Origin of the sequence: Gordonia sp. McavH-238-E (assembly GCF_022348225.1) — a bacterium.
GTDB lineage: Bacteria > Actinomycetota > Actinomycetes > Mycobacteriales > Mycobacteriaceae > Gordonia > Gordonia terrae.
This window is the reverse complement of the sequence record NZ_JAKRFE010000006.1, coordinates 1-115343: the sequence shown is the minus strand read 5'-3', so window position 1 is coordinate 115343 and position 115343 is coordinate 1. Positions and strand designations below refer to the sequence as shown.

Annotated in this window: 105 protein-coding genes, 1 tRNA gene and 1 pseudogene (1 of these 107 running past the window's edge); 61 read left to right on the top strand and 46 right to left on the bottom strand. The window is 66.9% G+C overall.

The genetic code is table 11. From position 1 onward, the window contains the following. Nucleotides 1–656: the 5' portion of a thiamine pyrophosphate-binding protein gene (locus MHN80_RS10385; RefSeq protein ID WP_239401369.1), read on the bottom strand. It extends 979 nt beyond the left edge of the window; 656 of the gene's 1635 nt are visible here — the first part of the coding sequence; the start codon lies at nucleotides 654–656; its stop codon lies off the left edge, out of view. A 2-nt stretch (nucleotides 657–658) separates the two neighbouring features. Continuing rightward, the gene (locus MHN80_RS10380) at nucleotides 659–1468 is read right to left on the bottom strand and encodes a cyclase family protein (protein ID WP_238418865.1); all 810 of its coding nucleotides are present in this window, start codon (nucleotides 1466–1468) and stop codon (nucleotides 659–661) included. A gap of 100 nt (nucleotides 1469–1568) precedes the next feature. On the opposite strand from MHN80_RS10380, the gene MHN80_RS10375 reads away from it, so the two are divergent. The 6 genes from MHN80_RS10375 (at nucleotide 1569) to MHN80_RS10350 (ending at nucleotide 6889) form a co-directional block, all read left to right on the top strand. Beyond that, nucleotides 1569–2525, top strand: coding sequence for a LysR family transcriptional regulator (locus MHN80_RS10375; RefSeq protein ID WP_239401367.1), 957 nt, complete (start codon nucleotides 1569–1571; stop codon nucleotides 2523–2525). A gap of 103 nt (nucleotides 2526–2628) precedes the next feature. Then, nucleotides 2629–4104 carry a 2-hydroxymuconic semialdehyde dehydrogenase gene (locus MHN80_RS10370; protein ID WP_238418867.1) on the top strand — a complete coding sequence of 492 codons (1476 nt, stop codon included), beginning with the start codon at nucleotides 2629–2631 and terminating at the stop codon, nucleotides 4102–4104. A 20-nt stretch (nucleotides 4105–4124) separates the two neighbouring features. Then, complete coding sequence (locus MHN80_RS10365) at nucleotides 4125–4904, top strand: fumarylacetoacetate hydrolase family protein (protein WP_238418868.1); 780 nt, start codon at nucleotides 4125–4127, stop codon at nucleotides 4902–4904. Then, on the top strand, nucleotides 4901–5359 hold the full coding sequence (locus MHN80_RS10360) for a RidA family protein (protein ID WP_238418869.1): 459 nt from the start codon (nucleotides 4901–4903) through the stop codon (nucleotides 5357–5359). The genes MHN80_RS10365 and MHN80_RS10360 overlap by 4 nt, the downstream gene beginning before the upstream one ends. Further along, the gene (locus MHN80_RS10355; RefSeq protein WP_238418870.1) at nucleotides 5356–5877 is read left to right on the top strand and encodes a 3-hydroxyanthranilate 3,4-dioxygenase; all 522 of its coding nucleotides are present in this window, start codon (nucleotides 5356–5358) and stop codon (nucleotides 5875–5877) included. The genes MHN80_RS10360 and MHN80_RS10355 overlap by 4 nt, the downstream gene beginning before the upstream one ends. A 1-nt stretch (nucleotide 5878) precedes the next feature. After that, on the top strand, nucleotides 5879–6889 hold the full coding sequence (locus MHN80_RS10350; RefSeq protein ID WP_238418871.1) for an amidohydrolase family protein: 1011 nt from the start codon (nucleotides 5879–5881) through the stop codon (nucleotides 6887–6889). A 182-nt stretch (nucleotides 6890–7071) separates the two neighbouring features. Here MHN80_RS10350 and MHN80_RS10345 read toward each other — a convergent pair whose 3' ends face one another. Beyond that, complete coding sequence (locus tag MHN80_RS10345; RefSeq protein ID WP_238418872.1) at nucleotides 7072–7380, bottom strand: cupin domain-containing protein; 309 nt, start codon at nucleotides 7378–7380, stop codon at nucleotides 7072–7074. 97 nt (nucleotides 7381–7477) lie between these two features. Between MHN80_RS10345 and MHN80_RS10340 the strand changes: the two genes are divergently transcribed. From MHN80_RS10340 to MHN80_RS10310, 7 genes are all read left to right on the top strand, one after another. Next, a complete protein-coding gene (locus tag MHN80_RS10340) occupies nucleotides 7478–7888 on the top strand; it encodes a globin domain-containing protein (protein ID WP_239401365.1) in 411 nt (136 codons plus the stop codon). A gap of 227 nt (nucleotides 7889–8115) precedes the next feature. Beyond that, entirely contained in the window at nucleotides 8116–9027 is a 912-nt protein-coding gene (locus MHN80_RS10335) for a hypothetical protein (RefSeq protein WP_239401363.1), read from the top strand. A gap of 155 nt (nucleotides 9028–9182) precedes the next feature. Next, entirely contained in the window at nucleotides 9183–10352 is a 1170-nt protein-coding gene (locus MHN80_RS10330) for an LLM class flavin-dependent oxidoreductase (RefSeq protein ID WP_239401361.1), read from the top strand. 1 nt (nucleotide 10353) lies between these two features. Beyond that, on the top strand, nucleotides 10354–10767 hold the full coding sequence (locus MHN80_RS10325) for an SRPBCC family protein (RefSeq protein WP_239401359.1): 414 nt from the start codon (nucleotides 10354–10356) through the stop codon (nucleotides 10765–10767). A gap of 79 nt (nucleotides 10768–10846) precedes the next feature. After that, the gene (locus MHN80_RS10320) at nucleotides 10847–11383 is read left to right on the top strand and encodes a flavin reductase family protein (RefSeq protein ID WP_239401357.1); all 537 of its coding nucleotides are present in this window, start codon (nucleotides 10847–10849) and stop codon (nucleotides 11381–11383) included. After that, a complete protein-coding gene (ribB, locus tag MHN80_RS10315) occupies nucleotides 11380–12633 on the top strand; it encodes a 3,4-dihydroxy-2-butanone-4-phosphate synthase (RefSeq protein WP_239401355.1) in 1254 nt (417 codons plus the stop codon). Before MHN80_RS10320 ends, ribB begins: the two co-directional genes overlap by 4 nt. Next, nucleotides 12634–12993, top strand: a complete 360-nt coding sequence (locus tag MHN80_RS10310) for a hypothetical protein (protein ID WP_239401353.1) — start codon at nucleotides 12634–12636, stop codon at nucleotides 12991–12993. Between the two features lie 14 nt (nucleotides 12994–13007). On the opposite strand, the gene MHN80_RS10305 is transcribed toward MHN80_RS10310, so the two are convergent. Continuing rightward, the gene (locus tag MHN80_RS10305; protein WP_110117443.1) at nucleotides 13008–13826 is read right to left on the bottom strand and encodes a helix-turn-helix transcriptional regulator; all 819 of its coding nucleotides are present in this window, start codon (nucleotides 13824–13826) and stop codon (nucleotides 13008–13010) included. A 77-nt stretch (nucleotides 13827–13903) separates the two neighbouring features. On the opposite strand from MHN80_RS10305, the gene MHN80_RS10300 reads away from it, so the two are divergent. Continuing rightward, entirely contained in the window at nucleotides 13904–15508 is a 1605-nt protein-coding gene (locus tag MHN80_RS10300; protein WP_239401351.1) for a fatty acyl-CoA synthetase, read from the top strand. Between the two features lie 7 nt (nucleotides 15509–15515). Here MHN80_RS10300 and MHN80_RS10295 read toward each other — a convergent pair whose 3' ends face one another. Genes MHN80_RS10295 through MHN80_RS10285 form a run of 3 tightly spaced genes read right to left on the bottom strand, consistent with a single transcriptional unit; the run spans nucleotide 15516 to nucleotide 20036 of the window. Further along, complete coding sequence (locus MHN80_RS10295; protein ID WP_239401349.1) at nucleotides 15516–17918, bottom strand: PEP/pyruvate-binding domain-containing protein; 2403 nt, start codon at nucleotides 17916–17918, stop codon at nucleotides 15516–15518. Next, nucleotides 17915–18913 (bottom strand): TIGR03617 family F420-dependent LLM class oxidoreductase, encoded by a 999-nt coding sequence (locus MHN80_RS10290; protein WP_239401347.1) that lies wholly within the window; start codon nucleotides 18911–18913, stop codon nucleotides 17915–17917. The genes MHN80_RS10295 and MHN80_RS10290 overlap by 4 nt, the downstream gene beginning before the upstream one ends. A 7-nt stretch (nucleotides 18914–18920) precedes the next feature. Then, on the bottom strand, nucleotides 18921–20036 hold the full coding sequence (locus MHN80_RS10285; protein ID WP_239401345.1) for a hypothetical protein: 1116 nt from the start codon (nucleotides 20034–20036) through the stop codon (nucleotides 18921–18923). A gap of 50 nt (nucleotides 20037–20086) precedes the next feature. Between MHN80_RS10285 and MHN80_RS10280 the strand changes: the two genes are divergently transcribed. Then, nucleotides 20087–20686 (top strand): TetR-like C-terminal domain-containing protein, encoded by a 600-nt coding sequence (locus MHN80_RS10280; RefSeq protein WP_239401343.1) that lies wholly within the window; start codon nucleotides 20087–20089, stop codon nucleotides 20684–20686. On the opposite strand, the gene MHN80_RS10275 is transcribed toward MHN80_RS10280, so the two are convergent. Further along, nucleotides 20661–21614, bottom strand: a complete 954-nt coding sequence (locus tag MHN80_RS10275) for a proline dehydrogenase family protein (protein ID WP_239401341.1) — start codon at nucleotides 21612–21614, stop codon at nucleotides 20661–20663. The genes MHN80_RS10280 and MHN80_RS10275 overlap by 26 nt on opposite strands. Nucleotides 21615–21759: 145 nt before the next feature. On the opposite strand from MHN80_RS10275, the gene MHN80_RS10270 reads away from it, so the two are divergent. The 3 genes from MHN80_RS10270 to MHN80_RS10260 all read left to right on the top strand — a co-directional run bounded on the left by MHN80_RS10270 (nucleotide 21760) and on the right by MHN80_RS10260 (nucleotide 24995). Then, nucleotides 21760–22518 carry a glycoside hydrolase family 16 protein gene (locus MHN80_RS10270; protein ID WP_239401339.1) on the top strand — a complete coding sequence of 253 codons (759 nt, stop codon included), beginning with the start codon at nucleotides 21760–21762 and terminating at the stop codon, nucleotides 22516–22518. 111 nt (nucleotides 22519–22629) lie between these two features. Further along, nucleotides 22630–23313 (top strand): TetR/AcrR family transcriptional regulator C-terminal domain-containing protein, encoded by a 684-nt coding sequence (locus tag MHN80_RS10265; protein WP_239401337.1) that lies wholly within the window; start codon nucleotides 22630–22632, stop codon nucleotides 23311–23313. Continuing rightward, complete coding sequence (locus tag MHN80_RS10260; RefSeq protein ID WP_239401762.1) at nucleotides 23313–24995, top strand: acyl-CoA dehydrogenase family protein; 1683 nt, start codon at nucleotides 23313–23315, stop codon at nucleotides 24993–24995. Before MHN80_RS10265 ends, MHN80_RS10260 begins: the two co-directional genes overlap by 1 nt. 13 nt (nucleotides 24996–25008) lie before the next feature. On the opposite strand, the gene MHN80_RS10255 is transcribed toward MHN80_RS10260, so the two are convergent. After that, nucleotides 25009–25920 (bottom strand): LysR family transcriptional regulator, encoded by a 912-nt coding sequence (locus MHN80_RS10255; protein WP_004022360.1) that lies wholly within the window; start codon nucleotides 25918–25920, stop codon nucleotides 25009–25011. 451 nt (nucleotides 25921–26371) lie between these two features. Between MHN80_RS10255 and MHN80_RS10250 the strand changes: the two genes are divergently transcribed. Beyond that, nucleotides 26372–27559 carry a diguanylate cyclase gene (locus MHN80_RS10250; RefSeq protein ID WP_239401335.1) on the top strand — a complete coding sequence of 396 codons (1188 nt, stop codon included), beginning with the start codon at nucleotides 26372–26374 and terminating at the stop codon, nucleotides 27557–27559. Here the strand turns inward: MHN80_RS10250 and MHN80_RS10245 are convergent. Further along, entirely contained in the window at nucleotides 27507–28871 is a 1365-nt protein-coding gene (locus MHN80_RS10245; protein ID WP_239401333.1) for an FAD-binding oxidoreductase, read from the bottom strand. The genes MHN80_RS10250 and MHN80_RS10245 overlap by 53 nt on opposite strands. Before the next feature lie 85 nt (nucleotides 28872–28956). Here MHN80_RS10245 and MHN80_RS10240 point away from each other — a divergent pair, with 85 nt between their 5' ends. Continuing rightward, nucleotides 28957–29382, top strand: coding sequence for a nitroreductase/quinone reductase family protein (locus MHN80_RS10240; protein WP_064570426.1), 426 nt, complete (start codon nucleotides 28957–28959; stop codon nucleotides 29380–29382). 62 nt (nucleotides 29383–29444) lie between these two features. Further along, nucleotides 29445–30407 (top strand): serine/threonine-protein kinase, encoded by a 963-nt coding sequence (locus MHN80_RS10235; protein WP_239401331.1) that lies wholly within the window; start codon nucleotides 29445–29447, stop codon nucleotides 30405–30407. A 4-nt stretch (nucleotides 30408–30411) separates the two neighbouring features. Here the strand turns inward: MHN80_RS10235 and MHN80_RS10230 are convergent, their stop codons facing one another. After that, complete coding sequence (locus MHN80_RS10230) at nucleotides 30412–31545, bottom strand: amidohydrolase (RefSeq protein WP_239401329.1); 1134 nt, start codon at nucleotides 31543–31545, stop codon at nucleotides 30412–30414. A gap of 126 nt (nucleotides 31546–31671) precedes the next feature. On the opposite strand from MHN80_RS10230, the pseudogene MHN80_RS10225 reads away from it, so the two are divergent. Then, nucleotides 31672–32832, top strand: a pseudogene (locus tag MHN80_RS10225) (FAD-binding oxidoreductase); the annotation flags it as partial. Nucleotides 32833–32838: 6 nt separating this feature from the next. Here MHN80_RS10225 and MHN80_RS10220 read toward each other — a convergent pair. From MHN80_RS10220 to dnaK, 7 genes are all read right to left on the bottom strand, one after another. Further along, on the bottom strand, nucleotides 32839–33915 hold the full coding sequence (locus tag MHN80_RS10220; RefSeq protein WP_101821219.1) for a hypothetical protein: 1077 nt from the start codon (nucleotides 33913–33915) through the stop codon (nucleotides 32839–32841). Between the two features lie 98 nt (nucleotides 33916–34013). Next, nucleotides 34014–35117 carry a hypothetical protein gene (locus tag MHN80_RS10215; protein ID WP_239401327.1) on the bottom strand — a complete coding sequence of 368 codons (1104 nt, stop codon included), beginning with the start codon at nucleotides 35115–35117 and terminating at the stop codon, nucleotides 34014–34016. Between the two features lie 14 nt (nucleotides 35118–35131). After that, on the bottom strand, nucleotides 35132–35599 hold the full coding sequence (locus MHN80_RS10210; protein ID WP_239401325.1) for an SRPBCC family protein: 468 nt from the start codon (nucleotides 35597–35599) through the stop codon (nucleotides 35132–35134). Nucleotides 35600–35676: 77 nt separating this feature from the next. Then, on the bottom strand, nucleotides 35677–36075 hold the full coding sequence (locus MHN80_RS10205) for a heat shock protein transcriptional repressor HspR (protein ID WP_004022370.1): 399 nt from the start codon (nucleotides 36073–36075) through the stop codon (nucleotides 35677–35679). 3 nt (nucleotides 36076–36078) lie between these two features. Next, entirely contained in the window at nucleotides 36079–37281 is a 1203-nt protein-coding gene (gene dnaJ, locus MHN80_RS10200) for a molecular chaperone DnaJ (RefSeq protein WP_004022371.1), read from the bottom strand. 212 nt (nucleotides 37282–37493) lie between these two features. Then, nucleotides 37494–38126, bottom strand: coding sequence for a nucleotide exchange factor GrpE (gene grpE, locus MHN80_RS10195; RefSeq protein ID WP_086534165.1), 633 nt, complete (start codon nucleotides 38124–38126; stop codon nucleotides 37494–37496). After that, nucleotides 38123–39967 (bottom strand): molecular chaperone DnaK, encoded by a 1845-nt coding sequence (gene dnaK / locus MHN80_RS10190; RefSeq protein ID WP_004022373.1) that lies wholly within the window; start codon nucleotides 39965–39967, stop codon nucleotides 38123–38125. The genes grpE and dnaK overlap by 4 nt, the downstream gene beginning before the upstream one ends. Before the next feature lie 359 nt (nucleotides 39968–40326). On the opposite strand from dnaK, the gene MHN80_RS10185 reads away from it, so the two are divergent. The 4 genes from MHN80_RS10185 to MHN80_RS10170 all read left to right on the top strand — a co-directional run bounded on the left by MHN80_RS10185 (nucleotide 40327) and on the right by MHN80_RS10170 (nucleotide 44817). Beyond that, nucleotides 40327–41475 carry a hypothetical protein gene (locus tag MHN80_RS10185; protein WP_239401323.1) on the top strand — a complete coding sequence of 383 codons (1149 nt, stop codon included), beginning with the start codon at nucleotides 40327–40329 and terminating at the stop codon, nucleotides 41473–41475. Continuing rightward, entirely contained in the window at nucleotides 41472–42593 is a 1122-nt protein-coding gene (locus MHN80_RS10180) for a DUF1214 domain-containing protein (protein WP_239401321.1), read from the top strand. Before MHN80_RS10185 ends, MHN80_RS10180 begins: the two co-directional genes overlap by 4 nt. Further along, nucleotides 42590–43834, top strand: a complete 1245-nt coding sequence (locus MHN80_RS10175; RefSeq protein WP_239401319.1) for a sulfotransferase — start codon at nucleotides 42590–42592, stop codon at nucleotides 43832–43834. Before MHN80_RS10180 ends, MHN80_RS10175 begins: the two co-directional genes overlap by 4 nt. A 164-nt stretch (nucleotides 43835–43998) precedes the next feature. Continuing rightward, the gene (locus tag MHN80_RS10170) at nucleotides 43999–44817 is read left to right on the top strand and encodes a DUF1353 domain-containing protein (protein ID WP_239401317.1); all 819 of its coding nucleotides are present in this window, start codon (nucleotides 43999–44001) and stop codon (nucleotides 44815–44817) included. A 25-nt stretch (nucleotides 44818–44842) separates the two neighbouring features. On the opposite strand, the gene MHN80_RS10165 is transcribed toward MHN80_RS10170, so the two are convergent. Continuing rightward, complete coding sequence (locus MHN80_RS10165) at nucleotides 44843–45475, bottom strand: TetR family transcriptional regulator (RefSeq protein WP_064570343.1); 633 nt, start codon at nucleotides 45473–45475, stop codon at nucleotides 44843–44845. Nucleotides 45476–45647: 172 nt separating this feature from the next. Between MHN80_RS10165 and MHN80_RS10160 the strand changes: the two genes are divergently transcribed. From MHN80_RS10160 to MHN80_RS10145, 4 genes are all read left to right on the top strand, one after another. Beyond that, on the top strand, nucleotides 45648–46865 hold the full coding sequence (locus tag MHN80_RS10160) for an aromatic ring-hydroxylating dioxygenase subunit alpha (protein WP_082932039.1): 1218 nt from the start codon (nucleotides 45648–45650) through the stop codon (nucleotides 46863–46865). Next, complete coding sequence (locus MHN80_RS10155; protein WP_239401315.1) at nucleotides 46850–47782, top strand: hypothetical protein; 933 nt, start codon at nucleotides 46850–46852, stop codon at nucleotides 47780–47782. The genes MHN80_RS10160 and MHN80_RS10155 overlap by 16 nt, the downstream gene beginning before the upstream one ends. A gap of 10 nt (nucleotides 47783–47792) precedes the next feature. After that, the gene (locus MHN80_RS10150) at nucleotides 47793–49340 is read left to right on the top strand and encodes a class I adenylate-forming enzyme family protein (RefSeq protein WP_239401313.1); all 1548 of its coding nucleotides are present in this window, start codon (nucleotides 47793–47795) and stop codon (nucleotides 49338–49340) included. An 88-nt stretch (nucleotides 49341–49428) separates the two neighbouring features. Further along, nucleotides 49429–51237 carry an HNH endonuclease signature motif containing protein gene (locus MHN80_RS10145; protein WP_239401311.1) on the top strand — a complete coding sequence of 603 codons (1809 nt, stop codon included), beginning with the start codon at nucleotides 49429–49431 and terminating at the stop codon, nucleotides 51235–51237. A 70-nt stretch (nucleotides 51238–51307) separates the two neighbouring features. Here the strand turns inward: MHN80_RS10145 and lon are convergent, their stop codons facing one another. From lon to MHN80_RS10130, 3 genes are all read right to left on the bottom strand, one after another. Next, complete coding sequence (gene lon, locus MHN80_RS10140) at nucleotides 51308–53650, bottom strand: endopeptidase La (RefSeq protein WP_239401309.1); 2343 nt, start codon at nucleotides 53648–53650, stop codon at nucleotides 51308–51310. 64 nt (nucleotides 53651–53714) lie between these two features. Continuing rightward, complete coding sequence (locus tag MHN80_RS10135) at nucleotides 53715–54341, bottom strand: glyoxalase (RefSeq protein ID WP_239401308.1); 627 nt, start codon at nucleotides 54339–54341, stop codon at nucleotides 53715–53717. 61 nt (nucleotides 54342–54402) lie between these two features. Then, on the bottom strand, nucleotides 54403–54585 hold the full coding sequence (locus MHN80_RS10130; protein ID WP_101821200.1) for a hypothetical protein: 183 nt from the start codon (nucleotides 54583–54585) through the stop codon (nucleotides 54403–54405). 196 nt (nucleotides 54586–54781) lie between these two features. On the opposite strand from MHN80_RS10130, the gene MHN80_RS10125 reads away from it, so the two are divergent. Next, complete coding sequence (locus tag MHN80_RS10125) at nucleotides 54782–55201, top strand: hypothetical protein (protein WP_004022390.1); 420 nt, start codon at nucleotides 54782–54784, stop codon at nucleotides 55199–55201. On the opposite strand, the gene MHN80_RS10120 is transcribed toward MHN80_RS10125, so the two are convergent. Genes MHN80_RS10120 through MHN80_RS10110 form a run of 3 tightly spaced genes read right to left on the bottom strand, consistent with a single transcriptional unit; the run spans nucleotide 55198 to nucleotide 57930 of the window. After that, the gene (locus tag MHN80_RS10120; RefSeq protein ID WP_239401307.1) at nucleotides 55198–56670 is read right to left on the bottom strand and encodes a DHA2 family efflux MFS transporter permease subunit; all 1473 of its coding nucleotides are present in this window, start codon (nucleotides 56668–56670) and stop codon (nucleotides 55198–55200) included. The genes MHN80_RS10125 and MHN80_RS10120 overlap by 4 nt on opposite strands. 42 nt (nucleotides 56671–56712) lie before the next feature. Continuing rightward, nucleotides 56713–57279 (bottom strand): alpha/beta fold hydrolase, encoded by a 567-nt coding sequence (locus MHN80_RS10115; protein WP_239401305.1) that lies wholly within the window; start codon nucleotides 57277–57279, stop codon nucleotides 56713–56715. A gap of 57 nt (nucleotides 57280–57336) precedes the next feature. After that, a complete protein-coding gene (locus MHN80_RS10110; protein WP_239401303.1) occupies nucleotides 57337–57930 on the bottom strand; it encodes a TetR/AcrR family transcriptional regulator in 594 nt (197 codons plus the stop codon). 96 nt (nucleotides 57931–58026) lie between these two features. Between MHN80_RS10110 and MHN80_RS10105 the strand changes: the two genes are divergently transcribed. Beyond that, nucleotides 58027–58932 (top strand): hypothetical protein, encoded by a 906-nt coding sequence (locus MHN80_RS10105; protein ID WP_004022394.1) that lies wholly within the window; start codon nucleotides 58027–58029, stop codon nucleotides 58930–58932. A 24-nt stretch (nucleotides 58933–58956) separates the two neighbouring features. On the opposite strand, the gene MHN80_RS10100 is transcribed toward MHN80_RS10105, so the two are convergent. The 3 genes from MHN80_RS10100 to MHN80_RS10090 are packed head-to-tail and all read right to left on the bottom strand — an operon-like array spanning nucleotide 58957 to nucleotide 60932. Next, nucleotides 58957–59358 (bottom strand): SRPBCC family protein, encoded by a 402-nt coding sequence (locus tag MHN80_RS10100; protein WP_239401301.1) that lies wholly within the window; start codon nucleotides 59356–59358, stop codon nucleotides 58957–58959. Nucleotides 59359–59367: 9 nt separating this feature from the next. Next, entirely contained in the window at nucleotides 59368–60162 is a 795-nt protein-coding gene (locus tag MHN80_RS10095) for a CPBP family intramembrane glutamic endopeptidase (protein WP_239401299.1), read from the bottom strand. 38 nt (nucleotides 60163–60200) lie between these two features. Continuing rightward, nucleotides 60201–60932 carry a GAF and ANTAR domain-containing protein gene (locus tag MHN80_RS10090; protein ID WP_239401297.1) on the bottom strand — a complete coding sequence of 244 codons (732 nt, stop codon included), beginning with the start codon at nucleotides 60930–60932 and terminating at the stop codon, nucleotides 60201–60203. A 169-nt stretch (nucleotides 60933–61101) separates the two neighbouring features. Between MHN80_RS10090 and MHN80_RS10085 the strand changes: the two genes are divergently transcribed. After that, nucleotides 61102–61824 (top strand): cutinase family protein, encoded by a 723-nt coding sequence (locus MHN80_RS10085; RefSeq protein WP_064570331.1) that lies wholly within the window; start codon nucleotides 61102–61104, stop codon nucleotides 61822–61824. A gap of 19 nt (nucleotides 61825–61843) precedes the next feature. On the opposite strand, the gene MHN80_RS10080 is transcribed toward MHN80_RS10085, so the two are convergent. Together MHN80_RS10080 and MHN80_RS10075 are read right to left on the bottom strand one after the other, a co-directional pair. Next, entirely contained in the window at nucleotides 61844–62128 is a 285-nt protein-coding gene (locus MHN80_RS10080) for a hypothetical protein (protein WP_101821194.1), read from the bottom strand. Between the two features lie 214 nt (nucleotides 62129–62342). Then, entirely contained in the window at nucleotides 62343–63017 is a 675-nt protein-coding gene (locus MHN80_RS10075; protein ID WP_239401295.1) for a TetR/AcrR family transcriptional regulator, read from the bottom strand. Between the two features lie 275 nt (nucleotides 63018–63292). Between MHN80_RS10075 and MHN80_RS10070 the strand changes: the two genes are divergently transcribed. From MHN80_RS10070 to MHN80_RS10060, 3 genes are all read left to right on the top strand, one after another. Next, a complete protein-coding gene (locus tag MHN80_RS10070) occupies nucleotides 63293–64318 on the top strand; it encodes an alpha/beta fold hydrolase (protein WP_004022401.1) in 1026 nt (341 codons plus the stop codon). A 64-nt stretch (nucleotides 64319–64382) separates the two neighbouring features. Continuing rightward, complete coding sequence (locus tag MHN80_RS10065) at nucleotides 64383–65477, top strand: Rieske 2Fe-2S domain-containing protein (protein WP_239401293.1); 1095 nt, start codon at nucleotides 64383–64385, stop codon at nucleotides 65475–65477. A gap of 30 nt (nucleotides 65478–65507) precedes the next feature. Continuing rightward, complete coding sequence (locus MHN80_RS10060; protein WP_239401291.1) at nucleotides 65508–66593, top strand: dihydrodipicolinate reductase; 1086 nt, start codon at nucleotides 65508–65510, stop codon at nucleotides 66591–66593. A 174-nt stretch (nucleotides 66594–66767) separates the two neighbouring features. On the opposite strand, the gene MHN80_RS10055 is transcribed toward MHN80_RS10060, so the two are convergent. The 3 genes from MHN80_RS10055 to MHN80_RS10045 form a co-directional block, all read right to left on the bottom strand. After that, on the bottom strand, nucleotides 66768–67700 hold the full coding sequence (locus MHN80_RS10055; RefSeq protein WP_239401289.1) for an oxidoreductase: 933 nt from the start codon (nucleotides 67698–67700) through the stop codon (nucleotides 66768–66770). 69 nt (nucleotides 67701–67769) lie between these two features. After that, entirely contained in the window at nucleotides 67770–69128 is a 1359-nt protein-coding gene (locus MHN80_RS10050) for a styrene monooxygenase/indole monooxygenase family protein (protein ID WP_064570328.1), read from the bottom strand. 126 nt (nucleotides 69129–69254) lie between these two features. Beyond that, nucleotides 69255–69815 (bottom strand): dihydrofolate reductase family protein, encoded by a 561-nt coding sequence (locus tag MHN80_RS10045; RefSeq protein WP_239401287.1) that lies wholly within the window; start codon nucleotides 69813–69815, stop codon nucleotides 69255–69257. Nucleotides 69816–69954: 139 nt separating this feature from the next. Between MHN80_RS10045 and MHN80_RS10040 the strand changes: the two genes are divergently transcribed. Continuing rightward, nucleotides 69955–72171 (top strand): acyltransferase family protein, encoded by a 2217-nt coding sequence (locus MHN80_RS10040; RefSeq protein WP_239401285.1) that lies wholly within the window; start codon nucleotides 69955–69957, stop codon nucleotides 72169–72171. Nucleotides 72172–72199: 28 nt separating this feature from the next. Here MHN80_RS10040 and MHN80_RS10035 read toward each other — a convergent pair whose 3' ends face one another. Beyond that, complete coding sequence (locus tag MHN80_RS10035) at nucleotides 72200–72727, bottom strand: vancomycin high temperature exclusion protein (protein WP_239401759.1); 528 nt, start codon at nucleotides 72725–72727, stop codon at nucleotides 72200–72202. Nucleotides 72728–72939: 212 nt separating this feature from the next. Between MHN80_RS10035 and MHN80_RS10030 the strand changes: the two genes are divergently transcribed. The 8 genes from MHN80_RS10030 to MHN80_RS09995 all read left to right on the top strand — a co-directional run bounded on the left by MHN80_RS10030 (nucleotide 72940) and on the right by MHN80_RS09995 (nucleotide 86493). Next, nucleotides 72940–74313, top strand: coding sequence for a wax ester/triacylglycerol synthase family O-acyltransferase (locus MHN80_RS10030; protein WP_239401757.1), 1374 nt, complete (start codon nucleotides 72940–72942; stop codon nucleotides 74311–74313). A 230-nt stretch (nucleotides 74314–74543) separates the two neighbouring features. Continuing rightward, complete coding sequence (locus MHN80_RS10025; protein ID WP_239401283.1) at nucleotides 74544–78245, top strand: heterodisulfide reductase-related iron-sulfur binding cluster; 3702 nt, start codon at nucleotides 74544–74546, stop codon at nucleotides 78243–78245. A gap of 145 nt (nucleotides 78246–78390) precedes the next feature. Continuing rightward, the gene (locus MHN80_RS10020) at nucleotides 78391–79827 is read left to right on the top strand and encodes a basic amino acid/polyamine antiporter (RefSeq protein WP_239401281.1); all 1437 of its coding nucleotides are present in this window, start codon (nucleotides 78391–78393) and stop codon (nucleotides 79825–79827) included. 55 nt (nucleotides 79828–79882) lie between these two features. After that, nucleotides 79883–81145, top strand: a complete 1263-nt coding sequence (locus MHN80_RS10015; RefSeq protein WP_239401279.1) for an arginine deiminase — start codon at nucleotides 79883–79885, stop codon at nucleotides 81143–81145. An 81-nt stretch (nucleotides 81146–81226) separates the two neighbouring features. Further along, on the top strand, nucleotides 81227–82480 hold the full coding sequence (locus MHN80_RS10010) for a pyridoxal phosphate-dependent aminotransferase (RefSeq protein ID WP_064570324.1): 1254 nt from the start codon (nucleotides 81227–81229) through the stop codon (nucleotides 82478–82480). A gap of 142 nt (nucleotides 82481–82622) precedes the next feature. After that, complete coding sequence (locus MHN80_RS10005; RefSeq protein ID WP_239401277.1) at nucleotides 82623–84407, top strand: SDR family oxidoreductase; 1785 nt, start codon at nucleotides 82623–82625, stop codon at nucleotides 84405–84407. Nucleotides 84408–84412: 5 nt separating this feature from the next. Continuing rightward, a complete protein-coding gene (locus tag MHN80_RS10000) occupies nucleotides 84413–85348 on the top strand; it encodes a metal-dependent hydrolase (protein WP_239401275.1) in 936 nt (311 codons plus the stop codon). Between the two features lie 20 nt (nucleotides 85349–85368). Then, on the top strand, nucleotides 85369–86493 hold the full coding sequence (locus MHN80_RS09995) for a PDR/VanB family oxidoreductase (RefSeq protein WP_239401273.1): 1125 nt from the start codon (nucleotides 85369–85371) through the stop codon (nucleotides 86491–86493). Here MHN80_RS09995 and MHN80_RS09990 read toward each other — a convergent pair. Continuing rightward, nucleotides 86455–88035 (bottom strand): DHA2 family efflux MFS transporter permease subunit, encoded by a 1581-nt coding sequence (locus tag MHN80_RS09990; RefSeq protein WP_239401271.1) that lies wholly within the window; start codon nucleotides 88033–88035, stop codon nucleotides 86455–86457. The two genes, MHN80_RS09995 and MHN80_RS09990, sit on opposite strands and share 39 nt — an antisense overlap. Nucleotides 88036–88163: 128 nt before the next feature. Between MHN80_RS09990 and MHN80_RS09985 the strand changes: the two genes are divergently transcribed. Continuing rightward, complete coding sequence (locus MHN80_RS09985) at nucleotides 88164–88751, top strand: TetR/AcrR family transcriptional regulator (RefSeq protein ID WP_239401269.1); 588 nt, start codon at nucleotides 88164–88166, stop codon at nucleotides 88749–88751. A gap of 2 nt (nucleotides 88752–88753) precedes the next feature. On the opposite strand, the gene MHN80_RS09980 is transcribed toward MHN80_RS09985, so the two are convergent. The 4 genes from MHN80_RS09980 to MHN80_RS09965 form a co-directional block, all read right to left on the bottom strand. Beyond that, complete coding sequence (locus MHN80_RS09980; RefSeq protein ID WP_239401267.1) at nucleotides 88754–90220, bottom strand: hypothetical protein; 1467 nt, start codon at nucleotides 90218–90220, stop codon at nucleotides 88754–88756. Between the two features lie 95 nt (nucleotides 90221–90315). Beyond that, nucleotides 90316–91737: a UDP-glucose/GDP-mannose dehydrogenase family protein gene (locus MHN80_RS09975; RefSeq protein WP_004022431.1), complete on the bottom strand. Its 1422-nt coding sequence runs from the start codon at nucleotides 91735–91737 to the stop codon at nucleotides 90316–90318. A gap of 86 nt (nucleotides 91738–91823) precedes the next feature. After that, a complete protein-coding gene (gene dcd, locus MHN80_RS09970) occupies nucleotides 91824–92396 on the bottom strand; it encodes a dCTP deaminase (RefSeq protein ID WP_004022432.1) in 573 nt (190 codons plus the stop codon). Between the two features lie 21 nt (nucleotides 92397–92417). Further along, nucleotides 92418–93914: an HNH endonuclease signature motif containing protein gene (locus MHN80_RS09965; protein ID WP_239401265.1), complete on the bottom strand. Its 1497-nt coding sequence runs from the start codon at nucleotides 93912–93914 to the stop codon at nucleotides 92418–92420. Between the two features lie 252 nt (nucleotides 93915–94166). Here MHN80_RS09965 and MHN80_RS09960 point away from each other — a divergent pair. Then, nucleotides 94167–94240: transfer RNA gene (locus MHN80_RS09960), tRNA-Gly, on the top strand. A 148-nt stretch (nucleotides 94241–94388) separates the two neighbouring features. Next, a complete protein-coding gene (locus tag MHN80_RS09955; RefSeq protein ID WP_239401263.1) occupies nucleotides 94389–95735 on the top strand; it encodes a hypothetical protein in 1347 nt (448 codons plus the stop codon). Here the strand turns inward: MHN80_RS09955 and MHN80_RS09950 are convergent. Together MHN80_RS09950 and MHN80_RS09945 are read right to left on the bottom strand one after the other, a co-directional pair. Further along, nucleotides 95732–96160 (bottom strand): tyrosine-type recombinase/integrase, encoded by a 429-nt coding sequence (locus MHN80_RS09950; RefSeq protein ID WP_239401261.1) that lies wholly within the window; start codon nucleotides 96158–96160, stop codon nucleotides 95732–95734. The genes MHN80_RS09955 and MHN80_RS09950 overlap by 4 nt on opposite strands. Nucleotides 96161–96182: 22 nt before the next feature. Beyond that, nucleotides 96183–96383 (bottom strand): hypothetical protein, encoded by a 201-nt coding sequence (locus MHN80_RS09945; protein ID WP_239401259.1) that lies wholly within the window; start codon nucleotides 96381–96383, stop codon nucleotides 96183–96185. 372 nt (nucleotides 96384–96755) lie between these two features. Between MHN80_RS09945 and MHN80_RS09940 the strand changes: the two genes are divergently transcribed. The 3 genes from MHN80_RS09940 (at nucleotide 96756) to MHN80_RS09930 (ending at nucleotide 100004) form a co-directional block, all read left to right on the top strand. Next, nucleotides 96756–97856, top strand: coding sequence for a beta-mannosidase (locus MHN80_RS09940; protein WP_239401257.1), 1101 nt, complete (start codon nucleotides 96756–96758; stop codon nucleotides 97854–97856). Nucleotides 97857–97921: 65 nt separating this feature from the next. Further along, nucleotides 97922–99430 (top strand): amino acid permease, encoded by a 1509-nt coding sequence (locus MHN80_RS09935; protein ID WP_064570314.1) that lies wholly within the window; start codon nucleotides 97922–97924, stop codon nucleotides 99428–99430. A gap of 85 nt (nucleotides 99431–99515) precedes the next feature. Continuing rightward, nucleotides 99516–100004, top strand: coding sequence for a GyrI-like domain-containing protein (locus MHN80_RS09930; RefSeq protein ID WP_239401255.1), 489 nt, complete (start codon nucleotides 99516–99518; stop codon nucleotides 100002–100004). Nucleotides 100005–100025: 21 nt separating this feature from the next. Here the strand turns inward: MHN80_RS09930 and MHN80_RS09925 are convergent, their stop codons facing one another. After that, a complete protein-coding gene (locus tag MHN80_RS09925) occupies nucleotides 100026–100496 on the bottom strand; it encodes a hypothetical protein (protein ID WP_064570312.1) in 471 nt (156 codons plus the stop codon). A gap of 163 nt (nucleotides 100497–100659) precedes the next feature. On the opposite strand from MHN80_RS09925, the gene MHN80_RS09920 reads away from it, so the two are divergent. Next, nucleotides 100660–101076, top strand: a complete 417-nt coding sequence (locus MHN80_RS09920) for a TIGR03668 family PPOX class F420-dependent oxidoreductase (protein WP_004022449.1) — start codon at nucleotides 100660–100662, stop codon at nucleotides 101074–101076. A gap of 608 nt (nucleotides 101077–101684) precedes the next feature. Here MHN80_RS09920 and MHN80_RS09915 read toward each other — a convergent pair. After that, nucleotides 101685–102377: a hypothetical protein gene (locus MHN80_RS09915; protein WP_239401253.1), complete on the bottom strand. Its 693-nt coding sequence runs from the start codon at nucleotides 102375–102377 to the stop codon at nucleotides 101685–101687. Then, complete coding sequence (locus tag MHN80_RS09910) at nucleotides 102377–103975, bottom strand: RNA-directed DNA polymerase (RefSeq protein ID WP_239401251.1); 1599 nt, start codon at nucleotides 103973–103975, stop codon at nucleotides 102377–102379. Before MHN80_RS09910 ends, MHN80_RS09915 begins: the two co-directional genes overlap by 1 nt. A 397-nt stretch (nucleotides 103976–104372) precedes the next feature. On the opposite strand from MHN80_RS09910, the gene MHN80_RS09905 reads away from it, so the two are divergent. Next, entirely contained in the window at nucleotides 104373–105032 is a 660-nt protein-coding gene (locus MHN80_RS09905) for an NADPH-dependent F420 reductase (RefSeq protein WP_239401249.1), read from the top strand. Between the two features lie 39 nt (nucleotides 105033–105071). Here MHN80_RS09905 and MHN80_RS09900 read toward each other — a convergent pair whose 3' ends face one another. Continuing rightward, a complete protein-coding gene (locus MHN80_RS09900; RefSeq protein WP_374206332.1) occupies nucleotides 105072–105839 on the bottom strand; it encodes a LysR family transcriptional regulator substrate-binding protein in 768 nt (255 codons plus the stop codon). Between the two features lie 41 nt (nucleotides 105840–105880). Between MHN80_RS09900 and MHN80_RS09895 the strand changes: the two genes are divergently transcribed. Together MHN80_RS09895 and MHN80_RS09890 are read left to right on the top strand one after the other, a co-directional pair. Continuing rightward, complete coding sequence (locus MHN80_RS09895) at nucleotides 105881–106270, top strand: DUF5997 family protein (RefSeq protein WP_101821253.1); 390 nt, start codon at nucleotides 105881–105883, stop codon at nucleotides 106268–106270. 86 nt (nucleotides 106271–106356) lie between these two features. Next, a complete protein-coding gene (locus MHN80_RS09890; protein WP_239401245.1) occupies nucleotides 106357–106785 on the top strand; it encodes a hypothetical protein in 429 nt (142 codons plus the stop codon). 10 nt (nucleotides 106786–106795) lie between these two features. Here MHN80_RS09890 and MHN80_RS09885 read toward each other — a convergent pair whose 3' ends face one another. Further along, nucleotides 106796–107389, bottom strand: a complete 594-nt coding sequence (locus MHN80_RS09885) for a TetR/AcrR family transcriptional regulator (protein ID WP_239401243.1) — start codon at nucleotides 107387–107389, stop codon at nucleotides 106796–106798. Between the two features lie 78 nt (nucleotides 107390–107467). Between MHN80_RS09885 and MHN80_RS09880 the strand changes: the two genes are divergently transcribed. The 6 genes from MHN80_RS09880 (at nucleotide 107468) to MHN80_RS09855 (ending at nucleotide 115265) form a co-directional block, all read left to right on the top strand. Next, nucleotides 107468–108643 carry a DUF418 domain-containing protein gene (locus MHN80_RS09880; protein WP_239401241.1) on the top strand — a complete coding sequence of 392 codons (1176 nt, stop codon included), beginning with the start codon at nucleotides 107468–107470 and terminating at the stop codon, nucleotides 108641–108643. Nucleotides 108644–108742: 99 nt separating this feature from the next. Continuing rightward, a complete protein-coding gene (locus tag MHN80_RS09875; protein WP_239401239.1) occupies nucleotides 108743–109279 on the top strand; it encodes a hypothetical protein in 537 nt (178 codons plus the stop codon). A 174-nt stretch (nucleotides 109280–109453) separates the two neighbouring features. Next, the gene (locus MHN80_RS09870) at nucleotides 109454–111658 is read left to right on the top strand and encodes an MMPL family transporter (RefSeq protein WP_239401237.1); all 2205 of its coding nucleotides are present in this window, start codon (nucleotides 109454–109456) and stop codon (nucleotides 111656–111658) included. Between the two features lie 37 nt (nucleotides 111659–111695). After that, entirely contained in the window at nucleotides 111696–112382 is a 687-nt protein-coding gene (locus MHN80_RS09865) for a TetR family transcriptional regulator (protein ID WP_239401235.1), read from the top strand. A gap of 106 nt (nucleotides 112383–112488) precedes the next feature. Then, complete coding sequence (locus tag MHN80_RS09860; protein WP_239401753.1) at nucleotides 112489–113673, top strand: phosphatase PAP2 family protein; 1185 nt, start codon at nucleotides 112489–112491, stop codon at nucleotides 113671–113673. Between the two features lie 317 nt (nucleotides 113674–113990). Further along, on the top strand, nucleotides 113991–115265 hold the full coding sequence (locus MHN80_RS09855; RefSeq protein WP_172622070.1) for an ABC transporter substrate-binding protein: 1275 nt from the start codon (nucleotides 113991–113993) through the stop codon (nucleotides 115263–115265). The last annotated feature ends 78 nt before the right edge of the window (nucleotides 115266–115343 follow it).

The following is a 115343-nucleotide window of genomic DNA, read 5'->3' as shown; positions in this document are numbered from 1 at the left end:
CGTTCTGCGAGTTCGATGAGGGTGCGTTTCGCAGGACCCCCACGGGCACCACGTCCAACGACGAACACAGGCCTCTGTGCCTGCTTGAGCAGTACCGCGAGTTCTTCCACATCGGTTCGCTGAGGCCGGGGAGCCATCCTGGTGATCGGGTGCGGAACCGAGACGGACCCGGTCAGTACACAGTCCTGGACATCGATGGGGATGTTGAGCACCACCGTGCGCTTCTGCATCGCGCAGACGTTGTACGCGTGAGTCAGATCGGAAACAGCTGTCTCCGCAGATCGGATTCGGAGCGCCACTGCTCCGCAGCCGCGGGCGATCGATTCCTGGTCGATGTAGAAGTTCGACTTCGGATCGGTGGCTTCGGCGGTCAGGACGAGCAGCGGGCTCTGGCTCTTCGCGGCCTCGACTATGCCGGTCAACGCGTTGGTGTAGCCGCACCCTTGATGCAGCGAGAGCACGGTCACCTGCTCGCTCATCCGGGCGTGGGCGTCTGCCATGACCGCTGCGCCGCCCTCATGACGTGCCGCGACGAAGCGGGCGCCGGCTCCAACGAGTGCGTTCGTATAGTGGAAGTTGCCGCTACCGACGACACCGAACGCCACCCGGACACCGAGCTCGTACAACGCTCGACCGATAGCTTCGCGAACGTACATGATCAATCTCCCTTTTCGAGCTCGGTGGGTGTTTTCACGAGCGCCAGCACTCGGGCGGGGCTACCTGACCCGCCGACGATCTTCAGCGGCGCGACGACCAGCACTCCACCGGCGGCGGGGAGTGAATCGAGATTTCGTAGCTGCGTGACGCCGTACTTGCCGGCGCCGAGCAGGTGGTGGTGACACGGGAAGGGTGGGTCGAAGGCGTATGCTTGGCCGGCGTCGATACCGACGGTTTCCACTCCGATGCCCCTGATTGGGCTCTGTGTCGCCAACCATTCGGCGCACTCCACCGAGATGCCGGGCGTGTGAGGACCATCGCCGTCAGCGTTGATGAATTGCACTTCGTCAGCGGCTCGGCGGTCCCAGCCTGTTCGGTAGAGCAGCCAACCGCCTTCGGGCAAGGGGCCGTAGCTCCGTTCCCAATCCAGTACGTCATCGACACCGAGCAGGAAGTCAGGGTCGTCGACAACCTCCTTCGACTTGTCGATGACGACGAAAGGACCGATCAGGTGAGAAGCCGGAACACGCGAGACATCGGCGAGATCACGGCCGGTGACCCAGTGACACGGAGCGTCGAAGTGAGTCCCCACGTGTTCGCCGGTGTGGATGGCGTTCTGGTAGGACGTCTCACCCCTCTCGTCATAGCGTGCAAGCTCCTCGAGAGAGAATCGCGGAATCGGCTCCATGCCATCGGGAAGTGGCAGAACCGGAGTCCGGTCCGACAGGGGGGCGGTGAGGTCCACGACGCTGATCGTGTTGTCTCTCAACCCCTCTGACAGACCGAGGGCGGACGGGAGTAGTTCGGGCATGCCCTAGATACTTCAGTTTGTGGGCTGATCCACATAATGCCCTTCTTGCACGCACTATGCCCATATGGCTATCACGCCAGGCTCTGGCTATGCTCTCGCCATGGAACGTCGGCTGAAACACCTCCTCGACGGCGGCTTCAAACTCCGTCATCTACAACTGATCACGGCAATCGCGAACAATGGAACAATCGTCGGCGCTGCTGCGGATCTGTATGTGACCCAGCCTGTGGTGACCCGGGGTTTACGTGAGGCAGAAGAGATTCTGGGAGTGCGGCTGTTCGACCGCAGCACGCGCGGGGTCACCCCGACGCCCTATGGCACCTTGCTGCTTGAACACGCCGAGATGATCCTGACCAGCATGGAACGTCTGGCCGAGAACATCGATCACCTCCAACAGAGCGGAACGCGACCGATCCGGGTGGGCACGAACATGACCGGGTCGTATGTTCTCCTCCCACGCACCCTGGTGTCGCTGAAGGCCGCGCACCCTGGTCTCAAGGTGTCGGTGGTCGAGGGCACCGACGAGACCTTGCTCGAGTTGCTGGCGCACCACAAGCTCGACGTCCTGATCGGGCGGATGACTGACGGGAACCCCCACCACATCACCCAGCGGCATCTGTACGACGAGCCCATCCGGATCATGGCAAGGGTTGGACATCCCGCCTTCACGGGCGACGGCCTCGAGCCCGAGTCTCTGGCGTCATTCCCCTGGGTGCTGCCGCCTCCGACCGCGGTGGCAAGCCGATTCGGTGGGTCATTCGGCGAGACCGGATCTTGGGTCCCCACGAATGTCATCGAGTGCACGTCAATCCTCACGATCCGGGCGATTCTGCACGCCACCGATTCACTGGCCCCCCTGCCGGTGCTGGTCGGAACGAACGATCCCGAGCTGCGCATGCTCCCCGTGGAGCTCGATACCCTCCCCCGCGCAATCGCTCTCATTCACTCGGCAGAGTCAGCCCTGAGCGAGAGCGCCGACTTGTTCGTGTCGCACCTCCTCGACGAGGTCGAGGCGATCGAATCCGAGCTATCGGGATTGCACCTCGACCTCAAGTAGCGCACGAGATCGGATCGAGCCGACGAACCTTATGTCCGTATGGACATGGCTGGCTCCGATATAGGCATTTGTTTGGTATAGCCGGGGGCCCGACCATTGATCCATGACTTCAACCCCCGACGGCTGGATCCGCAACTTCGTCGACGGAGCCTTCGTCGATCCCGATCCGCGGCGTGGATTCGATCAGGTCGATCCTGCGACCGGACGGACGCTCGGCCAGGTCCACGAGGCCGACCAGGCGCTGGTCGATCGCGCCGTGAACGCCGCCCGTCGGGCCCTTGACAACGGCTGGGCCGACACGCCGGTGCGCGAACGCTCCGCGCTGTTGCGCCGCGCCGCGGATCGCATCGAGCAACGCTTCGAGGAGTTCGTCGCCGCCGAGATGGCCGACACCGGTAAGCCGATCACCCAGGCACGAGAACTCGACGTGGCTCGAGCGCTGACCAACTTCAGGACGTTCGCCGATGTCGCTGCCGCCGCCGGCCAGGAGTCGTTCATGACCGACCTTGCCGGCGGTCGGCAGGCGCTCAACTATGCGGTCCGCAAACCGCTCGGCGCGGTCGCGGTGATCGTGCCGTGGAACCTGCCACTGCTCCTGCTGACCTGGAAGGTGGCGCCCGCACTCGCGTGCGGTAATGCCGTGGTGGTCAAGCCAAGCGAGGAGACGCCCGCGACTGCCACTCTGCTCGCGGAGGTCCTCGCCGAGGTGGGACTGCCCGCCGGCGTGTACAACGTGGTGCACGGCTTCGGTGGCAACTCCGCCGGCGAGTACCTCACGACACATCCGGGAATCGACGGTGTCACCTTCACCGGTTCGTCCGCGACCGGCTCTCATGTGATGAAAACCGTTGCGCCCCGTGTACGTCCGGTGTCGTTCGAGCTCGGGGGGAAGAATGCCGCGATCGTGTTCGATGACGTCGACCTCGACGAAGCACTCACCGGACTCACCAGGTCCGTCTTCGCCAACACGGGCCAGGTGTGTCTGTGTACCGAAAGGGTGTACGTCCACCGTTCCATCTTCGACGACGTCGCTGTCGGGCTCGTCGAGCGTGCCGAGCGACTGCGTCTGGGCAACCCCGCCGATCCCGACGTCACCACCGGACCACTGATCTCGCAGGGGCACCGCGACAAGGTAATGCGCTATTTCGAGCTCGCCGAGCAGTCGGGCGCCAAAGTCTTGACCGGGGGCGGAATTCCGGACCTGGGTCAGGATTTCGAGTCCGGCTCGTGGGTGGAGCCGACGCTGTGGACGGGACTGACCAACGAGGACCCGGTTCTGCGTGAAGAGATCTTCGGGCCGGTCGCCGCATTGGTGCCGTTCGACACGGAAGCGGAGGCGATCGCGCTCGCCAACGACACCCAGTACGGGCTGGCCGCGTCGGTGTGGACCAACGACCTGCGACGCGGACACCGCGTCGCACAGAAGATGAACGTCGGAATCTCCTGGGTCAACACTTGGTTCACGCGCGAACTGCGATCTCCATTCGGTGGCGTCGGGTTGTCCGGAATCGGCAGGGAGGGCGGCGAGTCGTCGTTGCACTTCTATACCGAGCCCACCAACGTGTGCGTGGCCCTATGACTCCCGGGAAAAGAGGAACAATGGAAGCGAAGTCACTGACCCGCAAGGAGATAGACACCCTTGCCGCGCGATTGGACGAGGCACAGCTGCAGGTACTCGACACTCCGAGTCTCGCAGACGATGTCGAGGTCCACATCGACGACGCGTACCGCGTCCAGGAAGCGCTGGTCGGCCGGCAACTCGACCGTGGGCAGACGCTCGTGGGCGTCAAGCTCGGGTTCACCAGCAAGGCCAAGATGGCTCAGATGGGTGTTTCCGACGTGATCGTCGGCCGGCTCACCGACGCTATGCGCGTCGACAACGGCGGTCGATTCGATCTGAGCCGGTTCATTCACCCCAAGATCGAACCCGAGGTCGCGTACCGCCTGATGCAGGACATCGATCTCGACGACCCAGGTGTCGACGTCGAAACCTGCGTCGACGCCGTCGCTCCGGCGATGGAGATCATCGACTCCCGCTACCGTGACTTCCGGTTCACCTACACCGACGTGGTCGCCGACAACACGTCCGCAGCCGCTTTCGTGATCGGTCCGTGGCAGTCGATGCGTTCCGTCGGCGATCTCTCGGTGCGACTCGAGGCGGGCGGGCAGTCCGTTGACGGTTCCACCGCCGCGATTCTCGACGATCCGGTCAACGCTCTCCACGCACTTCTCGACGTGTGTCGCCGTCGCCGAATTCCGTTGCGCGCGGGCGATGTGGTGCTCGCCGGCGCCGCCACCGCGGCAATCCCGTTGGCGGCGGGCGCCGCACGATGCGACATCGACGGCCTCGGCAGCGTCACCGCCGAAGTCAGCTCATGAGCCACGACGCCGCCGCCCGGGTCCTCGAGCAACTCGCGATCCCACGCGGACGATTCCCACATCTGAAGGTCGCGGGCGACTTCGTCTATGTCTCCGGAACGAGCTCCCGTCGACCGGACAATACGTTCGACGGTGTCGAGGTCGACGAGATGGGAACGACGAATCTCGACATCCGAGCACAGACGCGAGCGGTCATCGACAACATCCGATCGATCCTCGTCGAGGTCGGTGCGGATCTGAGCGATCTCGTGCAGGTCACCTCCTATCTCGTGTCGATGAACGACTTCGGCGGCTACAACGAGGTGTACGCCGAGGTGTTCGACGAAACCGGTCCGACCCGGACCACCGTTGCGGTACACCAACTTCCGCATCCGCATCTACTGATCGAGATCCAGGGTGTCGCCTACCTGCCCCCTCATCGCCGTACCGCCCTCAACCTGAAGGATCACTCATGAACGCCATCCCGCCCGTCATCGACTTCCAGAAGTGGATCGCCGAGAACAAACACCTGCTCGCACCGCCGGTGAACAACCAGACGATGGCCTTGGGCGACGACTTCGTCGTCCAGGTGGTCGGCGGTCCAAATCAGCGCACCGACTATCATCTCGACCCGTACGAGGAGTGGTTCTACCAGCTCGAGGGCAGTATCTACGTGGACGTCATGACCGCGGACGGACCGGAGCGCGTGCATATCCGCGAAGGCGAGACCTGGCTGCTGCCCGGCAACATTCCGCATTCACCGCAACGCCCGACCGCCGACTCGATCGGCCTTGTCATCGAACGCGTGCGTCGTGAGGGCACCCTGGAGAAGTTCCAGTGGTACTGCCTCGACTGCAATCACTTGATCCACGAGATCGAGCTGCAGGTGCGCAATATCGTCGCCGACCTGCCACCGGTCTTCGTTCAGTTCTACGAGGACGAGCAGGCTCGCACCTGTGACAACTGCGGGGCCCTGCATCCCGGGAAGGGCTGACGTGAGCGGCACCATCGACGTCCACACCCACTATGTTCCCAAGGGCTGGCCGGACCTGACCGCCGATGCGGGGCGCGATGCGCCGTGGCTGCGGATCGAGACCGAGGCTGAAGCCGTGATAATGATGGGTTCGAACGAGTTCCGACGCATTCAGTCCGACGCCTGGGATGCAGGCATCCGACTGCGGGACATGGATTCCGACGGCGTCCGGACCCAGGTTGTCTCACCCACACCGGCATTCTTCAATTACGGTCGCGCCGGCGCGCAGGCCGAACGGATCGCACGTGTCTTCAACGATCTCGCGCTCGACATCGTGGCCCCCGCCCCGGAGCGGCTGATTCCGTTCTGCCAAGTGCCATTACAAGACCCTGACGCTGCTTGCCGTGAAGTCGAGCGTTGCATCGCCAATGGGCACCGTGGAGTCGAGATTGGCAACCACGTCGGCGATCGAGACCTCGACAGCGAAGGGGTGGTGACGTTCTTGCAACACTGCGCGTCGATGGACGTTCCGGTATTCGTCCATCCTTGGGACATGGACTCGTCGCCCCGCCTCAATCGCTGGATGGCGCAGTGGCTGACCGCCATGCCCGCAGAGACGCACCTGTCGATCCTGGCGTTGATCCTGGGTGGCGTCTTCGACCGTATTGACGATCGGCTGAAGATCGCCTTCGCCCACGGCGGGGGATCGTTCGCGTTCTGGCTCGGCCGAATGGAGAATGCCTGGCACCGCCGCAACGACCTCATCGGCACCTCCGCGATGCCGCCGTCGCACTACCTCGGCCGCTTCTACGTGGACTCCGTTGTGTTCGACGACCGCGCGCTGCGCCTGCTCGTCGACACGGTCGGATCGGACCGGGTGATGGTGGGTAGCGACTACCCCTACCCGCTCGGGGAGCGGCCGGTGGGAGAGGTCGTCCGCACGAGCGACTTCCTGGACGAGGCCTCGCGGGAACTCATTAAGCGCGGCAACGCCGAGCGATTCCTTGGACTCACCGATACGCCTGCGAGATAGCCGATCGAGCCTCGATCCGAGGCGTCGATCGAGACTGCGATTTCCGATGTGGTCGCCTGCTCGGGCCGGAGTGGCGCGGTCACGACGAGGCGAGCAACCGCCAGCACCGACCCGGTACGGGGATTGCCCCGGACGGCCCGGGCGGAGTCAGATCTAGAGTGCCTGGCCATACTGCTCGTCGGTCACCGGTTGCAGCCACTCGACCGCGTCGTCTGGTCGTCGGCCTCGTTTATGGCAAAGTGGACCATCAGGGGCGCCGGGGCGGCGCCGTGCCAGTGTTCCTCGCCTGCTCCGAAGAGCACGCGCTCACCGGGTCGGATAACCTCGACAGGCCCACCGCGGCGCTGCCACAGCCCGATCCCCTCGGTGACGAAGACCGTCTGGCTCAGCGGATGCCGGTGCCAGTGCGTCCGCGCACCCGGCATGAAGTGGACGAGGTTCGCCGATACGTGCGACGGCGAAGTGAGAGCTTCAGATCTGAGTCCGGTCATTCTGCTTCCGGCAGCTCCCACGTGGTGTAGATGTTACAAAGATACACAAACTGTTTCATTGCCACATCGTACGACCCCGACGAGGTGCAGCCCCACCATGTTGAACCCAGAAGTGTTGCAAGACAGCCTGTCCCTGGTCATCGACGACGAACAGAAGTTGATGCTCGACTTCTACGACCGACTGTTCGATGAACATCCGGAGGTCCGGCCGATGTTCGGCGCCGACCTGCGACCGCAGGCCGCGATGCTGCAACAGGCCATCGCCGCCGTCCTCGACCATCTCGACGACGCCGACTGGCTGGGACGCACACTCGGCGCACTGGGACGCCGGCACAATGATCTCGGGGTGACGCCCGAGATGTACGGCTGGGTCGCCGGTGCGCTCATCGCGACGATGGCCGAGCACGGCGGCGCGGAGTGGACCGACGAGATGACCTCCGCCTGGACCGAAGCCCTCGGCGCAGTCGCCGGTCTCATGCTCGACGCCTACCCGACCGCCGCCGACTGAGCCGCCCGGCTCTCGTACTCACGCAGTCGGGCCCGGCGGCCCACCCACGTGCCATTGAGACGATTATCACGAATCGTTTCTCGACCTGGGGTAACCGCCGGTCAAAAGCCCATCACCCAGATCCGCCCGTCCGATTTGGGCGTTACGGTGCTCGACAGGGACGGGCCCATTTCTGACTACGTGTGGTATCAGATATCTGTTTCAGTCCGCGTTACGAGGAGGAACAGATGACCCGAGGCAGAGCGTTCGCCGCCGCCGCAGTGGCCGCAGTGCTGACATGGACAGGCGTGGGCACCGCGGTGGCCGACCCGAACATCCAGCTTCCCGGCCGCGACGACGGCACGTCGAATTGCGCCGTGCTGAACGGCCGGGCGTTCGCCGGCTACATCGGCACGGGAGACCCACAGCCGACCCGGCCAATCGACGAGAAGTTTGCCACCGCGCCCACCGACTGGTGCAACACGAACGTCGGGTACAGCAAGACCTCCTACGGACCGAACGGGGTCACCTTCAAGGTGCCGCCGACCGTCGAGGGCTTGTTCCCGTACAACAACGCGGAGATCCTCGCGAAGCCGGTGTTCGAGCCGGGTCAGACGATGACGATGCGCGTGGGCGGCACCGAGCAGATCAAATCCTGGAACGGAACCACCGGGTGGGGCGTCTCCAACCGGTCGATCGATCCCCTGGGCCTCGAGATCGCCTGGTTCATGTACAACGGGTCCGCCGGGCTGGTCGGTCAGGCGAGCACGCTCACCGCGCCGATCGCCCATGCGCTCGGACAGGACTTTCCCAAGGGTTTCTTCATGATGGTCAAGAAATCGGGAACCCTTGTCCCTCAGGCTCGTTTGCTGCCCATGAACATTCTCGACAAGCAGCACGACTATGCGGTGAAGCTCGGCGGCAAGCAGGTCGAGTTCTACGTCGACGGCAAGCAGGTCGGCACCTTCGACAACGCGCCGACCGGTAAGTGGACCGACATCTCCCGCCAACCGGTTCCGCTCCTCGGACAGATGTGGCTCGACTCGAGTTACTGGTTCCCGCTTCCGATCCCGGAGTTCAACGGACGCTGGCAGACCGCGACGATGAGCCACTATCGTCAGGGCCCCTCCGCCACCACCCCGTTGACGTTCGAGAACTGAGCCTCAGCGGAACCGGTCGCTCAGCGACCCATGTCAGAACAGTCCCCCTGCCGACCTCACGTCGGCAGGGGGATTGTCTACTTTTGCGGACTTATCTCGCTGTGTTGTGAGTCATAGCTTCTGAGGTGTACCTCTCACGTCACACAGGAGTTCCGATGACCAGACTGAAGTTCGGCACGTTCCTCGCCCCGATCCACGAGCCGGGACAGAACCCGACGCTGCTGCTGCAGCGCGATCTCGAATTCGTCCAGTACCTCGAGCAATTGGGATACGACGAGGCCTGGTTCGGCGAGCACCACTCCGCGGGCGCCGAGATCTACGCATCGCCGGAGATCATGATCGCGGCCGCGGGCGAACGCACCAGCCGCATCAAACTCGGCACGGGCGTCACCTCGGTCTCGTACCACAACCCGCTGTGGGCGGCCGAGCGCATGATCATGCTCGACCACCTGACCCGTGGCCGCGCCCTGTTCGGCCTCGGCCCAGGATCGCTCCCCACCGACGCCGCGATGCTCGGCCTCTCGCAGATCGACACCCGGGAACTGCTCGCGGAGAACACCGACATCATCATGCGTCTGCTCCGCGGCGAGACGGTGACGGCCAAGACCCGCACCCACGAACTGTTCGACGCAAAGATCCAGATGGCCCCCTACTCGGATCCGCTGTTCGACGTCGTGGTCGCCGCGATCGCGTCGCCCACCGGCGCGCGCCTCGCCGGCAAGTACGGCATCGGCCTGCTGTCGATCGCCGCCACGCTGACCACTGATGGTTTCAGTGCACTGCAACATCATTGGGGCCTACTCGAAGAGTTCGCCGCGCAGGCCGGACGCAGCGACGAGGTGGACCGCTCGACCTGGCGACTCGTCGGCCCCTTCCACATCGCCGAGACCAAAGAGCAGGCCTACAAGGATGTCGAGCACGGCATCGAGTACTGGTTCAACTACCTGCAGCACGTGGCGGCCTTCCCACAGATGGACGTCCGCGGGACCAACAAGCACGAGATGATCGACTTCATCAACACCTCCGGCATCGGTGTCATCGGTACCGCCGACGAAGCGCGTGCGCAGGTCCAGCGTCTGATCGATCAGTCCGGCGGTTTCGGCACCCTGCTGATCCAGGGCCACGACTGGGCGAACCCGCAGGCCACGCGCCGTTCCTACGAGCTGTTCGCCCAGGACGTCATGCCGTATTTCCAGGGCCAGGCGCAACCGATGATCGACGCCGCGGCCCGCGCCCAGGCGGTCCGCGAAGGTCAGGCAGCCGAGCACGTGAAGGCCGTCGAGCACATGACCAAGAAGTACGAAGCCGAGCTGGGACGGGTGTGACATGGCGAGCATCGAGGTGACCAAGGACTTCCCGTTGTCCGCGACGGACGTGTGGTCGTGGATCGGTGACACCGGCGGTGTCTCGGCCTGGATTCCGGCCATCGGCGAATCCCGGATGGACGGCGACGTCCGCCACGTGGTCTTCACCGACGGAGCACCGGCGCGCGAACGCATCGTCGCCTTCGACGAAGAGGCGCGCACCTACTCCTACGAGTACATCGACGGTCCGCTACCGCTCGAGCACTACCGCTCGACCGTCTCGGTCACCGCAGCCGGCGACGACGCCTGCTCGGTCCGCTGGTCCGCGCAGTTCGGCGCCGAATCCGCCGAGGTGGAAGCCGAACTCGCCACGGCCATCGAGGGCATCTATGCGGCCGCCCTCGACGAGTTGGCCACCAAGGCCGTCAGGGTCTGATCCTTCAGGTCTGATCCTCCAGGTCTCGGCGGGTGCGCGGCAGGACGCACCCGCCGGGGCCGCATCGGAAGGAAATCCATTGAACCCCAGTCATACCGCCGACGCGGTGGCGTCCGTGTACGCCGCCGACGCGGACTCGGTCCGCGATCGATACCGGGAGGTGCTCGCGCACTTCGGTTCCGGGGTCGTGGTCATCACCTCGGCCAGGCCGGACGGCTCACCCGTCGGGATGACCGTCGGCTCCTTCACTTCCATCTCGATGGAGCCACCGCTCGTCGGCTTCTTCGCGGGCAACACCTCGACGACGCTGCCCTCGGTCGTGTCGAACGGCGCCTTCTGCGCGAACGTCCTCGCCGAGGACCAACACCTCCTGGCCCGTACATTCGCGCGCAGCGGTGCGGACAAGTTCGCCGGCGTGGACTGGACCCGGTCCGCCACCGGCTCGCCCCGGCTGGCCGGTGCGCACGCGTGGATCGAGTGCACCATCGACGACCACCGGCCCATCGGTGATCACGATCTCGTCGTCGGACGGGTCGACGCATTGGGTGTGCCGACTGCCAGCGAGCCGTTGATCTTTCATCGGTCGGTCTTCCACGGATTGCGAGCTCACCGATGATCCCCGACGACCAGCGGCGCTCGGCCCGTTCCGCGGTCGAGAGGTGCGTCGATCAGCTCCGCCTCGGCCGTCCGGTCATCGTCATCGACGACGCCGACCGCGAGAACGAAGCCGACCTCGTGATGCCCGCTCAGTTCGCCGACGTCGACGACATCGCCTTCTTCCTCGAACACGCCTCCGGCTTCCTCTGCGTGGCGATGACCGCGGACCGTCTGGCCGAGCTGGAACTGCCTCCCATGGTCGATGATCCGACCGACCCCCTCGGCACGGCTTTCACCGTGAGCGTCGACGCGGCCGTCGGTGTCACGACCGGCATCAGCGCGGCCGATCGGGCACGGACGATCCGCACCCTCGCCGATCCGGACGTCGGGCCGACAGACCTGACGCGTCCGGGTCACGTGATGCCGTTGCGCGCCAGGGAAGGTGGGGTACTCGAACGACGTGGGCACACCGAGGCCGCCGTCGACCTGTGCACCGAAGCCGGCCTCGAACCCGCCGGCCTCATCTGTGAACTCGTCAGCCCGGACCGGCGCGCGATGCTCGGGCGGGCAGACGTCCGGGACTTCGCCGCGCGTCACGGACTCGAGGTCATCTCCATCGCCGAACTCGTGGCCCATCGCCGGGCGGGCTCGTCGGTGGAACGGGGCGCGACCTGCGCCCTGCCGACCGATCACGGCGTCTTCGAGGCCACCGTCTACCGATCATCCGGTGGCGCCGATCATCTCGCCCTCGTGTACGGCAATCCCGCGCAGGGTGAGCCGCTGGTTCGCATCCACAGCGAGTGCCTCACCGGTGACACGCTCGGGTCGCGGCGCTGCGACTGCGGCGCCCAGCTGCGAGCCGCACTCCAGCACGTCGCGGACGCCGGCTCCGGGGTCGTGGTGTACGTCGGCGGCCACGAGGGTCGCGGCATCGGTCTCGCGGCCAAGATCGCCGCCTACCGACTCCAGGACCTCGACGGCGTCGACACCGTCGATGCGAACCTGCGCCTCGGCCAGCCCATCGACAGGCGCGACTATCGGGACGCCGCAGCGGTGCTGACAGACCTCGGTATCCGACGCGTCCGGTTGCTGACCAACAACCCGGCCAAGGTCGACGGGCTGGCCTCCGAGGGTGTCGAGGTCGTCGAGGCAGTCGGACTCGAGATCGAGGCCACCGCGGACAACGCCGGATACCTCGCCACCAAGCGCGATCGGCTCGGTCACCGGCTGGCACCGGCGGTGGCGACGACGACAGCGGCGGTGGTCTGAATGTCTGACGAGAAGACCACGGAGACCATCGGATTCGGCTCGCTGTTCGAGCGGGTGACGGTGATGCACGCGACCGATCGGTGGGCCGGTGTCGCCGGTGACGTCCAAGCGGTCCTGGGATCACCGAAGTTCTCCGACGGTTCAGCGTGGGCGGCCTGGAGTGCGTTGAGCGTCTCCGACGAGACGGACGGGCCGGCGTGGTCACTCCTCGCGCGGACCCCCGACCTCGCGGCGACGATCGAGGTCGCGCACTCGCTGGGGTGGCATGTCGGTGAGAGGTCGGTGGGAGGTCATGAGACCCGGGTCCCCCTCCGCTCGCCGAACGGTCTGACCGTGATCGCATACACCCCGACGTCGTGACCGGAGCGACCCGCTCAGCGTGCCCGTCGCCGAGAACGCAGCACGGTGGTCGCGAGTTCGGCCCGGTTGCGCAGTCCGGCGGCCTCGAAGATGCGGCTCATGTACTTCTTCACCGACAGCTCCGACAGCGACAGTCGCTGGGCGATCTCGGCGTTGCTCAGCCCGTCGCTGACGAGTTCGGCGACCTCCAGTTGCCGCGGCGTGAGTGCCGCCAATGGATCGACGGGCTCGTGCGCCGCGGACACCGTCGCGGTCCGCGCGCGGAGCTGCCGCGCGAGAATGCGCATCGCGAGCATGTCCGACTCGTCCCACTCGCGGACGCGGTCGAACATCCCGATGAGAGCCTCGCCGTCGGACAGTGGCAGGTGAAGGGCCGAGGCGGTGTCCATGTCGTTGGGGTGCAGATAGTCCACGACGTACGAACGCTGCGGAACCGGCAGGCGGGACAGCTCCTCGAGAGTGGCGAAGCCCTCGGCGGTGAGCACCCGCCTTGCCCGCGGCAGCGCGAAGATGTCCTTGTCGCGCCAGCGTTCGCGGTAGTCCCGCAGCAGCGGGGCCGCGGCGCCGGTCAGCAGCGGTGCCGGATCGTCGAAGATCTCGCTGTAGGTACGGCCGTGGAAGAACGTCACGTCACGAACCCCGAAGTACGTGGAAATGGCCTCGACCAGGCCTTCCTTGAAGTGCTGGCCGCCGGCGGTGTGCTCACACTGTTCGAGCACGGCCAGGACGCCCAGCATCTGTCGACGCGACAACAGGTCCTGCCATCCCCCGCGAGGCGCCACCGACTCGGCGCCGGGCCTGCATCGGGCGCCCGGCTCAGAACTACCGCGCATAGCTATGAACAGTACCCATCGACCCCGAGCCACCGGCTCGGGTCGCACGATTTCACCGGACCGAGAGACACCTGACCATGACGACTTCTCCCCTCCCGACCGACCTCATGGCCGGCCTCATGACCGTGGCCCGGTCCCACTCGCTCGGTGACATCCCACGTCGTTCGGCGGCCCGGACGCCCGACAAGCCGGCCGTCATCCACCGCGACACCCGGCTGACCTTTCGCGAGTTCGACGACGCCGTCGACCGGGTCGCCGCCGCACTGCACGCTGCCGGCCTCAGACAGGGACAGACCCTCGGCATCCTGTCGCACAATTGCTGGCAGTTCCCCGTGGTCGTCTTCGCCGCTGCCCGGATCGGGGTGGTGTCGGTCCCGATCAACTTCATGCTGACCGCGCCGGAGATCGCATATATCCTCGACGACTGCGAGGCCGCCGGCCTGATCGCCGAGGACTCGCTCGTGCCCACCGCCGACGCCGCGATCGCCGCATCGGCGGCACCGGTGACCGTGCGCCGGTCGATCCCACTCGGCCCCGACGGTTCCGACACCCGCTGGCCGTCCATCGACGACTGGCTGAGCGAGCCGGCCGGCGCATTACCCGACGTCCGCATCGCCGACGACGACGTCATCCGCATCATGTACACCTCCGGCACCGAGTCCCGGCCCAAAGGCGCGATGCACACGAGCCGAACGCTGATGTGGCAGTACATGAGTTGTGTGGTGTCGGGCGGCATGACCGACGATGACATCGAGGTGCACTCGCTCCCGCTCTACCACTGCGCCCAGCTGGACAACTTCCTCATCACCGACATCATGCTCGGCGCGACGAGCATCATCCTCGACCGTCCGGAGGCCACGACGCTGTTGCGGACGGTCGCGCGGGAACGAGCGACCAAACTCTTCTGTCCACCCACCGTGTGGATCTCGTTGCTGCGCTCCCCCGATTTCGACCCGGCGGCGCTGTCGTCGCTGCGGAAGGGTTACTACGGGGCGTCGGCGCTCCCCGTCGAGGTGTTGCGCGAGCTGAGCACCAGCCTGCCCGACCTCCGGCTGCGAAACTTTTACGGCCAGACCGAGATGGGTTCCCTGGCCACGGTCCTGGCGCCCGACGACCAGGCCACGCGCGGGGGTTCCGCCGGTCGTCCTGCGCTGAACGTCGAGACGCGGATCGTCGATTCCGACGGTGGTGTCGTGCCGACCGGCAGTGTCGGGGAGATCGTGCATCGCAGCCCGCAGGTCACCGTCGGGTACCTCAACCTGCCCGAGAAGACCGCCGAGTCGTTCCGCGGCGGGTGGTTCCACAGCGGCGATCTCGGCTACTTCGACGACGACGGTTACCTGTGGGTGGTCGACCGGCAGAAGGACATGATCAAGACCGGCGGCGAGAACGTGTCGAGCCGCGAGGTCGAGGAGGTGCTGTTCTCCCACCCCGCCGTGCACGAGGCGGCTGTCATCGGAGTCCCGCACCCGCATTGGGTCGAAGCGGTTGCCGCAGTGGTCATCCCCGCTGCCGGACAAACCGTCGACCCTTCAGAGATCATTCACTATTGCCGGGATCGACTCGCCCCGTACAAGATCCCGAAGTTCGTCGTCGCCGCCGAGTCGCTGCCCAAGAACCCCAGCGGCAAGATCCTCAAACGCGATCTCCGCGACCGCTACGCCGACGTCGTCGACGGGTGAACTGGTCTCAGCCCGGTCCGAGCCGCTCGACGATCCCGTGGTCACCGTCGACCCGCACCCGGTCGCCGGTCCGCAGCACGCGGGTGCCCACCAGGGTGTTCACGACGCACGGCAGGCCGTACTCGCGGGCGACGACCGCGCCGTGGGAGACCGAGCTGCCGATATCGGTGACCAGGGCACGGATGACGGTGAAGTACGGGGTCCAGCCGACATCGGTGACCGGTGCGACGAGGATCTCGCCACGCTGCACCTCACGCGCCTCGACGATCGACTTCGCCACACGCACCACACCTTCGACGGTGCCGCGGCTCGCGGGACGCCCGACGATGCGATCGTCGGTGGCACCGCGTCGCGGGGCGGCGACGAGAGGGAACGGCCGTCCCACCGACACATCCTCGAACTCGAGAGAGTCCTGGAACGACAAGGCTTCTCGACGCTGCCGCGCGCTCTGCACCAGGCCGGTTGCTTCCGTGGGGCCGGCGTCGACGAGACGCTGCAGCTCGGGGCGATCGAAGAAGAAGACGAGGTCGGCGTCCGGCAGTCGTCCGGCCTCGGCCAGCACCTCACCGAGATGCCGGTAACCGCGCTTGAGTGCATGAGCCATCAGCGCCATCCGGGACTTCGTCTCCTCGCGACCGCGTGCGCCGCCCTGCGCCAGGCGGGCGAGGAGCCGGATCGCGGCCGGCGGCGTCTCGTCGACGGCGGCCGGGGCCGTAATCCGGGCGACGGGGTCGAGCGCCGACCGCACCATCACCTGCATCATCGCGCCCAGGCCGCCGGGGTCGTCGGCCCAGGACGGGTCGCGCATGCACAGTTCGCGGTACCCGCGGTGACCGTGCCGTTCGAGGAAATGCCGCAACGCGCGACCGGCGTCGCCGGAGGTCGACCGCATTTCGACGACCGCGGTATCGGGCGCTGCAGCGAGGAATTCCCCGGCGACCGCGGGGTCGGCCGCGATGGTGTGGACGACCGCGTCGAGTTCGGCGAGCATCATGGCGCTCTCGACTTCCGACGCACCGGCCATGAGCCGCGCGGCCTGCGCCTTGCCGTCCTCCTCGGTGCGTCCGTCCGTGACCGCCCGTCGGACCAGGACACTCTCCAGGACGTTGGCCGCCACCGCCGCGCGCGACGACGAGCGCACGTGGGTCAACGTCACATCGCAGTACTGCTCGACACCGGTCTCCAACTGCTGCAGCACAACCCGCGGATCGCGGCTCGTGGGCACCGGGAAGGCCGCGATCTCGGCGGGCAGTCGCCGGATGGCCGGGCCCACCGACAGGGCATGTGACGTGAGCCGGATCGTGTTGCCGAGCTTCCGTCGAAACGGCCGCGGGGGCGTGGGTTTCAGCTCGTCGATGACCCGGCCGCAGATCGACATGGAGAACTGTTCGAGCGAGTTGCCGATGATGCCCGAACTCAGCGCCGTTCCCTCGGTCAGGTTCAGGAACATGTGCCCGTAGAAGTAACCGACCTGCAGCCAGGGCTTCTCGTAGCTCTCCTGCGCCCTCGCGACCACCTGCACCATCTGCATCGCGTAGTCGATCGCGAAGCCGGAGACCGACGCGGTCAGGGGGCAGAACGCGCCCGGCATCATCTCGCCGATGTTGCATCGCGTGTACACATGGTCGGCACCGGCCAGTGGCGAGTCCATCTCGTTGAGGTCACCGGGGAGCGTGGTGATCGGCCGTGCCTGCAACCACCACAGTTCGCCGGCTTCGTCGATGGCCCACTCGAGGTCCATCGGTCGACCCCAGTGCTGCGCGGTGCGCTGAGCGCCCGCGCGGACCTGTGCGATCTCATCCGGGGACAACACCGGCGCGGCAACGGATTCGTGCACCACCGTGTCGCCGTCGACATCGAGCACGAGGTGGTCGGGGGCGGCGGACCCGTCGACGAGTACCTCCCCCAGTCCCGCGACGGCGTCGATGACCATCAGATCGCGGCGCCCCGACGTCGGGTCCGCGGTGAACACCACGCCCGCGGCGCGTGCGTCGACCATCCGCTGGACGACCACGTGCATGGTCGGCGCGGCGTCTCCGCTGTAGGCCGAGGCACGACGCGAATGCACCGAGGCCGCGCACCGACGGACGGCGTCGGTGAAGGCGTCGACGGAATCGACGCCCAGCACCGTGTCGTACTGGCCGGCGAAGGACTGGTCGTCCCCGTCCTCCCCGACGGCCGAGGACCGGACGGCTACCGGAGTCGTACAAGCGGCCACCATGTGACCGAACCGGGCCGTCACGTCGTCGAGAGCCCCGTCTACAGACGCATCGGCGATGACGAACCCCGTCGGCACCGGCAGACCCAGACGACGCAGTTCCGCCAACCCGGCCGCCTTGCCCCCGTAGCGGTCGTCGACGATGTCGTCGAACTCGACGACGCTCGGCGTCACGTCGATCTCCTGCGTCATCTGGAGCCGCCGAGCGCGTCGACGATCTCGGCGAGCGCATCCACGGCGATGGGACCCGGCTGATAGAGGCAGATCCGGTCCGACACACCGTCGACCCGGTCGCGGATGTGCGCAGCGACCTCCTTGGGCGTTCCACACGCCGCGATCGTGTGCAGCATCTCGTCGTCGATGAGGCCGGCCATCTCCTGCCACCGGCCCTGCTTGGACATCGTGTTGAGCTCCGGTTGCAGATCTCCCCAACCGTGCGCTTCCAGCACCGGCCGGTACGCCGGAGTGGAACCGTAGAACGCCAACAACATCCGCGTCGAGGCGTGGTCATCGTCGAGACCTGAGCCGACTGAGACGATGATCTCGGGCACCACCTCGAAATCGTCCTCGGACCGGCCGGCCGCCGCGAGACCGTCGCGTACGGCGGGCAGCGTCGTCTCGTGCAGGAATCGCTTGGTTCCGAACGGCATCACCAGCAGGCCGTCGGCGACCTCGGCGGTCGCCCGGGTGAGCCGCGGACCCAACGCGCCCAGGTAGATCGGTGGCGGCCCGTACGGGTTCGGCCCCGGGACGAAGGTCGGCGTCATCAGCGTGTGCCGGTAGTACTCGCCGCGAAAGTCCAAGCGCTCGCCGGAGTTCCACGTCGCGAAGATCGCGCGCAGTGCGCCGACCATCTCCTTCATCCGCTCGACCGGACGGTCGAACTCGACGCCGTAGCGCTTCTCGATCTGAGCGCGGACCTGAGTGCCCAGACCCAGGATGAATCGTCCCTCGCTGAGCAGTTGCAGGTCGTTGGCCTGGTGGGCGAGTTGGATCGGGTTGCGCGGGAACGCGATCGCGACATTGGACATGATGTCCAGGCCCGTGACCGTCGATGCGAGCACGAGCGGGGAGAACACGTCGTGCGGCCCCTCGAAGGTGAACACCCCCGACGCACCCGCCTCCTGCAGGAGCTGTGCGCGTTCGACCGCATCGGTCGGGTTGAACAACGCCGTCATGATCTTCATCGCGCGCCTACTTCGCCACGTCGGTCCAGTCGGAGAAACCCGACGGGTGGTGCGGGCCGATCACGCCGTGCTCGAACAGGCCGGCGCCTCGTCGGACGGTGCCGTCGGGCTCGGTGCACACGGCCGACCCGACATGGTCGATGAGACTGAACGGCGCACGGGCCATGACCTCGTCGTCGGTCAGGTCGAAGGTGACGCGTTCGGCGAACGCACCCTCCTTCCAGGTGCCGTGCGCCCACGAGGTGTCGCCACCGTATCCGGACCCGAAGGCGATGGGAGCGAACAACTTCGACTCGACGTCGAGCTCGATCCGGTCACCGGACCGATTCAGGAACTCGACGTGAGCGCCGTGGGGAATCCTGGTGCCGGACGTGTAGTGGATGGTGACCCGCACACCGTCGAGCTGCTCCACACGGCCGTCCCGCCAGCGACGCGTGCAGTCGTACAGGCTCCGATGGCCGTCCGGGTCCTCCTGCAGGATCAGGAACAACTGGAAGTCGTCGAACGCCAGCGGGAGGTAGAGCCACCACATCCCGCGGAAGGAGGCGTCGGGCCGTCCCGCGGGTTCGGCTTCGCCCACCGGCCTGATGCCCCAGGACCGATCCCGGCTGGCCACACTGCTGTCGTGATCGACGGTCAAGCGCTCACCGTCGATGTCGATCCACCCCTCCCACGACCCGACCTGGGCAAACCGACACGCCTCCAATGTGACCCGACGTTCGGTCAGCATGTCGTGAGGCTTCTCCAGTGCCGCCGGGAACAGTCCCCGCCACGTGAGATCGGCGGCGACACCCTCGGTTTCCGCGAGGGTCAGGTGCATCTCCTGCAGCGGTTCGACGACGTCGAGACGGTACCCGTTGACGTTCTGGTGGAGCCGGTCGTCGTCGATGACGTCGCTCAGGTGCACCGCGGTCTGCGTGTCCCCGCGCCGCACCACGAAGTAGGCGTCCTTCACCCCGAGCCGGGGGTAGTAGCCGATGCCGGTCAGAGCCATGAACCGGCCCTCGCGGTCGAGCACGTTGAAGTACGAGCGGTCGTAGAAGTTCCGGTCCGACGTCGCAGGCCAGCTGACCGGGGCCGCCGTCTGATGGATCGGGTACTCGTCGAGCGGACTCAGTTCCACGAAGACTCCTCTAATACGATGCACACTGTATTGGAACTACGATGGAACTCATGACAGCAGATGGCCAGAGGGAAAACAAGAGGTCGACGTCGTCGGCACCCGGGCGGCCACGCGACGGGCGGATCGACACCGCGATCATCGCGGCGACCCGCGAACTGATCCTCGAGACCGGTTACCCCGCCCTGTCGCTGTCCGCGATCGCGGCCCGTGCCGGCACGACGACGGCCGCCATCTACCGGCGATGGTCGGGCAAGGCCGAACTCGTCCACGAGGCGGTGCTGTCCGCCGAGACCCTCGCCCCGCCAACCGGTTCCGGAGACGTGCAGCAGGACATCCGTGCCCTCGTCGAGATCGTCCGCGCGATGTTCAACCGACCCGAGGTGCGGGTGGCCCTCCCCGGCCTGATCGCCGACACAGTCGCATCACCCGACGTCCACAGTCAGATGATCGCCCGGCTGGCCGGCGACCTCACCGCCTTCGAGTCCCGCTTCGGCCAGGAACGCCGCGACGACGATCGGTTGCCCATGCTGGCGGAGGTCGTTGCGGGCACCGCGATCTTCCGCATCCTCATCCGCAGCGACGCCGCGCTCGACGACGCCTGGGTCGATCAGATGGTCGAGCTCATCACAGAACGCTGGCCGGCGGGCTGATAGGCCCACGTCCCAGATCGACGAGCGCCTGGAACACCCGCGTCGGGTCCTCGGCGATGCGATTGAGAACGTACAACCACCATTCCGAGCCGAAGATGCAGTACTCGCGAGTGGAGATCCCGTCCGTCGCCAGCCTGTCGAGCAGGTCGGTACCCAGACCCATCAGCATCTCGACCTCGACAGACCCGACGGCGCCGACCGCCCCGAGGACGTGCGACAACAGCGTCTCGTCGTGCGTCGCAAGGGTGAGCGAGCCGCCGGCGTCGGCGATGCGGCGCGCCAGTCGTTCGTAGCGCTTCGGCAGCTCCGGGTCCTCCCGTGCCAGCGCGTCCGATTCGGCCTCCAGGAATGCACCTTTGACGAGCCTGATACGGCCGCCGGCAGCGAGCACTCTCTCCACGTCCCGCTCCGAGCGATGGAGCCTTGCCTGCAGGGTGATGCCCACGTTGTCGTAGCGGTGCGCCAGCCAGTCGTAGACGTCGAGAACCCGATCGGTCCGGTCCGACCCCTCGGCGGAGATCATGAACACGGAATCGACTGCGGCGCACGCCTCTGCCAGGCGGGCACTGTTGTCCCGCACCAGATCTTCGGAGACGAGAAGTCCGATGTGCGACAGATCGCCGGAGACCGTCGACGGCAGCCCGGTCCGACCGATGTGATCGGCGACGGAGACGAACACATCGGTGGCCGCACTGGCCTCGGCGGCGTCGCGGACGCTCTCGCCCGTGAACTCGATGCTCACCCGATGTCCGCGCTCCACCGCGCGCCCTCCGGCGCGGATCGCGGATTCGACATCCTCTCCCGCCGTGTACCGATCGGCGACTCGTCGCGCACACTCGGCGAGCGCGGGATCGGCCATGACCCGGGACTTCAACTCTTCGTCGAGCGCCCACCGGCGGAGTGTGTCTGCCGCACTTGCTGTTTCCATGTCATACCGCCTCTGCTCACGCGCCTGCCGACCAGCACACACTACGCGGAACACGCCGAAAGTCGATGTACTGTACCGCCATGGAACGACACGCCTCGGAGGCGTTCGGATGCTCGAGCGATCCCGCCGATCGAAGAGAGGTGAGATGATCACCCTGCACGAGGACTTCACCGGCGACCGTTTCGACAGCCGGACGTGGATCGCCGACTACCTCCCGCACTGGACGAGACCGTCGAACTCCGCGGCTCGGTGGACCACGTCCGGGGGACGTTCGAGACTGTGCATCGACGACGACCAACCCGCATGGCGGCCGTCGGAGTCGACGATGCGCGTCTCGAGCCTGCAGACCGGACACCACGCCGGTGAGGTCGGCGGCGTGGTCGGTCAGCACGCGCACCGAGACGGGCTCACCGTGGCCACCCACCGTCCGTCGGAGATCCTGTTCGCGCAGCGGCACGGCCGCTTCGCAGTCACGATGAGTGCGATTCGCGACCCGGCGTCGATGGTGGCGTTCTGGCTCCTCGGAACGGAGCAGCGACCGGAGGAGTCGGGGGAGATCTGCGTCGCGGAGATCTTCGGCCCGGGGCCCGGCGAGCCCTGGACGCTGGGTGTCGGCGTGCACCCGCACCGGGATCCGCGCATCGTCGACGACTTCTCCGTCCTCGAGATGGCCGACGATCTCGCCGACCTCCACGAGTACGTCGTCGATTGGGGGCCCGACCGTCTCGTGTTCAGCATGGACGGACGCGTCGTCAAGGAGATCCGGCAGTCCATCGACTACCCGATGCAGCTCATGCTGAGCATCTTCGACTTCCCCGACCGCGCGATCTCGGACTCTCCGCTCGCCTACCCCCGCATCCTGGATGCGGCGTATGTGCAGGTCAGCACACTCGACGGCGGTTGAGTCCGGCCCCGCCGCCGGGTCTGCCGGCAGGCGAACCTTGCCGGACCCGCGTCCCTCGTTTATTGTTTGTCATACAAACACTGTCGCAGGACATTGACGACGAGGATTCTCATGCCCACGACCGGACGCGCCACGAGAGAGGCCGGCAAGACCACGCGCAAGTCGCTGCTGCGCGCTGCCGCCGAGGTGTTCGCCGAGAACGGCGAGTCGGCGTCCGTGGCGCAGATCTGTCAACGTGCCGACGCCTACCCGAACCAGGTCACGTACTACTTCGGCTCCAAGGAGCAGCTGTTCGTCGAAGTCGCCGGCGCCGGCGTGCTGCGAGCCGGCCGTCGCGCGGAGGAAGCCGCAGCCGGTGCCGAGACCGTCCGCGAGTACACGAACACCCTCGTCGGCACACTCCTCGGACCCTGCGCGCGGGACGTCGAACTCTTCGCGACGGCAATGCTTCTCGTAGCGCGTCGTACCGATCTGCGGCCACTCATCACGGACACACTCACAGTGCTGCACGAGCGCGGTGAAGAAGCGTTGCTCTCCACGCTCGTCCGCACCGGCTGGCAGCTCCGCGCCGGGATCGACGTCGAGGCGCGGGCGTTCTGGTCGGCGATCTTCGGACTTGCGGTCCAGAAAGCCGCCACCGGAGCCGATTTCGGCTATCGACTCGAAGACGCGGTGGCCGTCGTCTTCACCAATCTCCAGATCCCCGACGAGGTGTTGGACAGTCCGCTCCGCCCGGTCGACACCGACACCAACACCGACACCGACACGCCATCACCCGCAGCACAGGAGGCATGATGACCCAGTCCGCGAGTTCCGTTCGACCGCAGCCGCATCTCACCCACGAGGTGTTCAACCAGTCGGCGCCGCGGGTCGACGTGAACGAGTACGAACTCGACACGGTGCTACGGGAGTCCGTCAACCGCCACGACGCGGGCTGGGGTGATGCCGAACTGCGCGAGATCGGCGCCCTCGTCGGCAGCGAATCCTTCAAGCACGACGCCCAACTGGCGAATACCGTCATCCCGACGCTGCGCACGTTCGACCGATGGGGCAATCGCATCGACGAGGTCGAGTACCACCCGGCCTATCACCGCATCATCTCCGCGTCGATCGCCCACGGGTCCCACACCCGGTGCTGGGCGGACCCGCAGCCCGGTTCTCATGTCGTGCGGGCCGCGGCGTTCATGCTCTTCGGCCAGATCGAGCCCGGTCACGCGTGCCCGGTGTCGATGACGCATGCGGTCATCCCGTCCCTCGAGCTGCAGCCCGACGTCGCGGCCCAGTGGGTACCGAAGGCACTGTCGCGCAACTACTCCCCCGACCTCTCCGCCGGCAAGGACTCGGCGATCTTCGGGATGTCGATGACCGAGAAGCAGGGCGGCTCCGACGTACGCGCCAACACAACGGTCGCGGTTCCCGCCGGCGCCGGCGGCCCGGGCGCGGAGTACCTGCTGACGGGGCACAAGTGGTTCTGCTCGGCCCCGATGTCGGATGCCTTCCTCGTCCTCGCACAGGCCCAGGGCGCCGGGGGCGAGGGGCTCTCGTGTTTCCTGCTCCCGCGCATCCTGCCCGACGGCACCCGCAACGTCTTCCGCATCCAGCGGCTGAAGGACAAGCTGGGCAACAAGTCCAACGCATCGAGTGAGATCGAACTCGACGGGACCGTGGCGATCATGGTGGGTGAACCCGGCCGCGGCGTGCGCACCATCATCGAGATGGTCGCGCAGACCCGCCTCGACTGCGTTCTCGGTTCGGCTGCGGGCATGCGTCAGGCCGTGGCGGAGGCGGTCTGGCACGCCCGGCACCGCAGCGCCTTCGGCGCGACCCTGGCCGACCAGCCCGCGATGACCGCCGTATTGGCCGACCTCGCACTGGAATCCGAAGCCGCGACCACCACCGCCATCCGACTCGCACGCGCGCACGACGAAGACGCCGACCCGCAGGAGCGGGCCTTCCGCCGGCTCGCGACGGCGGTCTCGAAGTACTGGATCTGCAAACGCGGCCCCCACCACGCCTATGAGGCCCTGGAATGCCTGGGCGGAAACGGCTACACCGAGGACTTCCCGCTCGCCATGCGCTACCGGGAGCAACCGGTGATGGCGGTGTGGGAGGGCTCGGGCAACGTCATAGCACTCGACGTCCTACGGGCCATGACCCGCGAACCCGAGTCGATCGCCGCGTTCGACGCCGAGGTCTCACTCGCCCGCGGAACCAGTCGCACCCTGGACACCCACCTCGACCACCTGCGCGACCGGCTCGGCGAGCTGTCCCGGCTCGACGCCGCCGATGCCCAGCGGCGGGCGCGGTCCACCGTCGAGGCGATGGCCCTCGCCCTCCAGGCGTCGCTCCTCGTCCGACACAGTCCCACCGCGGTGGCCGATGCGTTCATCGCCGCGCGCCTGGGCCCCGACCGGAGCCTCGAGTACGGCGCACTCCCGGCCGGCGCCGATCTGCGCGCGATCCTCGAGCGGCACTGAACAGCGAATCACGTCAGAGCGAGTTCTCGGCAGCGGCGAGGATCTGGCGTCGCAGGGTCGAGGACGTGTTGGGCAGCCACATGGCGCGGACAGGCGCGAACGGCGGGTCGGTGAACTCGACGATCCGGATGCGATTGACGTAGATCCAGCCGGGTTCGTTGGTGACGAAGGCACACGCATCGGGATGCGCGATGACGGCGGTGTGCGGGGGCGTGCCCAGCAAGGTCGACAGGATGATCCGCGGTTCGAAGCCGGCGCGCCGGCACATGCCGACCAGGATGTCGGTGTATTCGTACTCGTGCTCGGGGCCCCACACGACGATCTCGTAGCCGGCGAGGTCGGCCATGTCCACCCGGTCGTGCGCCGCGAGCGGATGGTCGGCGCGCACTGCCAGGCGCAACTCGTGCTGTGTCGCGATGGTCGTGGCCATGTCCGGTGGCGCCGCCACACCACGACCGAGGGCCATGTCGATGGCGCCGGACAGCAACTCGTCGCGGATGAGTTCCGCGAAGACCGGCCGCACGGTGATCGGCACCGACGGATCGGCGAGGACCACCGGTTCGATGATGCGGAACACCTCGGAGGAGGCCAGGTCGGGGGCGTGGCCGATGACGAACGGGGCCGGCGACCCGGCGTCGACGCGCCGTACCTGGGTCGCGAGTTGCTCGCCACCGGCCAGCAACGGCACCGCCCCGCGGTAGAGCGCTTCGCCCGCGGGGGTCGGCGTGAGGCTTCGGCGTGACCGCGAGAAGAGCTCGACACCGAGGTGGCGCTCCAACTCGCGGATGGCCGAGGAGAGCGCCTGCTGGCTGATGAACAGGTCATCCGCGGCGACCCGAAGGCTCGGTGCCTCCATCACGACGACGAACATTCGTAGCCGCCGTAGGTCGATATCGCGTAGTCCGGGGTCCCCAGGACCATTCATCAACCATCTCCTGTCAGTTATCCCGATTGATGTGATTGTAGGTTGACCATCGAGACCATATGCTGAATTCTGCGAGGCCGGGTTCGCGCCGGCCAGATCGTATTCGGACTACCTGCTGGGGTCCCTCCCGCGGAGGGGACGGGAGGACCCCAGCAGGAAGCGGCTGATCGGGCCCGATTGGCACGACCGTCTCAGCACGCATCAGATCGACGGCGATTCTGCCGATTCTTACATCTTTCGCTCCGTCGGGTCATATCGCCGAATTCGGGACGAAACGATCTTTAATCGTCCTCTAAACTCCGTAATGTGCGTTCGACGATTTTCGCCGCCGCATGCGGGTGCGTGTCGCGCATCACGAGCGAGAAAAGAGGGCGTCGCCATCGGGTACCTGGAACGCGAGGGCAACGAGGCGCGGCCGACCGCACGTTTCCGGGCGCTTCGCCACGGGCCGATGTCCGGCGAGACCTCCGGCCACCGCGACCTCTACGACGACGCCGATCATGTCCTCGAACAAGTGCGTATGCGCGAGTGGCATGTCCGCTTCACGATCGCCGTGCTGGTCGCGGTGTGCGGGGTACTCGGAACGATTGCACTCTTCACACCGAGCGGCACGCAGGGTTCCGTTCCTCGCTCGATCGCGCTCGGGATCGTCGTCGCCTCGACCATCCCGATGGCCTTCGTCGTCAGCCGGGTTCACCTCGGCGTGATCTGGTGGACCAAACAATCCTCGGTCCGGGGATTCAACACCGCATTCGTCCTGTGGGCCGACGCCGTCCTGACCGTCGCTCTCGTCGCCATCACCGATATCGTGCTGGCCCAGTTCTGCGCTGTCATCTTCGCGGTGATCGGTTCTTACGTCGCCCATTTCGTACGCAGTGTGGTCGCATACGCGCACATGATCTACTCGAGCATCACCGTGTGCGCTCTGGGAATTGTCTCCTGGTCCGACGGAACCCCGTTCATGAATGTGCTGTTCACCTCGCTCGCACTATTGGTCGCGACCAATGGCACGACGGCTCTCCATCGCAGTTACACATCCGATTTCCAGCGATCGCTGAAACATCAGCTCATCATGGCCAACACCGATTCACTCACCGGGTTGTTGAACCGTCGTGGCTTCATCTACGCGGCCACCACGATGCTCCGCCGCAACCCCGCCGTTCCGTTCGCGCTGATCGCCGCGGATGTCGATCGTTTCAAGGGCATCAACGACGAACACGGGCATGCGACCGGTGACGACGTCCTGCAGCGGGTCGCGGAGATCCTGCAGGGCGCGAAGGCCGAACACGCAGTCGTCGCGCGGCTCGGCGGCGACGAGTTCGCGATCGCGACACTCGCGGACGAGGGCTCGGTGCGCGCTCTCGCCGAACGCATCCGCACCCAACGCATCACGACTCGCGGCGGTGCAACGGCCTCCATCAGCCTCGGCATCGCCGTCGGTGTCACCCCCGGCGGCCACATGTCCTCCGACGACGCCGACGCGTTCATCAGGGGCGAGTTCGACGTCGCCGACGAGGCGCTCTTCGACGCCAAGGCCGCAGGGCGCGGCACCTACGTGGTGGCGGGCCGGTCGACCTCCGGACCGCCTACAGGAGCACGCCCGGATTCAGCAGACCGTCGGGGTCGAGAGCCCGCTTGATCCGTGCCGTCAGTTCCATGACGTCGGCCCCGACCTGATCGGGCAGCCAGCCCTTCTTCAGACGTCCCACCCCGTGCTCACCGGTGATGGTGCCGCCCAGACGGATCGCGAGATCCATGATCTGACCGAAAGCGACCTGCGCGCGTTCCGCCTCGTCGGGGTCGGCGGGGTCGAAGACGATCAACGGATGGGTGTTGCCGTCGCCGGCGTGGGCGATCACCGAGATCATGACCCGATTGCCGGCCGCGATCTCGGCGACCCCGTCGATGAGCTCGGGCAGGGACGGCAGCGGAACACCGACGTCCTCGAGCAACAACGATCCCAGCTTCTCCACGGCCGGGATCGCCGCGCGGCGGGCCGCGGTGAACGCCTCCCCCTCGGTGGGGTCGTCCGTCGCGAAGACCTCCCCCGCCCCGTTGCTCTCGAACGCCTTCTGGATGAACTCGACCTCGGCCGCACCGGCGGCCCCCGGAGCGTCGGACTGGGCGACGAGGAGCGCACCGGCCTCCCGGTCGAGGCCCATCCGCATCAGGTCCTCGACAGCGTTGATGGCCACCGAATCCATGAACTCGAGCATCGCCGGCCGGATCTCGGCGGTCACCGCCAGAACGGCCCGGCTGGCCTCGTGCACCGAGGAGAAGACTCCGACAACGGTGCTCGCCGGCCCCTGCGGCGGCAGAAGTCGTAGCGTCACCTCGGTGATGATCCCGAGGAGTCCCTCGCTGCCGACGAACAATTTGGTGAGCGGCAGCCCCGCGGAGTCCTTGAGCTGCTTGCCCCCGACCCGGACCGCGCGGCCGTCGGCGAGCACCACCTCCAGACCCAGGACGTAGTCCGTGGTGACGCCGTACTTGACGCAGCACAGTCCGCCGGCGTTGGTGGCGACGTTCCCGCCGATCGAACAGATCTCGAACGACGACGGGTCCGGCGGATACCAGAGCCCGTGAGCCGAGGCCGCCGCCTTGACCTCCGCGTTGAACAGGCCGGGCTGCACGACGGCGGTCCGCGTCGCCGGATCGACCTCGAGGTCGCGCATCTTCTCGGTGGAGAGCATGATCGCGCCGTCCACCGCCGTCGATCCCCCGGACAGGCTCGTACCGGCGCCCCGCGTGATGATCGGGACGCCGTTCGCCGCGCACCAGCGCACGGTGTTCTGCACCTGGTCGGTGGTCGTCGGCCGCACCAGCGCGAGCGGAGTGCCCGCTGTCGGGTCGGCGGCGCGGTCCTGCCGGTAGCCGGCGAGGATGTCGGCGTCGGTGACCACCATGCCGTCGGGGAGGGAAGCGGCCAGCGAACTCGGGTCGGCACTCATCCGTTCAGAGTATTCGCCACGCCGACGACCACGGTTTCAGTTTGATACATGGCCGGACGCGACCCCTGCCGGGACAATGAGCGTCGTGAACGATTTCAATGCGACCGTCATCAACGAGTTCCGATCCAACAACGGACATGTCGAGACCGCCGGCTTCGGCAAGAATCTCGTGCTGCTGCACACGCTGGGCGCCAAGTCCGCCGAGCCGCGGATCAGTCCCCTCTTCGCACTTCCCGACGGCGGCAGCTGGCTGATCATCGGGTCCTTCGCAGGCTCACCGAAAGCCCCCGCCTGGGTGCACAATCTCCGTGCCCACCCCGATTCGGTCGCTGTGGAGGCACCGTCGGAGGACGGCGTCGAGCGCCTCGACACCGCGGTGAGCGAAGTCGAGGGCGACGACTGGGAACCGGCGTGGCAGAAGTTCATCGAGGCGTCCGAGCAGTTCCTGAAGTACACCGAGACCGCACAGGGTCGCCGATTCCCGATCTTCCGCCTGACCCCGACTCGCTGACACCGGCTCGCTGACACCGGACTTCCCGTCGCACGAGGATCGGCACAACTACCCTGTCAGGGGTGTTCGAGGTTGGTGAGAACGTCGCCGGCTTCACCATCGACGACTTCCTCGGTGGCGGGGCGAGCGCGGATGTGTTCCGGGTTCGGGATCTGCAGGATCGGTGCGATGGGCCGATTGCCCTGAAGGTCCTGCACCCGAACGCGTCCGATCACGCGCGAGTCCGCGAGCGCTTCGAACGCGAGTTCGGGATCGCATCACTGCTGGACCACCCGCACATCGTGCGTATGCTCGCGCACGGCGAGATCGCCTCACCGCGTGGGTCGCTCGGCCCACGACACCTGCCGTCGATGTGGCTGACCATGCAGTACATCGGCGGACCCGCCGCGACCGCACTCGTCCCGGAGCGTGGCGACGAACCGGACATGGGCACCATCCTGCGCGTGGCGACGCAGATCGCCGGGGCGCTCGACTACGCGCATGCCCAGGACATCCTGCACCGCGACGTCAAGCCCGCCAACATCCTGCTCTCCCGCACCCCCGACCCGCGATCGGGAGACGGCGCACCCCGCAGTGCCGATCCCCCCGATGCCTACCTCTCGGACTTCGGGATCGCCCAATTCCTCGACGACACGCGGCCGCTCGCCCGCAACGGACGCGTCCAGGGTTCGATCGGCTACGCCTCACCGGAACTCCTCCAGGCCCAGAAGCTCACGCCGGCAACCGATTTCTACGCGTTCGCCTGCACCCTCGTCGAACTCATCACCGGCACACCGCCGTATCCGCGCAACACCGCCTTCGCGATCACGTATGCGCACCTGAACGACGACCCGCCGAAACTCACCCGGCGCCGCCCCTGGTTGCCGTCGGCGACGAACTCGATCTTCGCCAAGGCGCTGGCGAAGAATCCCGAGGACCGGTACCCCTCGTGCACGGCGCTGGTGGAGATCCTGACCCGGCTCATGCGCGACGTGCCCGTACCGGAGCCGGCGCGGCGCTCGACGTGGTGGACTCGGACCCGCTGAGCGCTCAGCGCGTCGGACCGTCGATGGCATACACGCGGAACGCTGTGTCGCGGAAAACTTTTCGCAGGGCCTCCGAGCCCCACTGGGAGACGCAATCGACGAGCGCGCCCACGAGGACGTCGACGGCGGCGTTGGGCCGATCGATCGGGTAGTTGGACCCGAACATGATGCGGTCGGACCCGAAGTGGGTGATGACATGCTCGACGAAGGGACCGATCATCTCGGCGAGGGTGGCCTGGCCGCCGATGTTGCCCCAGCGTTCGTGACCGTAACCGAGGATCGGCATCGCCAGGCCGGACAGCTTGACCACCACGTTGCGATAGGTCGCCAGCGTCGTCATCCGCTCCCGCCACAACCGCCAGATGTCCGCGCGCGCAGCCGCTGTCGCACCGGTGCGCACCCCCACGGGACCGAAGACCCCGGCCGGTATGCCGAAGTGGTCGAGGATGATCGTCGTGTCCGGATACTCCCGGGCCAGCAGGATGACGTCGTAGAGCTGGTGTGAGTAGACCGACGCTTCGAAGACGAGGTCGCGGCTCGCGAGTTCGGCGAACCCCTCCAGGAACGCCGTCGAGGACAGTAGGTTGTCGGTGTCCCCGCCGTCGCGCACGCGCGGATCGGGATGCCGCGATGCGACGATGCGGATGCCGCGGAACCGCGGGGACGCCGCGAACTGCTCGTCGAGCATGTCCGCGAACGTCCGGGTGCGCGGATCGCCGTGCGAGATGACGGCGCCGAGACGCGGCGTGCCGGCCTGACCGAACGGCAGACTCTCCAGATACCGCGTCTCCTCCACCGCGGTGCTGTCCACCGGGGGTTCGGTGGCGTCGGCGGCCTCGCGGCGCCAATGCGACTCGACGTGGACCACGGTGTCGATCGGCACCCCCACCACGGTCGGGACCAGCGCCGCGTCGGTGGCGTACTGCCGCGGCTCGTAGGCCCGGGCGACGGTGCGCGGGGTCAGGATGTACTCGCGGTCGGCGCGCGAGACCACCAGGGGGAACACCCGGTCGCCCAGGGTGGGGACGAATCCGTACAACCTCGACGCCCGCGTGGCCGCCCACGGGGTACGCCGCGGGTTCCAGTGCTGCACATGGGCATCAACGATGCCCGTGAGGACCCCTTCGAGGGACGTCATCCCCGTACCTTGCCACACCTCATCACTGCCCGACATGGGATGCCGGATCCTGAATTGTGCCGTGTCGAAGGACTAGTGTGGGTCTCTTGAACCGGGTGGGGACACGAGCCGCGACGGAGGTGTGATCTTTTCGATATGGCGACACATTCGCGCCATGCGCTGCATCAGCTGCGGACGGCTGTCAATCGGCACCCCGACCGGTTCGTCACCAACGTCTACACCCGGATGTTCGCGATCGACCCCGACCTGCGCGACCTGTTCGGTGTGTCGATGGCCGCCCAGCGGGTCGCCTTCCATCGCGTCATCGACCATGTCCTCGAAGCGATCCCGGCCGAGTCCGGGCATGCCGAACTCGTGGAGTTCCTCGCGCAACTCGGACGCGACCATCGCAAGTTCGGGGTGGAACCCGAGCACTACCACGTGATGTACGCGGCGCTGATGGGCGAGTTCGGCAGCCTCATGACCGGATACTGGGACGCCGAGACCGAGCAGACCATCTCGCAGGCGATGATGCTGGTGACCGGGGTGATGCGCGGCGCGGCCGAGAGTGCGACCCATCCCGCGCGCTGGACCGCCGAAGTCGTCGAGAAGTACCGGATCACCCGCGACCTGGCGGTCGTCCGGCTCCTCGCGCATTCGCCGCTGACCTTCAACGCGGGGCAATACCTCGAGGTGCACACCCCGCAGTGGCCGAAGCAGTGGCGCAATCTCTCGCCCGCCATCCCGCCCAACCCGGCGGGAGAGCTGGAGTTCCACGTCCGCGCGGTGCCCCGGGGAACGGTCAGCACCGCGATCGTGAGCGAGACCAGCATCGGCGACGTGTGGACGCTGGCCCAGGGCCACGGCACCTTGCATGTCGACCGCGACAGCAAGGTCCTGATGGTCGCCGGCGGCACCGGACTCGCGCCGCTGCGGGCACTGTTGATCGAGATGTCCTCGCGCGTGGATTCGCCGGAGACGCACATCTTCTACGGGATGCGCCACCCGGGCGAGCTGTACGACCTGACGGTGCTGCGACGCATCGCGTCGACCAATCCGTGGCTGCGCGTCACCGCCGTGTCCCAGGAACGGACCGATCCGTGGTGGATCAACGCGGTGGCCACGCCCGCCGAACTCGGCGTCGACCACGAGATCGGCACACTGGCCGACGTGGTGGTCCGGGCAGGCAACTGGGAGAACCACCAGGTGCTGATCGCAGGGTCGCCACAGATGATCGAGAACACCCGGCGCACCCTCATCATCGCCGGTGTGCGGGCCAGCCGCATCCAGCACGACCCCGTGTTCTAGGACCGCTCAGGGGACCTCGAGGCTAGGCTCACCGGCGGCCGGGGACGTGACCGTCTCGGTTTCGGTCACGGTGTACGTCTCCGGAGCCGACTCGGTGACCGTCTCCGTCCGCGTGACGGGGCGGGGGGTGCGCGTGACGGTCGTCGTACGAACGCTGGTCTCGGTCTCGGTTTCGGTGACCGTCGCCTGCTCGGTCGAGGTGACCGCCGCGGGGGTCTCGGTCACCGTGACGGGGGCCGGTTCGGCGATGGTCGACTCGGCGGTGAGGATCAGCGTGATCCCGACGGCACCGAGGAAGACGGCGGCCCCGATCGCGGCACCGACGAACCACCATCGGCGACCGGTCGACGTCCGGGCGGCGACGGCAGTGGTTGCCGGCGCGACCACCGCGGCGTCGGCGGCGCCGAGTGCGGAGGCGAGCGACGGATTGTCCGCCACCGTCACCGGCCGCTGTGACGCGTACTCGAACGCCGGCGCGATCCCGGGGAGCTGAGCACCGGGGCCGACCACGATCACCGAGGTGATGTCGCGACCGCGAGGCAGCCTGGTGACCGCCGTCGCGAGCTGTGACGCCGCCTCCGGGTCGGTCACCGAGGCAACCTGGCCCGGCGTGAAATCTGCGGTGCCGAGGACGGCGCCGGACGCGGAGTCGACGGTGGCGAGGGTGGTGCCGGCCGCGGGCGCGGCGTTGCGATCAAGATCGACGACTGCCACCACCCCGCCGCGGGTCGAGTGGGTACACGCGATCTCGGCGAGAGCGGCGGCGTATCCGGTGACGACGACCTTGCCCGACCAAGACGGCCCGGTGCCCGCGCCCGGCGCGAAGACGCGAGCCAGATGATCGCGAACGTCGGCGCGGGACGCCGAGATGCCGATCCGGTCGACCTCGACGGGCACGGAGTCGACGAGTTCGACGATCGCGGCTTCGGCACCGGCGGCCGACGCATCGGGGAGGTCGACCAGGTTGCTCGCCAGGATGTGCCCGTCGGCATCGCGGACCACCGAGCTGATCTGATCGTCGACGACGGAGATGCCCAGGACCACGAACCCCGGCATCGGACCGTTCCCCGGTACCTCGGACATGGTTCACCTCCCGTCGCCGACCTGCTGTGGCGTTCTGACCCGCAAGCCTAGCGGCTGGGGGGCGGACGCCGTGCACCCGGCTGTGCGAGGTGGACCGCTCAGATCGGCTCGGCGGGATGCTGGGTGTAGGCCGCGTCGCGGACCGCCTCGTCGGTTTCCAGGCCCGCGCCCAGGGCGCCGCCGACGGTCGCGAGTGAGCAGGTGAGCCACGCGACCTCCAGATAGTCGGTGAAGCCGACCGGGTGGTCGAGCGTCGCACCGATGACCTGCGGCACCACCAGGCAGAGCGCGCCGATCGCGGACAGGACGAACAGCGCCGCGTAGAACGCGCCCACACCCAGAACCACTGTGATCATGGTGACGATGTTGAACAGCACCACCTGTTCTCGCGTCTGTCGGGAGCCGCCGCGTTCCCAGAGGTCGGCACCGATGATCAGGGTCGCGGTGATCGCGATGATCGAGCCGAGCGCCACGCCGGTGAGCCGAATCCCACCGAAAGTGTCTGCGAGCAGCCAGATGTCGGCGGTCACCAGTGCGAAGACCCCGGCCGCGATCGCCCCGGTGAGTGCGCGGCTGAGGCCGAGTGCCAGCCGCCACGGGCGGTTGGCGCGCACCATGCCGGTGAGCAGACGCAGGTTACCGGTCAGGACACGCGCGGTGAACGCGGTGCCCGCCTCGTCGACGTCGGTCCCGAGTTGGCGGACGCGATGGCGCAACGCCGACCGCGCCGGCGACTTCTGGTGACCGCGGAGATCGTCGGCGTCGGCACCGAGGAGTTGCCCGACGAGTCCGGTGATGATGCCGCGGGCCCGCTGCCGCACTCCGGTGGCGCCGAGCGCCGGCACCGAGAGGACCGCGACGCCGTGCACCGCGTTGGCATGCGCCACGACCGGGCGTTTGCCGACATGCAGCGGAAGGTCGGTCAGATAGACGACGAGATCCCATTCGCGTTCGAGCAGAAGGTCTCTGGTGGCATCGACGATTTCGGCGTCGCCGGCCGGCGGCTGTACGAGACCGGCCTCGACGAGGTCGATCTGCCAACGCGCACCGGGGAACGTCGTCTCGACGTGTTCGGCCAGGCCGGCATCGACGAGCTTGCGCGCGAGACCGATGGCCTGCCCCGGCGCGGCGACGACGCCGAGGACGACGACGGGTTCATCCGGGGAATCCGGCCCGGGCGGCGGACCGGCGGAAGAGTCCATGGATGGTTCCGGATTCAGGCGAACCGGCCCGCGAGAGCGCGGAGGGTGCTCTCGATCCCCTTGCCGTTCTTCTTGTCGTAGCCCACGAGTTCGATGATCTTCGGCAGCCGGAGCGTCGAGTAGTCGAAGGTCTCGGTCACGGCGGTGGTGGTCGGTGAGGTGGACTCGAGCTCCCACCGCCAGCGGTGACCCATCGGATGCTGCCACTCGACGACCCGGCCGGGTTCGAAGTCGGTGACGGTGGAGGTGATCTTGTACGGCACGCCGTACTGCTTCATCCCGACGCTGAAACGCGCCCCGCGGGTCAGCGTCTCCGGCCCGCTCACGGGGGTGTCGCGCACCGTGCCCGAGCCGTCGAGCTCGGGATGCCTGTGCGGGTTCGACACGAGCGCGAACACATCGGCGGCCGGGGCGTTCACGACGACCCGACGCGAGACCTTGTGCGGCCCGGCGTCGACGGTGGTGACGGGTTCAGAAGCCATGCGGTCAACGTTACGCACCTCTGCGGGCCCGCGCCGAAACCGCGGCCGGGCACCAGGACGTCGGGCCCGGTGGGCGGTCAGTCGGTGGTGCGCTTGCGCCGCGGCTGCCACACGACGAGTGCGTTGGTGCGCGGTACGGGCACGAGTTCGCCACCACGCCGGGCCCGCGACGCCTGCACCTCGTCGGTGAGTTCGCGGACGCGGTGCTGGAGCGCCTCGACCTGATTGCTGAGGTCGATGATGCGCTTGATACCGGCGAGGTTGACGCCTTCCTCCTGCGAGAGACGCTGGATCTCTCGCAGGAGTTCGACGTCGCGGGACGAGTAGCGGCGTCCGCCGCCACTCGTCCGCTGGGGGGTGACCAGACCCAGTCGGTCATAGGTGCGCAGGGTCTGCGCGTGCATACCGGCGAGTTCGGCGGCCACCGAGATCAGAAAGGTCGCGCCGTCGGCGTCGAAGTTCTTCTGGCCGGCCATCGCTCATCGCCCCCAGTCCGCCCGCGGATCGAAACCACTCGCCCGCTCGGCCTGGTCGTAGGCGCGCATCGCCTCGACCGCGGCCTCGTCCAGCTTGTTCGGGACCGCGACCTTCACGGTGACGAGCAGATCGCCTGCCCCGCCGGAGCGCTTGGGCACTCCGCGACCGCGCACGCGCAGCGTGCGTCCGTCGGTGGTGTTCGGCGGGATCTTCACCCCGACCGATCCCTCCAGGGTCGGCACCGAGACGGTCGCTCCGAGAACGAGTTCGGAGATCCGTACCGGCAGTTGCACCCGAAGGTCGTTGCCGCTGCGGGTGAACTGCTTGTGCGGGGTCACGTGCACGACGACGTAGAGGTCGCCCGATGGGGCGCCACGCCGGCCGGCCTCGCCCTGTCCGGCGAGCCGGATGCGTTGTCCGTCCTCGACGCCGGCGGGGATCCGCACGTTGATGGTGCGCGCGCGGACCTTCACCCCGCTGCCGTCGCAGTCGGTGCATGGATCGTCGATCCGCGAGCCGGTGCCCTGGCAGTCCTGGCACGGCTCACTGAAACCGAATGCGCCCTGATTGCGGCTCACGAATCCGGAGCCGTTGCAGTTCGCGCACACCCGCGGACTCGTCCCGGGCTTGGCGCCCGAACCGTGGCAGGTGGTGCAGGGCGACGGGCTGGTCACCCTGAGTGGGACGGTCGTGCCGAGCGCGGCATCGGAGAACGAGAGCGTCGTCTCGGTCTCGAGATCCTTGCCGCGACGCGGGCGGCTCGCCGTCGAAGTACGTTGTGTTCCGCCGCCGCGGTTGAACAGTCCGTCGAAGATGTCGCCGAAACCGCCTCCGCCGCCGCCGGTCTGCGCCCCGCCGAACAGGTCGCCGAGGTCGAAGTCGTTACCGCCGCCGGTGGTGTAGGTGTTTCCGCCGCCGGGGAAACCGCCCGGGAAGCCGTTGCCGCCGCCGCGGAATCGTCCGCCGGCGAACATGGCGCGCGTCTCGTCGTATTCCTTGCGCTTCTCGGCGTCGCCGAGCACGCTGTGGGCTTCGGACACCCGCTTGAAGCGCTCTTCGGCCGCGGTGTCACCCGGGTTGGCATCCGGGTGCAGCTCGCGCGCGAGCTTGCGATAGGCCTTCTTGATCTCTTCAGCCGAAGCGTCAGAAGCAACGCCCAGGTCCTTGTAGAAGTCGTGTTCTAACCACTCACGTTGTGGTGCCACCAGACGTCACCTCCTTTGAGTTCTGTTGTCTGGGTTGGTTTTTTCAGTTGGGGACACCCGCTCCCCGAGGTGCGAGCCGACCATCTGCTCCCTGAGGTGCGAGCGAAGCGAGCCACGAAGGGTTCGTCGCCCTTCGTGGCTCGTCGCTTGCGCTCCTCGCACCTCAGGGATCAGTGGTGAGTTCGCCCACTCAGGATCGAGCGACGGTCGCTCTATTGTGCACCGGGTGCGTCGCCCGCAGGGGCAGGATCGGTGACCGTCACCATCGCGGTGCGGATCACCTTCTCGCCCAGGCGGTAGCCGCATCGGTACACCGATCCGATCACCGGATGCGCCCCGGTGCCGTCGTGCTGCACGGCTTCGTGGAGTTCGGGGTCGAACTCGTCACCGGCCGCACCGAAGGCCACGAGACCTTCGGCGGCCAGCACCCCGGTCAGCTTGTCGGCGACCGAGCGCAGCGGACCGCTGTCGAGGTCGCCGTGCTCGCGGGCACGGTCGAGGTCGTCGATGATCGGGAGCAGCTTGTCGATCAGGATCTGCTTGCCGTAGGCGACCGAACCCTGCTTCTCCTCGGCGGCACGCCGCCGGAAGTTGGCGAATTGGGCTCGCTCGCGCTGCAGGTCGGCGGTCAGTTCGGCGACCCGGGCATCCGGTTCGCCCGCTGCCCCGTCCGCCTGCTGCTCGTCACTGGTCTGCTCGTCGACGACCGGTCCGGCGTCGGCCGGGCCGGGTCCGGCGGCCGGCTCGTCGCGCACCTCACCCGTTTCCGGGTCGATGCGACGACGGTCGGTCACCGTCACCGGCTCCTCGCCGGACCCATTCGCCGAATGGGCTCCTGCGGTCACTTGTTCTCCTTCGAGTCCGCGTCGTCGACGACCTCGGCGTCGACGACGTCCGGGTCACTGTCGGCCGCGGCGGCCTCACCGTTGGGGGACTCGGCAGCGGCGTTGGCGTAGATCGCCTGGCCGAGGGCCTGCGACTCCTCCGACAGCTTCTCGATCGCGGACTTGATCGCTGCGGTGTCGTTGCCCTTGAGCGCTTCCTGCGCTCCGGCGACGGCCGCTTCGACCTTCTCCTTCAGCTCCGCCGGGACCTTGTCCTCGTTCTCCTTGAGGAACTTCTCGGTCTGGTGGACCAGCGACTCCGCCTGGTTGCGGGTCTCGGCCTCCTCGCGGCGCTTGCGGTCCTCGTCGGCGTGAGCTTCCGCGTCCTTGATCATGCGGTCGATCTCGTCCTTGCTCAGGCCGGAACCGTCCTGGATGCGGATCGAGTTCTCCTTGCCGGTGCCCTTGTCCTTGGCGGTGACGTGCACGATGCCGTTGGCGTCGATGTCGAAGGTCACCTCGATCTGCGGGACACCCTGCGGCGCGGGGGCGATGCCACCGAGCTCGAAGCTGCCGAGCAGCTTGTTGTGCGACGCGATCTCGCGCTCACCCTGATAGACCTGGATCTGCACCGACGGCTGGTTGTCCTCGGCGGTCGTGTAGGTCTCCGACCGCTTGGTCGGGATGGTGGTGTTGCGCTCGATCAGCTTGTGCATCACGCCGCCCTTGGTCTCGATACCGAGGGACAGCGGGGTGACGTCGAGCAGCAGCACGTCCTTGACCTCACCGCGGAGCACACCGGCCTGCAGTGCGGCGCCGACGGCGACGACCTCGTCCGGATTGACGCCCTTGTTGGGCTCGCGGCCACCGGTCAGTTCCTTCACCAGATCGGTGACGGCCGGCATACGGGTCGAACCACCGACGAGCACGACGTGGTCGATGTCGCCGACGGAGATGCCCGCATCCTTGATGACGGCCTGGAACGGTGCGCGGGTGCGCTCCAGCAGATCAGAGGTGATCTTCTGGAACTCGCTGCGCGAGAGCTGCTCGTCGAGGAACAGCGGGTTCTTGTCGGCGTCGACGGTGATGTAGGGCAGGTTGATCGAGGTGCTCTGCGAGCTCGAGAGTTCGATCTTCGCCTTCTCGGCAGCCTCACGCAGACGCTGCAGGGCCATCTTGTCCTTGGTCAGGTCGATGCCCGAAGTGCTCTTGAACTTCTCGACGAGCCAGTCGACGACGCGCTGATCCCAGTCGTCACCACCGAGGTGGTTGTCACCGGAGGTCGCACGAACCTCGACCACACCGTCGCCGATCTCGAGCAGCGAGACGTCGAAGGTACCGCCACCGAGGTCGAAGACCAGGATGGTCTGTTCCTTCTCGCCCTTGTCGAGGCCGTAGGCCAGGGCGGCCGCGGTCGGCTCGTTGACGATGCGGAGCACGTTGAGGCCGGCGATCTGACCGGCTTCCTTGGTGGCCTGACGCTGTGCGTCGTTGAAGTAGGCCGGGACGGTGATGACCGCGTCGGTCACGTCCTCACCCAGGTACGACTCGGCGTCGCGCTTGAGCTTCATGAGCGTGCGCGCGCTGATCTCCTGCGGGGTGTACTTCTTGTCGTCGATCTCGACGGTCCAGTCGCCTTCGCCCATGTGGCGCTTGACGGAGCGGATGGTGCGGTCGACGTTGGTGACCGCCTGGTTCTTTGCGGGCTGGCCGACCAGCACCTCGCCGTTACGCGCGAACGCGACCACCGACGGGGTGGTCCGTGCGCCTTCGGCGTTGGCGATGACGGCGGCTTCGCCGCCTTCGAGCACGGCCACCACCGAGTTGGTGGTACCGAGGTCGATTCCAACAGCACGAGACATGTTTGGCTTCCTCCTAGTTTGCGGGTGTGCACCCGAGTCCTTGTCCCGAGGTCTCGAGACCGCGGGGATGTCGTGGTGAAACTCTGCGGGACCGGACTTCAGTGCGTCCGACTCATGTCCTACTGAAAAAGCGGGTCCGAGTCAAACCTACTTGAGTCTGGATCACTCAGGTTTCTCGAAGTGTGTAACGGGCCCCCTCGCCGGATTGTTCCCGGATCGTCCAAAAAAGTTGAGCGGGGTTCGCTCACGTGCCTCGACCCTTGACACCCAGGGGTCGGCACGGCAGATTTCAACAGGAACCATGTGATTCAACTTGGAGCAGCCGTCAGGCGGCGCCCCACGAGACACGAGGACGGCCGATGACGCCACGCCCGCCACTCCCCGACGCCGCTTCGCCCGCACGTCCTCTCCGGATCGCCGTGTGGGGACCGGGTGAGGTCGGGGGCGCCATCATCCGCGCCGCCGTCGCCGATCCCGCCTTCGACATCGCGGGCGCACTCGTCCACAATCCGAAGAAGGACGGCCGCGACATCGGCGAGCTGGTGCGCATCGACCCCATCGGGGTTCCGGCCACCACCGACCGCGACGCGATCAAGGCACTCGACGTCGACTGTGTCGTGGTCACACCTGCGCCGGCCGCGGTGCTCAAGGGCCTCGACGACGACGTCGTCGACCTGCTCGCGTCGGGGAAGAACGTGGTCGCCACCGCGGCCTATCACAACGTGTCGATGCCGAACTGGATGAGCCCGTTCCGCAAGTCGCCGCAGCAGCTGCTCGAGGCATGCCAGAAGGGCGGTTCGACGCTGCACGGGACCGGCGTCCATCCCACGTTCATCGTCGAACGGCTGGCGATGACGATGGCCACGGCGATGTCGTCAATCAGCCACGTCCGATCGGTGGAGGCGGTCGACTTCACCAGCGCGGGCTCGATGTGGGGCGGTCTCGGCGCACTGGGCTTTGGCGCCGACCTCGAGTCCCTGGGCCCGGATTCGCCGGTCGCCCGCGGGGGCGATCTCTACTACGGCGACCTCACCGGCAACGTCGCACATGCGCTCTACGGTTCGGACAGCGCCGAGGTCCGCGTCGAGACGTCGCTGCGGGGCCTTCCCGCCGCCGCCGACGCCCAGGTCGGCAAGACAACCATCACGAAGGGAACCGCGGCCGCACTGCACCTGACCCATCGCGGCTACCTCGGCGATCACCACTTCTTCACCAACGAGGAATGCTGGTACCTTGCCGCCGCAGACGTCGTCTACCGCGGCGACGATCTCCCCTTCGGCGGGTTCACCAGTCCGATCGCCTACACGCTCGTCGTGAGCGGCGAGCCGGCCGAGATCCGCACCCAGATGGAGTTCGGTGTCGGTGCGGGCCACACGAATCCGATCACCACGGCATCCGTGCGAGCGGTGCTCGACTCGATCCCCGCGGTCGTGGCCGCCGAGCCGGGAGTGCTCATCGACGACATCGGCCCGCACTACAAGCACGACGACCGGGTCCGGCTCTCGTGAGCGACTCGACGCGACCCGAGGTCGAGGCGTGGAACGGTCTGGTCGATGCGCTCCGCACCGCGGGCGACAAGCTCGCCTCGGACACTTCCGGCCTCAGCCCGCTCGAACAGGCCGATGGTTATCGCGCCCTCATCCGCGGATTGTCGAATCAGTTGTCCCGCTTCGACGTCGACCGAGAACGGCCCGAACTGGTGTCGTTCAACGGGTGGCGTCACAAGTTCCTGATGGACAACCCGGATTTTCGCTACTGGGTCGCCGACGTGCGAAGCGATCGGTCATATCGCATCCGCGGGAATCGCGGCGACGCCGTCTACGTTTCGATCACCGCCTACCGACGCACCGGAGGTATCAGTTCGGGCGGCATCAGTTCGGAGTCGACCGCCCGGATCGACAGCGACACGATCGTCTTCGACGACGACGGATCGTTCGAGATCCTCGTCGGCGGTGATGCCGGGATGGACCGCGGCGCAGACCATCTGGATCTTCCCGAGAAGTCCTCGGTGATCTGGGTGCGCTTCTTCCACGACGACGTCTCCCACGGCGAGGCGGGACGATGCAGCATCGAACCACTCGCCGATCCACCGACCCCGCCACCGCTCGACCCGACGAAGTTCTGCACGCAGTTGGGCACGCTCGGCACCATGACGTCGATGCTGCCGACGATCTTCGAGGTGTCCGCCAAGGACGACCGCAACCCACCGAACACGATGCGGCACTGGTCGGAGATGTCGGGCGGCGCGGTGTTCACCGAACCGGGCATCCACTACCTCCGGGGCGGCTGGCAGCTCGAACCCGGGCAGGCGCTGGTGATCGAGGGGGACGTGGTCGACTGCCGATACTGGAACATCCTCGCCTACAGTCGATTCCTGAACTCGCTCGACTTCCGCTACCGGCCTGTCTCCTACACGGGCGGCACCGCAACCGTCACCGACGGTCGGTACCGTTTCGTCGTCGCCGCCGAGAATCCACACCCCGAGAATCCGGGTTCCGCGGACTGGATCGACACGGAGGGCAGGGAATTCGGCATCGTCGTGATGCGATTCCTGCAGCCCGTCGACACCCCCACCCTTCCCGCAGCCCGGGTCGTCGGGCTCGATGAACTGCGAGATCCTCGATGACGTGCTGGGTGCCGCCGGAGCGCACCGAGACAGCACAGCACATCTACGCTGCCGCCGAGGCGGACCGCGCGGCCGATCCCGACCGTTACCGGCTCGGCGTCGAGATCGCGGACCGGCTCGTCGAACGAGCAACGGGTGAGCACGGCATCGAGGGGCTGGGCGATCCCTCTCAATGGCGACCGGCCCTGGAGCGGTATCTCGAGTCGGCAGACGCCGACGGTCGACTGAACGCGGTCGGGATTCGCCACGCCCAGGACGCGGCCGTCGGGAAGCTGCGCGCCCGAGCGATCTTCGACAAGACGCTGCGGGCCGATCCCGCTGTGGCGCAACGGTCCCTCACCCCACCGATCGTGATCATCGGTGGGTGGCGCACCGGGACGACGTTCCTGTTCCGCCTCCTGGCCCTCGACCCACGGCTGCGGGCACCGCGTCCGCTGGAGCTGTACGCGCCCTGGCGGGCCGCCCGGATGACCTCGGAAGAACTCGAGCGTTCCGTCGACGACCAAGCACGTCAACCGAATCCCCTGCACGTGCTCAACCCGTCGATGGCGGCGGTGCACGACTCCGGCCCGGCCCTCCCCGAGGAGTGCGTCCTCGGCATGGGAACGACCATGCGCAACTGGGGATTCGCCTCGACGATGCGCCTCGATGGTTACGCCACGTGGCTCGCGACCCAGGACTTCGCCGCCGAGTACGACGCCCATCGAACGATGTTGCAGATCCTCGACGACGGGTCGGCCCGTCGCTGGTTGCTCAAGGCGCCCGCGCACACTCCCGAACTCGCTCACCTCGCCACGACGTATCCGGGTGTCTGCATCGTCCACCTGCACCGCGACATCGTGGAGACCGTGGCATCCGGGGCCAGCCTGTTCGCGACCTACCGGTCGACCTACAGCGACGAGGTGGACGGCCACGATGTCGGACGATTCCAGGTCGAACAGTCCGAACGGTGGTTCCGGCGTGCACTCGACTTCCGGTCCTCGCCCGCGGCCGCGTCGGCGACCATCCTGGACCTCGACTACCGGGACCTGGTGGCGAGCCCCGCGACCACGGTCGGCCGGGTCTACGCCGCGGCCGGGATCGACCCGCCGGACGTCGCCACACTGCTCGCCGAACACGAAGCCGCGCAACCCCGCCACGGCAAGGGCCGACACCGGTACACACCCGAGGAGTTCGGCATCGACCCCGACGCACTCCGTGAACGGATGGCGTTCTGCACCGAGGCCGTCACCAGCGATTGACACACCACCGCTGGTCGATCAGGCACCCCACCTGCTGGTTGAGCAGGCGACGAGCGCAGCGAGGAGCCGTGTCGAAGCCACGTCGCAACACGTCTCACCCAAATTCGCATGTCCCCAGTCCTATCGGGCTACCGTCGATGAATCCCGTCGACGCGGAGGTGGTGATGAACGCAGCCACACCGAGCGATCCGCGATGGGTGCCGTGGCGGGTGGCTCCCGAGTCGGGGTTCGTCGTCGACGATCCGACCGGGCAGGGTGATGTCGACATCGTGCAGATCGATGAACGGCAGTTCGTCGTGCGCAATGCCTTTCGATTCCACGAACCCGCCGTCGAGGAGTACCTCGTCGGACAACTGGTCGATCGGGGCACGACGAAGGCCGAGGCGCTCAGGGCCGTCGACACCGCCCGCACGTTCCTCCCCCGCGAGGACAACCCGACCGACCTCGCCTCGATCCCCCGGTTCCTGCGCTGGTTCGAGAATCCTTACGGTCTGCATTCCCTGGCGGCCCTGATTCACGACGAACTCATCACGGGCACCCCCAATTCCGGCGCGCTCGGTAGCGACACCCTGTCCGACCGCTTCTTCCGCGAGATGATGCGAACGTCCGGGGTTCCGTGGCTCAAGCGGTGGATCATGTGGTCGGCGGTGGCGCTCCGTACGCGGTGGGTCGCCGGCGGATGGCGGCGCCTCAGTGTGGTCGTGTGGTTGTTGCTGAGTGTCGTCGGCATCGGCACGGCGGTCGGTTCGAGCGGGGCGCTGCTCTCCGCTTGGTCATGGCCGACGTCGTCGCCGTCGATCTCGCTCGCGTTCGCTCTGCTGATGATCTTCGTCGCCGCGCCGCTGTGGGGACGGCAGTGGGCGGCGAGTCTCATTGCGGCCGTGGCCGCCCTGTGGGTTCTCCCCGCGGCGATCGTGGCGTACTTCGCCTATGCGCTGTATCTGTTGTCGGAGAGAGTCGCTCGCACCGTCGGGCTTCGGTGACCCGCGCAGCCCCGACCGCGCCACATCAGCCCACGGAAGCCTCGTCGGGGTCGGCGAACCGACGAGCGACTCCGGCGAGGAAAACTGTCACCATCTCGACGAACAGACGTTCATCGGTCCAGCGGGCACCCTCCATCGAACCGGCCAGATCAGGATCGAACTGCTCCGGGTTCTCGAACGGGGCCATCGCCGGCCGCCCGGTGGCGACACACATCGCAGAACCGATCGTCATCCGATGGACTGATTCCAGGATGAACATCTGCGAGTCGAGCGGCACGCCAGACAGTCCCAGGATTCGGCAATGTTCGGCATACAGCCGTTCCAGGAGCCCCCGGGGGAAGTATTCGACGACGATCGGCACCGCCCGCTGATGGGCGAGCAAGGCCTGACGGAACAGCACGCTCGCACTCACGAGCCACTGCTGCCAGTCCTCGCCGTCATCGGGGTCGGGCTGCCGCGGCGTCTCCGACACGACGAGGCGAGCGACAGCTGACAGGATCTCCGCCTTGTCGCTGAAGTGGTTGTACAGCGACGGCGAGCGGACGCCCAACCTCGCAGCCATCTTCTCCAGACTCAACGCCCCGGGCCCATCGGCGTCGATGATGTCCAGGGCGGCTCGAACAGCGTTCTCGCGCTGGATCATCGGCTTCCGGCCCATGGACTCCTACTTCCTTTGCCTCGACACCGAGAGTGTACGCGGGCACCCTCTTGACGATTTATACTAACGGCACTAGTTTATTTAACGAGTGAGGCAGCTCACAGCCAACTTGAACCGTCCGTCGCGCCATCACCGGGAGCGACATCGCAATCACCTAGAAGAGGAGTGGGCAGTGGCAGTCGTCGATGCTCAACTACAGACGATCCAGGACCGGCGAACTCGTGCCCTACGGGCCCTGCTCGGCCATCTCGATGGAAAAGCAACCGATCAGGTCGCCGAGATCCAGCGTTTCGACGCGATCGATTATCACGATCCCGTGCGTGCCGAACTCGAACGCGATCGGATCTTCGGCGAGGTCCCGTTCATCGTCGCGCACTCGTCCGAGATTCCACGCCGCAACGATTTCCTCTCGATCGATCTGCCGCGCAACAAGATCGTCGTGGTACGTCAGCGCGACGGAGGCGTGAAGGCCTTCATCAACGCCTGCCGTCACCGAGGCGCCCAGTTGGTGACCGAGAAGTCGGGGACATGTCGCCTGTTCTCGTGTCCGTACCACCGGTGGTCGTACAGCCCGGACGGCACTCTTCGGACCGTCACCTTGGACAGCACCTTCGGCGAGTTCGACCGTTCGAAGTCGGGTTTGGTGGAGCTTCCGGTCGAAGAGCGGCATGGATTCGTCTGGGTGGTCGACAACGCGAACCGCGACATCGACGTCGCAGCCTGGCTCGGACCCGAGATGGATGCACTGATGTCCGAGTACCGAATCGCCGATCTCGTCAGTGTCGACCCGCATCCCTATGAGCGCCCGGTCAATTGGAAGATCATGCAAGACGGCTTCCTGGACAACTATCACGTGCGATACGCGCATCCCAATACCGCCGGAAAGATGCTGCACACCAACGCCGTCACCCTCGAGGACTTCGGACGGTCGTTCTGGTTCCTGACCGCACGCAAGACCATCGACCAGTTCATCGGCGCCGAGGTGGAATGGAGCCCGGCGATGGAAGCGCACACCATCGAGAGTTGCTTCCTGGCGCCGAACACGATGCTGCTCAAGCACGCCACCCACTTCGAGCTGTTGACATTCCGACCCGTCGGCGGGGATCCGAACCGCTCGATCATGGAGATGCGCATCCTGGCACCCAGCATCGAGGACAGCGGGCTCGAGCCCGAACACTGGCAGCGTCGATGGGACAAGAACTGGGGCCTCCTCGTGTCCATCCTGCACGACGAGGACTTTCCCATCCTGGACAGTTCGCAAGCTGCGCTCTCGAGTCTCGATGCCGGGACCATGCTTCTGGGCCGCAATGAGATTGCGAGCCATCTGTTTCGACGTGAAGTGGACCGGTTGATCAGCGACACCGAGGACACCCGATGGCCGTCGACGTAGGCGGTCCCGACACCGACGTCTCCGATCTGGTGGAGCTGAACTGGCGTGACGGCCCTCCGGTCGGAGATGCGCGAGAGCTGCTGGACCGTGCGCGCCGCGTCGATGCGGAGATGAGCTTTGCCACGACCACCAGCGAGACACGACGACACCCGGTGTCATCCCGCACCGTCGAGGTCCGCACGCGGTTGCGCCGGTGGACAGCGCCGCGGACGGACCACGCCGCCCTCGCCGCCGTCCTCACCTTCACTCCGACCGCTACCGGCGGTCCGATCGTCATGAGCGCCGTCGTCGACCCGGACTTCCGTTCCACCGGCGTCATCACTGCGGCTTTCGAGGCGCTGAGACACCGTCGCCACTGCACTTCGGGACTCGACGCCGATATCGTCGCCTGCGCCTTCGGGTCACATCCCGCCGCGCTGCGGGCTGCAGCCCGATTCGGCGCGAGGACTGTCGCCCGAAGAGATGTGCTGGTGCCCCACTCGCCGTTGAGGCCGCCGCCCACAATCGGTGCAGATGGCATCCGCCCGGTCCCCTGCGGCACTGAGATCGGCGGTGGCGACACCCACTCGGTGTGGCAGCACTTCGACACCGGGCCGGCACCCTTCGTCTTTGCGGCCACACGTGGTGCGGGCACGACCGCCGGATACTTCACTGTGGAACAGGGTTCCGAGACAACCCGTTTGACGATCCTCGGCGTACGCCCCGGTGCCGAACCTCTCGCTGCCACGCTCGACGACATCATCGGCGCAGCAGCTCCACTGGTACGCGACCGCGATCCCGCTCAGATCGAGGTCACCGCCGCGACCGATCACCGATCTCTGCTGGAAGCGCTCAGATACGCCGGCTTTCACCACGACCGCACCGATGTTGCGTTTGCTCTGCACATAGCACCCGACCTCGTCACACCCCACAAGTGAAGGACTCACCATGAACCACGACATCCTGCGCCCCCTGTCGGCTTGGGTCATCCGGCAACCCGACTCTCCGGTCATCGAGTGCGGCGGGTCGACGCTCACCCGACGTGAACTGCACGATCGCTCCGAGCGAGTCGCGGAGTCCCTTGCCGCCCAGGGGATTCAGGCCGGGGATCGGGTCGCGATCATCGGTCGGCCCTCCGCCGACTGGGCGGTGGTCGCCGTGGGGATCATCAAGACCCGCGCGGTGTTGTGCCCGCTGAACGAGCGCAACGGTCCGGTCGAACTCTCCCAGGCCATCGCCGCACTCGAACCCAGTCTGATCGTGGCCGCCGAGGCTTTCCGGACGGCAGTCGATGCGGTGGTCGCGGACCGCGACATCGCGACTCCGGTCACCGATCTCGAGGCGGTGGCCCTCGACACCGCACCGTCGACGCCGGTGACTCGGGAGAACCTGACGGTCGCCGGTGACGCCCCGGTTGCGATCCTGTCCACCTCCGGTTCCACCGGATCACCAAAAGGTGTCGTGTTCACCCATGATTCGCTGACGAACGCGTTCTTCGAGTGGTGCCTCCAAGAGCCCGGATTCATGCGTGTCAGGTCGCTCAACGTGAGCTCGATGGCCTTCGGCGCCGGCCTGCTCAACGGATTCCTGGCCCCACTCGTGCTCGGTGGCAGCGCCGTCTTTCTCCGTGACTGGAATCCTCGGGTGGCCCTCTCGCTCATCCGCGACAGCGGTATCACCCACCTGGGCGCCACCACCATCTTCTACGAACAGATGGCGTCGGACCCGGAATTCACCGATGCCGATCTGAGCTCGCTGACCGTGGCATTCACCGGCGGCAACCCGGTCACCACCGAACTGATCCGCGCGTGGGCAGCGAAGGGGATCGGACTCCGCCAGGTGTACGGCCTCACCGAGTCTCAATCGAACGCCACCGTGCCGACGGTCGAGATGGCGATCCATCACCCCGACAGCGTGGGACTCGGCGGTATCCTCAACACCTTCACAGTACGAAACGCTGATGGGAATGAGTGCGCCGCAGGCGAAGCCGGTGAGATCTGGATCTCCGGGCCCGGGCTCGCAGCCGGGTACTGGCGTGACGAGCAGCAAACAAGCGCCAACTTCGTCGACGGCTGGCTGCGCACCGGTGACGTCGCCGAACGAGACGAGGATGGTCTGCTGCGCATCGTCGGCCGCATCAAGGACGTGATCATCTCCGGCGGTATCAACATCTATGCGGCCGAACTCGAACGCGTCATCCTCGAACTCGACGGCGTCCTCGAGGTCGCGGTCATCGGCGTCGCCGACGCGCAGTTCGGGGAGGCCCCGGCGGTCTTGCTCCGCGCCGGCGGAGGGTTGTCAGCACAGGACGTCGTCACACATTGCCGATCCCGCCTCGCCCGGTTCAAGGCCCCCCGGTACGTCGAATTCGTCGCGGACCCGCTTCCGAGAACAGCCGGGATGAAGATCGACAAGGCGCCGCTCCGGAGCCGATACGCCGACCTGCCGTCGTGGGCCACCCCGGTCTCTGCGGACGCATTGCAGGGCAGCGCCTGATCGGTTCTTGTCGGTGGTCGGGTTTACCTTGGACTCATCAGTTGGGCCGGTCGTTTCGATCGGGTTGCAGCGTCTTGGGGGAGTCACTGTGGGGGCATGGACGGATCTGCCGGGCGAGTTCCTCGCCGGGGTCGATCCTGCCCGCCCGGCCGATGCCGACACCGCCGCCCATATGCAACGTTTGGGATCGATCCGCGCGGGCGAGTCGTATCTGGCGTGGTGCCGCTATCAGACGATCTTGGTGTTGTGCGATCGGCTGTTGAGCACTGTCGGCAACAGTTACGTGTCTGATGGTTTCGGTGACATCGTCGCCCGGGTCTCGCGGGAGGCCGGGATCACCCGCTACCGCGCCGGGGTGCTGGTCGATGAGGCACTGTGTCTGCGTGACCGGTTGCCGCGGGTGTTGGAGACGTTGCGCGACGGCATCATCGGGCCGCACCAGATCCGCGAGATCATCGGCCGTACCCACCTGGTGGCCGATGACCACCTGCTCGACCCCGCCGACCCTGACAGTCGTCGGATCATCGAGGTGCTCGACGAATCGATCGCCGAGTTGCTGCGCTTTCGGTCCGGGTCGTGGTCGACGTCAGGTTTGCGCGACATGATCGACCGTCTGGTCTTCGGCCATGACGCCGACGCGGTCCGCGAACGGCGCCGCGAGGCGCTGGACAACCGTGGCGTGTGGACCGAGAACCACGGTGACGGGACCGGTGAGATCACCGCGGTGATGGCCGCCGAGAACATCCGGGCTTCCAACGCCTCGGTACGTGAGTTGGCCGCATCCGTCTGCGACCGCGATGGCCGCACCCTCGGGGAACGGAAGTCCGACGCCATGTACGCGTTGCTCACCCGAACGGCGTTCACGTGCGCGTGCGGTCACTCCGACTGCACCGCAACACTGCCCGATCCTGCCGGCGCCACCGGTACCACGGCCGGTACCGAGATCGTGATCCATGTCGTGACCGACGCCGACACCCTGGCCGGCGGCTCCGGACCCGGCTGGGTCGACGGGCACGGAGTGATCTGCGATGAGCATGTGCGCGATCTCGCCGCCCGGCCTGACGCGACGACCAGACCGGTCACCCCGGTGCGGACACCACCGTCGCATGTCGTCGCCGGCGGACCAGCCGGGAGCGGTGAGGGCGGATTCGACGACGACACCGGGCGAAGCGCGAACATCACCGCGCCACCGCAGGGTACCGAGGACACCGCCACCAGCCGCAGTGGCGATGCGTCGACCCCGACTCCGGCCACACCGTCGACGCCCCCGACTCCGGCCACACCGTCGACGTCGTCGGAGATCGTGGTGGTCTATCCAGGTGCCCTGCCCGGTGACCCGTACCGGCCGACGAGTGCGTGTGCCGAGTTCGTGCGGGTACGGGACGGCTACTGCACCGAACCCGGGTGCACGCGTTCGGCGTTCACCGCCGACGTCGACCACGTCGCCGAATACGACCACGCCCGCCCCGCCCGCGGCGGCGCGACCTCGAGTGAGAACCTCAACGCCAAATGCCGCGCCGGTCATCTACACAAGACGCACGGGGATTGGACCGACGTGCAGTACCGCGACGACGAGGGCCGTCTGGTCACCGAATTCGTGACGCCGGAAGGTTTCGTGATCCCCGGCGTGGCCGAAACCCTCGAGGATCTCTTCCCGAACCTACGTCGTATCCGATTCGAGCAAGCCGCGAAAGCCCCACCGACACCGCGCATCATCGTGCCCGACCACCACGGCCGACCACCACGCACGATCACCGAACGAACCGCCGCGAAACACGCGAAGCGGCGAGAAGAACGCGCCCGCAACAAGACACAGCGCGACAAGAATCGACGCGCCCGGACCGAAGCAACCCACCATCAACCGACAACCCAGGACGACGACCCGCCACCGTTCTGACAAGGCCGACACCCCGGCGGAACGTGGTGGTCCACGCACCCGCCGGGGTGTTGACTGATAATGCCTGTCGTCAGGCCGCGCTGACCTGCTCGCCGACGGCCGGCTCCAGCGCCTGCGCGACGATCTCGGCGACATCGGTCATCGGCCGGACATCGAGCGCCTCGAGCACCTCGGCCGGCACGTCGTCGAGGTCGGGCTCGTTGCGCTGTGGGATGAAGATGGTCTTCAGCCCGTTGCGTTGCGCGGCAAGCAGTTTCTGCTTGACCCCACCGATCGGCAGGACCCGCCCGTTGAGCGTGACCTCGCCAGTCATGCCGACATCGCTGCGCACCTGACGTCCCGTCGCCATCGACACCAGCGCGGTGACCATGGTGACGCCGGCGCTCGGGCCGTCCTTGGGCACGGCTCCGGCCGGAACGTGCACGTGGATGGTCTTGTCGAGCGCCTTCGGGTCGACGCCGAGTTCCTCGGCGTGCGCCCGCACGTACGACAGTGCGATCTGCGCCGACTCCTTCATCACGTCGCCGAGCTGACCGGTCAGCTTGAGACCAGCCTCCCCCTCGGTGGCGTTGACCTCGATGAACAGGACGTCGCCACCCATACCCGTGACCGCGAGACCTGTTGCGACGCCGGGCACAGCGGTCCGTTCCTCGGACTCCGGAGTGAACCGGGGCCGGCCGAGGTAGTCGCGAAGATCGGACTCGTCGATCGTGACCGGACCGCTCTCCTTGTCCCCGTCTCCCGATTCGACCGCGAGGTTGGTCGCCGCCTTGCGGAGGGCCTTGGCCAACAGCCGTTCGAACTGTCGCACACCGGGCTCGCGGGTGTAGTTGGCCGCGATCTCGCGCAGTGCCGCATCGGTGACGGTCACCTCGTCGGGGGTCAGCGCCGCGCGCTCGGCCTGCCGGGGCAGCAGGTAGTCGCGGGCGATGGCGACCTTGTCGTCCTCGGTGTACCCGTCGAGCGTGACCAGTTCCATGCGGTCGAGCAGGGCCGACGGGATGTTCTCGATGACGTTGGCGGTCGCGAGGAACAGCACGTCCGACAGGTCGAGATCGAGGTCGAGGTAGTGATCACGGAAGGTGTGGTTCTGCGCGGGGTCGAGGACCTCGAGCAGCGCGGCGGCCGGGTCGCCCCGGTAGTCCGAGCCCACCTTGTCGATCTCGTCCAGCAGCACGACGGGATTCATCGATCCCGCTTCGCCGATGGCCCGCACGATGCGGCCGGGCAACGCGCCGACGTAGGTACGCCGGTGGCCACGGATCTCCGACTCGTCGCGCACACCGCCCAGGGCGACGCGCACGAACTTGCGGCCCAGCGCCCGGGCGACGCTCTCACCGAGCGACGTCTTGCCGACGCCGGGAGGACCGGCGAGCACCATGACGGCACCCGACCCGCGTCCGCCGACGACCTGCAGGCCGCGTTCGGCGCGACGGGCCCGCACCGCCAGGTATTCGACGATGCGGTCTTTCACGTCGTCGAGGCCGTGGTGGTCGGCGTCGAGGATCTCGCGCGCGCCCTTCACGTCCGTGGAGTCCTCGGTGCGAGTGTTCCACGGCAGGTCGAGGACGGTGTCGAGCCAGGTGCGGATCCATCCGGTCTCCGGCGATTGGTCGCTGGCGCGTTCGAGCTTGCCCACCTCGCGGAGTGCGGCCTCGCGCACCTTCTCGGGCAGCTCGGCCTGTTCGACACGGCCGCGGTAGTCGTCGGCGCCCTCGGGCTCGTCCTCACCGAGCTCCTTGCGGATGGCGGCGAGCTGCTGACGAAGAAGGAATTCCTTCTGCTGCTTGTCCATCCCCGCGCGGACGTCCTCGGCGATCTTCTCGGTCACCTCGGACTCGGCGAGATGGTCGCCCGTCCACTCGATGAGCAGGCGCAACCGCGCCGCGGTCACCGGCGTCTCGAGCAACTCGCGCTTCTGCTCGTCGGACAGCCACGACGCGTAGCCCGAGGTGTCGGCGAGATCCGCCGGATCGGACATCTTGTTGACGGCGTCGATGAGCTGCCAGGCCTCGCGGCGCTGCAGCATGGCCAGTACGAGCTTCTTGTACTCGCCGGCGAGGTCACGGTCTTCGTCGGTGACGTCGACGACGTCGACCTCGGTCACCTCGACCCACAGCGCCGCACCGTGGCCGGGTGTCCCGGTCCCGATCTGCGCGCGCTGCTCACCCTTGACGACGGCTGCGATGCCGCCGCCCGGGATGCGGCCGACCTGAACGATCGACGCGATGACACCGTAGGTGGGATACCGGTCGTCCAGACGCGGCGCGACCAGCAGTTTCCCGGACTCGCTCGCCCGGGCGGCGTCGACCGTGGCCTGCGCGGCATCGTCGAGCGGGATGGGCACGACCATGCCGGGCAGCACGACGACGTCGGGAACGAAGAGAACCGGCAGTGAATATGTCTGTGACATGAAACCTCCAGAGTTAAGTCTGACCGACTCAACCCAGGTGGCAGGAATCTTGTTCCCGAGTGATTTATGCCAGGAGCGAACGGGTTGCAGCGGCCCATTCGAACCCATCCGGATCGGTCAGCTCCCCGGCGTCGCCGCCGATCACCAGCCGATGGGAACCCGAACCGTCCGGCCGGACGCCCGCGTCCTTGGCCGCGGCCTTCCGCCCGTAGAGCGCCAGCTTGAGCGAGTTCTGCTCACTCTCGAACTCCACGTACTTCCGGCCGAAGCTCTTCGCCACGGTGAATCCGCGGCTCACGTAGAACTCCTTCGTCGCCGCGACGTCGTCGACCCCGAGCAGCAGGACCAGATCGCCGACCTCCCGCTCCAGCGCGGCTGTCGATTTCTTCGATGAACTGGCGACCTTCCAGATCGTGCCGTCGGGCGCCTGAACCACGCCGCCGTACCCCCAGAAGGACTTCTTGGCGGGTTTGAGCACAGTGGCGCCGGCCTCGATCGCCGGTTGCAGGAAGGAGTCGGCGACCGTCGGGTCGGCGACCACCAGGGAGATCACGAAGCCGCGGAAGCCCGACGTCGGTGAGTCTCCGGTGCGGAAGCGCAGCCGGTCGCCGAGTCCGAAAGCTTTGTCGTAGAACGTCTGCGCCGTTGCAGTATCGGGAACTTCGAGTGTGAGTGCGTTGATGTTCGTCATGCTTCGACGCTAAGACGCCGACCCGCCCGGAGGCTTCTCGATTCCTGACCGGTCGCGAACCTCAGGTGAGATCGGCCGCGGCGCGGGTGGCGACCACGACGACCTGGGCGATCACCAGGACCGCGACGGCGACGAGAAATGCCGCGGTGGTCACGACGACTCCGGCAGCACCCTTGAGCGCGCCGGACACGGAGTCGACCCACGACGCGGAAAAGTGGTGTGACGGTGCGGTGTCGAGTGTCATGGCTGTCCCCTGCGTACTGAAGAGCAATCCCGGCCAAGTGGTCGGAGTCACAACACTCAATCACAAGTAAGTACTTCTGTGCCAGAAATCGACGCCAAGACTCACGCCGACGCGAACTCGGCGCCGTCGGCCGTCCGAAACCCGGCTCGCCACGAAGTGCGGTAGAACCGAACCGACGCCCATCCGAGGAGCCTGCATGTCGATCCTGACCCCCACGACCACTCGCCAGCCGCTGGGCCGGGCCATCGCCCGCATCGCGCTCGGCGCCATCCTGGCGATCGCCGGTGTGGGTCATCTGACCGCACAGCGTGAGGAGTTCCAGGCGCAGGTCCCCGACTGGGTGCCGTTCAGCAAGGACTTCGTGGTGCTGGCCTCGGGCGGCGTCGAGATCGCCCTGGGCGCAGCCCTGATCGCGCTGCCCCGCCACCGCAAGGTGGTGTCGTGGATCGTCGCGGCATTCTTCGTCGCCATCTTCCCCGGCAACATCAACCAGTACGTCGAGCACATCGACGCCTTCGGCCTCGACACCGACCAGAAGCGCCTGACGCGACTGTTCTTTCAGCCGCTCCTCGTGATCTGGGCCATCGCGGCCGGCACCGGGGAACGCCGGACCTAACCCGCCCGGGTCGCCGCGTCCTGGCACGCGGCGTCCACGCCGGCACGTACCTGCGGCTGCACCTCGGTGCTCGAGCGGATCGTGCACGCCGCCACGATGCCGCCGACCGCACAACACGCCGCGCAGATGTACATCGCTGTCCGAAAGCCGTCGCCGAGAGGATCGCCGGGACCCGCGTCGATCCCGGCCACGGCCGGCAACACCGCCACCGCGAGCAGTCCCGCGAGACGCGCCACCGCGTTGTTCACGCCCGACGCCGTGCCGGCGAGCGCGTCGTCGACGGCGGCGAGCGCGGCCGAGGTGAGCGGCGCGACGGTCACCGTCATGCCCAGACCGAACAGCAGCACGCCCGGTAGTACGGCGTCGACATACCCCGAGCCGGGCTCCACCCGGGACATCAGCGCGAACCCGCCGGCCGCGATGAGCGGACCGACCGTCATCGGCAGTCGCGGGCCGGTGCGCTGGGCCAGCGTGCCGACCAACGGCGACCCGAACAGCATGATGAACGTGCTCGGGAACATCGCCGCGCCGGCCTCGAACGCCGAGTAACCCAGACTCTGCTGTAGTTGCAGGGCCAGCAGGAACAGCGCACCGCCCAACGCCGAATAGACCAGCAGCGTCGTCAGGTTGGCGCCGGTGAACTGCGAGGAGCGGAACAGTCCGAGCGGCAGCAGCGGCGCGGCCACCCGTGACTCGATCACCACGAAACCCGCGAGCGACACGACACCGACGATCCCGGCGGCGACCGTCTCGCCACTCCACCCGTTCGACGGCCCCTCGATCAGCGCGTAGATCACGCCCGCCAGCCCGACGGTCATCGCCAGCGCACCCGCCACATCCAACCGGGCGCTCGACGGCGTGCCGCGCGATTCGGGCACGTGCCGGATCACGATCCACAACGCGCCCAGCGCGAGCGGAACGCTCAGCAGGAACGTCCACCGCCACGACGCAGCGTCGACGAGCCAGCCGCCGAGGAACGGTCCGAGCGCGGTGGTCGCGCCGGACATGCCGGCCCACAGTCCGACCGCGGCACCTCGATCGGCGGGCTGGATCTCGGCGTTGATCAGCGCCAGACTGCCCGGTACCACCGCGGCCGCGGCGATCCCCTGCACGATCCGCGCGGCGACGAGGAGCTCGACGGTCGGCGCCAGCCCGCACGCGACGGTCGCCACCGCGAACACCGCCAGACCACCGGCGAACACCAGTCGACGCCCGTACCGATCGCCGGCGACGCCACCGATCAGCAACAGCGCACTCAAGGTCAGCAGGTACCCGTCGAGCACCCACTGCTGGCCGCGCAGACCCGTGTCGAGGTCGCGAGCGATCGCGGGTAACGCGACGTTGACCACGGTGCCGTCGATGAAGGCGACGCCCGAACCGAGAACCGCGGCGACGATCAGCCACCGGCCCGCCCGTGACGCGGCCGGCACCCCACGGGACTCGGCAGCGGCCGGGCTGGGGTCGGTCATCTGTTCTCGTCCATGTGGGCCTTCCGGACCGCGGGTCGTGTCCTACCCAGGGTCGGGGGCGGACCTTCCGCGCGCAAGTGCGCGCGCACCGAGGGCATCGGCGGCGATCAGCTCGGCGAGTCCGTCGAACTGGTGACCGCCGGTCGGGTGTCGATGCACCGTCGCCGACGGCAGGAGCGCCGTGTTCAGGTCCAGATGCTCGACGGGTACCACGTCATCGTCGACGCAGTGGTGGAGGGCAACGCCCTCAGAGAGCGGGGCATCGGCGTCTGTGTCGGTGAACGCGTACTGCGGGACGTCCCATCCGTCGGGACCCCAATTCGGCATCGCCAGCAGCACAGCAGGTCTGGGTGCGGGCACCGCGGCCTCGGCGAGGACGTGCACCAGCACCGTCGCCCCGAAGGAGTGCGCGACGACGAGGTCGTCGGCGCCCAGCCCGGCGAAGTGGTCTCGGACCGGCCGCGCCCACGCCTCGATCGACATGTCGTCGTCGGAGAACACCGGCATGACCAGGGTCGCGCCGAGCGCCGCGGACAGCGCCTCGGCGAGCGGGCCGTCGTCGACGTAGCCGCCCGCACCGTGGACGAAGAAGAGTCGGCGCTGCGTCATGGGGTCTCCTCGAAGTCGCGTGTCGTCATCGAGGCTGACTTCGACGCGCGCCTGTTCTCATCGCCCCGCGTTCTCGAGTTCTGCAGGCGATGCACCGGAACCGATCAGCAGCAGACCGACCATCGCCCGGGCGTCGGCGTCGGTGTATCCGGGTCCGACGATGCACAGATTGCCGATGGCGCGCAGGAAGGTGAGCGCGGTGACGTCTGCGCTGACCGCCCCCGTGGCCTGGGCCGGCTCGAGCAGCGAGGCGAACGCGGGCACGAGGGTGTCGAAGATGAGCGCGTGCAGGTCGACCAGGCTCGGATCGTCGGAGCTGAGCGCGTCGCTCAAGCCGTGTTTGGTGACGAGGAAGTCGGTGAACGCCGACGTCCACCGGCACAGCGCCGCACGCGGCGGGACCTGTTGGGCCAGCAATTGAGCGGCCAGCGCAGCACACTCATCGACCTGGTGCCGGTACACCGCGGTGACCAGATCCGCCCGGGTCGGGAAGTGCCGGTACACGGTGCCGACGCCGACCCCGGCGCGCGCGGCGATGTCGCGCACCGGAGCCTGCACGCCCGCGTCCACGAAGGCCGCGGCGGCCGCCTCGAGGAGGGCCGTGCGACTCCGTTCTGCCTGCACTTGACGTGCGGTTTTTCTCGCGGACACCGTCCACCCCTTGCTCGCGGAACATTGTTCCGCTAGTTTGGCGGAACATCGTTCCGCCACGATACCCCGTACCGACCTCCTGCCGAAGGAACCCTCATGTCCCCGGAATCGCCCACCCGTCAGATCGTCGCCGTCAAGCCCATTCCCGTCCCCACCTCGGACCGTCCGTTCCCGCTGACGGTGAAGGTCACCGCACCGGTCACCGGCGGCCACCTCCCGGTCATCGTGTTCTCCCACGGCAACGCCTGGTCGATGGACGGTTACGCACCGCTCGTCGATCGTTGGGCCGCTTCGGGTTTCGTCGTCGTACAGCCGACGCACCTTGACTCCCGGCACTACGGGATCGGATTCGACGACCCGCGGTTCGCGTCGATCTGGCGCACGCGAGTGGACGACGCCCACGCGGTGATCGATCACCTCGACGAGATCCTCATCGCGGCCGGTGGGGACCTTCGCTCCCGCGTCGCCATAGATCTGCTCGCCGCGGCCGGCCACTCGTGGGGCGGTCAGACCGTCGGCACTCTCCTCGGCGCGCGTGTGATCGGGCCGGACGGGGCCGTCGGCCCGGATCTCGCACATCCCGCCGTACGAGCGGGCGCACTGATCGCGACGGCCGGGACCGGCGACAGCCTGAGCGAGTATGCGCGCGAACACCTGCCGTTCATGCGGCCGGACTTCTCGACGATGTCCACCCCGGCACTCGTCGTCGCCGGCGGCAAGGACGACTCGGCCCTGTCGACACGCGGCCCGGAGTGGCTGACCGACGCCTTTCACCTCTCCCCCGGCGCGACGGATCTGATGTGGATTCCGGACGGCGAGCACACTCTCGGCGGCATCGCCGGTGAGGCGGTACGCGAGACCACGGATGAGGATCCGGCCAGAGTCGCCCTGGTCGCCGACGCCGTCGCCGACTATCTGCTCGACGCACTCGGCGTCAGCTCGGCCGAGTGGGATTCCCTGGGGCGAGCGGACTCTGCGGAATACACGCTGACGCACAAGTGATGTTCGAGGTTCGGTGCGGCGGGCCTAGGCCGGACTGCCCGCCTCGAGCAGCGACTTCAGCTGTGCGAGATCCTTTTCCACCATCTGGGTGTCGCGATCGAATTCGTCGTCGGACATGCCCAGCTGCCGGATGGTGAAGACGACTTCGGCGCCTTCTGGATGCGGCAGGACCCGAAGTGGATTGAGCACGGTGTCGCCGGTGGGGAGCACGACCTCGTGGTCGACGACGCCCAGCGCGTTGCGCGGGACGAACCGGACCGTGACGGTGCCCATCGGCGACTCCACGAGCAACTCGTCACCTCGCCGGACCACCTCCGACTTCGCCAGCCCCGCAGCCCAGCGCGGCAGGTTGTCGGGTTCGGCCGCGAAGTCGTAGACGTTTCCGGGTTCGGCGTTGATGACCACACTCACGTGTCGGCTGCGCATGTGGCCAACCTAGTCGCGGGCGGTGGCAGACGTGTCCACCGGCTCGATGTGGTGGCGGGCCAGGAACAGGCCGATGCCGAGGACGACGTAGACCAGGATCGGTGCGAACGCTCCGACGTAGCCCTTCTGGTCGACCAGGATCATCGTGCCGGAGATGATCGTGAAGTCGAACAGTCCGTGGATGACCGAGTTGAGGACGTTGCCGCCGGACACCCGGCGTATCAGATAGAAGAAGTACCCGGCCAGGCTCACCGCGATCGCCTGTGGGATCGCGGTGACCCCGTGGCTGATGGCGTTCGACAGATGAACGGCACCGAAGATGACGCTGGACCACAGCGCCACCTTGCCCTCGGAGAGACCGTGATCGCGCAGCGTGGTGACGCCGATACCGCGGAACATCGCCTCCTCACCCCAGCCGACGAACTGCGTCGCGATGAGCAGGGTCACGATGAAGAGGAGATCTTTCTGGGCCAGCGAGCTGTAGTCGATCCCGACCAGGATGGCCACGACGAAGACCGCGGGCACGATCCACACCCAGCGCCGGACGGGGCGATCATCGCGCAGCACCGCCTTCTGCCAGCCGAGCGCCACGACGACGAGGATCGTGAACAACAGCGCCGCGCCGAGCGGGATGATCATGCCGAACACGACACCGGCCGTGGTGACCGGTTCGGTCTCGTCCGCGAAGTGCGCGATCGCCAGGCCGCCGAGCTGGATGATGGCCAGGTACACAACGACGATCCCGGCGAAACCGGCATAGCCCAGACGGCGACGGGCCCGCGGCCCCAGCTGGTCGAGGTTCACCTCGAGAACCTACCAACCGCACGCGCGAGTGTGCCGGGTCAGGACATCGACTCGGTTCCCGCCTCGCCGGATTCGCTGAGCTCCCGCTCGATGAGCTGCTCGGCGACCTTGGCCAGCGGCGTGTTGGTGTCCTGGGACAGTCGTCGGAGCAGAGCGAAAGCGGCTACCGCATCAATGCGGAACCGGTACATGATCATGCCTTTGGCCTGGCCGATCACGTCTCGGCTCGCCAGGGCGCTCTGGAAGTGTTGCTGCTGGCGAGCCGCCCGCAGGGCCAGCGCGGCATGGGTGGCGAACAGCAGCCCGACCTCCAGGGACTCATCGCCGAACACGTCGGTCTCTTCGGAGAACAGGTTGAGCGCGCCGATGGTGCCCTTGTCGGTGAACAACTTGAACGACAGGCTCGACCGCAACGACGTCTCGTCGATGACGCGTGCGGAGAACGCCGGAAACCGCTCGTCGGTGCGGATGTCGTTCACGAGCACCGTGTGGTGGTCCCAGGCCGCCAGCAGGCACGGACCCTCGCCGGTTTCTTTCTGGATCTGGTCAGCCGTGATCATCAGGGAATCGGTCGGCGCCAGGGTGTCGAAATTCTTCTTCTGGTCGACGAGCAGAACACCGGCGTACTGGGCGCCGGGGACATACTCGACGGCCCCGGCGGTGATGGAGCCCAGAACCTGGCCGGTGGAGTCCTGGGTGCTCTCCGGGACTGCATGCATCTGCCGCGCCAGTTCGGCGATCTTGTGATGGACGTCTGTTGCCACAGGCATTCAACCTCGATTCGATGTGCCGGGGGCTGCCCGGCGAACCTCGTGATCGTACAGAATATTGCACGGGCTCAACCCAGTTGTTCGTGTCGAAGCGCCTCCCGGATGGCCCCGGATTGCCTCGTTCTTTGGGACGATGAGCCCCTTATCCCGAGCGAACGTGATCTCTACCATGGGCCTGGTGATCAAACGGTTGAGTGTTTCCGTCCTCTGTGTCATCGCTGCGATCACGGGGGCGGTGGCTGTCGGCACACCGACCGCCCAGGCCGCGCCATCGTGCTCCGACGTCGAGGTGGTGTTCGCGCGCGGCACCGTCGAGACGGCGCCGCCGCTCGGTCTCACCGGCCTCTCCTTCGTCGAGGCCGTTCGTTCGCAGCTGCCGGGCAAGACCGTCAGCTCCTACGGTGTTCCGTATCCCGCGAGTGACCAGTTCAACAACCGCCTGAAGTTCGCCCAGACGGTGGCCGACGGTGTCCGGACCACCCAGAACCGCATCAAGTCCCTGGCCGCGAAGTGCCCGGGCACCAAGGTCATCCTCGGCGGATACTCCCAGGGCGCCGTCGTCGCGGCCTACTCCGTCCAGGCCGAACTGGATCTGCCGGCGCGATACGCGACTTACGACCGGTTCGTGCCGCCGCCGCTGCCGGCGAACATGGCGCGCAACGTCGCCGCGATCGTGCTCTACGGCGCGCCGTCGGATCGCTTCATCGACGACATCGGCGCTCCCCCGGTGAAGGTGGCCGCGCCCTACCGCAGCCGCACGGTTCGCTACTGCGTCCCCGGTGACACCATCTGCAACGGTTCTCCGGTCGGCGGTCCCAACGCCCTGCACGTGCTCTACTCGGTGAACGGCATGACCCTCGAGGGCGCCCGGTACGCGGCCCGGCGCGTCTGAACGGAGAAGCTCACACGGCTCAGAAGTCCGGCGCCGGCACGACCTTCGCGAAGGTCCGGCCGGCGTCGGACTTCGTCGCTTCGTAGACGAGAGCGAGTTCGGCGCGCTCGAAGTTGCGGAACCACTCGTCCCAACTGATGTGCTCGAGGCACTCGTCGGCCGTCCGGCCGGAGAAGTCGATGCGGAGCAGTCCCGTTCCGCCGACGCTTCGGATATCACGTACGCGCGCCGGAACACCCTGGTGGGTGGTCACCCACTCCCGGATCTCGTCGTGATCGCGCGTCGTCTTGCAATGAGACCCCATCGGTCGTCTCCTTCGTGCCGCACCGAAACCCACCATTGGGCATCGCGGTCCGTGGACCGCCCTGTCCTGGTCTCGGCGTCCGGGGGTCCGACGTCAACCGCTGATCGGTTCGCTGTTCTTACCCACCACGCACTTTCGTCAATCCTGCGGAATTGAACGCACAGCGAAGCTCCGACGGCGACTGAAGGTTCCTGACCGCCGTGACCCCCGACGCTCAGCCCGCGAGAAGCGCGACGATGGCCCTGGCCAGGCCGCGGCGGGCGAGTTGCTGGTCCTGAAAGGTGCCGAGCTGTTTCTCCGACACCAGCCCGCGCATGGCCCCCGGGAGGAACGCCGCCACCTCGCGCACACGCTCCGGATCGACGTCGAGGTCGGCGAACGCGCGCTGGCATGAGTCGATCCAGGACGGTCCCCACGAGGCGAATTCGGCCGCGGTCTTGGGGAACAGGCGACGCAGCTCGTCCGGGTCCCGCGGCAGCGCCGCCCGCAGGGTCTCGATGGCCCGCGACTCGGGTGCGGTCAGCCCGTCGTACATGAGGTCGACGATGGCCGCGACCCGTTCCGCCAGTGGCGCTTCGGGTTTCACGCTCACCGGCAGGTCGCCGCGATGTTCCGCGGTCCGATGCAGCACTGCCGCCCACAGACCGTCGATGTCGTCGAACTGATACTTGATCGCGCCCCACGTCGCACCGATGTCCTTGGCGATCCGGTTGCCCGACACCGACGCGGGGTCACCCGTCGCCAGCGAGACGAGCGCGGCGTCGAGCATCGCGTCGCGCGTCGCCTGACCGCGCTTGTTCGCCCGCCTCGGGACGCCGGCAGTACCGCTGTCGGGGATACCGGCGTCCGCGGACCGTGTGTCGGAGAAGCGGGAGTCACCGGAGACCATGGCTGCCGATCGTAGTCGGACCGTTCACGGCCACGACGCTCCACCGACGCCCTGACCGGCGAGATGTTTGGCGATCGTTCGCTCGGCTACCCGTCCGATCACCCGATGGCGACGAACTGCGGACGACCGATGGATGAGCCGGCGCTCGGCCGGTTCGACACAACCCGACATATGGCACAAACCGTGATTCCGAAACACTAGGAACACATCGCACGGATTTGTATCATCAAGGTCTCCTGTGACACCTGTCACGAGGCGGGGGCGAGGAGGACGACATGATTTCCACCGGTGTACTGGGTTCGGCCCGACACACCCTGGCCGGTTTCTCGCCGGCCGAGGCGCGTCGGCGGCTGCGCAACCGTGAGTACGTGGACGCCCTCTTCAACAGCCGGGAACCCGAACGAACCTCATGGGCGGTCACCGACGACGGCGCACGGCTGCGTGTCGTACACCACGGCCCCGCAGACGCACCCGTCCTGGTCCTCGTGCACGGCTGGTCATGTTGCGTCGAGTACTGGAATCCGCAGGTCAACGCCCTTGCCGAGCGCTACCACGTGATCGCCTACGATCAGCGCGGACACGGCGAGAGCACCTGGGGCAAACGGAAATTCGACGCCGACGTGCTGGCGGACGATCTGTCCACCGTGGTGTCCCAGACGATCCCCGACACTTCCAAGGCGGTCTTCGTCGGCCACAGCATGGGCGGCATCACCCTGCAGGCGTGGGCGCACCGACATCGCGGCCAGGCCGAGGCTCGAGCAGCGGCAATGATCCTCGCCAACACCACCTGGGGCGGCATCGCCACCGAGAGCCGCGTACTGCCGCTCGTGAACGGTCCGATCAAGGCGCCGCTGTGGCTCCTGCAGATGGCACTGTCTGTACCGATCCCGTTCCCCGGTGACCGGTTCACGAGGAGCGTGATCCGCCATCGCGTCCTCAACGGCCGGTCCGCGACCGTCGACCACGCCGCATTCGTCCTCGCGATGACCCGCTCGTGCACCCCGAGCTCGCGAGCCAAGGCCGCAGTGGCCCTCCTTCAACTGGCGATGGGACCCACCGGCGCGGAGGCGATCTCGGTGCCGACGACGGTGATCGGCGGGCGGCACGACCTCCTTCTCCCGCATGCGATGACCCAGCGCATCGCACACGCCCTGTCGATCCGCGGCCAGCTCGACCGCCTCGTGGTCCTCGACACCGGGCACGCGTCGAACATCGAGGCCGCCGAGGACTTCACGGCCGAGATCCACCGGGTCATGCATGCGGCGTCGTCGACTCCGGAGTTGGTCGAAACCGCCAGCTGACCAGGAGGGACAACTTTCATAGAACCCTCTTGCATTCTGCGTCGGCGGGACCTACCGTTGCCCCATGGCGAGAACGCCCCTGTCGATGACACCCACCGGCTGGTTCCAGGTCGCCTGGTGCTCGGAGATCGCCGTCGGGGCCGTCCACACGATGAAGTACTTCGGCCGCGAGATGGTCGCCTGGCGGTCCCGCTCGGGCGCGGTCTCCGTCTTCGATGCCTATTGCGAACACCTCGGCGCCCATCTCGGTCACGGCGGCCACGTCGACGGCGAGAACCTGGTGTGCCCGTTCCACGGCTGGGAGTGGAATCGCGAGGGGCGCAACGTGTGCATCCCGTACGAGAAATACCCCAACCGGGGACGCCGCATCCGCAGCTATCCCGTCGTCGAACGCAACGAGGCTGTCTGGATCTGGCACGACATCGACGGCCGCCCACCACATTTCGACGTACCCAACATCTTCGGCGACTTCGGCGACGACCGCACCGCCGCCGACTACTACCCGCCGGTCCCCGCCGCCACCCTGTTCCGACCGGGACTCGAGATCCATCCGCAGTACATCATGGAGAACGGCGTCGACTTCGCCCACTTCAAGTTCGTCCACAAGACCCCGTTCATGCCGGAGTTCACCCGGCACGACTTCGCCGGTCCGGTGTCCCACGTCGACTTCACGATCGCATTCGAGGACGGCGCGACACTCGAGAACGCCACCAGTGGAGTCGAATCCATCAACGCCGGGCTCGGGTGTTCGGTGACCAAGAGCTGGGGCATGGTCGACAATCGCACCATGCCGGCGGTCACCCCGGTCGACGAGCACACCTCCGACGTCCGGTTCACCGTGTGGATCGGCCGCAAACCGGGTGAGGAGACCGGCGAGATCACCCGCTACGGCACCGTCATGGCCGACCTCGTCATCGAGCAGTTCGCCGCCGACATCGACATCTGGGCGCACCAGCGCTACTCCGACCCGCCCGCGTTGTCCCGCAGGGAGTTCGAGGGCTTCACCGCACTTCGGAAGTGGGCGCGTCAGTTCTACCCCGACGGCGGACCCGACACCGCCGACCCGTCCGCACCGAGCGGCGCGGTGCCCTCCTCGGAAGAGTTCGTCCGCGTCCGCCGATCCGAGCTCGACGCGCTGCGCGCCGCAGCGCAGCCCTGACCGGAACCGCTTCCGCCGAAAGGATCTGCCATGACCGCCTCCCCACGTATCCGGGTCTTCCAAGTCGCCACCGGCAATCTCGGCACCGAGATGATCGGACGCATCCAGTCGCATCCAGATCTCGAACTGGTTGGCCTGCACTGCTATACGCGCGACAAGATCGGTCGCGACGCAGGCGAGATCGTCGGCCTCGATCCGGTCGGTGTGACCGCGACCGGCACGGTCGAGGAGATCATAGCCGCCCGTCCGGATGTGCTCACGTTCCACGGCGTCTTCCCCGACGAGGATCTCTACGTCAAGGTTCTCGAGGCCGGGATCGACGTCGTCACCACCGCGGACTGGATCACCGGGTTCCACCGTGACACCAACCACCCACACCATTCCGGGCGCAAGGTCAGCGAGGTCATCGCCGAGGCCTGCGAGCGCGGTGGAGCCACCTTCTACGGCACCGGCATGAATCCCGGCCTGGCACAGATCCTCGGGATCGTGCACACCGCCGACGTCGCCGACATCGAGAACGTCACGGTGATCGAATCCGTCGACGTTTCCTGCCACCATTCCGTCGACACCTGGAAGGCGGTCGGATACGGCCTGCCCGTCGACGACCCCAGCATTCCCGATTCGCTGTACAAGTACACCGCGGTGTTCGCGGACTCGGTCTACCTGATGGCCGACGCCTTCGATCTCGAACTCGACGAGGTGACCTTCTCCTACGAACTGGGCGCCTGCACCAAGGACGTCGACCTCGGCTGGTATCAGCTGCCGCAGGGTTCACTCGGTGGCAGTTACATCAAGTACCAGGGCATGGTCGACGGCGTGGCGCGCGTCGAATCGCATCTCGAATGGCAGATGACGCCGCACACCGACCCGTCCTGGAACATCCAGGCCTGCTACATCACCCAGGTGACCGGCGACCCGAGCATCTACTCCAAGCACATGATCTTCCCGCGCAAGGGTTTCGACCTCTCCAACCCGGAGAACTTCGCGTCCATCGGCATGACCGTCACCGGACTCCCGGCCCTCAACTCGATCCGGTCCGTCGTGGCGGCACCGCCGGGCATCGTGACGAGTGCCGACCTCCCGCTGCGATCATTCGGCGGGCGGTTCAAGCTCTGACGGAACGTGTTGCGACCCTTCGTGGCTCGTCGCCAGCGCTCCTCGCACCTCAGGGAGCAATGGGGGTCGGTTCAAGCTCTGACGGGGCCCTTCGTGGCTCGTCGACCTCGACGCGCTCCTTCGTCGCTTGCTCGGCCCGGCGGCTTGCGCTCCTCGCACCTCAGGGAGCGGGGGTCAACCGAGGTCGATGGTCACCCCGGTGAGTTCGGCACCGATGTCCCACAGCCGTGCGGCGACGTCGCGGTCCTTGGCCTTCACCGACGGCTCGACCAGTACGGGCGGACCGGCGAGCCCGAGACTGCCGACGGGACCGTAGTATTCGCCGCCCTGCGCCTTCGGATCGGTGGCCGCACGAAGGACGGGCAGGGCACCGTCGGGCGGGTCCATGATGAACCGGTCGGTCAGCCAGCGCAGCGAGGGTGCGTGGTAGGCCCACTGGAGGAACCGGCTCTGCTCACGCATCACCCCGGTCCGGGTGCCACCGGGGTGGGCCGCCAGCGAGATCGCCGACACCTCGGCATCTCTCATCCGACGGTCGAGTTCCATCGCGAACAGCATCTGGGCGAGTTTCGCTCGCGAGTACGCGCCCGCACTGCTGAAGGTCCGGTCCATCGGCAGATCGGAGAAGTCGATGGCGCCGGCGCGGTGGGCATGACTGCCCACGGTGACCACGCGTGCCGAGTCCGCGGCGAGCAGGCGATCGGCCAGGAGCCCGGTGAGTGCGTAGTGACCGAGATAGTTTGTGCCGAAGTCCATCTCGAAACCGTCGGGCGTCAGTTCGCGCCGCGCCCGCATGACCCCGGCGTTGTTGACCAGCAGATCGATCCGTGGATGACGCCGCCGGATCTCGGCGGCGGCGTCATGGACGGAATCCAGACTCGCGAGGTCGAGATCGACGAGCTCCAGCTCTGCCCCGGGGACCTTGCCCACGATGTCGTCGCGGGCCTCCGCCGAGGTCTGGGGATTGCGGCACGCGAGCACGACACACGCGCCCAGCGTCGCCAGCCCGAGCGCGATCTCGCGTCCGATCCCCGAATTCGCGCCGGTCACCACCGCGACCCGACCGGTCTGCGGTGGCGCGTCGGCCAACGTCCACCCCGACTTCACATCTGCCCCCTCCGGCGTCGACTCGAACGACGATGTCGTTCGTATCACATCGACGCCGGAGGGCGGGCGTCAGGCGCTCACGGCCGCCGGGGTGGCGCTGCTGAACTGTCCGGCCGGCGCGAAGCGGGCGAGGACCTCCTCGTGCGGCTCTCCGGCCACCGCGGCGATGAAACCCTCCACGTCCTCGCGGGTCCGCAGACCGAGCAGCGGATTCGGTTCGGAGAGCAGACCGAACAACGCCGACGCGATGGCGGGACTGACGGCGGCAGCCGGAAACGACAACTCCAGGTGGGTCGCGTAGTCGGGGTCGCCCAGGTAGAGCCGGGTGACCTCGACCGCGGCCCGTCCGCGTCGCTCCCAGTGCTTCTCGAACTCCGCCGACAGCCACTCGGCGGTGAACTCACCCTCGTGATCCCGTGCGGCCTTGACGAGCTCGGCGACCTGGAACAGCGTGTTGGCTGCCCCCTGGCCCGCGACCGGGTCGACGGCGATCGCGGTGTCGCCGATCGCCGCCACCGGGTGTCCGCCCGCGGTGGTCGCGACGGCCTGCCGGACAGTCGGGGTGACCGCGCCCTTGAGCCACGACACCGGATCGGACTCGATGACCTCGAGCTGGTCGATGACCGGTGCGTCCTCCGGGAAGTACTCCGCGAAGATGCCGGAGATCGTCTGCCGGGCGGACACCGCGTCGTGGACGTCGTCGAGCCGGGCCGCCCACGCTCCGTCGGGCTTGGCGAAGACGATGAACGACCACGTCGGCCCGGCATCTTTGTGCAGGAACGGTCCGACGAAGATCTCTCCGTTCTGGGCATCGAGGTTGAACAGCGAGTGGTCGCCGCCCGCGCTGCTGCGGTAGGCGAAGGACTCGGGGCCGTGGTCGACGCCGGTCAGGGTGACCTGCAGCAGACGACGCTGCGGTTCGCGGTAGTGACTACGTGATTCGTCGACCGGGAAGAGCGTCGACAAACCGCCCTTGCCGGTCGCGACGAGGGTGATGTCGGCGTCGGCGGCGATCGCGTCGAGGCGGTCGAGCCCGATCTGCCCGACCTCGAATCGTCCACCGCGGTCCAGGAACCGGGCCAGGCGGTCGTCGGCACGCAGGCGCAGGTCGACAGCCTGTGCGACGTAGCCGTAGTCCGGATTGAACTCGAGGACCGCGGCGCGCTCGTCGCCCGTGCCCGAGTACAGACGAGCGCTGATACCCGTCGTGTTGCCGACCTCGTACAGGTCGTCGATGATCTCGGCGTCCCACTCGCGCGGCTTTCCGAAGAGCACCCCGACCCCGGTCGGCGGCACCTTGTCGCGCAGCGACTCGCGGTCTCGGTCGCTGTAGAGCGTGACGTCGAATCCGGCGTCGACGAATCCGAGTGCCGCGCTGGTCCCGGCCAGCCCGGCCCCGATGATCGCGACCGTTCGTCGTGCTGTCATGAGTGGATCTCCCCTGGTTGTCGGCGTGGAATGGCTGCTCGACAGGGTGCCGGGGCGAGTGCTGTGGCTGAAGGGTTAGACGCACCGAGAACGAATGGCGTGCGTCGTACCGGGAAAGCGGAGAGCCTACGTGTCGTCGCGCACGCGGAGGTAGCGCTCGTAGATCACCTGTCCGCCGTAGGTCCGGGTCTCGGCGAGCTCCAGTCGGACAGCGTCGGTGACCGGCGGGAGCAGCGGTGTACCGCCACCGACGATGACCGGGTACCGGAAGATGCGGAATTCGTCGACGAAGCCGAGTTCGATTGCCTGCCATGCCAAGTCGGCGCCACCGATCTCCACGTCGGCGTCCGTGGAATCCAGTACCGCGATGAGCTCGTCGGCCAGGGACCCCTGCGCCAGCCGGGCGTTGCCCTCGACCGTCGTGAGGGTGCGGCTGAAGACCACCTTGGGCAGCGCCGACCAGATGTCGGCGAACGCGGCATCAGCCTCGTTCTCGCGCATCCGCGGGTCCGTCTCCCAGACCAGCATCGTCTCGTATAGCCGACGGCCGCACACGAAGGCACCGAGCTCGCCGACCCGCTCGGTGTGGAACGCGAACAGGTCGTCGGATGGAACCGACCAGTTGAAATTCCCGTCACGGTCGGAGATGAAGCCATCGACCGACACACCCATCGACAAGAGCAGCATGCGGGGGATGGTACGACGCCCTGCCGACCCAGGCACCGACTCCGAGCGGATGGGCGAACCGAAGAGTCTGCTGTGAGGTCCGGCGACACCCCGCTCGTGCCAGGCTGCGCTCAGGTGCGGCCAAGTACCATCGCCCTCTGTGCGTACGCCCCTGACCGATGCGACACCTGTCGCGACCCCGAACGAGGACGCCGCGACCGGCAACACCTCCGGGTACCGGCTGGACCTCGACGGGCTACGCGGTATCGCGATCGCGCTCGTGGCGATCTTCCACGTCTGGTTCGGCCGGGTGTCCGGCGGCGTCGACGTCTTTCTCACCCTGTCGGGCTACTTCTTCGTCGCCTCCCTGCTCAAGCACGTCCTCGCGACGCAGCCCGCGACGAGTTCCTGGGGCGCGGCGATCAATCCGTGGCCACGGTTCTCTCGACTGCTCCGCCGGCTGCTGCCCGCACTGCTGCTGGTGCTCGCGGTCACCGCCGGACTGATCGCGCTGATCATGCCGACGACGCGCTGGGGACCGCTCGGCGCCGAACTGCAGGCCAGCGCGCTGTACTACCAGAACTGGCACCTCGCGTTCTTGTCGCAGGACTACGCGGCCGCCGACTCCGCGAACAGCCCGATGCAGCATCTCTGGTCGATGTCGATGCAGGGCCAGTTCTTCGTCCTCACCCTCGTGTGCGCGCTGGCGCTGGGCGCGGTGCTGCGTGCCCTGGGCCGACGGTCCGCGTTCTTCGCCGATCCCAAGGTGGTCCGCGGGGTCGTCGGGATCGCGCTCGGCGTCGTCGCTCTGGGTTCGTTCGCATGGGCCAATTACCGCCACGGGATCAACCAGCCGTTCACGTACTACGACACCGTCGCCCGTCTGTGGGAACCGCTCGTGGGTGGCCTCCTCGCGGTGTGGATGCCGCGGATCGCACTGTCGCAACGGGTGCGCGACCTGCTCGGCGTGGTCGCCCTCGGCCTCATCATCACGTGCGGCTGGTGGATCGCCGGCGTCCAGGAGTACCCCGCGGCCTGGGCCCTCGTCCCGGTCGGTGCGACGCTGCTCCTCATCTGGGTCGGCTCGTCGCAGACCGCCCCCATCGACCCGACCACGGGGAAGAGCCAGACCTCGATCCGTTCCGGGGTCAGCCGCGGCCTCGCGCATCCGCGACTCGTGTGGCTGGGCTCGATCGCGTACGCGCTGTACCTGTGGCACTGGCCGCTGCTCATCTTCTACCTGGCGTGGCGCTATCAGGACGACGTGTCGTGGTTCGATGGCACCGCCATCCTGGCCGTGTCGGTCCTGCTGGCCTGGCTGACGACGAAGTACGTCGAGGCGCCGCTGCGTGCGGGATCGCCGAAGCGGACGAAGTCCCCGGTACCGCCCGAAGCCGATGGCCCGGTCGCGCGGTCGCCGTTCGAGAAGACCAGAGGCTACCGTCGCTCGCTCGTCGCGGTCCTCGTCGTCATCAGCGTCGCGGCCGGTGCCGCGGCGGTGATTTGGCAGCGCGACGCCGCCAACGCCACCCTGGACACGCAGAACCTCGACCCGCGGCTCTACCCCGGTGCGCGCGCGTTCCTCGACGGTGCGCCGGTGCCGAACGTGACGGCGCAGCCGAGCCCGAACGTCGTCGACATGGACTGGCCGATCACCTCCTACGACTCGATCATCAGCGGGTGGAAGGACCCGTCGATCAAGGTCGGCTACTACGGGGATGTCGACGCCACCCGGACCGTCGCCCTCGTCGGCGGATCGCATGCCGAGCAATGGATCACCGCGCTCAACGACATCGGCAAGCGCCACCACTTCCGAGTGACCACCTACCTCAAGGTCGGTTGCGCCCTCACCACCGAGCACGTCTTCACCTGGTTCGGCCAGAAGTACTACCAGTGCAACGACTGGTCGCGTCGCGTCATGGAGCGGCTGGCCGTCGACAAACCCGACGTGGTGTTCACCAACAGCACGCGCCCGGTCGAGTCGGGCGACGGCGATTACGTCCCCAAGGACTACGAGGAGATCTTCGCCCAGTTCCGCGACCGCGGGCAGCGGGTCGTCGCGGTCCGCGACAACCCCTGGGCCACGGGCCAACTCAAGCCGCCGGAGTGTCTCGCGAGCGGCCGCAAACCCGAGGTGTGCGGCGTCCCGCGCGATCAGGCGATGGCACCGACCGACCCCGCCGCCGCGCTTGCCGGCGAGTTCCCCAACATGAGTTTCCTCGACTACACCGACGCCATGTGCGACGACCGGTACTGCCCCGCGGTGGTCGGGAACATCCTGGTGTGGCACGACTTCCACCACCTCTCGGCGACCTTCGTGCGCAGCCTCATCCCCGCCGTCGAAACCGATCTCCAGCGGTCGCTGCGCTGGTGGTGACCCTTCGTGACGCTCGCAAGCTCGCTCCTCAGGGAGCGAGAGATGTGACCGCGGTCAGCAGCGCACGCGGCCCGGCGAAGACCGTTTCGCGGATGTGATTGCGAACGAGAGTCCAGGCGGGGCAGTCACATCGGGCCGCGACACCGCGGGCATCGACACCCTGATCCCGACACAACGCGATGGCGCGGCGTAGGTGGAAGCCCTGCGTCACGATCACCACGGCGTCGACGCCGAACACCTCCCGCGCGCGACGGCAACTCGCCGCCGTGTCGAGACCGGCCGGGTCGTCGGTGATCACCCGCGACGCCACCCCGCGCTCCTCGAGATGGCGCCGCATCACCGCCGGTTCGTTTCCGGCCTCCTCGGAACCGTTGCCCGAGTTGATGATCCGATCGACCCCGCCGGCCCGATACAGCTCCAGCGCAGTGTCGAGGCGGCCGCGCACGTAGTCACCGGGCGACCCGTCGTCGTGGACGAGCGAACCCAGCACCAGCAGCGTCGACCGGGACGCGGGGGCCATCGCATCGTCGATCCTGCCCACCGACGCAACGTACATCCAGGTGGCCGCCAGCGTGATCCAGAGTTCGACCGACACCAACAGTACGGGCAGCACCAGACGAACACCTGATCTCACCCCTACAACGTAGGACGCCCGGCGGTGAACATGCCCATTCCAGCCCGGGCCCGGCGGTCACCCCGCGATACTTGGAGGACTCGGTCGCGTTCAGCCTGTGCGCACCACTCCGCGGTGTGAAAGTGATGGTGCGAATGCCGTACATGCCGGTCACCTCGTCGATGTTCCTGCTTGCGGAGACGCGCGAGCAACCCATGCATGTCGGGGGACTCCAGCTGTTCGTCCCACGTGCGGGCCAGTCGTCGAGTGAGCTCGCCGAGGAGATCATCGAGGCGTTCTGCGGGTGTACCGATGTCCATCCACTCTTCCGCAAGCGGCCGGCCTCGCCGGTCACGCTGCTGGGCAACGTGGCCTGGTCCTACGACGACGACATCGACTTCGACTATCACGTCCGGCGCGCGGTCCTGCCCCGCCCGGGCCGCATTCGTGAACTGCTGCGATACGTTTCCCTCAACCACGGGGCCCTGATGGACCGGTTCCGACCGATGTGGGAGGTCCACGTCATCGAGGGCCTCGACGACGATCGGGTCGCGCTGTACACCAAGATCCACCATTCCCTGGTCGACGGCGTCTCCGCGCTGCGGCTGCTCGAACGCACGCTGTCCACCGATCCCGACGACCGGTCGGGCACCGCACCCTGGGACCCGGCACTGGCCGAGCGGCGCCGGCCGCGCCCCGCGCCGAGCCTGCGAAGCCGGGTGTCCGGGCTCGCCAATGTGGCGGGTCAGGTCGCGGGCATGGGGCCGGCGGCGGCGAAGGTCGCGGTCTCCGGGGTGCGGGATCCCGAATTCGTGGCGCCCCTCGGCCGCGCACCACGGACCATTCTCGACGTCGCGATCGGGAGCGCCCGCCGGTTCGCCTCGCAGCAGTGGGAACTGACTCGTCTCCGGGCGGTGGCCGACGCCCGCAGCATCACCCTCAACGACGTCATCGTCGCCATGTGTTCGGGAGCCCTGCGGTCATACCTCATCGATCAGGACGCGCTCCCCGACGCGCCGCTGATAGCCGCGGTGCCGGTGTCGATGCACACCGACGGAGACGACGACGGCAACGCGGTCACCGCCATACTGGTCAGCCTGGCGACCGACGAGCCGGATCCCGAACGTCGCCTGGACAAGCTCGTGGAGTCGGCCCGGCACAGCAAGTCGGTGGTCCGCGGACTGCGCCCGCTGCAGGCCCTCGCGCTGGGCGCGGCCAACTTCGCACCGCTGGCGTTCGCCACCGTCCCCGGCTTCGTGCAGTACGTCCCGCCGCAGTTCAACATCATCATCAGCAACGTGCCCGGGCCGTCCAAGCACCTCTACTGGAACGGCGCCCGCCTCGACGGCGTGTATCCCGTCTCCATCCCGACGCAGGGCCTGGCCCTCAACATCACGGTGACCAGCACCGCCGAGCACATCAATTTCGGCCTGATCGGCGCGCGGGCCCAGCTCCCGAGCCTGCAACGCCTGCTCACGCACCTCGACACGGCCCTCGAAGAGCTCGAGAAGGTCGCGCGCACGCGGTGACACCGTCGAGCACCCCGTCGCCGGAGGTGGCGTCGAGCACCCTGACTCGACAGTAAGTTACTCGCGAGTATCATCACTCATGAGGTAGACCAGCGTAATTAGGCCAGCCTTGGCAGCGCTCCGGTGGCGCAACGAATTACGGTTACCTGTAGTACACCGCCCCGTGGTACCCAGCCTCGCGTTCCGCGACCCGGCGGCGGACGACCTAGACGAAAGGCCGGTACGAGCCCGTGACAGCCACGACGATTGCCCTCGGCACCACCGCTGCCGTGGTCAGCCTGTTCTGCTGGTACCTGTTCCTCGGCGGCGTGGTGCGGATCTACCGCACCATCAAGCTCGGGCACAAGGTGGACAGCGCCCGCTTCTGGCCCATCCTGCCGCGGTTCCTGACGATGATGAAGGAATTCATCGTCCACACGCGCATGGTGAAGTTCCGCACCGTCGGCTGGGCACACTGGCTCGTGATGGTCGGCTTCCTCGGCGGCTTCCTGCTGTGGTTCGAGGCCTACGGCCAGTCCATCAACCCCGAGTTCCACTGGCCGGTCTTCGGTGACACGTTCGCCTGGCACCTGTGGGACGAGCTCCTCGGCATCGCGACCGTGGTCGGCATCATCGTGCTGATCGTGATCCGTCAGCTCAACCACCCGCGCGTCCCCGAGCGGCTTTCCCGATTCGGCGGATCACGCTTCGCCCCGGCGTACTTCGTCGAGGCCGTCGTGCTCCTCGAGGGCCTGGGCATGATCCTGGTGAAGGCCTCGAAGATCGCGACCTACGGTCACGCGAACGCCTACTCCGACTTCTTCACCATGCAGGTCGCGAAGATCCTCCCCGCGTCGCCGACCCTGGTGTCGATCTTCGCCGTCATCAAGCTGATGAGCGGCATGGTCTGGCTGGCCATGGTCGGCATGAACATCAGCTGGGGCGTTGCCTGGCACCGCTTCTCGGCCTTCTTCAACATCTACTTCAAGCGCGAGCAGGACGGCGGCGTCGCCCTCGGTGCCGCGAAGCCGATGATGAGCCAGGGCAAGGTCCTCGACATGGAGACCGCCGACCCCGATGTCGATGCGTTCGGCGCAGGCAAGATCGAGGACTTCTCGTGGAAGGGCTGGCTGGACTTCACCACCTGCACCGAGTGCGGTCGCTGCCAGTCGCAGTGTCCCGCATGGAACACCGGCAAGCCGCTGAGCCCCAAGCTGCTCATCATGTCGCTGCGCGATCACGGCAACGCCAAGGCGCCCTATCTGCTGGCCGGTGGCCGCAAGGACATGGGCGGTGACGAGGTCGGACTGGTCGACGCCGACGGCAACGTGCTCGAGGACAAGCTCAACGCTATCCCCGAGGCGGCGCGCGCCGAAGCGGCACGCAAGCTCGTCGGCGAGTCGAAGGGCGACCTCGGTGGCGGACTGGGTGTCGAGTCGGTGGACGGCGAGTTCGACCCCGAGGCACTCGGTGCGGTCATCGACACCGAGACCCTGTGGAGCTGCACCACCTGCGGCGCGTGCGTCGAGCAGTGCCCGGTCGACATCGAGCACGTCGACCACATCCTCGATATGCGCCGCTACCAGGTCCTGATCGAGTCGGACTTCCCGACCGAGCTGGCCGGCATGTTCAAGAATCTCGAGAACAAGGGCAACCCGTGGGGTCAGAACGCCTCCGCGCGCACCGCCTGGATCGACGAGATGGACATCGAGATCCCGGTCTTCGGCAAGGACGTCGAGTCGTTCGAGGGCTTCGAGTACCTGTTCTGGGTCGGTTGCGCCGGCGCCTACGAGGACCGCGCGAAGAAGACCACCAAGGCCGTCGCCGAACTGCTCGACATGGCCGCGGTGAACTTCATGGTTCTCGGCGAGGGCGAGACCTGTACCGGTGACTCGGCACGACGCGCCGGCAACGAGTTCCTCTTCCAGATGCTCGCGCAGCAGAACATCGAGATGCTCGGCGAGGTCTTCGCGACCGCTCCCGAGCAGCGCAAGAAGGTCGTCGTCACCTGTGCACACTGCTTCAACGCACTGGGCAACGAGTACCCGCAGCTGGGAGCGAAGTACGAAGTCGTCCACCACACGCAGCTGCTGAACCGCCTCGTGCGCGAGAAGCGGCTCGTCCCCGTCGCCCCCATCAGCGAGGACGTCACCTACCACGACCCGTGCTACCTGGGCCGCCACAACAAGGTCTACGACGCACCGCGTGAACTCATGGGCGCCGCCGGTTCGACGCTCACCGAGATGCCGCGTCACGGCGAGCGGTCCATGTGCTGTGGTGCCGGTGGCGCGCGCATGTGGATGGAAGAGCAGATCGGCAAGCGGATCAACATCGACCGGGTCGACGAGGCGCTGAACACCCTGGGCGCCGGGAGCGCAGCGAGCGGGCCTAATCGAAACGGCGACACGACCGGCGATCAGGTCAAGAAGGTCGCGACCGGCTGCCCGTTCTGCCGCGTCATGCTCACCGACGGTGTCACGGCCCGGACCAGCGGCACCGAGTCCGAGGGCAAGGTCGAGGTCGTCGACGTCGCGCAGCTGCTGCTCGACTCGGTCAAGCGCGGCGGCCCCACCGAGGTGAAGCTCGGCGGCCGGTTCCTCGGACCGCGTCCGAGCGCTGCCGAGCCGGAGCCCGAACCCGAGCCCGAGAAGGTCCCCGCCGCGGCGGCAGCATCCGCGTCGGCGACGACCGAGGCGGCCCCGAAGCCGAAGGTCGGCCTGGGCATGAAGGGCGGCAAGAAGCCGGGTGCGGCGGCCAAGACCGCAGCGCCGGAGGCACCCGCCGAGACGGCGCCCGCCGAGAAGAAGCCGGCGTCCAAGGGCTTCGGCATGAAGGGCGGCAAGAAGCCCGGTGCCGCGGCATCCGCCGCCGCCCCGGCCACGGATTCCGCACCCGCCGAGGCCCCGGCCCAGGCACCCGCCGAGAAGAAGCCCGCCGCCAAGGGGTTCGGCATGAAGGGCGGCGCCAAGCGTCCCGGTGCGGCAGGCAAGCCCGCCGGGGGGACCGCCGAACCGGCGCCTGCCGAGACCGAGTCGTCGGACGCGGTCAAGGAGGAGGTCGCCGAGGCCGCCGCCGAGACAGCCGAGAAGAAGCCCGCGTCGAAGGGCTTCGGCATGGGCAAGGCGAAGCGGCCGGGTCAGAAGGCGACCAACGCATCCGCACCCGACGCCGGAGTGACCGCCCCCGCCGAGAGCAAGGTCGACGAGAGCGAATCGGCACCGGACGCCGCGCCCACCGTCGACACGGAATCGTCGGCGACTGCGGAAGCACCGGACACATCTGTCGCTGCCGCAACGGACACATCTGTCGCTGCCGCAACGGAAGAAAAGCCGGGCAAGGCCAAGGGCTTCGGGATGTCCGCGGGCAAGAAGCGGCCGGGCGGGATCGGCAAGGCCGCGGCCAAGCCGGCCGCCGCACCGGCTGAGAGTGCACCCGAACCAGAGGCGGCACAACCCGAGGCCGAGCCCACGCAGTCGGAGACCGCCGAGGCCCCGGCAGCAGCCGAGGCCCCTTCATCGGAGGCGACGTCATCGGAGGCCCCGTCATCGGAGGCGACGGCGAGCGACGGTGGTTCGGCCGCAGCGTTGACCGAGGAGAAGCCGGCCAAGGCCAAGGGCTTCGGCATGGCCGCGGGCAAGAAGCGGCCGGGCGGCGCGAGCAAGGCTGCTCCGGCGGCCGCTGCGCCGGCACCGGAATCGGACTCCGAGCCGGAGACCGCTCCCGAAGCCGAGGCGCCGGAACCCGAGGCCCCGGAAGCCGAGGCACCAGCCGACGAGACACGGGCAGTCGAGGCACCGGCAGCCGAGGCACCGACAGATGAAGCCCCGGCCGACGAGGCACCCGCGGCGTCGAGCAACGGCTCGTCCGCGGCTCGTACCGTCGCCGAGACCGGGGCGTCGAAGGCCAAGGGCTTCGGCATCGCGGCCGGCAAGAAGCGGCCCGGCCACAAGTAGTCCGCTGTACCCGAGAACGGGCCCCGACCACCGGTCGGGGCCCGTTCTTCGTCTGCCGCCGGTGCGTCGACCACTGCCGACACCGCCGACCTGTGGCATATTGAGCGCTGCGAAATGTGATCACGCTTGAGATCAGGAGTCGCACATGGCGGTCGATGACCCTGCGGTGAAGCGGACATCCGGCATGAGCATGCCGACCCTGACCGCGATGGTGGTCGGCTCGATGATCGGCGCCGGAGTGTTCTCCCTCCCGGCTCGTTTCGGCACCGCGGCAGGTGTGTTCGCCGCCATCATCGCGTGGGTGATCGCCGGGACCGGAATGCTGATGCTGGCCTTGGTCTTCCAGCGTCTCGCGATCCGGCGACCGGACCTCGACTCCGGGGTGTTCGCCTACGCGAAGGCCGGTTTCGGCGACTACGTCGGGTTCAACTCGGCTTTCGGTTACTGGGCCAGCGCCTGCGCGGGCAACGCCTTCTACTGGGTCTTCATCATGTCGACCATCGGCAAGGCCTGGCCGGCGCTCGGCGAGGGCGACACCTTCATCGCCGCCCTGCTGTCCACCGTGGGCATCTGGGTGTTCACCGCCCTGGTCGCCCGGGGCGTCAAGGATGCCGCCGCGATCAACCGGATCGTCACGGTGGCCAAGGTCGTGCCGATCCTGGTCTTCATCGCCATCGCCGCCGTCGCGATCGACATCGGCGTCTTCACCGACAACTTCTGGGGAACCGACGACATCACCGCCGGCGCCATCTTCGATCAGGTCCGCAACACCATGATCGTCACCGTGTTCGTGTTCCTCGGCATCGAGGGCGCCAGCGTCTACTCGCGCTACGCCCGGCGCCGAGAGGACGTGGGGCGGGCGACGATTCTCGGGTTCGTGAGCGTGCTCTGCGTGTTCGCGTCGGTGACGATCCTGTCCTACGGCATCCTTCCCCGCGCCGACATCGCCGCGCTGAGGCAGCCGTCGATGGCACCGCTGCTGGCCGACATCGTGGGCAGCTGGGGTACCGCGTTCATCGGTGTGGGTGTGGTCGTGTCGGTGCTCGGCGCATATCTGGCCTGGACCCTGATGGCCGCGGAGGTGTTGTTCATCCCGGCCCAGAACAAGGACATGCCGAAGTTCTTGACCCGGCAGAACGGTGCCGGAGCCCCCATCGCCGCTCTCCTGCTCACCTCGCTGATGGTCCAGACGATGATCGTCGTCGTCCTCTTCGCCGAAGACTCGCTTGACTTCCTGCTCGACCTGTGCACGAGCCTGTCGCTGGTCCCCTATTTCCTCGCGGCGGCATTCGCCCTGAAGATCGCGTTCCCCGAGCGGGGCAAGGGTCCGCAGGCGATCCGCGCGCTCGCGATCGCCGTGCTCGCCACGATCTACACGGTGTTCCTGGTGTTCGCGGCCGGGCCCGAATTCCTCGTGCTCTCCTGCATCATCTACGCCCCCGGCACCATCCTGTACGTGATGGCGCGCCGCGAGAACGACGCGCGGGTCTTCCGCCTCGCCGAGGCGATCCTGTGTGGCGTACTGCTGATCGGTGCGGTGATCGGGATCGGCGCGCTGGCCACCGGGGCGATCACGCTGTGACACGCTCCGGAACAGACCACACCGAACCGTCCACGATCGAAAGGCCCGGTCCCCGATGATCTCCGCAGCCACATCCGGAACGACCACGCTCGGTGTCCACTCCGAGGTCGGCCGCCTGCGCAAGGTGCTGGTCTGCTCGCCCGGACTCGCGCACCGGCGTCTGACCCCGACCAACAGCGATGACCTGCTCTTCGACGACGTGATGTGGGTGGAGAACGCGCAGCGCGACCACGCCGACTTCGTCAACAAGATGACGCAGCGCGGCGTCGAGGTGCTCGAACTCCACGACGTCCTGGCCGCAACACTCGAGTTGCCCGGGGCCCGGGACTGGCTGCTCGACCGCACGATCGTCACCAACCGCGTCGGCCTGGGTCTCGTCGACAGCACCCGGAGCTACCTCGAATCGCTCACCTCGCGAGCCCTCGCCGAGGTCCTGATCGGCGGGCTGGCCACCGACGATCTGCCCGACGATTTCCGGTCCGGCTACCTCAAACTCGCGAGCGAGCAGGTCGGCGCGCGCGAGTACCTGCTCCCGCCGCTGCCGAACACCCTCTACACCCGCGACACCACCTGCTGGCTGTACGGCGGGGTGACCCTCAACCCGCTGTTCTGGCCGGCGCGACGGGAGGAGACCCTGATCTACAAGGCGATCTACCTGTACCACCCGGATTTCGTCGACGCGACGGTCTGGTGGGGGGATCCCGAACAGAACTGGGGGCGGGCCACGTTCGAGGGTGGCGACATCATGCCGGTCGGCAACGGGGTCGTCCTGATGGGCATGAGTGAGCGGACCTCGCGTCAGGCCATCACCCAGGTCGCCAAGACCCTGTTCGAGAAGGGCGCCGCCGAACGGGTGGTGGTCGCGGGTATGCCGAAGCTGCGGGCGGCCATGCACCTCGACACGGTGTTCACCTTCGCCGACCGCGACATCGTCACGCTGTACCCCCGGATCATCGACGCGGTGCACACCTTCTCGTTGCTGCCGTCGGACGCGGCGCCGGGGGTCGACGTGATCGACCACGGCACCGGTTCCTTCGTGGACACCGTCGCGCGTTCGCTCGATCTGGACGCGCTGCGGGTGATCGAGACCGGGGGCGACGTCTACCAGTCCGAACGCCAGCAGTGGGACAGCGGCAACAATGCCGTCGCCCTCGAGCCCGGGGTGGTCATCACCTACGACCGGAACACGACCACCAACACCCTGCTGCGCAAGGCGGGCGTCGAGGTCATCACCATCGTCGGGGCCGAACTCGGACGCGGGCGGGGTGGCGGTCACTGTATGACGTGTCCGCTCGTCCGGGACGCGGTCGACTACTAGTCCCCCCGGTGGGTAGGTCGGTGTCGGGACAACGCACGCACTGGCAGAAACGCATTTGCCACCGGCTGCGACAATGTACCCGTGAGTAGGCCCCATGTTTCGCACCTGAACCAGAACCTCAAGCCGCTGGAGCAGTCGCTCAAGCTGCAGAACGTGTGCTACGAGATCCGTGGTCCCGTCCACGCGCACGCGCAGCGGCTCGAGGCGGAGGGCCACCGAATCCTCAAGCTGAACATCGGCAACCCGGCGCTGTTCGGTTTCGAGGCCCCCGACGTGATCATGCGCGACATGATCCACGCGCTCCCCTACGCGCAGGGCTACTCCGAGTCCGCCGGCGTCCTGTCCGCGCGGCGTGCCGTGGTGACCCGCTACGAGCTCATCCCCGACTTCCCGTACTTCGACGTCGATGACGTCATCCTGGGCAACGGCGTCTCCGAGCTCATCACCATGACGATGCAGGCGCTGTTGAACGACGGCGACGAGGTCCTGATCCCGGCGCCCGACTACCCGCTGTGGACCGCGATGACCTCGCTGTCCGGCGGTCAGCCCGTGCACTATCGCTGCGACGAGGAGAACGGGTGGAACCCCGACGTCGCCGACATCGCCGCGAAGATCACCGACCGCACCAAGGCGATCGTCATCATCAACCCCAACAATCCGACGGGCGCGGTCTACTCACGCGAGGTCCTCGAGCAGCTCGTCGAACTGGCCCGCGAGCACTCGCTGCTGATCCTCGCCGACGAGATCTACGACAAGATCATCTACGACGAGGCCGAGCACGTGAACGTGGCGTCGCTGGCGCCGGATCTGTTGTGCCTCACCTTCAACGGCCTGTCGAAGGCCTACCGCGTCTGCGGTTATCGCGCCGGGTGGGTCGTGATGACCGGACCGAAGGACCACGCCCGCGGCTTCATCGAGGGCATGGGCATCCTGGCGTCGACGCGTCTGTGCGCGAATGTGCCGGGCCAGCACGCGATCCAGGTGGCGCTGGGCGGCTACCAATCCATCGAGGCCCTCGTCTCCCCCGGCGGCCGGCTGTACGAACAGCGCAACGTCACCTGGGAGAAGCTCAACGAGATCCCCGGGGTCAGCTGTGTGAAACCCAAGGGCGCGCTGTACGCCTTCCCCCGTCTCGACCCCGAGGTGTACGAGATCCACAACGACGAACTGTTCGTCCAGGACCTGCTGCTGCAGGAGAAGATCCTGGTCGTGCAGGGCACCGGATTCAATCTCGACGACCACAACCACTTCCGCATCGTCACCCTGCCGTGGTCGCGCGATCTGAAAGAGGCCGTGGAGCGGATCGGTAACTTCTTGTCGTCGTACCGGCAGTGACTTCGTAGACTCCTGCAGATAACACCTGGTGAGGGCCCGGTCTTCGGACCGGGCCCTCACTGTTTTCCAGGGGTCTGGACATTTGTGTAACCGTTGGTAACGTGTACCTCCATCGGCGCGGCAACACAACGAGGTGACACACATGTCCGAGACGGCAGAACACCACCAGCCGGACTGGCGACGGGGAACCGTCACCAACAGCGGGATTCGGCTGGCCACCTATGAACTGGGCGATACGTCGAATCCGACGGTGCTGCTGGTGCACGGCTGGCCGGACACCCACCATCTGTGGACCCACATCGCCCCGCGCCTGGCGGAGAAGTATCACGTGGTCGCTTATGACTGCCGCGGCTTCGGCGCGAGTGACCGCCCCCGGCGGGTCGCCGCCTACCGACTCGACGAGCTCGCCGACGACCTGTACGCGGTCGCCGAGTCGGTGAGTCCGGACGACGCCGTCCACGTCGTCGCCCACGACTGGGGGTCGGTGCAGACATGGGAGGCCGTGAGTCGCCCGCGAGCGAACGCCCGCATCGCCTCGTTCGTCTCGGTCTCCGGCCCGAACCTCGACCACCTCGGCCAGTTCGTGCGCGATCAGGTCGCCAGCCCCACGCCTCGTCATCTGCGAAATGTTCTCGCGCAGTCGATGTCCTCTGCCTACACCGGGCTCTTCCAGCTCCCGGTGCTCCCCGGCGTGCTGTTGCGCGCACTGGGCAACCCGACGGTGTGGAAGCAGTTCCTGCGTGCGGTCGAGGGCACACCACCGGAGAACGTCGACGTCGCCGACTCGTTGCGTCGCGACATGGTGACCGGCCTCGCCCTGTACCGCGCGAACATCCGCGCGAAACTCCTGCGGCCCGATCCGCGGCCCACCACGGTGCCGGTGCTCCAGGTGGTCAACGAACGCGACATCGCGCTGCGACCCGCCATCTACGACAACACGCCGACCTACGCCGCGAAACTCTGGCGACGCGACACCCCGACCGGCCATTGGCTGCCGTACACCCACCCCGACTATCTGACCGGGCTCGTCCTGGATTTCCTTGCGCTGCAAACCAACAGCGGAGAGCCGGCACCGGCGATCGAGCGCGCGCGGTTGTTCACCGAACCGAAGCCGCTGGCGGGCAAACTCGTCGTGATCACCGGTGCGGGCAGCGGTATCGGACGTGAGACGGCCCTCGCCCTGGCCGAACGCGGTTGCGAACTCGTGCTGGCCGACCTCGACCTCACGTCCGCCGACGAGACCGCCCGGGCCTGCAAGGTCGCGGGGTCGGCGGCGCATGCGTACCTCCTCGACGTGTCGGACACCGCGGATTTCGTCGCCTTCGCCGCACGCATCCGAGATGTCCACGGGGTTCCCGACATCGTGGTCAACAATGCGGGAATCGGTTTGGCCGGTGGGGTGTTGGCCGCCACCGACGAGCAGGTGGACCGGCTGCTGGACGTCAACCTCCGCGGCGTCGTCACCGGCAGTCGCGAATTCGGCCGCCAGATGGTCGAGCGCGGGGTGGGCGGGCACATCGTCAACATCGCGTCGGCCGCGGCGTTCACGCCGTCGCGCAGCCTCGGTCTGTACTCGGCGTCGAAGGCGGGGGTGCTGCTGTTCTCCGAGTCGCTGCGCGCCGAGCTCGCCGAACACCGCATCGGCGTCAGTGCGATCTGTCCCGGGCTCGTCGACACCAACATCGTCTCCTCGACGCCGATCGCCGGCCTCGACGCCGAGACCGAACAAGCACGCCGCGATCGACTCGACCGGTTCTACCAGCGCCGGGGGTTCACGCCGGACCGGGTCGCAAGTGAGATCGTGGCGGCCATCGAGCACAACCGGGCGGTGGTGCCTGTGACCGTGGAAGCGAAAGTGGGATACCGGATCTACCGCTTCGCGCCGTGGCTGTCGCGCATCGGCGCCCGTCAGAACGTCACGGGGTGAACGACATGACGCACACCGATGATCACGCACACGGGGATCACGCACACGACGATCACGCACACGGGGACGACGCTTCGGCCGATCCCGGCCCCGTCGAACTGCACGCCCGGAACGTGGCATTCGACTGGGATGACGTCCCGCTGCATTGGATTCCCGGCCATCCGGTCGCGTCGAACTTCATCAGTGTGCTCAATCTCCTCCTGCCCGAGGGCGAACGATGGTTCGTGCAGACCTACAACGAGGCCCTGCCGCTGGTCGCCGACGAGGAACTCGCCTCGCGGATGCGAGGATTCATCGGCCAGGAGGCCATGCACGCCGAGGCCCACGATCACGTCCTGTGGGAGTTCCTCGATCACCACGGCATCGACCCACGGCCCTACCAGTTGCAGATGGAGTGGATCTTCCGCAAAGTACTCGGCCCCCTGGACGGTGGCACCCAGGAGGCCCGGGACAAACACCTCGTCGAACGCCTGTGGCTCATCGCGGCCCTGGAGCACTACACCGCGATCCTCGGCGACTTCGCGCTGAACAACACCTGGACCCGGCTCGGGGCACACCCCACGATGGCCGACCTGTTCATGTGGCACGGGGCCGAAGAGGTGGAGCATCGCGCGGTGGCGCACGATGTCGCCGCGTACTTCGGCGACGGGTATCTCCGCCGCGGCCGTGCCATGTTCGTGGTGCTGCCGATCCTGCTGATCCTCATCCAGCGGGGTTACCGCTTCATCATGAGCCAGGACAAGACGCTGTCCTACAACTACTTCCAGAAGACGTGGCACTACCACCGCGGGGTACGTGCCGGTGTGCTGCCGAAGATGCGGACGATCGTGTTCGCCACCTTCAGCTACTTCCGGCCCGGGTTCCGACCCGAGGACATCGGCAGCACCGCGCAGGCCGTCGCGTATCTCGCGAGCTCCCCCGCCGCGCGCAACGCGGCGTGATCGCAGGAGGACCCACGGTCATGAACCAACGCGCACATCCGCATTCGACGACGCTGACCCAGCCGCCGCCGCACCTGCACGGCCGGTGGCGACACGATCCACTGCTCACGGTCGGGACGATGGTGGCCCGGGCGTGGTGGCCGGTCTGGCGACCGCTGTCACCGCTGCAACCTGGTGCGGTGAGCGACGGGACCACCAAGGTCCGCATCGTCGGCCGCGAGGTGGTCGCGCGGGACGAGAACGTCATCGCGCTCGCCCTCGCCGCCGCCGACGGCGGCGCACTGCCGACCTGGCACGCGGGTGCCCACATCGATCTGCTGTTGCCGTCTGGACGCATGCGGGAGTACTCCCTGTGCGGCGACACCGCCGACCGCGACCACTACCGGATCGCGGTGCGCCGGATCCCCGACGGCGGCGGCGGTTCGGTCGAGGTGCACGACTCGTTGCGGGTCGGCGACGTGTTCTCGATCAAGGGACCGCGCAACGCTTTCCCGTTCGCGATTCCCGGCCACGGATCACCCGCCCGCCGAATCCGGTTCGTCGCGGCGGGAATCGGCATCACCCCCATCCTGCCGATGCTGGCCACCGCCGAGCGATTCGGTCTGGACTGGTCGATGATCTACACCGGCCGTACCGCCGAGTCGATCCCGTTCCTCGACGAGGTGGCCGCCTTCGGCGACCGCGTCGCGATCCGGACCGATGACGTGCACGGTTTGCCGAGCATGTCCGAACTGGTCGGTCCGGTCGACGATCCCGCCGACCTCGCCGTCTACTGCTGCGGCCCGGTTCCCATGCTGGAGGGGCTTCGCCGCCATCTCGCGGCACGGGCCGACATCGAGCTGCACTACGAACGCTTCAGCCCGCCGCCGGTGGAGAACGGGACCGACTTCACCGTGACCCTGGCCTCGACCGGCCAGGAGATCCCGGTCGCCGCAGACGAATCCGCGCTCGCCGCGATCCGCCGGGTGGTGCCGTCGGTGCCGTACTCGTGCCAGCAGGGATTCTGCGGCACCTGCAAGGTCAGGACGCTGTCGGGCGAGATCGACCACCGCGACAACATCCTGACCGAGCCCGAACGCGAGGCCGGGACCATGCTCACCTGCGTCTCACGCAGTCCCGGCGGGAACCTCACCCTCGACCTCTGAGCCCTTCTGCTCCCTGAGGTGCGGGGAGCGTCCGGTCCCACTGCCGCGCAACAGGAATGCTGCCGCGATGCCTGCCGTCGCGGTGATGGCGACCGCCGCCCAGACCGCGTTGTGCAAGCCGTCCATGAAGACCTGTTGAACCGCGACCTGAACCGCATCGCCCATCGCGCCCGGCAGGCGGTCCGCCACCTCGACACCGGCCATCACGGACTGCTTCGCCGCGTCGACCGCCTCGGCCGGCATGCCGCCACCCGACAGCCGTTCGCCGACACCGGCGACGTAGGCCGACGTCAGGATCGAACCGAGAACGGCCACACCGAGCGTTCCGCCGATCTCCCGCGTCGTGTCGTTGACCGCACTGCCCGCGCCGGCCTGCTCCGGACGCAGCGCGTCCATGATGAGCTGGGTGCACGGACCGGAGATGAACGCGAGCCCCGCCGCCATCAGTGCCATCGACCACACGATGAGCTCCCAGTAACCGGAAGCGCGCGAGGAGATCTCGACGAGTGCGAATCCACCCGACATCAGGAACGCACCGATCACCGAGACGACCCTCGGCCCTACACGTTGCGACAGCGCCATCGCGACCGGCGACAGCGCCGCCATCACGATCGCGAACGGCAGGGTACGGATTCCGGCGGCCAGCGGCCCGTAACCCTTCACCGCCTGGAAGAACTGGGTGATCAGGAAGATGAAGCCGAACAGTGCGAAGAACGCCACGCTGATCATCCCGGCCGCGGTCGCGAAACGCCGGTTGGCGAAGAGTCGCACATCGAGGATCGGATGCGCGATCCGGAGCTGCGTCGTGACGAACACGGCGAGGATCGCCAGCGCGACAACGACTCCGAGCACCGTGCGCACTTCGGCCCAGCCGACATGCGGTGCCTCGATCAGGGTGAAGGTGAGCAGGCCCAGTCCGGCGACAGACAGCACGACGCCGACGGCGTCGAAGCGTGGCACCGCCAGCGGACGGGTGCCGGGAACGACGGCCAGGATCAGCACCAGGGCCAGCACACCGAACGGAATGTTCACCCAGAACACCGAAGTCCACGAGAAGTGTTCGAGCAGCCATCCGCCGAGGACCGGCCCGATGGCCACCGCCACCCCGGACACGGCCGCCCAGATCCCCACCGCCATCGCGCGTTCCCGGGCGTCGACGAAAATGGTGGTGATGATCGCGAGCGTGGCCGGGAAGACCAGCGCCGCAAAGACTCCGAGCCCGGCTCGGCTCGCGATGAGCTGCCCGATGTCCTGCGACGACGCCGCCAGCACCGACACCCCCATGAACCCCACGATGCCGGCGAGGAGCATCCGTCGGTGCCCGAACCGGTCACCGAGGTAGCCTCCGGTCAGCAGCAGACCTGCGAAGACGAGGGTGTAGGCGTCGACGATCCACTGCAGGCCCGAGATCCCGGCGCCGAGGTCGCGGGCGAGCGTCGGGAGGGCCACGTTGACGATCGTGTTGTCGATCATGACGAGTAGTTCGGCGAAGCTGAGGGCGCCGAGCGCCCACCAGCGGATGTGTGCGCGTTCTGTTCGCATCGGATTCTCCTGATCAGGGCCACTCGGGCGATCGTGCTGTCAGCCGGACGAGATCGTTTAGAACATTGTTCCACTGTTGTAGGACACTGTTCTAATCAAGAAGAACACTGTTCTAGTAGGTTGTCAACATGTCCCCCGCGAAGCCCCGCACCCGCACCTCGGCCGCCGAGGTCCGTTCCGCCCTGCTCCGGGCCGGACGAACAATCCTCGAGCGGGACGGCGAGGCCGGGCTGACGGTCCGTGCCGTCGCGGCCGAGGCACAGGTGGCCCCGATGGGGGTCTACAACCACTTCGACGGCCGCGACGGCCTACTCGACGCGCTGGTCACCGACGGGTTCGTCGAGTTCGGCCGGGCCATCGCAGCGACCGACGACGACCCCGTCGCCCGCCTCATCAACTCCGGTCGCTCCTACCGGGCGTTCGCGATCGCCAATCCGGTGATCTACCGGTTGATGTTCTCCGCACAGTGCGCGCCGGAACCGGACGTCGCGCTGGACGCGTTCGCCGTCCTCGTCGACGTCATCCGATACGGCCAGGTGGCCGGGGTGATCATGGCCGGGGACCCGGCCGACCTGGCGATGCTGGCCTGGTCGGCCGTGCACGGCGCGGTGGGACTCGAACTCGCGAGCACCCACCCGCCCCAGATCGACGCGACGGCGGGTTACGAGAAGGTCCTGACCTTCGTGGCGCGCGGGCTGTCCCCGCACCCGGGCTGACGTCAGGGCAGGACGATCGGCGGCAGACCGGGGATCGGGATCGTCACACCGCCTGGCGCACGCGGGGTCCGCGACCGGGGACGAGGTCGGGGCGCCGACTCTGAGGAGGGCGTCGTCGTCTCGGGCGGCGGAGGCGTCGTGTACCGACGCGCGGGTTGCCGGGCCTCGGCAAGGATTGCGGGGTCGGCGAATTCGGGTTCGGGGGTCACGATCGTGCGCTGGGGAAGCGGCGCGGCGACGGCCGGGGCCGGCTCATCGTGTGCGACCGCCAATGCCGTGGCCACACCCACGACGGCCACCGCGCACAGCAGAGCGATCACCGCGAGCACACGCTTGCCCCCACGCCTCCGCCCGGCACCGACAGCTTGCGGGCCCGTCGTGGGAACGTCGACGAGTTGGAGCGGCCCGGTCGGCGCTGAATCGTCCGGCGGCGAATCCGATGTGGGAACGGTGTCGACATCCCGTCCGATGGAAGGCGCAGCCACCGAGGGCGATCGGGTCGCCGACGATGATCCAGACGCGGTGTCCATCCCGTCGTGCGACACGCCCCCGCCGTACGCCGGACCGCCATTCGGCGGGTCCGCGCGAATCGGTTGTCCGACTGCACCATACGTCGCCAGCGCCCCGAACGCCGTGGCCATCGGCGGCGGCGCGCGCTTCACCGCCTCGAAGATCGGGGGGTCGTGGGGTGGATCGTCGCCCTTGTCCGGGCGAACCGTTTCGTCCGGCGACGGGTTCGGCGTATGCGAGTCGGTCGTGTGCTCGCGTTCCGACGTGATGGCCGGCGCAGGCCAGACGGGGACACCGTCGCCGGCGCCCTCGTCGGGTTCAGCTGCGTGCCCGCCGGTCGCCACGGGCCGGATCGCGCTCCCCGCGGGTTCGGCGTCGACAACGGGCACCGGGACCGCTCGCGCAACGGCGTCCCGCAGTCCCGGCCAGGCACTCACGCGACCGGTGATGACGACTGCGGGGGCAGCCGCGCCGGCCACGGCCGCGCGGGCGAGTTCTTCGGCCCGCGCGGTGAGTGGGGCGCCGGCTTCGGCGACGTCGCGACGCGCCATCCGGAACAGCCTGATGTGGTCACGGCCCATCAGGAACGTGCCGTCGGAGTCGCGGAGCCGCTCGCGACCGCGCGTGACGAGGTCGAGGACCTCCTCGTGCCAGTCGCGCGAGGTCGGCGCGGCCACGCGCCCGACGCGGACGAGGTGCTCGGCGATCACGTGATCGAGGGCGTCCAGGGTGAGACCGGAATCGGAGTAGGAATCGGCGACGGTCCCGCGGGCCGGGTCCATGCGTCCCACCGAGACACCCGCGCACGGATCGAGATCGAACAGGACGATCTCGGCTGTGTCGGGGATTCCGCGGTCAGCCAGCTGGGCGCGCACGGAGTCGGCGACGACAGCGCTGACCGTGACCTCTGCCTGGGCAGACGTCGGTGTCACGGCCGGGTCGGCCACCGTGTCGGTCATCTGGTCAGTTCCTGCACCTCACGTGCACCTCGCCTCAAGCCCCCACCGGCGAGAAGGTGCCCCCTGGACAGTCGCGAGACTCAACCTAGCACGACTCAGCGGATCGAGGCCCCCGGCGCGAATCCGTTCACCTGCTCGGACGGGCTGTTTCGCGGTGCGGGGCGGGTGGGTGCCGGACCGCCCAGCGCGCGGTAGTCCCAGCCGGCGTCGCGCCACATCTGCGGGTCGAGGCAGCGCCGGCCGTCGACGATTCGTCTGGCGCGGACCACGCCATCGAGTTCCTCGGGCGCCATGTGGACGAACTCCGCCCATTCGGTGGCGATGACGACGACGTCGGCCCGGTCGCATGCGTCGCGCGCGGTGGCGGCGTACTGGAGACTCGGCTGCATGCGTCGGCAATTGTCCATCGCCTTGGGATCGAAGACGGTGACCGACGCGCCTTCGAGAGCCAGCCTGCTCGCGACGGCGAGGGCCGGCGAATCCCGGACGTCGTCGCTCTCGGGTTTGAACGCGGCACCGAGGACGGCGACGTTGCGGCCCAACACCTCGCCGCCCAGCGCCTCGTAGACCAATTCGACGGCCGCGCCCCGGCGACGCATGTTGATGGCGTCGACCTCGCGCAGGAACCCCACGGCGCGTGGCGCACCCATGTCGTCGGCCCGGGCGGTCAGCGCGCGGATGTCCTTGGGCAGGCATCCCCCGCCGAAACCGAGTCCGGCGTTGAGGAATCGGCGTCCGATACGGGGGTCATACCCGATGGCGTCGGCGAGCGTGTTGATGTCGGCGCCGGCGATCTCGGCCAGTTCGCTGATCGCGTTGATGAACGAGATCTTGGTGGCGAGGAACGCGTTTGCCGAGACCTTGACGAGTTCGGCCGTGGCCCAATCGGTTTCGATGAGCGGAACGCCGGTTTCGAGGATCTCACGGTAGATCTCGCGGATGACCTCGCCCGCCGATGATTCGGCGGCGGGATCGTAGGACGGATCGTCGAGCGACCCCAGACCCAGCACCAGGCGGTCCGGTTCGAGGGTGTCCTCGACGGCGAACCCCTCCCGCAGGAATTCCGGACTCCATGACAGCTCGATGTCGGCACCGGAGTGCGTCAAGACCGAGATACGCTGCGACAGTTCGGCACACGTGCCGACGGGGACGGTGGACTTCCCGATGATCAGGTGCTTGCCGCGCAGTGTGGGCACGAGTGAGTCGACGGCGGCGTACACATGCGACAGGTCGGCGCGATGCCCGCGCGGCTCCTGCGGGGTACCCACCCCGAGAAAGTGGACCGAGGCGTGGTCGGCGGCGGCGAGATGGTCGGTGGTGAAGCGCAGCCGTCCGGCGTCGATGTTCCGCCGGAGGATGTCGGAGAGACCGGGTTCGAAGAACGGAACCTCACCGGCCTGGAGACGCTCGATCTTGTGCGCGTCGACGTCGATGCCGACGACGTCGTGCCCGAGTTCGGCCATGCAGGCCGCATGTGTGGCACCGAGGTAGCCGCATCCGATCACCGTGAGCTTCATGAAGGCTACGGTTACCCACGCGGTGCGGCCGGTAACCATCTCCGCCGTGGCGGAGGGTGATCCGGTAGGTGAACTTCCGGTCGGCCCTAGTCGTTCTTCTGGAAGTTGAGGTACGCCTTCGACGGTGTCGGACCGCGTTGCCCCTGGTACTTCGAACCCACCGACGCACTGCCGTACGGCTCCTCGGCCGGGCTGCTGAGGCGGATGAGGCAGAGCTGGCCGATCTTCATCCCGGGCCAGAGCGTGATCGGCAGGTTGGCCACATTGGAGAGTTCGAGGGTGATGTGGCCGGAGAAGCCGGGGTCGATGAAGCCCGCCGTCGAATGCGTGAGCAGGCCGAGCCGGCCGAGCGACGACTTGCCTTCCAGCCGGCCGGCGAGGTCGTCGGGCAGTGAGCACACCTCGAGGGTGGACCCCAGCACGAATTCCCCCGGGTGCAGCACGAAGGGCTCGCCGTCGGCCGGTTCGACCAGCGAGGTGAGTTCGTCTTGGCGCTGCGCGGGGTCGATGTGGGTGTAGCGGGTGTTGTTGAACACCCGGAACAGGCCGTCGAGCCGGACGTCGACGCTGGAGGGCTGGACGAGGGCGGGATCGAACGGATCGATGGCGAGGCGCCCGTCAGCGATCTCGGCGCGGATGTCGCGGTCGGAGAGCAGCACGGTGTCGAGGTTATCGAACGGTCAAGGAGGATCTGCGCCGGTGTCGGTCGGCGCAGATCCTCCGCTCTCCGGCACCCCTGTTCTGCGCCGCCGGACATCGGCGCGCATCCGGTCGAGGATCGCGTCGGTGCGATGGGCATGGTTGGTCCGCGGCGTCGACGACGGATGCGAGCGGGGCGGGTGCCAGACGGCTCGGCCGGCGTCAACCCCTTCGGTGGCGATGGTGGTGGCCCACTGATCCACCCCGGTGCCGACCACTCGGTTGTGTGGTGGGCAGGCGGTCGCGAGGGTGTCGAGGTCGGTGGAGCCGTGGTGGGCGTCCCACTCGACTACATGATGGATCTCGCAGTCGAACGACGGCCGCGTACATCCCGGGAAGGTGCAGCCGCCGTCGCGGGCGACCGCGGCGATTCGTTGCGCGCGTGAGGCCAATCGTCTGGACCGTCCGAGATAGAGCACCTCACTGGAGTGGTCCCGGAACACCGCGAGATGATGCTGCGCGTCGGCGGCAAGGTCGATGGCGTCCTTGACGGGTAGGAGGGTTCCGGTCGCGGTCCGTGCCGGGTCGCCGGCCGCGTCGCGCAGCGCCGATTCGGTGATGGAGACGACAAGGTGTGGCGGCAGCCCGTGGTGCGAACCCCCGAGGGCGCCGGCGTCGAGCACGAAGCGCAGCATGGCCCGGAACGCGTCATGGTTGCGCTTCTCGGCCGAGCGCTCGTCGCGTCCGGCAGCGGCGGCCAGCGCGTCGGGGTCCGCGGCGGCGGGGTTCCCGGTGGGCGACTCGGGATCGGCGGGATTGTTCATCCCAGGAGCGGCCCACACCGACAAGACGACGTCGAGCATGGCGCGCGTCGTCGGGTCGAGGGTGGCGGTGAGCCGGGACATGAGCTGGGCGTCCTGCGGCCCGAGTTTGAGTCCCCGGTTGCGGGCGCGGTCGCGGTCGTCGGTGATGGTTCCGTCGGGGTCGAGGTGCGCCAGGATGCGGGCACCGAGGTCCCGGAGCGACGACGGGTCGTACTCGCGTGCGTAGTGCGCGAGAGTCGCTTCGGCGGCAGCCTTTTCGGCGGGGTCGACATGGGCGGGGATCTTGCGCATCACCTCGATGACGACGTCGACGTGCCGTCCCGAGATCTCGCCGTCGGCAACACCTTTGGCGGTCTCCGGGAACCGGGGTTCGAGCGGGACCCCTTGCGTGTCCGGAAACCTGCCTAAGGCCCAGACGCGATTCATCAGGCGGTTTGCCTCGCCGCGCCGGTTCAGCCCGTGGCAGAGGAAGTTGGAGACGGTCTGGCAGCCCATCTTCCGGTATGCCGACCGCTCGTCGATGTCGACGATGTGATCGGTGAACAGCGACAGCATGCGCCGTTCGGCGCGCTCGTGCTGGATCGCGACCTGGAGCAGCTCGGTCTCCGAGCAGTCCGAGGACGTCGTCTCGGCGATCTCGTCCAGCAGCGCATGCAGGCGCTCGTACTGGTCGATCAGAAGCGGTAGTGGTGCAGATGGCTCGGTAGAAGCCATGATTTCATCCCCCATCATCATGGCTTTACTCGAAACTACGTTCGAGACTACCGCTCAGCCGCCCTCCGCGCAACCCCTGTATGTGAGTAGTGCTGTGTCGCAACCGAAGCGGGTCCGGTGACTCCGTCTCATCGCCGGCCAGATGCAGCACTTCGTAGCGCCCAGCGCGACGATCCGCGACATCTGCGCGTCCCGACGACCGTCCCGGCCACCGGTTTGCTAGGCTGTCGATCGCGAGTCCAGCACTCGCACGCCGATGTAGTTCAATGGCAGAACATCAGCTTCCCAAGCTGAATACGCGGGTTCGATTCCCGTCATCGGCTCCATATCACCGCAGGTAGACCGGAGTTTCGCAACTTCCGCAACCCGGCACGGCGAGCCGCATGCCACACCTTTGCTACCCGCCGAGCGCCACCGCGCCACACCTCAGCTGGGCGCGCCTACATGTCTACCTGTTGAGATAATCTCCGTAGCATGGCCACAACCGACGACCACCCGGATTTCGAGATGGTTGAAGTCTTTCTGCTTGATCAGGTGTTTTCAACTGGCAAGACCCCTGAAGCCACCTACACACCGCGGATTGGCAACGACCCAGATGGCACCACCTTCGACGAGAAGTTCAGGGACAAGACTCTGCGGAGGACTGGTGGAGTGATGCTCTACGGCGTCAGCAAGTCGGGAAAGACCTCGCTGGTGGAGCGCGTACTTCCGGAGGGCGATGCGTGCTGGATTCAAGGTACTCGCATAACAAGCATCGACGACTTCTGGTCCACCCTTGCCCACCAACTTCAATTGAACGATAGATTCACTACTGAAGAGTCCGAGGACGAGAGCAAATCTGACACCGCGAAGGGCGAAGCCGGATTCCGCCCTGTCGCGATGGGATCGTTGTCATCCGAAGACAAGTCGTCGTCCGGATCGCGACGGACATGGTCGTACTCGACGGTCGTATCACAGCACGTGGAGGACCACTTAACCGCGAATCCTGTTCCTATTATCGTCGATGACTTTCACCATATCGACGCTCCAGTTCGCGAAGACATTGCGAAGGCGATAAAGCCACTCCTCAGGAAGACGTTCGTCGCCCTGATCGCCATTCCGTCCCACTCGTTTGACCCAGCGAAGGCCGCGTCCGATATTGGCGGAAGAATGGTCAAGTTCCGCGTTCCTGAATGGACAATGGGCGAACTGGTATCCATTGCCAACAGGGGCTTCGAGAAATTGCGACTAATCGACGAGAACGATCACGTCGCAACTGCGCTAGCCAAGAACTCCTTCGGGTCGCCCCATGTAATGCAGGAGCTGTGTTATACCCTTCTGAGTAAGAACAAGATACGAGAGTCCCCTCGCGAGCCGATACAACTCGATATCCCAGGGAACCTGGCCACCGTCGTGCGTGATGCCGCTACGGAGTCCGAGCCATTCGCATTCCAGGATATTCTTTCAGGTCGAAATACAAAAGGCGAGGCCAGGAAGCCTATCTCCCTAGTAGAGGGAGGCCATACCGATAGCTACGGCATCACATTGATGGCTATTCGCGAGTTAATTCCGCCCCTGAATCTGCGATTCAAGACCATTCGTGAGAAAGTAAGCGAACTGGCGGATCAAACCGTCGCTAAAGAGCGGATTGTGACCGCGCTCAGAGGAATGTCTGCGGTAGCTGATGACAAGAAGGGGAACGCCGATCCCATATTCAGCTACCGAGATGAAGTCGCTTATATAGAGGATCCCATGCTTGCCTTCTACCTTAAATTCGGCGATTGGCAACCCGATGCGATGAAGGCGCTAACCGACGATGGCGACGAGAGCACGCTCTTCTAGGTGCGCAGCCTCACCACGTTCTCGCCGCCGGTCGTGGACATGCTCAGCGCGGCCAGGGCCGACATGGCATCGATGTGGTCGTCCTCAAACAGGTGCGCATACACGCTGAGCGTGGTGGTGACCTTGGCGTGCCCCATGAACCGGGCGATCTCCAGAAGCGGGATGCCCGCCGCGACGCACAGGCTGGCGTAGGTGTGACGCAACGCGTGAAACTTGAGCGCGGTGGGCACAATCCCGGCGCGCAGCACCGCCGGACGGAACACCGCCTTGTAGAAGTTCTGGTGCCGTACGGGGCAGGTCCAGTCCAGGTCTAGGCGCTCCTCTGCCTCGTCCATGGTGAGTGCTGCCAGAGCGTCGGCATGTCGGGTGGCCTTGGCCTGAGCGGTCTCGGGTTCGTCGGCGGCACGACCAGAGTGCCGAGGCATCCCCACACCAATGCGTCCAGGGTCAACCTCCGAGCGCGTAGATGAGCCACGCAATGATCCCGACGACAACGCCGGTCGCCAGGTTCGCGGCCAGCACGGCGAAGAACACGCCCCACGCGGTAAGTCCGTTTTCAACCGTCACGATCCCCGCCGCGCGCTTGTAGTCCAGGCCCGCTAGTTCGGCGTTGATCATCTCTTCGGTAATTTCGGGCTTCTTTCCCATGGACAGATTCTAGGTCTCAGTGCGCCGCTGACGGGGACGACTCCGACCCTGAGCGTTGATTCGGTCGGCGGGCGCACAGGGGCACCCTGGCGATAGGCGCGCAGGATGAACACGAGCGCCCTCAGATAGCAGGTAACGCCCAGCCCTACTGGCGCAGCAGTCGTTATCTCTGCACGTTGACTCCGGTTTTCGAGTTGCCGCCGTCGTCACCTGGCGTGTCCGGAGTATCTTTCCCAAGCTGAATACGCGGGTTCGATTCCCGTCATCGGCTCCATCATTCTCGGACGCGATCCACAACCGAGCGGCCGCGTGCAATCATCAGACGAACCGGGCCGGCGCCACTGTCGGTCCTCGTCATCCCAGGACGCACACATGCATCTGCCCGCGGTGAGAATCCCGATTCTGGTGCTGTGCATCGGCCTGCTCTTGAGCTGGATCATGCCTCCGCCCGCACAGGCGGCTCCCAACCGGGTGAAGGCCACGCCGGCCGGGCTGACTCTCGACGGACGCCAGTGGTGGCCATCCGGGTTCGACGCGTACCAGCTGGCCACCGACTGGTCGGTGAACGCCGGGTGCGGAGCGATGGTGGATCTCGACGACTATTTCGCTGCCCTACCCCCGCATTCGCTCACCCGCTTCAATCTGTTCGCTCGACTGGCGGTGAACAAGTACACCCAGCAGTTGGATTTCGGGCCGATGGACGCCGTCTTCGACGCCGCGGCGCGGCACGACCAGATGGTCCTGCCGGTCCTGGCCGCCGCCGACGGCGCCTGCGAGAGCGGAGTTTTCAAGGAACGCGACTGGTACCGATCGGGCTGGCGAACGGCCGCCGGAGCGGGCGGACTCACGTTCGAGGAATGGGCGCGGACGGCAGTGAGACGCTGGAAGGCCAGCCCGGCGCTGGCCGGATGGGAGCTGGTGGGTGAACCCGAGCCGTCCGTCTGTGGCGATCAGACGTGTGCCTGGCAACAGCGGTCGTGCCCGGTCGACGCCGCGCGCGTACTGCGGTCCTTTTTCGGCAGTGCAGGTGCCATGGTCACCCGACTGCACGGCGGGGCGGTGATCTGGTCCGGCTTCACCGGCGGTGGCCAGTGCGGCACCGCCGGACCCGACTATCAGTACGTCGCGGGCTCCCCGTATCTGGATGTCCTGGACTACCACGACTACGGTGCGGACGGAGTCGCGCTCCCCGGGGATCAGTGGAACGGGCTGGCCGAACGTCTACGACAGGCGCGCGCAGTCGGAAAACCTCTCGCCGTGAACGAGATCGGCCAATTCGCCGGTTCGTGCGGTTCGAGGTCCGGCCGCGTCGACGACTTCCGGACCAAGGTCGCCGGTCAGCGGGCGGCCGGGACGGCAACCGCACTGTTCTGGGCGTTCGTCCCGGACCCGCGGGACGACCAGTGCACTTACGACATCGGTCCCGGCGACCCGGTGCACGACCTGGTCGCCGAACTGGCCCGTCTCGATTGAGGCCCGGCACCCAGGCAACTGCGCAACGCCCGGCCGACGGGCCGACCGGCCGTTAGACTCTGCCGGTGTCCAGTCCTCTGGGGATCACCCCCGACGAGTCTCTGCGCAAGGGACTTCAGAGTCGCCACATCAGCATGCTCGCGCTCGGCGGCGCCATCGGCACCGGCTTGTTCGTCGCGTCGGGCGCCACCATCTCCGACGCGGGTCCGGGTGGCGCCATCCTGGCGTATCTGCTGATGGGCTGCATGGTCTTCTTCCTCATGCAGAGCCTCGGCGAGATGTCGGCATACATCCCGTGCAGCAACCCATTCGAGGAGTACGGCAAACGCTTCGTGAGCAAGTCCTTCGGTTTCGCCGCCGGGTGGAACTACTGGCTCAACTGGTCGGTCACCCTGGCCGCCGAGTTGGTGGCCGCCGGGCTGATCATGAAGTACTGGGCCCCCGACGTGCCGTCGTGGATCTGGTCGATCGTGTTCCTGGCGGGTCTGCTGGCCCTGAACCTGTTCGCGGTCAAGGCGTTCGGCGAGGCCGAGTTCTGGTTCGCGGCGATCAAGGTCATCGCGGTGGTCGTCTTCCTCATCGTCGGCGTGCTGCTGATCCTCGGGGTCGTCGGCGACCGCCCGTCGCCGGGGTTCAGCAATTGGACGATCGACGACGCTCCGTTCGTGGACTTCCCGCTCGGCATGTTGTCGGTCTTCCTCATCGCCGGCTTCGCATTCCAGGGCACCGAGATGATCGCGGTCGCCGCCGGCGAGGCAGTCGAACCGAAGACCGCGATTCCGCGTGCTGTGCGCACCGTTTTCGTGCGCATCCTGCTGTTCTACATCGGCACCCTCACCATCATCGCGTTCCTGATCCCCTACACCGACCCCAATCTGCTGAATGCATCCGAGGAGAACATCGCGGTCGCCCCGTTCACCCTCGTGTTCTCCGAAGCGGGGATCGCGGTGGCGGCATCGATCATGAACGCCGTGATCCTGATCGCGATCCTGTCGGCGGGCAATGCGAGCCTGTTCGCGGCAACCCGCGCGTTGTACGGCCTGTCGGTTCAGGGCAACGCGCCGCGTGTGTTCTCGTGGGTCACGCGATCAGGTGTGCCACTCCTCGCCGTGGCCGCGACGACGGCCATCGGTGCCCTCTGCTTCCTGGCGAGTCGGGTGGGCGACGGTCGCGCCTACGTCTGGCTCGTCACCGCCTCGTCGGTGGCCGGTTTCATCACGTGGATGGGTATCGCCTGGGCCCACTATCGGTTCCGGCGGGCGTGGCACGCGCAAGGTCTGGACCTCGGCAGACTCCCCTACAAGGCCTGGCTCTATCCGGCCGGACCGATCATCGCGTTGCTCATGTGCGTTGCAGTCATCGCCGGCCAGAATCTCCCGGCGATCCGCGACGGCTCCGCGGGAAATCTCGAACTGTGGCTCACCGCCTACGGTGCGCTGTTCGTGTTCCTCGCGCTGTGGTGGGGCCACAAGGTGATCACGCGCAGCCCGAGCGTGGACCTGCTCACCGCCGATCTGTCACCCACGTCGGCTGCGTCGGCGCACCGCGACCCGGATCCGGACCTCGTCGGCTGACCCGCTCGTCGGGCACTAGCCAAGTGGGGCACCGGGTCTCGCCCAGTCAGCTCGCGCCGCCGCGAATGGGCAGTAGGCTCGGTCCATGCAGATCGTTCCCGAGATCGTCGACGTCGACCCGGTCGAACTCGCGGTGGTACGAAAGACCGTGGCCATGGACGAGATAGAGGCCTTCTACGACTCGGCGTTCCCGCTTCTGGTGTCGAGCATCGAGCAGTCGGGGCGCACGATCGCCGGACCGGCGTACGGCTTGACCTTCTCCATGCCGTCGGAGACTCCCGACGGCATCGTCATGGACATGGGGGCCGCGTTCCCCGTCGATGCGCCGTTCCCCGACACAGATCAGGTGTTCGGGATGCGGACTCCGGGCGGGCAGATAGCCCGCCATCTACACCAGGGCAGCTACGACCTGCTGCCCGAGTTGTATGCGGCGGTCTTCTCGTGGATAGACGAACAGGGCCTCACGCCTGGCGAGTTCGCGTGGGAGGTTTACGTGACCCCGCCGACTCCCGACGCCGACCCGGACAGCCTGCTCACCGAGATCGTCGTGCCATTGTCCGTCGCGCACATGTAGGCCGCCTCGAGGCCGGGCCGATCAGCCGACGAGCTCGGCGATGTGGTTCAACGAGTTACGCAGATGGTCGTCGGCGAACGGCGGGAACTCGATGTACTCGCGGATGTAGGTGGGTACGGCCGACCAGTCGTAGGTCAAGGTGAGCTCGGTGCACGACTCCCCAACCGGGGCCAGGTCGTACCGCCAGGTCCAGCCGCCGAACTCGAGCTCCCCCGAGTCGTTGCGCTGTCCTGGTTGCCACGCTATCGCCGACACCGGTTCGATCACCTCGACCCGGTTCTCCATCAGGTAGTCACCGTCCGGATGGTTCGAGTGGTACATGTTCATCCGGAAGAGCTGACCCACCTCCCGCAGCGGTGTCGTGTCGACTGCGTCCCGAACCCAGCCGGTGCCGTCGATGGCCTGGTGGGTGCGCGGGTCGGCGAGCGTCGCGAACACCTCGTCGGGTGTGGCGGAGATCGTGAGGCTGACGGCAACGCTGTCGTGAGTCATGCTGCTGACCCTTTCTGGTCGGGTTCCCGGATCGGGGCGTGGACACAGGGGTTGACCCGAACCGGCATCGACACTCATCGGTGACTCGAGCCTCATCTCTCCGCGACGTTCCGGACTTCTCCGTAGCCCGGCTCGACACCCGAACGCATGTCATCCTCGTGAGATGGACCTGCGCCTGACTCGCGAACGTTTCGCCGCCGCGCGGTCGGTCACGCTCGCCACGGTGTCGCCCTCCGACACACCGCACCTGGTCCCCGTCGTATGCGCAATCGATGACGACGTCATCTACACGTGCGTGGATCACAAGCCGAAACGCACCACCGCACTCCGTCGTCTCGCCAACATCGCGAACAATCCCGCGGTGTCGCTCTTGGCTGACCAGTACTCCGACAACTGGGATGAACTCTGGTGGGTGCGGGTCGACGGCCGGGCACACGTCGTCGACGCCGGTGAACCCGTCGGCAGTCACGGCATCGACACGCTGGCCGCGAAGTACCCGCAGTATCGACAACGACGGCCCGAGGGACCGGTGATCGTCGTGGAGTCCCTGACGTGGCACAGCTGGTCGGCGACCGCATAGTCACGGCGGCCGTAACCGCCCAGTTCGGCCGGAACACCTCGTCAACGTCGCCTGCACATCGACGGCTGGACCACCGCCGCCAGGCTGCTGACCACGGGCGAAGATGAGCGTCTCCGACTCGGGACTCTGCAGGGGCTGCGAAGAACCCGAACTTTCTACCGGTCTCCGGCGGCGTGACCATAGGGATAGGCCTGGTTCCTCTGGTGCTGACGATCCCTGTCGCGCAGACGGTGACCTGCGCTTTCATACTGCCGGTTGCGCCCAGCCGAGCGCCGTTGCCTCCGCGAGCGAATACGTCACGATCGCTTAGATGATCCGCGGGGCTTCTGGCTCGATCAGATCGGCTTCGTACTCGTCACGCTCGCCGCGTAAACGGTGTTCGCCTAAGCTCTGGGGAGCGCGTACTGAGCTCCACCCTCCGAGCGACCTGACGGCGCCCGCGTGTTAGCAGTTTGCGAACGCCTAGGGCAGCGGACTCGTAGTGCCGATATGTTTGACCGAGTGTCGGTCGCCGGCCACTACGCCCAGTCGTCGATCCCTTTGCCTCGGATCGAAAGACCCGACGACGCATTCGCAGCCGAGCCAAACGGGGAGACTTACAGCTGCCCCTAGGGCGAAACTCCTGGACTAGACCACTCGTACGCAATCTCGGGCACAGCCTCCGAACTCGGCTGGCCGCGAACAAGCATGAATAGGCTATCAACGTCAATCCGCACAACAACACCGCGAACAGGGTTGACCAGCCACAAAAACTCTAAAATCTTGGAGTTCTGCGCGTAGTACAAGACCAAATAGCAGATCATTTGTCGGTAATCCGAGGACCGGAACTGACGCTCCACCATCTTGATTTCACCAAGCACTAGGCCGGGGCGAGGCTCGACAGCGACGCGCGCGAGGAAGTCGGGTGCTCCACCCTCCAAGAATCCGCACCCTGGTAGGGAAGGCTCGACTACTAAGTCGTTGACTCCCACTATCTGTTCGATGGCTTCCAATCGAGTCCTAATGAGATCGACATCAGCATGTTCGGACTCAGAAATCGCATCGGCCATCGGTATTTGATTCCAAAGCACGGCCAGTCGCGATCGTGCAATTTCCTCCGCACCATTCATCGCCTTAGTTTTCCACGCCACAAATGCGGTCTCAGTAATAAGCGGTCGTCGCGCCGGAGACGATATTAATAGCAACGGCTCTGCGTACTGTTCCGCAGCAGCATTAGAAAGTGACACAAAGTGTGACAACCTCGGCAGTAACGAAGTCCAGTACGAACCGGCGATCTGAGAAAATCTCTCCGATGTGACCATCAGACCGGCAACTCCATTTTTCCCTCTCCCACGCGCTCGGACATCCAACCTCGCGCGATCGAGTCAAATGCGTTCAGTGCAAGCTTCTTTCGCCAGTGAGATCCCTCATCTTTCAAACCAAAGGAAGAAAGAACAAGCGAACGCTTCACCCATGGATGTTGGTTCGCGTACTGCCGACGCTGCTCAGAGATCCAATCTGCGTTCCCCCAGTTGTGCATATGTATGACAATGTCGCGTTGCAAATAAGGCGGGGAACTATCGAACATCTTCGCAGCCAAATAGTAATTCTGCTCATCGTTCTCATGCCGCAGAACTCGCATAGCATAGGCTCGATTTATTGGCAAATCCATGAAGAACGCGCCACCGTCTATCCGTCGCCGCAGCTCGCGATTGAGGGCTGCGCGACCGTCGTCGCTGATTTGCGCGCCGATATCATCTAGCACGCGCAGCACAACAGGAAGGGCAGGCGCCAGCATCTCCATACTGTCCATGATGGTCCCGACTGCAGCCTCTTTGATGTCTGCGTCTAGAAATCCGAGTGATTTAGTTAGGCGCTTAACGACTGGAATATTAACTCGACTCTTGCGCACTTCACGAGTTAACATGTCAATTATGTCAAACTTCTGCAGTGCGCCCTTCAGTCGCTCATACTCAAGTTCAGCATCGTTACTGTAAGGATCGTAACGCAGGGATAGGCGAAGTAGCTCCCTTTCATCTCTCTCCGCATCGGTGAGATCTTTAGAGTCCTCCGGAATAAAGAGTGGAGTCCTCAAGAAATCGGCGGTTCTCAGAACGCGCGTCTTCTGTTTCTGCAGCGTTAACCCCTCGTGCCTATGCAATAGCTCCGTCAGCTCGATTAATGATCGATATGCGTCTGCCTGAGAATCAGCGAACAACCGATAGTCATCGGCAAAACGCACGAACACAATGCCGCGCATCTCAAGAAGCTGATCTACCCTATTAAGGGCGAGCTCGGAGAGAGCGCGTGCCGCGGGTCCGCCAACTGGAAGCCCGTACGAAACGCTGCCAGAGTACTCCATGAGTAACCGATTAATCTTCTTCGGAAGTCCTTGCTCGATACCCCCGAGCTGCAACAGAGAGTTCTCGATTCGATGGTGATAGAGCCTTCCATAGAAGTCAGAAATATCCGTGACAACAACATGCGAGTGGGTGCGCGCAAGCTGTTCGGCCTGGGCAATAAATTGCGTCCAGGAATCACTCTCAAACAGAGATTTTCGATTAGCGTCGGGTTTAAACCTATACGAGAAAACTCGATCTTTCGCCTTGCTAATCCGCGCTGACTCAATTTCTTCGTGAATTGAAAACACGGCCCCTAGAAGGTAGGCATTCCAAATTGGGTCTAGTTGAGATACCCACCGAAAACCTTCGTAAGTAACGAGCTGCAGATCAGTAAGATTTACGGGGGGATCCTCTTGGATCTTCTTGTCGAAGTCTTTATGTACCTCGACCAGCATGTCCGCCACTTCTGACGACTTGTCGAACAGGATATGGTTCTCTGGCGCAAAAGGAAACACGTCAGTGTCTCCCCATCTCGATATGTTTTCAATCGCACTTAGAAAATCCGACTTAGATGGCATGATCCCCCAGCTTCCGGCGATATCGCCGCTAGATTCAGTTATCTACGGATAGAACTAATAGCAGCAAGAAGGTCTCACCTCAATAGCAATCCAGGACCACATCGTGCTTCCGCTCTTGCGGTGTAGCGAGCTCGCGCTCCTGGCTGACCGAGCACACCTTCAAGGCTGGTGCTCCTGTGCAGATTTGGCGCTCTCGATCGGCAGCTTATCCGTCTCTACCCGCTGAGGACCGGACTCGAGCACACCGGCGGGAGCAAACGTCAACCCCGAGCACGACCCGCCGGTCCCACGCACCCGACCGAGTCGCTCGTCACCCTTCGCCGCGCCTGGGAATGACCCGGCGCGAGCCCTCGTTGCGCGAATGGTCAACAACGTCGTCGAATAGTGAGGTGCAGTTGTGAAGATCGGGATCATCGGTGCGGGATTCATCGGCGGGACGCTCACGCGTCGTCTGACATCGCTGGGACACGAGGTGCGGGTGGCGAACTCGCGCGACCCGGAGACGCTGGCCGAACTGGCCTCCGAGACCGGTGCCACGGCGGTGTGGGCGGCCGACGCCGCGCAGGACGCCGACCTGGTGATCGTCAGCATCCCGCAGAAGAACACCCCCGACCTCGCGCCGGGCATCCTCGACGCCCGCAAGGCCGACGCGCCGGTCATCGAGACCAACAACTACTACCCGCAGCAGCGCGACGGGAAGATCGAGGCGATCGAGAACGGCACACCCGAGAGCGTCTGGGTGTCGGAACTGCTCGGCGTGCCGGTGTACAAGGTGTTCAACGGCATCTACTGGAAGCACCTGCTGAACAAGGGCGTACCGGCGGGCACAGAGGGCCGTATCGCGCTGCCGATCGCCGGCGACGACCCCGCCGGCAAGGAGATCGTGTTCCGCGTCGTCGACGAACTCGGGTTCGACCCGGTCGATGCCGGTCCGCTCGCCGAGTCGTGGCGTCAGCAGCCGGGGACTCCGGTGTACGGCAAGGACTTCGGTGTCGACGACACGATCAAGGCGCTCGCCGAGGCATCGCCCGAACGCACCGCGGAATGGCGCGCCTGACGCACCCTCGCCAAGGGGACGGCACGTCACGGCGTGAGATCACCGACGCTTCGGACGTCCCGACCCACGCCGCGCACTCTTGCCGGGGACCTTCCCGGCCGCCTCGCGTGCCGCCCTCTTCGCCGCCGCTTTCTCCTTGGCCGATCGCTTCGGCGCCTCGCCGGTGCGTCCGCGCGAGGACGTCGGCTTACGGCCACGCACGATGCCGATGAACTCGTCCGCCGATTCTGTTGTGGGAGCAGGCCACAGGAGCCCCACGGCACTCGTCGGCGCGTCGATCACCGGACGGTAGACGAGGTCCTTGCGGTGATGCAGACGCGCCAGCGACTGCGGTACGAGCAGCACACCGACGCCGGCTGCGACGAGTTCGACTGCGTCACCGGCGGTCTCGGGCCGGTGCTCCACCGCCGCACCCGGGCGGTCCGGCACCGTCAACGGCTCGTCCAGCGGCCAGAGGAACTGTTCGTCGGCGAGATCGGCCAGCGCCATCTCCTCACCCGCCGTCAGGACATGGTCTTTCGGCACGACGACGACGGTGCTCTCCTCGTACAGCTCGATGGTGTGGTGCTGCCGTGCATCGCCGTACCGGAGGGCCTCCGGCAACCGCGTGATCGCCATGTCCACACGCCCCTCCGCGACCGCCTCCGCGCAGTCCGCGACGTCGAGCGTGACGAGCTCCAGCGGCACATCGGGACGACGCTCCGCCCAGATCCCGACCCATTTGCTCGGTGTGACGCCCGGGACGTACGCCAGCCGGAACGCGGGGGCCTCGCCGGCAGCGTGAACGTCGGGTGTGGTCACATCCACAGGCTACCGCCCGATACCCTCGACGAATGAGCTCGCAGTCGATGAAGCCGGCCACCGCCGCCAAGAAACTGGACGTGTACCTGCCGGCCACCCCTGCGGAATTCCAGCAGGGCCCGATCACCCGGGCCGAACTCGCCGCCCTCCAGGCCGACCCGCCGGAGTGGCTCCGCACGCTTCGTGCCGACGGACCCCATCCGAAGAACCTCGTCGCCGCCAGGCTGGGGATCTCCAATTCGGGCCTCGTCCGCGGCGGCATCACCGAGGCCCTCACGACGGCCCAGATCGACGACCTCCTCAGCGAGATGCCGGATTGGCTGGCCGCCGAACGCGCCACCCAGATCGAAGTCCGGCGCGAGGAGCGGCGCGTCAAGTCCCTCCACGCCGACAAGCAGCGTGCTCGCGACGAGGCCGACGCCGACCCCGAGGGCTGACCGACCCTGCACAACCACTCCTGATACCGGCGAGATCTGGGTACACTACGTCCGATTCGCCGGTTTGCGGCCTGCCCGCACCTTCCGTGATCACACTGCCGTGCCCGGACCGCCCCACCCAGACGCCATCCTACGGTTCGGTCACGGCCCTCGCACCCGATGGGCACACCCTTGCCGGACCGCTCCGCGGCGGCGGGATCACCATCCCCTGGGGCATCACCACCGACGGCGACGGGAACGTCTGGGTGGCCAACTTCGCCGGCAAGCGCGTGTCGAAGTTCTGTGGCGCCGACGCCTCGACCTGCCCGCCCGGCAAGCGCACCGGTGACGCGATCTCGCCGGACGTGACCGGCTACTTCTTCGACGGCCTCACCCGCAGCACGGCGGTCATCGTCGACCCGTCGGGCAATCTCTGGGCGACGAACAACTGGAAAGAGGTTCCGCTGCAGACGAACCCCGGCGGATTACATGTCATCGCCTTCGTCGGCGCCGCGGCACCCGTGCCGCTGAGCTGACGAGCCGCGCTCAGGACTCGACGCGCAACCCCGCCAGATGGTCCCGGAGTACGCGTCGAGCCCGGTCCGGCGATTCGGTGCCGGCGAGGAGCAGGTGCATCGCCAGGCCGTCGACGAGAGCGTGCAACGCCATCGCCTGCGAGTCGAGATCGAGGTCCGCGCTGACCATCTCGTGCTCGTCGAGGACCGTCAGCACCGTGCGGCAGAGCGAGCGCAGGCCGTCGTGGGCCTCACGCGCCGCAGCCGCGAGCCCCGGATGGGCCACCGACTCGGTCACCATCGCGATGTTCACGTGCATCTCGACGCGCCGGTCGTCGTCGAGCGGCAGGACCTCCGACAACACGGCCTCGGCCCAGCGCAGCGGATTGCGGATCCGGTCGTGGCGTCGTAGTCGAACGGCGACGCGCTCGTAGATCAGCCGCATCGAGAACTCGAGCAACTCCTCTTTGTCGGCGAAGACGTGCCGGAGCGAACCCACCGAGATCCCCGCCTCGGCCGCCACCTCGCGGACCGACACTCCGGACGCACCGTCACGCAACACGATCCGCCACAGGGCCTCGGCTATCTCGGCACGTCGCCCGTCCCGGTCGATCAACTTGGGCATTGACTCATGGTAGTACACCCGTGCTACGTTGACCTGAGTTTTGATAGCACGGTTGTGTCAACAAAGAACGGAGACACGATGGCGACCCGACACGCGGCACTCGACGTCCTGCGCGGCATCGCGATCCTGGGCACCCTCGCCACCAACATCTGGATCTTCACCAACCCAGAGGGGTTGGTGGGATACATCCAGGGCGCGAATCACGCGACCGGCTCCTGGTCGATGGTCGAGGACCTCCTGCAGCAACTCGCCCAGGGAAAGTTCTTGGGCCTGCTGACGATCATGTTCGGAATCGGACTGGCCATCCAGCAGCGGTCGGCCGTTCGACGAGGCCGACCCTGGCCCGGTAGCTACTACTGGCGAGCCGCCTTGCTGTTCGTCGACGGCGTGATCAACTACTTCCTGTTCACCGAGTTCGACGTCCTCATGGGATACGCGGTCACCGGACTCATCGTCGCCTACCTGTTGTCGATGCGCCTCCGGCGCCAGTACGTCGCCATCGCGGTCGCGGCCTCGACACATGTCGCCCTGCTGGGCCTGGTGACGTGGGCCCTCCTCGCCGCCCCGGCCGGGTCGGGCGCCCGCACCGAACTGTCCCCGAATCCCTATGCGGACGGCAGTTTCGTCGACCTCATCGCCTTCCGCGCCGAGAATCTGCTGATGTTCCGTGCCGAGGTCGTCTTCATCCTGCCGATGTCGATCGCGCTGTTCCTCGTCGGCGCCGCCCTGCTACGCGCCGGCGTCCTGGAACCGCACGGCGCCCGGCTCCGGCGACGCCTGATGGCCGCCGGGCTGGGGGTCGCGCTTCCCCTCGACCTCGCCGTCGGGCTTGCCGGTGGCGACGCCGGACTCGTCGTCGGACGGTACGGGCTGGCGCCGGTCGTCGCACTGGGGCTGCTCGCCTGGGTGGCCGGGTACTACGCCGACGGTCACGCGCCCGGGCGGTTCGGCCGTGCGTTGACACCTGTCGGACGAATGGCGTTGTCCTGCTACGTTCTCCAGAACGCGATCGCGGGTGCGGTCTGTTATGGCTGGGGAGTGGGCCTCGCACAGCACCTCGACGGCACGACGCTGGTCCCGGCCACCGTCGCCCTCTACCTCGCGATCGCCGCGATGCTCATGCTGTTCTCCCGCGTCTGGCTCAGCCGATTCGAGCGAGGTCCCCTCGAATGGTTGTGGCACCGCGGCTATGACCGCATCACCGGTTCCACCGAACGGCGGGTCGCACAGCCGAGCGTCGAAGCACCGCGGTGACGGGCTCTCCCCCGCAGGTCGGAGCACCATCCGAGGTGGGTTAGGCATCCGCACCGCGGGGTACCCGACGCGCACCATCATCCGATCGAGGAGTGAGTCGTGGACACCGCCATCTGGATCATCATCGCCGTCGTCGTCGTGATCATCATCCTTGCGCTCGTGCTGTTGCTGATGCGTCAGCAGAAGGCGCGCCGCCGGGTACAGGCCGAGGAGATCAGGCAGAACGCCGCCCAGCAGGTCTCGTCGGTCCGCCATCGTGAGGCCGTTGCCGAGGAGGCCGACGCCCGGGCCCGCCAGGCCAAGGCCGAGGCGGATGCGAAAGCAGCCGAAGCCAAGCGCCTGCAAGAGCAGGCACGCCACCACCAGGGGCATGCCGCGGAGTCGCGGCAGGAGGTCGAGAGCGAGTTCGCCCGCGCGGACCGGCTCGACCCGGATGTTCGACGAAACGCCGACGGACGAAACACTGAAGGACCGAACACTGACGGACCGAACACCTACGGACGGAATTCCGACGCACGGGACGACTCGACCAGCGCAGGTCGTCACTCCGGCCAGCCGTCGAACAACCCGATCGATCCGCGCCACCGCCCCGGCGCAGACCCCCGCGGAGACCAGACCCCACCGAACGCTCGCTGACGAGTCCCTTCGACATGCGCGTGACGTGCGACCTGGCTCACGTCGACATGGAAGTGTGACCGAGCTCTTCAGAAAAGTGGTACTCAGTACCGAGTGTGAGTGGCTACCATTTTGTTGATCACTCGCCGCGCCCGTCGGGGGCCGGTTCCACGAAGACCGGAAGGTTCCCACGCCATGGCGTCGTTTCTGTTCAAGCTCGGGAGCTTCTGCTTCCGCCACAAATGGTCGGTGATCGCAGCCTGGCTGGCCGCGCTCATCGCGGTCGCCGGCCTGGTCGGCGCACTCCAGCCCAAGTTCGCGCAGGACTTCAGCCTCCCCGGCACCGACTCGGGAATTGCCACCGAACAGGTGGAGCAATACTTCCCGCAGGTCATGGCCCAGCAGGAACAGGCGTCCACGAGCATCCTCGTCGCCGCCGAGGACGGGCTGCAGAACCACACCGCGCAGCTGAACGAACTCGCCGCGGCCCTCCGCGGACTCCCCGACGTGATCGAGCCGCAGACCGTCGTCAACCCGCTGACCGTTGCGGCCGCTGATCCAGCACTGGCTGCGCAGGTCGTCGGCGACAACGGTCGCGTCGGCCTCATCCAGGTTCGCCAGGACATCCCGATCCTCGACCTGACCGTCGAGAACAAGGACGAACTGGTCTCGATCGTGGACGAGTTCTCCGTCGACGGCCTCCAGGTGGCGGCAACCGGGTCGCTGATGCAGGTCATGGAAGCCGGCGGCACGGCCGAACTGCTCGGTTTCGCCGTCGCCTTCGTCGTGATGATCGTGGCGTTCGGAGCTCTCATCGCCGCCTTCATACCTCTCGTCACCGCGATCGTCAGTGTCGGTATCACCATCCTGCTGCTCACGCTGTCGGCCGAGGCGCTGTCGATCAACGAGTCCGCCACCGCCATCGTCACGATGCTCGGCATCGCCGTCTCCATCGACTACGCCCTGTTCATCGTGTCGCGGTACCGCGCGGAACTCCTCCGCGGCGGCGCGCCGTCAGATGCCATCGGCCGAGCCGTCGGCACCGCCGGGTCGGCGGTGGTGTTCGCCGGCCTGACCGTGATCGTCGCGGTGGTGGCCCTCATGGTGATCGGCATCCCGATCATCACCCAGATGGGCGCGGGCGCCGGCGTCGCCGTGTTCATCGCGGTTCTGGCTGCTCTCACCCTCATTCCGGCCATTCTCGGTGCGTTCGGGCGGTTCGCCTTCCTACCTCGAATCCCCTGGATCAAGCACGCCGTGGAATCCGAGGACGACACCCTGGGTGTCAAGGTCGGGCGCACTGTCGTCAAGTGGCCCATCCCGTTCATCGTGATCGGCCTCCTGGCGCTCGCGGGCGCGGCCATTCCGGCCACCAAGCTGGAGCTCGGTCTGTCGCTGTCCAGCGAAGCCGAGGCACCCGCGCAGGAACTGCTGAGCCGAGGGTTCGGCGAGGGCATCAACGGCCCCTTGCTCGTCGTCGTGCACGACGAGGACGGCGCGATCAACGCCGCGGCCGAGGAAACCGTCCGGCACATCGCGACACTGGGTGATGTCGCCAACCCCGAGGGGCTCACCTGGACGGGCAATCGGGCCGGCGACACCGCGCTCATCATGGTCACCCCGGAGAGCGCGCCGTCGTCAGCCGCCACACACGACCTGATGGAGCAGATCCGCGCCTTCGCACCGACGGTCGAGAATCGTGGCGCCGAACTGCATGTCGGCGGTCAGACAGCCATCATGTCCGATCTCTCCCAGAAGCTCGACGATGCACTCATCCCGTACCTGGTCGTGGTCGTCGGTCTCGCCTTCCTGATCATGATCGGCGTCTTCCGGTCGCTCTGGGTCCCGCTCATCGGCACCCTCGGATTCGTCTTCTCGGTCCTGGCGACCTTCGGCGTCACCGTGGCGATCTTCCAGGAGGGCTGGCTGGGATTGATCACCCACACGCAGCCGATCATCTCCTTCCTGCCGATCTTCCTCATCGGTGTGGTGTTCGGGCTCGCGATGGACTATCAGGTGTTCCTGGTGACACGAATGCGTGAGGAGTTCATGCACGGCTTGTCGGCCAAGGAGGCGATCGTGGCCGGTTACCGGCACGGCGCACGAGTGGTGACCTCGGCGGCGATCATCATGATCAGCGTCTTCGCCGCATTCATGCTCTCCCCGGAGACGACCGCCAAGATGATGGGTTTCGCCTTGGCCGCAGCAGTCTTCTTCGACGCCTTCGTGATTCGCATGCTGGTCGTACCCGCGGTCATCGCACTTCTCGGTGACCGCGCATGGGGACTGCCGCGCTGGCTCGACCGTTTCGTCATCAACTTCGACATCGAAGGCGAAGCCGTCCGCCACCGCGGGCTCGAGGAACCGGACGACACCAAGACCCCGGTCCCCGCGAACTGAGCAGCTGCACAACCCTTTTGATGAAGAGTGAGCACACATGGGCGACCGCCTGACGGTGCACGCCACCTCCGACGCCCCGGGACCGATCCCGGGGCGTCGGATCGGCCTGCGCGAGAAGAACAAGATGCGCACCCGCAACGCGATCCGGCAGGCCGCGATCACGCTGATCGCCGAACAGGGATATGCGAAGACGACCGTCGAGCAGATCGCCGAGGCGGCCGGGGTGTCGCACACGACGTTCTTCCGCTATTTCCCGTCGAAGGAACAGGTGGTCATCGGTGACGAGCATCTGCACGCCGAGGCGCACGCGATCGTCGAAGCGATGCCGCCCGGGCTCAGCCACTTCGACCTCATCCGACGACTGATGACCGAACTGCACCGCCTCACCGTCGACGACCCCTGGGTGGGCAATCCCCTACGCATGCAGCTCATCCGCACCGAACCGTTGCTGCAGAAGACCTTTCAGGTCGAGGCCGAACGGATGATCTCCGACATGACGCAACTGATCGCCGACTACCTCGGGGTCGCACCCGACGACTTCCGGTTGAAGGTCTTCCTCGACGCCGTGGCCGGGGTGACCTTTCATCTCGCCACCGAACTCGACGACAACCGCGAGGTGCCACAGCTCGAGACCACCCTGCGCGCCATCGACCTGCTCGAGCAGGGGTTGCCGGTCGGGTCGACGGACCCGTCTGACCGTTCGCCCGGCGAACATTCCGACTAGGATCTGGACCGTGATCTCGGACAGCGCCGCCCGACCTGGAACGACCGGCCGTCGACTCGGCTCCGCAGCAGGGGGGAGGTCCCGCCGGTCACGGTTGGCCACGTCTCTGGTCGGTACCGCAGCGGCACTCGCGGCCGCCGTCTCGCTCGCGGCGCCGGCCCAGGCCGCGCCCGCCCGACCGACGCCGACGCCGTTCCCGGTCACCGACATCGCGCGGCTGTATGCGTCGGACATCTCGTCGTATCCGGGCGGCGTCTACCTCCAGCCCGTCGAGACCTTCACCGCGTTGCGGCGGGACCACCCCGAGGTGATGACCCGCAATCTCGAGACCGCGGTCGCGATCAACCAGTCCGCGGCCGACAATCCGGGCCTGCAGCGTCGCGCGCTCGCCGATGCCCATGACGATCCGCTCCAGACGATGTCCGACGCCTTCGGCGCCCGCCTCGGACGCCACTTCCGCGACGCCCTCGCCGCCGGCCGGCTGCCGAAGACCACAGCTCTGTTCAGCGACTACCTCGCCCGCGCGGGCGGACTCGCGAACGCGACGCTCGTCGAGAAGTACGTGTTCGGCTACGAGCGGCCGTTCATCGTGGCGCCGGAGCGGATCCGCAAGTACATGCGCGCCGGCGCGAGCGAGTACGACGCGCTGGGCAGCAATCCGTCGTTCCCCTCCGGTCACACCAGCCTGTTCTTCTGGCGGGGCACGTTGTTCGCTTCGATGCTGCCCGAGCTCGCGCCGCAGTTCCTCGCGCGCGCCTCCGAGGGCGGATTCCACCGCATCGTGCTGGGTGTGCACTACCCGCTCGACGTGATCGGTGGTGCGATGGTCGGCCAGGCCGCCGCCGCCGACCGCTGGAACGACCCCGAGTTCCGGCGGCTCCTGACCGCGTCCGCCACCGAGATCCGCAAGGAACTCGAATGGCGTTGCGGCGCAGCCCTCTCGGTGTGCATCGCGCGTGATACGCCCTATGCCACCGACGCCGAAGCCCAGGCGATCTACGCGCAACGCATGACCTACGGGTTCGGTCGCGTCGCATCGTCGACCCACCCGATGACGGTGCCGCCGCAAGCCGTCGACCTGATCGCCTCGGCGTATCCGCGGCTCACCGGCGAGCAGCGACGCCAGGTACTGGCCCAGACCTCGGCCCCCGCCGGATATCCGCTCGACGATCAGCGCCCCGGACGCTCCTCCTGGCAGCGCCTCGACCTCGTGCGGGCTTACACCGCCGACGTCAGCGTCGGCCCCGACGGCCGCGTGACCGTTCGCCAGGACCCGCCGACCCGGCGGTAACCTAATCGTTTGTCCCACTGCCCGTTGCGAACTCATCGCGACGGGCAGTGTCGTCACCATCTGATCCAGAGTGTGTCCAGTTTGCGTCAACAGCTTGACACCGAAGTAAGGATGTGGCTACTTTTCGAGTGGCCCACATCACATCCGACGTGGACTCACCGCCGTGACCTGCGCGGACGGTGCCGGAATCGCGGACCCAGATACAGCGCTGGGTCGATGAACTCATTCCTTCTAAGCCCCGCCGGGGCGATGTCGCCATGCCCCTTTCCGGGGCGGTTCCGTCGTGCCCGGAGATCATAGGGAAAGGCAGTCGAAACATGCGTTGGTCGAATTCACGCAGGAGAGCCGGACGGTTGGCGGCAGTGGCCGTCGCCGCGGCGTGCATCTTCTCGGTCGTGTCGTGCAGCAGCGACGACGGCGGATCGTCGGACGGCTCAGCCGCGGATGCCAGTGGCACCAAGGCGTCGGGCGAGACGATCAAGGTGGGGTTGTTCAACCCCACCAAGGGACCCGCCACCCAGGGTGGCGTGACCACCGGCAAGGACGCCGCCCTGGACTACATCAACAACCAGATCGGCGGCATCGGCGGCCGGCCCGTCGAGATCGTCGACTGCGGGATCGACCAGACCGCACCGGAATCGACGGTGTCGTGCGCCAACCAGTTCGTCGAGGCAGGCGTGGTCGCCGCCATCGACGGGTACAACGCCGAATCCGCCTCCGCTGTACCCATTCTCACCTCGGCCGGCATCCCACTGGTCGGTCAGATCCCGTTCAACACCTCCACCGGCGCCTCGGCGGAGAACCGCGTGTACTTCGGTCCGCCACCCGCCGCCTTCCTCGTCGGCTTCATGCAGCAGCTCAAGGCCGCGAACAAGAACTCGCTGACGCTGGCGAATGCCGACCTCCCACAGGCGCATCAGGTGTTCGACGGCTTGATGAAGCCGCTCGGCGCCCAGCTCGGCATCGACGTCAAGTCGGTCTACTACCCGCCGACCGGCCCGAACTTCACCTCGTTGGCCACCACCCTGGCCGAGGGCAATCCCGCCGCGGCAGGTCTGATGACCTCCCAGAACGACAACGTGTGCACCAAGCTCGCCCAGTCGTTGCGGTCGGTGAACTACGAGGGCACCATGTTCATGGCGGCCTGCACCGACTTCATCGACACCATGGGTGCGCAAGCCGTTGGCGCACAGACGTACTCACCGATCTGGCAACCCCCGGCCATCGACTCCGCACCGGAGCCGGCCAAGGCGAACCTCGAGATCGCCCAGAAGTTCATCGACGAGCAGGGCGGCACCGGGGGCTTCTACGCCTACGGCACGTTCGCGACCCTCGCCGACTTCGCGATCACGCTCAACAACGCCAAGGTGACCGACTACACCGGACCCAACGTGCTCGGTGCGTTGAAGGCAGTCACGGATTACCAGTCCTTCATCGGCCCGAAGCTCAACTGCGGTAAGCCGACCACGCCGAACTGCACCACCGAGATGCTGCTGTTCGACGTCGTCGCCGAGAAGAAGACCGAACCCGCCACCGGCGGTTTCATCACCCCGCTCCCGGCTGCGCTGCAACGCATCCCGGGCGCCTACTGAGACAGGTCGTGACGTGGCGGGGTGGACACCCCCCCCCCCCCCCCCCGCGCCCCGCCGGTGACCAGCACGACCTTTCCG

Bases quoted from the DNA above. Each gene is read 5' to 3' on its own strand.
- MHN80_RS10120 (WP_239401307.1), bottom strand. From the start codon at position 56,670: ATGACCGACCCCAGCCCGGCCGCTGCCGAGTCCCGTGGGGTGCCGGCC.
- MHN80_RS10060 (WP_239401291.1), top strand. From the start codon at position 65,508: ATGACCGCCTCCCCACGTATCCGGGTCTTCCAAGTCGCCACCGGCAAT.
- MHN80_RS09955 (WP_239401263.1), top strand. From the start codon at position 94,389: ATGGCCACAACCGACGACCACCCGGATTTCGAGATGGTTGAAGTCTTT.
- MHN80_RS10250 (WP_239401335.1), top strand. From the start codon at position 26,372: ATGTCCGGCGAGACCTCCGGCCACCGCGACCTCTACGACGACGCCGAT.
- MHN80_RS09870 (WP_239401237.1), top strand. From the start codon at position 109,454: ATGGCGTCGTTTCTGTTCAAGCTCGGGAGCTTCTGCTTCCGCCACAAA.
- MHN80_RS10100 (WP_239401301.1), bottom strand. From the start codon at position 59,358: ATGCGCAGCCGACACGTGAGTGTGGTCATCAACGCCGAACCCGGAAAC.
- ribB (WP_239401355.1), top strand. From the start codon at position 11,380: ATGATCCCCGACGACCAGCGGCGCTCGGCCCGTTCCGCGGTCGAGAGG.
- MHN80_RS10185 (WP_239401323.1), top strand. From the start codon at position 40,327: ATGACGCCACGCCCGCCACTCCCCGACGCCGCTTCGCCCGCACGTCCT.
- MHN80_RS10150 (WP_239401313.1), top strand. From the start codon at position 47,793: ATGAACCACGACATCCTGCGCCCCCTGTCGGCTTGGGTCATCCGGCAA.
- MHN80_RS09945 (WP_239401259.1), bottom strand. From the start codon at position 96,383: ATGGGAAAGAAGCCCGAAATTACCGAAGAGATGATCAACGCCGAACTA.
- MHN80_RS09990 (WP_239401271.1), bottom strand. From the start codon at position 88,035: ATGCGAACAGAACGCGCACACATCCGCTGGTGGGCGCTCGGCGCCCTC.
- MHN80_RS10375 (WP_239401367.1), top strand. From the start codon at position 1,569: ATGGAACGTCGGCTGAAACACCTCCTCGACGGCGGCTTCAAACTCCGT.
- MHN80_RS10115 (WP_239401305.1), bottom strand. From the start codon at position 57,279: ATGACGCAGCGCCGACTCTTCTTCGTCCACGGTGCGGGCGGCTACGTC.
- MHN80_RS10355 (WP_238418870.1), top strand. From the start codon at position 5,356: ATGAACGCCATCCCGCCCGTCATCGACTTCCAGAAGTGGATCGCCGAG.
- MHN80_RS10075 (WP_239401295.1), bottom strand. From the start codon at position 63,017: ATGGTCTCCGGTGACTCCCGCTTCTCCGACACACGGTCCGCGGACGCC.
- MHN80_RS09980 (WP_239401267.1), bottom strand. From the start codon at position 90,220: ATGACCGACACGGTGGCCGACCCGGCCGTGACACCGACGTCTGCCCAG.
- MHN80_RS10175 (WP_239401319.1), top strand. From the start codon at position 42,590: ATGACGTGCTGGGTGCCGCCGGAGCGCACCGAGACAGCACAGCACATC.
- MHN80_RS10050 (WP_064570328.1), bottom strand. From the start codon at position 69,128: ATGACAGCACGACGAACGGTCGCGATCATCGGGGCCGGGCTGGCCGGG.
- MHN80_RS10005 (WP_239401277.1), top strand. From the start codon at position 82,623: ATGTCCGAGACGGCAGAACACCACCAGCCGGACTGGCGACGGGGAACC.
- MHN80_RS10065 (WP_239401293.1), top strand. From the start codon at position 64,383: ATGGCGAGAACGCCCCTGTCGATGACACCCACCGGCTGGTTCCAGGTC.
- MHN80_RS10370 (WP_238418867.1), top strand. From the start codon at position 2,629: ATGACTTCAACCCCCGACGGCTGGATCCGCAACTTCGTCGACGGAGCC.
- MHN80_RS09930 (WP_239401255.1), top strand. From the start codon at position 99,516: ATGCAGATCGTTCCCGAGATCGTCGACGTCGACCCGGTCGAACTCGCG.
- MHN80_RS10230 (WP_239401329.1), bottom strand. From the start codon at position 31,545: ATGACGTCCCTCGAAGGGGTCCTCACGGGCATCGTTGATGCCCATGTG.
- MHN80_RS09950 (WP_239401261.1), bottom strand. From the start codon at position 96,160: ATGCCTCGGCACTCTGGTCGTGCCGCCGACGAACCCGAGACCGCTCAG.
- MHN80_RS10210 (WP_239401325.1), bottom strand. From the start codon at position 35,599: ATGGCTTCTGAACCCGTCACCACCGTCGACGCCGGGCCGCACAAGGTC.
- MHN80_RS10080 (WP_101821194.1), bottom strand. From the start codon at position 62,128: ATGGGGTCTCATTGCAAGACGACGCGCGATCACGACGAGATCCGGGAG.
- MHN80_RS10125 (WP_004022390.1), top strand. From the start codon at position 54,782: ATGTCGATCCTGACCCCCACGACCACTCGCCAGCCGCTGGGCCGGGCC.
- MHN80_RS10030 (WP_239401757.1), top strand. From the start codon at position 72,940: ATGCCGTACATGCCGGTCACCTCGTCGATGTTCCTGCTTGCGGAGACG.
- MHN80_RS10090 (WP_239401297.1), bottom strand. From the start codon at position 60,932: ATGCCTGTGGCAACAGACGTCCATCACAAGATCGCCGAACTGGCGCGG.
- MHN80_RS10335 (WP_239401363.1), top strand. From the start codon at position 8,116: ATGACCCGAGGCAGAGCGTTCGCCGCCGCCGCAGTGGCCGCAGTGCTG.
- MHN80_RS10205 (WP_004022370.1), bottom strand. From the start codon at position 36,075: ATGGCCGGCCAGAAGAACTTCGACGCCGACGGCGCGACCTTTCTGATC.
- MHN80_RS10045 (WP_239401287.1), bottom strand. From the start codon at position 69,815: ATGCTGCTCTTGTCGATGGGTGTGTCGGTCGATGGCTTCATCTCCGAC.
- MHN80_RS10380 (WP_238418865.1), bottom strand. From the start codon at position 1,468: ATGCCCGAACTACTCCCGTCCGCCCTCGGTCTGTCAGAGGGGTTGAGA.
- MHN80_RS10085 (WP_064570331.1), top strand. From the start codon at position 61,102: ATGGGCCTGGTGATCAAACGGTTGAGTGTTTCCGTCCTCTGTGTCATC.
- MHN80_RS10155 (WP_239401315.1), top strand. From the start codon at position 46,850: ATGGCCGTCGACGTAGGCGGTCCCGACACCGACGTCTCCGATCTGGTG.
- MHN80_RS09910 (WP_239401251.1), bottom strand. From the start codon at position 103,975: ATGCCATCTAAGTCGGATTTTCTAAGTGCGATTGAAAACATATCGAGA.
- MHN80_RS09885 (WP_239401243.1), bottom strand. From the start codon at position 107,389: ATGCCCAAGTTGATCGACCGGGACGGGCGACGTGCCGAGATAGCCGAG.
- MHN80_RS10280 (WP_239401343.1), top strand. From the start codon at position 20,087: ATGACAGCAGATGGCCAGAGGGAAAACAAGAGGTCGACGTCGTCGGCA.
- MHN80_RS10020 (WP_239401281.1), top strand. From the start codon at position 78,391: ATGGCGGTCGATGACCCTGCGGTGAAGCGGACATCCGGCATGAGCATG.
- MHN80_RS09895 (WP_101821253.1), top strand. From the start codon at position 105,881: ATGAAGCCGGCCACCGCCGCCAAGAAACTGGACGTGTACCTGCCGGCC.
- MHN80_RS10260 (WP_239401762.1), top strand. From the start codon at position 23,313: ATGACCCAGTCCGCGAGTTCCGTTCGACCGCAGCCGCATCTCACCCAC.
- MHN80_RS10345 (WP_238418872.1), bottom strand. From the start codon at position 7,380: ATGACCGGACTCAGATCTGAAGCTCTCACTTCGCCGTCGCACGTATCG.
- MHN80_RS09995 (WP_239401273.1), top strand. From the start codon at position 85,369: ATGAACCAACGCGCACATCCGCATTCGACGACGCTGACCCAGCCGCCG.
- MHN80_RS10290 (WP_239401347.1), bottom strand. From the start codon at position 18,913: ATGAAGATCATGACGGCGTTGTTCAACCCGACCGATGCGGTCGAACGC.
- MHN80_RS09965 (WP_239401265.1), bottom strand. From the start codon at position 93,914: ATGGCTTCTACCGAGCCATCTGCACCACTACCGCTTCTGATCGACCAG.
- MHN80_RS10340 (WP_239401365.1), top strand. From the start codon at position 7,478: ATGTTGAACCCAGAAGTGTTGCAAGACAGCCTGTCCCTGGTCATCGAC.
- MHN80_RS10255 (WP_004022360.1), bottom strand. From the start codon at position 25,920: ATGAATGGTCCTGGGGACCCCGGACTACGCGATATCGACCTACGGCGG.
- lon (WP_239401309.1), bottom strand. From the start codon at position 53,650: ATGTCACAGACATATTCACTGCCGGTTCTCTTCGTTCCCGACGTCGTC.
- MHN80_RS10170 (WP_239401317.1), top strand. From the start codon at position 43,999: ATGAACGCAGCCACACCGAGCGATCCGCGATGGGTGCCGTGGCGGGTG.
- MHN80_RS09985 (WP_239401269.1), top strand. From the start codon at position 88,164: ATGTCCCCCGCGAAGCCCCGCACCCGCACCTCGGCCGCCGAGGTCCGT.
- MHN80_RS10310 (WP_239401353.1), top strand. From the start codon at position 12,634: ATGTCTGACGAGAAGACCACGGAGACCATCGGATTCGGCTCGCTGTTC.
- MHN80_RS10035 (WP_239401759.1), bottom strand. From the start codon at position 72,727: ATGTACGTTGCGTCGGTGGGCAGGATCGACGATGCGATGGCCCCCGCG.
- MHN80_RS10105 (WP_004022394.1), top strand. From the start codon at position 58,027: ATGTCCCCGGAATCGCCCACCCGTCAGATCGTCGCCGTCAAGCCCATT.
- MHN80_RS09915 (WP_239401253.1), bottom strand. From the start codon at position 102,377: ATGGTCACATCGGAGAGATTTTCTCAGATCGCCGGTTCGTACTGGACT.
- MHN80_RS10245 (WP_239401333.1), bottom strand. From the start codon at position 28,871: ATGAGTGCCGACCCGAGTTCGCTGGCCGCTTCCCTCCCCGACGGCATG.
- MHN80_RS10300 (WP_239401351.1), top strand. From the start codon at position 13,904: ATGACGACTTCTCCCCTCCCGACCGACCTCATGGCCGGCCTCATGACC.
- MHN80_RS10070 (WP_004022401.1), top strand. From the start codon at position 63,293: ATGATTTCCACCGGTGTACTGGGTTCGGCCCGACACACCCTGGCCGGT.
- MHN80_RS09880 (WP_239401241.1), top strand. From the start codon at position 107,468: ATGGCGACCCGACACGCGGCACTCGACGTCCTGCGCGGCATCGCGATC.
- MHN80_RS10295 (WP_239401349.1), bottom strand. From the start codon at position 17,918: ATGACGCAGGAGATCGACGTGACGCCGAGCGTCGTCGAGTTCGACGAC.
- MHN80_RS10165 (WP_064570343.1), bottom strand. From the start codon at position 45,475: ATGGGCCGGAAGCCGATGATCCAGCGCGAGAACGCTGTTCGAGCCGCC.
- MHN80_RS10215 (WP_239401327.1), bottom strand. From the start codon at position 35,117: ATGGACTCTTCCGCCGGTCCGCCGCCCGGGCCGGATTCCCCGGATGAA.
- MHN80_RS10275 (WP_239401341.1), bottom strand. From the start codon at position 21,614: ATGGAAACAGCAAGTGCGGCAGACACACTCCGCCGGTGGGCGCTCGAC.
- MHN80_RS10365 (WP_238418868.1), top strand. From the start codon at position 4,125: ATGGAAGCGAAGTCACTGACCCGCAAGGAGATAGACACCCTTGCCGCG.
- MHN80_RS10305 (WP_110117443.1), bottom strand. From the start codon at position 13,826: ATGCGCGGTAGTTCTGAGCCGGGCGCCCGATGCAGGCCCGGCGCCGAG.
- MHN80_RS10130 (WP_101821200.1), bottom strand. From the start codon at position 54,585: ATGACACTCGACACCGCACCGTCACACCACTTTTCCGCGTCGTGGGTC.
- MHN80_RS10265 (WP_239401337.1), top strand. From the start codon at position 22,630: ATGCCCACGACCGGACGCGCCACGAGAGAGGCCGGCAAGACCACGCGC.
- MHN80_RS10325 (WP_239401359.1), top strand. From the start codon at position 10,354: ATGGCGAGCATCGAGGTGACCAAGGACTTCCCGTTGTCCGCGACGGAC.
- MHN80_RS10000 (WP_239401275.1), top strand. From the start codon at position 84,413: ATGACGCACACCGATGATCACGCACACGGGGATCACGCACACGACGAT.
- MHN80_RS09975 (WP_004022431.1), bottom strand. From the start codon at position 91,737: ATGAAGCTCACGGTGATCGGATGCGGCTACCTCGGTGCCACACATGCG.
- dnaK (WP_004022373.1), bottom strand. From the start codon at position 39,967: ATGTCTCGTGCTGTTGGAATCGACCTCGGTACCACCAACTCGGTGGTG.
- MHN80_RS09940 (WP_239401257.1), top strand. From the start codon at position 96,756: ATGCATCTGCCCGCGGTGAGAATCCCGATTCTGGTGCTGTGCATCGGC.
- MHN80_RS09865 (WP_239401235.1), top strand. From the start codon at position 111,696: ATGGGCGACCGCCTGACGGTGCACGCCACCTCCGACGCCCCGGGACCG.
- MHN80_RS10015 (WP_239401279.1), top strand. From the start codon at position 79,883: ATGATCTCCGCAGCCACATCCGGAACGACCACGCTCGGTGTCCACTCC.
- MHN80_RS10135 (WP_239401308.1), bottom strand. From the start codon at position 54,341: ATGACGAACATCAACGCACTCACACTCGAAGTTCCCGATACTGCAACG.
- MHN80_RS10360 (WP_238418869.1), top strand. From the start codon at position 4,901: ATGAGCCACGACGCCGCCGCCCGGGTCCTCGAGCAACTCGCGATCCCA.
- MHN80_RS09925 (WP_064570312.1), bottom strand. From the start codon at position 100,496: ATGACTCACGACAGCGTTGCCGTCAGCCTCACGATCTCCGCCACACCC.
- MHN80_RS10270 (WP_239401339.1), top strand. From the start codon at position 21,760: ATGATCACCCTGCACGAGGACTTCACCGGCGACCGTTTCGACAGCCGG.
- MHN80_RS09920 (WP_004022449.1), top strand. From the start codon at position 100,660: ATGGACCTGCGCCTGACTCGCGAACGTTTCGCCGCCGCGCGGTCGGTC.
- MHN80_RS09855 (WP_172622070.1), top strand. From the start codon at position 113,991: ATGCGTTGGTCGAATTCACGCAGGAGAGCCGGACGGTTGGCGGCAGTG.
- MHN80_RS10330 (WP_239401361.1), top strand. From the start codon at position 9,183: ATGACCAGACTGAAGTTCGGCACGTTCCTCGCCCCGATCCACGAGCCG.
- MHN80_RS10220 (WP_101821219.1), bottom strand. From the start codon at position 33,915: ATGTCCGAGGTACCGGGGAACGGTCCGATGCCGGGGTTCGTGGTCCTG.